The sequence below is a fragment of the Acidobacteriota bacterium genome (assembly GCA_016196035.1).
In the GTDB taxonomy this organism is placed as follows: Bacteria; Acidobacteriota; Blastocatellia; order RBC074; family RBC074; genus JACPYM01.
Genome location: JACPYM010000015.1, coordinates 1 through 115,343, shown reverse-complemented (window position 1 = coordinate 115,343; position 115,343 = coordinate 1). Strand labels below are relative to the sequence as shown.

Here is a 115,343-nt window from a genome sequence, read left to right as displayed (position 1 = left end):
AATCGCCGCCCGAATACCGCAACAACTTTACTCCGAGACGAAACACTATGCCGACGACAAAAGCCAAAGAGCGCAAGGCCCAGGAACGCAAAGAAAGATTTGCCACCACCTCCGACATCGAACTGCCCAACTGCCTGCAACCCGCCGACGTGCCCGTCAATTACGACACTGACCTCGGCGCGCCCGGCGCGTACCCATTCACGCGCGGCGTTTACGAGACGATGTACCGGGGCCGCTTGTGGACGATGCGGCAGTACGCGGGGTTTGCTACGGCGGAAGAGTCGAACCGCCGCTACAAATACCTGCTCGAACAGGGCACGACGGGGCTGTCGGTGGCGTTCGATCTGCCGACGCAAATTGGCTACGACAGCGATCACGCGCTGGCCGTGGGCGAAGTCGGGCGCGTGGGCGTGCCGATTGATTCGCTGGCCGATATGGAGACGCTGTTTGACGGCATCCCGCTCGACCGCGTTTCGACTTCGATGACGATCAATGCGACGGCGGCGATCTTGCTGGCGCTCTATATCGCGGTCGGCAAGCAACAGGGCGTCGCGCCCGCTCGGCTCAACGGCACGATTCAGAACGACATTTTGAAGGAGTACATCGCGCGCGGGACATACATCTATCCGCCGCGCGCTTCGTTGCGCATCATCACGGACATTTTCGCCTACTGCGCCCAAGAGGTGCCGAACTGGAACACGATTTCGATCAGCGGGTACCACATCCGCGAAGCCGGTTCGACAGCGGTGCAAGAGGTTGCCTTCACGCTGGCCGACGGCATTGCGTATGTGCAGGCGGCCTTGGACGCGGGCCTGGCCGTAGACGATTTTGCGCCGCGCCTGGCCTTCTTTTTCAACGCGCACAACAACTTTCTGGAAGAGGTGGCGAAGTATCGCGCGGCGCGGCGGTTGTGGGCGCGGACGATGCGCGACCGGTTCGGCGCAAAAGACGCGAAATCCATGATGCTGCGCTTCCACACGCAAACGGCGGGTTCGACGCTGACTGCGCAACAGCCCGAAGTCAACGTCATCCGCACGACCATCCAGGCGCTGGCCGCCGTGCTGGGCGGGACGCAATCGCTTCACACAAACGGGATGGACGAGGCGTTGAGCCTGCCGACCGAAGACGCCGCGCGCATCGCCTTGCGCACGCAACAGGTCATCGCCTACGAATCGGGCGTAGCCGACACCGCCGACCCGCTGGCCGGTTCGTATGTGATCGAGCATCTGACCAACGAGATCGAAGCGCGCGCGGCTGCATACATCGCCAAGCTGGATGAGATGGGCGGCATGCTGGCCGCGATTGAGACGGGTTACGTGCAACGCGAGATCGAGCGCGCGGCCTACGATTACCAAAAAGCCGTCGAGGCGCAGCAAGAGGTTGTCGTCGGCGTGAATCGTTTTCAAATTAAGGAAGAGACTTCAATTGCGACGCTCAAGATTGATCCGGCGTCTGAAGCCGCGCAGGTCGAGCGTTTGCGTAAGGTGCGCGCCGAACGCAATGCCGACGGGGCTTTGGCGGCGTTGAACGAAGTTGAAGCGGCGGCGCGTGCGGGCGCGAACCTAATGCCGCGCATCATCGCGGCGGTCGAGGCGTATGCGACGTTGGGTGAGATTGCGGATCGGATGCGGGCGGTGTTTGGGGAGTATCGAGAAACGATGTAAGTATGCATTGAAAGGAGGTGAAAAAGTGATGTTGGATTACGTTGCCAAGTTAAATGATTCGCTCAAACCCAATCGTGACCTGAACCTTACGGTGATTGATCTATTTGCCGGATGTGGCGGCCTGGCTTTAGGTTTTGAGTCAGCCGGGTTTGAAACGATTGGTTTTGAACGAGACCCGGATGCGGCGAGAACGTATGCCGAAAATTTATTGGGGGATTGCCATCAAGTTGAATTGACGCTCACCACCGAATATCCGCCGGCACAGGTGATTATCGGAGGGCCGCCCTGTCAGCCCTTCAGTGTTGGTGGTTATCAACTCGGAATGGCTGATGGGCGAAACGGCTTCCCTGTTTTTCTGGAAGCCGTCAAACGGCTGAAGCCGGAGCTTTGCTTATTTGAGAATGTGCGTGGCTTGCTTTACTCAAACAAGTGGTACTTCGATGAGATTGTGCGGGCACTAGCGCAGCTTGGCTACCTAATTGATTACAAGCTAATGAACGCGGTTGATTATGGCGTTCCGCAAAACAGGGAAAGGCTTTTTGTCGTTGCCCACAAAGGCAATTTCTCTTTCCCCCGCCGTGAGGCGAGGCGGTATACCGTAACAGAAGCCATTGAAGATTTAATGTATACCACACCACCTGAATCTAAGTTTCTAACGCCGTCAATGGATCAATATGTGAAGAAGTATGAGATCGCTTCGAAGTGTATTAACCCGCGCGATTTGTACCCTGACAAGCCTGCGCGCACCTTGACTTGCCGGAATATCGCCGCGCCAACTGGCGATATGCAGCGGATCAAATTGCCGGATGGGCGCAGACGCCGGTTGTTATTACGAGAAGCCGCCAGGCTTCAGAGTTTTCCCGACTGGTTTGAATTTACCGGCAACGAAGCCCGTCAGTTCTATCAAATAGGAAACGCCGTGCCGCCTGTCCTGGCGCAACACCTGGCGCAAAGTGTTAAAGATTATTTTTCAGCGAGCGCCTCATTGATGAGGACGGAGCTGAGTGATGCTCAACTAAGCATTAACGATCAGATGAGTTTATTTCCCTATGAAAGACTATTTCCCGCACAGTAAAAAACCAGAAAGTACGAGGAATTTGCTGAATCAGGCAGTCACGATTTTGAATGCTGTTGGCATACCAATCGCAGGCTTGACGCCACGGCGTTTGGAAAAAATGGCAATGAGTTTTCTGGCTGTCGCGGCTGTAACCGAATCCTGGCAGTCGGCACAAGGACTTGATAATGGGAGAGCACTCAAGAGCAGAGACATCATTGAATTCATCAACCAGCATTTTGGTGAGAATATCTCAAGCGGCTCATACGACGACATCAGACGTAAAGACCTAAAGCTTTTGGTGTTGGCGGATTTGGTTATAAATAGTGGGCTAAACCCGGAGGCGGCGACCAATAACCCCACGCGCGGTTATTCACTGGACATCGGCTTCAAGCGATTGATCCGCACTTTCGGCCACGCTGAATGGACAAGTGAACTGGCTGCTTTTCGGGTCAATCGAAGTTTGTTGGCTGAGACTTTGGCGCGCAAACGCAACATCCCTAAGCTTCCGGTTGGCTTACCCGACGGCACCAGTCTTGAGTTGTCGCCGGGAAGTCACAATGAATTGCAAAAACAAATTATCGAAGAGTTCCTGCCTCGTTTCGGCAAAGGCTGCGAAGTCCTTTATCTTGGCGACACCACGAACAAAATTCTCTATCTCAATAAACAAGAACTGGAGCGGCTGAAGTTCTTCCGGTTGTCGCACGAAGAATTGCCTGACATCATCGCCTACAATCGAGACTTGCACTGGCTTTATCTGATCGAAGCAGTTCATAGCAATGGCCCAATGAGTGAAACCAGAGTACTGGAATTGAAAAAAGCCGCTCAAAGTTGCCTTGCCAAATTGGTTTTTGTAACCGCTTTCCTGACCAAAAAAGAGTTCAGAAAATGGGTGGTAGAGATCGCATGGGAGACAGAAGTGTGGGTAGCTGAGACGCCCGATCATTTAATTCACTTCGACGGAGATAAATACCTGAGTCCCTACTGATGCTGCCGCGCATCATCGCGGCGGTCGAGGCGTATGCGACGCTGGGTGAAATTGCGGATCGGATGCGCGCGGTATTTGGCGAATATACGGAGGCAGGTTATTAGCGCAACACCTCGCGCCGCTCTTCCTCACTCAATTCGTATAGCTCGCAAATCAACTCATCCAGCGCGTCGTATTCCGGCAATTGACCACGCAGAAAATACTTGCGCGGCAATTCCAGTTTGAGCAGCTTGCGCACCTGTTTTTCGACTTGCGAAATCAACCGGTGGTTGGCGCGCGGCAGCGGCAGGCTGCCAATTTGCGCGGCGTCAAACGCGACGGCGCGCGCCGCCTGCTGATAAGTGACGTAGTAGAAAAACCAGCGCGCCAGCGAACTGTTGAGCAGCCCGCACAGCAACTCCAAACTGTACGGGCAATCCTGCGCCGGAAAAAGCTGTTGCACGGTGTCGAGCGCGACTGAGCCGCTGCGGTCGAGCGCGCAGAGCAGCACCAGCATTTCGTGCGGCTTTTTCAAATGCGCCAGCGTGTTCGGACAAACCAGTTTGGGCTGGCGCAACTCTTCGAGCACGCGCTGAATGTAAGCCGGCGGTTCCTGGCGCGGCAATTCGTCGGTGATGCGGAACTGGCGCAGGTTCGTGCCTTTGATGACGGGGACGGCGGCGGACGCGCGTCCGGCGGGTTTGGTGCGGCGTTGCCAGCGTTGGCCGCGTTTGACCGTGACGAATTCGCCGAGCGTGCGCAACCGCGCCAAGCGTTCTTGTAATTCGCGGGCCGGGGCGCTCAACACAACGGCCGCCACGGGTATGGCAATTTCGCGCCGCACCATCTCGCCGCCGCTTAACTCGTAGCGCTCTTCTATTTCCGTGCGCGCGTCAGTCTGGACTGCCACAACATTGGCAGAAGTAAGTGCCGTACTCAGCAACACCGGTTCGGGTGCGGCTTCACCAACCAACTCGTCGCGGTCAGGATCGCGCCGATAGAACAAGACTTCCTGTTCGAGTTGGGCTTCCTGATAGGCTTCGCTCACATCCGCCGCACTCAGCAAATGGTAATTCAAGCGCAACAAGGCGCGCGTGGCGGCCCAGCCTTCTGAATACGTCAGCGACCTCGGTACGATTTGGCAGGTAATGACGCCTGCCGCACCGATCAAGCGCGGCAAATCAAAAAACGCTGCCGCCGTATTTTTTGACCGTTTGACTTGCGGAAAGAGCGTGCCGATTTGCGCCCAGACGTCTTTCTCGGCTTCGTCTTTGGCGAGAAAAGGGCGGATAGGCGGGTTGCCAATGAGAATGTCGAAGCCGCCACGTTGTTGAAAGAGGTGCGGAAAGGCGCGTCGCCATTTGAACGCATCGGTCTCGCCATCGTCATACGTGCGGCAACCCAACAGACTGTCGCCACAAACAAGATGCTGAAATAGGGCGGGCGTATTGGCGGCTTCGCGAATGGTCACGGCCAGCGCGGCGTCGGGTGCGCTTTGCTCGCACGCCACTAGCATCAGCCAAAGCCGTTGGCGGCAGAGCGCGATGGCTGGCGGCTGCACGTCAACACCATACAAACAATCGCTGAGCAATTTGCGCTTGAGCCGGAATTCGTAGTTGTGCTGCCCGATCAGGCCGCGACCATAGAGCAGCAAATCCAGTTTCGCCAGCGCCGCCGCCAACTCTTCCAACATCCCGGCCAACAGCGTGCCGATGCCCACCGCCGGATCGCAGATGCGACAGGCCAGCAACGCGCGCGACATGCGTTGCGCTTCGGCGCGCAAGATGTGCTCGCTCAATTCGGCGACGTGGTCGTCGGTCATGCGCGGCGCGGGCGGCAGGTTGAAAAAGAACAGCAGTTGTTCGCGCAAGGCGGCGGGCGAGAGATGCGTGAACTCGGCCAGCTTGCCGGTCAAGTATTGCAACAGCGCTTCGCGGCACATCCAGCGCATCACGCGGCGCGGTGTTTGAAACGAACCGCGAATGCGTCGCTGTGTCGTGGCCGATTGCGCCTGTTTCAAAGGCCGTTCCAGCAACGCCTGTTCGCTCATGGCGCCGAGCCATTCCGGGTCAAGCACTTTTTCGGCTTCTTGCGCGGTCACTTCGTGAATGGTATAGCGGAACGGGCCGAAGAGGGTGTCGCAGATAATTTTGCAAACCCGATTGGGCAAAGCGGGCAGCGCGGTTGGCGTGGCTGGGTTATACAGCAAACCTGTATTGGACAAGACCCGCAAGCGCGGGGCGATGACTTCGATAAAAAAGCTGGGGGCTTCCGGGGCAGCTTGCCAATGCCATTGGCATTGCTGGCGCATAAAATCAGGCTCGCCCAACCAGCCTTTGACTTCCAAAAACCGCAGCAAGAGAAATTGTTCGACTAAGGTTTGCGCGGCGCTTTCGGCGGGTTCGCTGGCGCTACCGAGGGCAATGGCGACCTGTTTGACGACCGTCGCAAAGGCCTGCGGGAAATCGCGCGGCTGTAGTTCTAACCGTAAGGGCCCGCCGTGCTGCGGGTCAGCCACAGCTACCGCCAATGCGCCTGGCGCAGGGGGTGTAACCTGATTGCCGCTGTCTGGGAACGGGACGTTTGACGGGGCCACAACCAGCATATCTGCTGAAAATGCTTGACGATTTATGAATGATTGACGCATCGGCGCGTGCTCATTTCAGGTGGAGCGTTACCATCAGAACGTGAGCAAGCCGCCGTAAAATTACGCGCAACTCGACCAGGTAAAGAAGCTGGCGAACAAACCGAAAACGCCTTCTTCGACTAACCACCAAGCCAGCACTTCGTCACACAGTTGAGCGGGTTTAAGCGGGGGAAACCTGTTGGGAGAGTCACACTCGTGAACTGTTATCGCGGCTGCTTTGATACCACAAGCCACGCAAAAGCTAAAGCCTGGGTTTGGGCATAGTTGAAAATCCATTTGGCGGCGCTGCACAACGCGGTACGTTCACTGCGCATGAACGGCAATGCGTGCCCCCAAACAGGCCGTTTGCGTGCTGTTTAACGGCAGTCTTGCGCTGCCGCTAGGCCTTTCCATCTTCTAAATCGGGTTTCACTTTGGTGTGTGAGGGGGACGGTACCGCGCGCGTCAGCAAGCGGAGCCTGCGCTACTGTACCAGTCCGCCAGACTTGTCGCACCGCTTGCTGACGCGCGCGGTACCGTCCCGTGACGCGGCTTTCACCCTACACCGAAGTGAAACCCGATCTCGCTATTCAAACGAACCGGTCTCATCTTGTTCCTTCAATGCGCGTACCGCTATGATGCCGCCGTATTCCGTCACCAAATCCGAACCGACCACACCGCAAGCAAAAGGAGAAAATCTATGTTGCACACCTTGTCAGCCTGGCGTTGCCTGATCGCGCTGGGCGTCCTAACCCTGGGCCTGTTGTACGCCGCGAACGCTCCCTTCACCGCCCGGCTCAGCGCTTTTGCCCAAACCCAGGGAGAAAAGAAGGAGGAGAAAAAAGACGAAGGCTTGCCGCTGAAACCCGCCGGGAAAATCAGCTTCACCACCGACGAAGGTACCTGGATGTCGCTGGATGTTGCGCCCGACGGCCAGACCATCGTCTTTGATCTAGCAGGCGACATTTACACGCTGCCCATCAACGGTGGCGAAGCCAAACGTATAGTCGGCGGCGACCTCGGCTTTGAATCACAACCGAAATTCTCACCGGATAGCCGGTTAATCACCTTTATCAGCGATCGCAGCGGCGGCGAGAATTTGTATACCTGCAAACCCGACGGCAGCGACGTCAAAGCCATCACCAAAGGGCGCGGCAACGACATCACCTATTACCTGTCGCCCGCGTGGACGCCCGACGGCAACTACATAATCGCCTCGCGTTCGGATCGCGGCATCGCCCCCTATCACCCGTATATGTGGCACAAAGACGGCGGCACCGGCGTCAGCATCGGCCCACCGCCGCCGCCGCCCGCCGCGCCCGGCCAAGGCGGCCCGCCGCCCGCGCCGCCTTTGAACAAGATGGGCGCGGTCGCTTCGCCGGATGGCAAATACATTTACTGGGCGCAACGCACCAATGCCTTCAGTTACAACGTGCAATTTCCGCTCTGGCAGATTTACCGCTTCGACCGCGAGACCAGCGAGACCACGCGGCTGACCAATGCCCAAGGCAGCGCAATGCGCCCAGTGCTCTCGCCCGATGGCAAGCATTTGGTCTATGCCACGCGCTACCAATTACAAACGGCGCTGCGCGTGCGCGATTTGGAAACAAACGAGGAGCGCTGGCTCATCAGCCACGTCACGCGCGACGACCAGGAATCACGCGCCACACGCGACACGTTTCCAGGTTATGCCTTCACGCCCGATGGCAAGGCGCTGATCGTCACGATTGACGGCAAGATCAAACGCGTAGATTTCGCCAGCGGCGCGGCCACGACCATTCCCTTCAACGCCAAAGTGGATGTGGACATCGCGGCGCGGCTGCATTTCGATTACAAGGTGGATGACGGGCCGGTGGTCAAGGCGCGGCTGATTCGCTATCCCGCGCTCTCGCCCGATGGACGGCGTGTCGCGTTCACCGCCTTCAACAAACTTTACGTGATGCCGCTCGAAGCCAATGCCAAGCCGCAACGGCTGACCAATCTGACGGTAGGCGAATTCATGCCCGCGTGGTCGCCCGATGGTGGGTATATCGCGTTCGCCACGTGGACGCGCGAGGGCGGGCACATCTACCGCGTGCCCAGCGCGGGCGGCGCGCCTGAGCAGTTGACGCGGCGCGCGGCGTTTTATTCCTTCCCCTGTTACGCGCCCGACAACACGAAGATTGTGTTCACTTACGGCGCGATCAGCGACCAATTGTTCGCCGACTTGCACGAAGACGACAACTTCCGTTCGCCCGAAGAAGCCGCCTTGCACAACCCCACCAACAACGAAATCGGCGGCGCGGGCGGCACAGGCATACGCGAACTGCGCTATATCGCGGCCACGGGCGGCGATTCGACCGTCATCACAGCGGCGGAAGGCGGTCAGCAACCGCATTTCAGCAACGACCCGCAGCGCGTTTATTACACGACGGGACAAGGTCTGGCTTCGGTGCGGCTTGATGGTTTCGACAAACGCACGCATCTGAAAGTCACGGGCGCGGGCGCGCCACCCAATCCGCCAACGGCGGATGAGATGCGCATTTCGCCTGACGGCACGCGCGCCTTTGTCTCGCTGCAAACCAAACACTACATCGTGACGATTCCCAAAGCCGGCAAAGAGACCGTGAACGTCAGCATCACCGGCACGTCGCCCAACACCACTGTGCCGGTTAAGAAGATGTCGGCGGATGGCGGCGATTACTTGCAATGGACGCCGGACGGCAAAGCGGTGACGTGGTCGTGGGGCACGAAGTTTTTCAACCAAACGCTCGACGCAGACAAGCCCGAAGCCTTTGACGCCATCGTCGAAGCCGCGCGCGTCAAACCTGCGGGCAAAGTCATCCTGACCGGCGCGCGCGTCATTACGATGAAAGGCGACGAAGTGCTCGAACGCGGCGACATCACCGTCGTTGACAACCGCATCGTCGAGATCAAAGCCAGCGCGCCCTTGCCCGCAACTGGCAAGGGCGCTAAGAAACAGGCTGCTGCGCCTGTCTTCCCCGCCGACGCCAAAGTGATTGACGTAACCGGCAAGACGATCATCCCCGGCCTCGTGGATGTGCACGCGCACATGCGTCCGCCGCGCAACGTCCATCAAACGCAGGTCTGGGCTTACTTGGCGAATCTGGCCTACGGCATCACCACGACGCGCGACCCGCAGCCTTCGACGACGGATGTGTATGCTTACGCCGACCTCGTGGAGACGGGCGAAATCGTCGGCCCGCGCATTCTCACCACCGGCCCCGGCGTTTTTTCCAACGACGGCTTGACCGACAAGGACACGGCGCGCAATTACATCAAACGCTACCGCGAGGCTTATCAAACCGACACGTTGAAGGAGTACGTCACCGGCGACCGCCTCGTGCGCCAATGGGTCGCGCTGGCCTGTCAGGAATTCAAAATCACGCCGACGACTGAAGGCGCGCTGGATATGAAACTCGACCTGACGCAAATGATGGACGGCTATTCGGGCAATGAACACGCGCTGCCCATTCAACCGCTCTACAAAGACATGGCCGAATTCGTCGCACAGACCAAGACGTTTTACACGCCGACGCTGCTGGTCGCTTACGGCGCGCCGTGGACAGAGAATTACTTCTTCCAAAACACCGACGTGGTAAACAACCAAAAACTGGCGCGCTTTGTACCGCTGGAACTGCTCAACGGCATGCTGCGGCGGCGCGGCCAATGGTTCCATCCTGACGAATACGGCTACAAAGGCATCGCCGCAGGCGCCGCCAAAGTCGTGCGCGCGGGCGGACGCGTCGGCTTGGGCGGACACGGGCAGATGCAAGGCATCGGCTGTCATTGGGAATTGTGGGCGTTGCAATCCGGCGGGATGACGACGATGGAAGCCTTGAAGGTCGCAACGATCTTTGGCGCGGAGGCGATTGGCTTGAACCGCGATGTCGGTTCGCTGGAAGCGGGCAAACTGGCCGACTTGATCGTGCTCGATCAAAACCCGCTGACCGACATCCGCAACACCAACACGATTCGTTACGTGATGAAAAACGGCGAGCTTTATCACGGCGACACGCTGGATCAGGAATGGCCAGTGCAGAAGAAGCTGGAGAAGCAGTATTGGTGGGAGCGGGGGCCGAAGTAGTTTTCGGCAAGGCAACTGGCACGCATGCCTCCAGCCTGTGTGCCAGTTGCCTTCGCAACCTTGCCACGCCTTTCGTGGGCTTGACAATATCTCCCAATTCGGGAGATATTGTCGCTGCTTCCTCGCGCGTTACCCTGAAAGTTATTTATGAGAATTTTGACGCGCAAGCCTCTTGCTCAATTTTGGGCGACGTACCCTGATGCTGAAACACCACTGCGTAGCTGGATTTCGCTAACGAAGCGCGCAAGCTGGAAAACATTCGTTGAGGTACAAGCTGATTTTCCACACGCGGATTTGGTTGGTGACTGCATCGTTTTCAACATCGGCGGAAACAAGTACCGGCTAATCGTTGATATCGATTTTCCAAGGCAGCGCGTATACATTCGCGCCGTCCTCACCCACAAGGAGTACGATCGTGGGAAATGGAAAGATGACTGCAACTGTAAAACCTAAAATCAGAGTCAGACTACGGTTCGATGCGCGGCAGTACGGCGAGCTTTTGGCGCACGTCACGCCAGTCGTCATTCATACCGAGAAAGAATACGACCGCGTTGTTGCGGCGATTAACGTGCTGCTAAACAAACGCAAAGACATCACGCCCGAAGAAGATCAACTGCTCGATCTATTGTCACTGTTGGTCGAACGATATGAGGACGAACATTACGATTTCGAGGACGCCGCGCCGCACGAGGTCTTGCAACATTTGATGGAAGCGCGCGACTTGGCGCAGAAAGAGTTGGTGCCACTGTTCGGTTCCAGTGGCCGCGCGTCCGAAGCCATCAACGGCGTCCGTCCGATCAGCAAGGTGCAGGCGAAAGCCTTGGCGCAATTTTTCAAAGTCTCGGCGGAGCTATTCATTTGAACCCGCAAGCGGTTCCGCTGATACAGCCAGGATCACACCGCACGCTGCCGGAAAAATCGCTTGACACTTTCCCGACCACGGGTCTACAGTCGCGCCCGTTCACTCAGCAAACAATCATTCAGCTTCGTTGTCCTGCTTGCTCGTCGAAATGAATCGAAACGGCGAGCGCATTTGCACTTTCCCCCAGCAGACCATCACCACCCTGTCTGCGTTTCTCAATTCCGGTTTCGTGTGGGAACGCTGCTGGCGCTTGCGCCAGATAAGCTGCTCTTGAAAACGTCACGACCTGTTTCTCTCCCCTCGCTCTGACGATCAACTGAATTGGTGGCGCTGTAGCCGCAGGGAGACGTGTGTCTATGCCTGTGCGGCAGCGCCAATGCCGAGGTTTCACTCGTGCTTTATGGCGGCAGTCTGTGGGCTGCTGTCACCAATAATTCCGTTTGAAAAGGAGAAATGCTATGGAACCAAAAGCTGCACTTTCGATTGAAGAAGCCTTGTTGCGCGAACTGCGCTTCGGTGGCCTGGACAAAGACAACCTGAAGGAAATGGTGGGGATCGTGGCCGGGTTGCAACGCGCCGGGTTGAAGGGCGTCAAGGCGTTTCCGCGCGGCATCCCGCCCATCGTGGATGGCTTGCGCGTTTGCGGCACGCTGGAAGCCAGCAATGCGAATCAATTCTTCGCCAACATCCTGACCAAGACGCCGCGCATGAGCGGCGTCGAGATTTTCCCTTACGGCATTCCCTGGCCGGAAATCTTCCGGGTCAACGTTGATCTGGGCAATCCGGTGGAAACAGGCCCTATCAATAAATTCTGAGGCACACCATGAACGACACAAAGTTCGACCTGGACGAGTGTTCGTTGGCGGAGCTTTCTGGTAGGGCGGCAGGCCCTACCAGAAGCCCGATTTTGCAAATCCATCCCTCGCTGCGCTGCAATCTGGCTTGCGCGCATTGTTATTCCAACTCCGGCCCGACGGCGCGCACGGAACTGGATGTACAAACCGTTTGCGAGGTCATCACCGACGCGGCGGCTTTGGGCTACGCAGTTGTTTCAGTCGCGGGCGGCGAGCCGCTGATGTATCGCGGATTGGAGGAAGTGCTCAACCACGCCAAAACCTTGGGGCTGCGCACCACCGTCACGACCAATGGCTATTTCACACAGCCGAAACTGTTGGAGCGGTTGCGTCCATTGGTGGACGTGCTGGCCATCAGTCTGGATGGGCCGCCCGATGTGCATAACCAGATTCGCGGCTCGGCGCGGGCCTTTGCGCAATTGGAGGCCGGTTTGGCGCAGGTGCGCGCGGCGCAAATTCCCTTCGGCATCATCCACACCGTAACGCAACAGAATTGGGAGCACTTGCTCTGGGTCGCGGAGTTTGCCGCTGCCCAAGGAGCCAAACTGTTGCAACTGCATCCGCTCGAACTGGCCGGACGCGCGAGTGACCGGATGACCGAGGCGGCAGCGGATGAAGAAGCGCTGGCGAAGGTTTATCTGCTGTCTTTTGCGTTGCGGCAGAAATATGCCGAGACAATGGCCGTGCAACTGGACGTGCTGCATCAGGAAGATTTGCGTGAGGAACCGGGCTTGGTTTACGCGGGCGAACTAGCCGCCAACCCAAAGCCAGCACAACTTCATGGTTTGTTGGTGTTGGAAGCGGACGGGACAGTCGTCCCGCTCTCGTATGGCTTTGCGCGGCGTTATCAGCTTTGCAATGTGCGGGAGCAGCGGTTGGCGGCGGCGTGGCCGAGTTATTTAGCGCGCGCGTATCCGGCCTTCAAACAATTGTGCCAGGAGGTTTATGTTGATTTATGCAATGCCAACGGCCCGCCGCTGGTCAATTGGCACGAAGTGATGGTGGCGCGTAGCCAGGCAGCGTTTGAAACACAGCTTCAAGCGGCGGCGTGATCAGCGCGGCCTGATTTCGCGCGCGCTGCCATTGACAGCAAGCGGCGCATTCCGGACGGCCTCTTTCAACTCGTCCAGCACCTGCTGCGTCAGTTCAGCGAAATCCGCTTTCACGGTGAACCCGGCGGCATTGCAATGGCCACCGCCGCCAAAATGTTCGGCCACGCGGGCCACGTTGACGCGGTTCTTTGACCGCAGCGAAATGCGGAACGTGTCGTTGGACAATTCGCGGAAGAAGGCCACGGCTTCGACATCGCCCACTGTGAGCGGGTAATTGATGATGCCGTCCGAATCGTCTTCGGTCGCGCCGGTGCGTTCCATCGCGTCCTTGCTCATCGTGATCCAGGCGATGCGGCCCGTCTCGTCACGCTGCAAAGTCGAGAGCACTTCGCCCACCAGACAGACCTTGGCATATGGGTAGTTATAAAAAATCGCCTGCGAGAGTTTGGCCGGTTGCGCGCCGTGGCGCACGAGTTCGCTGGCGATTTTGAAGGTGCGTTCGGTGGTGTTGGAAAAGTGGAAGGAGCCGGTGTCGGTCAAAAGCGCGGCGTAAACGCAACTGGCGATTTCGGGGGTAATCTTGGCGCCGATGGCTTTGGCGAGGTTGTAAATCATCTCGCCCACGGCGGCGGCGGTCGAATCAATCCAGTTGATATTGCCGTAAAGCGCGGTCGTCGAATGATGATCAATGTTGACGACCAACTGGTCTTTCAGACTGGGCAAGCCGGGCCGTTCGACATCGCTGCATTCGATGACAAAGACGGCGTCATACGCTTGATCCGTATCCGGCAGCACGCGGATTTCGGCGGAACCGGGCAGCCGCAAATACGCGTGTGGCACCTGGTCGCGCGTGATGACTTCGGCTTCTTTGCCGAGGCCGCGCAAAATCCAGCCAAGCGCGAGTGACGAACCCAACCCATCGCCATCCGGTCGGATGTGTGTGGTGATGGCGAAGCGCTGATGGCGCTCAATCAAATCAATTACCTGACCTAACATAGCTTGATTAATACGACCCGGGGGAATTGACTCAACCCGTGGCCGCGGGCGCCGTACCATCAGGCGCGAGCGGTTCCGCAGGCGAATCGTCGGGGGGTAACTCCTTTGCGATTTCTTGAAAGATTTCCATCATGCGCTGACCGTGTTCGAGTGCGTCATCAAACACGAACCGCAATTCGGGTACACGCCGTAGCCGCAGCCGTTGTCCGAGCAACTTGCGCACATAGCCCGCCTGCTCATTGAGCTTCAGAACCGCTTCACGTTGTAATTCCGGAGAACCGAAAACACTGATGAAGACGCGGGCCGTGCTGAGATCGGGACTGACTTTGACTTCGGTGATTGAAGGGAGGCCGGGACATTTATCGCGTAATTCGCGCAGCAACACCTTGCTGATTTCTTCGCGAAAGACGTGGGGCAATCTGTGGGTGCGGTACGACATAAAACTCAGTTGATAGTTAATAGTTGACAGGTGTTAGCGACTGGCACTTCCGGCGAACTAACAACTATCAACTGTCAACTATCAACTAACTACAACTTAGTGGCGGCAACTTTCTCGGTCACATACGCCTCAATCACATCGCCGACTTTGTAATCGTTGAAGCGTTCGATGGTGATGCCGCATTCGAAGTTCTGCTGCACTTCGCTGACATCGTCCTTGAAGCGGCGCAAGCTGCCGATGGGCGCTTCAAAAATCACCACGTTGTCGCGGATGAGGCGCGCCTGCGCGGTGCGTTTGATCAAACCGTTGAGCACCAGACAACCGGCGATGTTGCCGATCTTGGGCACGCGGATGATGTCGCGGACGGAGGCCTTGCCCAGCACGACTTCTTTGGTCGTCGCGTCGAGCATGCCGATCATCGCGTTGCGAATCTCTTCCTCGACCTTGTAAATGATCGAGTGCAAGCGAATGTCCACCTCTTCCTGTTTGGCGATTTCTTCGGCGCGCGCTTCGGGGCGCACGTTGAAGCCGATGATGACGGTGGCCGCGCCAACCGAAGTCGCGTTTGAGGCGCTGGCCAGCAACACGTCGTCATAAGTAATCGCGCCGACACCGGCCCGGATGATGCGGACTTTGACCTTGTCGGTCGAAAGTTTCAGCAAGGTATCCTTGAGCACTTCGACCGAGCCTTGCACGTCGGCCTTGAGAATGACGAGCAGTTCCTTGACCTCGCCGGTCTCCATTTGCATCGCCAGTTGATCCAGACCGCGCGCCGCCGAACGCGCGAGCGCCGTGGTGCGGGCTTTGGCCTGGCGGAACTGGGAAATCTGTTGCGCCTTGCTGATGTCGTCCACCACTTGGAATTGATCGCCCGCGCCGGGCACGCCTTCCAGACCGAGCACTTCGACCGGCATGGCGGGGCCGACTTCGGTGACACGTTCGCCGCGATCATTCATCAGGGCGCGCACCTTGCCGAAATAGTTGCCGACGATGAACGGTTCGCCGACTTTGAGCGAGCCGTTCTGAACGAGCACGGTGGCGACTGCGCCGCGTCCGCGATCCAGTTTGGCTTCGAGCACGGTGCCCGTGGCCATGCGTTTCGGATTGGCTTTCAAATCCATCAGGTCGGCTTGCAGCAGAATCATTTCCAGCACGCCGTTGACGTTTTGCCGCATCTTCGCCGAAACCTCGACCATCGTGGTGTCGCCGCCCCAGCTATCCCAGAGCAGGCCGCGATCAGCCAATTCTTTCTTGACGCGTTCAGGGTTGGCATCGCCTTTATCAATCTTGTTGATCGCCACGATGATCGGGACGTTGGCGGCTTTGGCGTGTTCGATGGCTTCGATGGTTTGCGGCATGACGCCGTCATCGGCGGCCACGACCAAGACGACGATGTCCGTGACCTTGGCGCCCCGGGCGCGCATCATCGTGAAGGCTTCGTGGCCCGGCGTATCGAGGAATACGACGCGGCGCAGTTCCACCGGATTATCCGGGTTGGCCACTTGGACCGAATAGGCGCCGATGTGCTGCGTGATGCCGCCCGCTTCGCCCTCGGCCACGCGGGCTGAGCGAATGGCGTCCAGCAAACTGGTTTTGCCGTGGTCTACGTGGCCCATCACGGTGACGACGGGAGCGCGCATTTCGGTGTCGTCCATCGCCTCGGGCGTGATCTCGAATTCGGACTCGACCATCATCTCTTCGAATTCGCCGAAGGTGACGTCCCAGCCATAGAGCCTGCCCAGGTCTTTGGCCAGATCAGGATTGAGTACCTGATTGATCGTGGCCATCACCCCGCGCTTCATCAATTCAGCCACCACATCGCGCGGTTTAGCTTCAGCTTTCTCGGCGAATTCGCGCACGGTGGTGCCTTCAACCAGGCGCAACGGTTTCAACTCGACCGGGGCTTGCCGCACTTGCGGCTGGGGCGCTTGGAAGCCCTTGCGCAATTGGTTCTGCCGATCAGGCGTAGCATCCTTGTCGCCCTTGCGATGTGTGGTGTGTCGGCCTTTATGACGCGCGTCTGGCGGTGGCACGTAGGTGTGCAATTGCGGTTTGCCCGATTCCAGCAAATGGACACCGGGAGCGCGCTTTCGGTCGCCTGCCGCTCCCGCCTCACCCGTCCGTGGAGCGCCACGGCCTTCGCGCCCCAGCGGCCCGGTTTGGCCAGGAGCTCCGGCTTGACCTAACTGGCCCGTCTGGCCCGGCTGCCGCAATTGCCCCGTGCGTCCATCGCGCCCGATGCGCGGTTGAGGTTGTTGGGGCTGCGGCTGAAAGGGTTTGGCTGGCGCCAGTTTGATCACTGTCGTGCGGTTTGCCGGTTGTCCATGTGGTTGCCCATGACCGTGCGGCGCGCGCGCTGAAGCTGGTAAAGCTCCCGTCGTCGCCGGCATCTGCTTGGTGATCGGCGGCACGTCCAGTTTCGTAACGGCTGGCCCGGCTGGCCTGGACGGCGCAGGCGCGGGCGGCGCGGCGGCAGGTGCCTCTGTTATAGGAGCCGCCGGGCTTTCAACAGGTTCAGCCAGCGGTGCGAGGGCGGGTGCGGGTGTAATTGACTCCTCCTGGATTGCTTGCTCTGCTTCAGGTTCAGCCGTCAGCGCGGGCGCTGCCGGCGGCGCAATTGCGGGCAGAGGCACGAGCGTTTCCGCGCGTATCTCGGCAACGTCGGCAGGCGCGGGCATGGCAACGGGCGGCAGTTCGGCTGCGGGCGCAGGTTTGACCGGGCGCGTGCCGAGCGGTTGCGTGCTAAGTTTGCGGACTTCTTGCGCGGGTGGCGCGGCCTCGGCAAGCGCGGACACGGGCGCAACTGGTTGCGGAGTTCGTACTGCCGGAGTTGTGACAGGCGCACCCGGCAAAGGCGCTGTGGGCATCACGTCGGCCTGCGCCGTGCCCGGCGGCGGAACCGCATGTTTGATCAAACGGGCCGTGCGAGGCGTGGCGGCTTGCTCTTTTTTCGGGAAATACATTTCGCGGATTTTGTCCGCGACGGCATCCGGCAGCGTGTTCGAGGGAACGCTCACGTCCACACCCAGGCGGCGGGCATCTTCGATGACTTTGCGATTTTCGAGCTTGAGTTCTTTTGCTAGATCGTAAACTCGGACCTTATTAGCGATGGACCCCATTGATTCCTTCCACAAGAAAAGCCAGCGTATAAGTCATCCCGCGTGGGAAGCGCTGCTTTTCCGCTGCTCGAATAATCAAAGCCTCAGCGTACTCACATCAGCCCCTCCGCTGGCAGTGAGAGCGCCAGGGCAACGTGCCGCAAGCCTGCTGGGTAAGCGCGACTTGCCACGACCGCCCGGCGCCGTGTTTTTCAAATGTTCCCTGTTCATAACAGCTTCATGGCCTTCATAGCTATTCTTCTTCAGGGGCTTGTGCTGCCGCCGTTGCTGGCGCGGCAACCGCCGTCGTGTCTGCCGTATCTGCTACGGCAATCGGCTCGACGACCTCTTCAGCGACTTCCTCAGCCGCGGTTTTGGTGGCGTCCTCTGCGTTCGCTACACCGGTTTCTTCACCCATCTCCACGCCGGGTTCTTCATCGGCTTCTTCATATGCCTCAACCCCGGCCTCCTCGCCTTCAAACTCTTCCACATAATCATCGTCGCCCGGGACGGCCAGGCGTTCGCGGCGCGCCTCGGCAATTTCCTGGGCGGTGACAATCAGGTCTTCCGCCTCATCCACGCTCAGATCGAGCCAGTCGCAGATGTCATCCACCGAGGCATCGGCCAGTTGTTCGATGGTCTCGATGCCATGTTCGGCCAGCGTTTCAGAGTCAGAGGGCGTAATGCCTTCAATAAAGGTCAGCGGGACGACCGGCGAAGAGAGCATCTGCTCCATCTGCGTCGCGATCTCGCGCTTCATTTCTTCTTCGCTGCGGATGTCAATGTCCCAGCCCACTAAGCGCGCGGCCAACCGCACGTTCTGGCCGCGTTTGCCAATCGCCAGCGACTGCTGTTCATTTTCAACGGTCACCTGCAATTTCTTTTGCTCGAAATCGAGCACCGTTACTTTGCTGACCTTGGCGGGCGAGAGCGCGTTGGCGGCAAAGATGGCGGGGTCTTCCGACCATTCGATGATGTCAATCTTTTCGCCGCGCAACTCGCGGATGATGGATTGCACGCGCGAGCCTTTCATGCCCACGCAAGCCCCCACCGGATCAACGTCGCGTTCGTTGGACATCACAGCGATCTTGGCGCGGTCGCCCGGTTCGCGCACGGCGGCCTTGATGACCACGGTGCCGTCATAAATTTCGGGCACTTCCATCTCAAACAGCCGCTTGACCATTTCCGGGCTGGTGCGCGAAACCTCAATCTGCGGGCCGCGTGATTCCTTGTTCACATTGCTAATGACGCAGCGCAGGCGTTCGCCTTGCGTGAAGTTCTCGACGCGCGATTGCTGCGATTTGGGCATCACGGCTTCGACGCCATTGCCCAGGTCGAAAATCATCTTGCCGCTCTCAAAGCGTTTGATGAAGCCGTTGACCAATTCGCCTAGCCGCCCGATGTATTCCTCGTAAACGTTGTTGCGTTCGGCCTCGCGCACCTTTTGCAGAATGATCTGCTTGGCGGTCTGGGCGGCGATGCGGCCCAAATCTTCCATCGGGCGCGGCAATTCGAGCATGTCGCCGACTTCGGCGCCTTCGCCGACTTCGTCATTGGCTTCGGGGACGGTCAACTCGCGCGCCGGGTCTTCCACAACCTCGACTACGGTTTTGATCGCATATAACTCAATCGTGCCGCCATCCAAGTTGTAGCGCGCGTGTAAATCTTCGCCGGTGCGGAACTGCTTGCGCGACGCGGTAACGACTGCATCTTCGATCGCGCTGATGATGACCGAGGGGTCAATCTTCTTCTCTTTGCTGAGCAACTCGATGTTTTGTGCAATGGAACTCAGATTCATATTTGTCAGGGGTTAGGGAATAGAGGCTAGGGGCTAGAGCTTAAGAACGCGTTCAAGCGCTGGCTCTAATCCCTCGCTCCTAGCCCCTTGCTAGGGTTCTATTTCAACGTTCGCTTTCAAAATCTTCGCCAGCGGCAGCCGCTGCTGTTTCCCGGTTTCATCTTCGAGCAGGGCCGCCCAATCCGTTTGAAGCTCGCCTTCTTTGTCCAACCCAAGCAGTTTGCCGTGAAAATTGCGTTGGCCGTTGAGCGGTTCTGACAACTTCACGTGGGCAGGTAACCCGGCGAAGCGCTCATAATCCGCCGCCTTGTACAACCCGCGATCCAACCCCGGCGAAGCGACTTCCAGTAAGTAATGCGTGGGGATGAAATCCTCAACATCCAGATGCACGCTTAACTGGCGACTGACTTCCGCGCAATCATCCACCGTCACCCCGCCCGGCTTGTCAATGTACACGCACAAAGTCTTTTGCCGTCCGTCAGCCCATTCGACATGCACCAACTCCAACCCTTGACGAACAACCAAGCGCTCGACCAATTCCTGAACGCGCGGATCAAGTTTCACTGAATGGGACTCCCGCTTGCCAGTGGCCGGGCTTTTTGAATTGTTACGCAAACCCGCCACCGAAGATGAAAAAGGTGGGCGCGACCGCCCACCTCGAAGTAAGGCGGATACTAGCCGAAAGGGTTGGGCAACGCAAGCACCTTTCCTGAAAGGGCCTGCGGACGCTCATGGACGCGCGCGCCTGGCTGATAAGGGTGATCCATCCAGCGGCCAAGCAGCCTCACAGCACCGGTGCCACCGGAAAACGAAACGTCTCCGCCGCCACCAAATTGAATTGCCCGGCGGCCAACTCCGCCACCAGATCAAAAAACTGCACCGTGCCCGCACCGAAATCCGCCACGCACACACAGGGGCGATGCTGCCGGTAAAGCGTCCCGGCATTGATGATCGTCAATTCGTCCCCGGCCTCGCCAAAGCTACGCACCAGCCGTTGATGCGTGTGCCCGTTGAGCACAAACCGGTATTCGCGCCGGCTGACCAGTTGCCAGAGCGGATAGTTGGAATGAATCCGCAACACATCATCCGCTGGCCAGACACCCGCCATATCATCCGCCCCTAAACCATGACAGAGCAGCGCGCGCCCAGCGACTGTCTCTAACCGCCGCAACGTCGGCAGTTGCGGCAGGTATTCCCAAGCCGAAGAACGCAAATCGAACCGCGAAGTCACCTCCGGCAAGCTGCGCATCTCGCCCGCGAACAGCCAGCGTTCGTGATTGCCCCGTACCGCGATGACCTGATGTGCGCGCAGCAATTCGATGGTGCGATTCACATCGCCCGGCCCATCCACGAGGTCGCCCACGGCGCACACCAGGTCGAGTTGCTGCGTTTGGAAAAACGCCAGCGCCGCCGCCAGCCGCCCGTCTTCGCAATGGATGTCGCCCAGCAGGCCGATGCGCCGCAGCAGCTTTGGATTGTCTTGCTCGGAGTTCAGCATCGCCTTGTGTTTACCACAGTTGTAAAGAACACGGGAGCCGTAAGTCCAAATTTCAAATCTCCAAATTTCAAATTCGGACTGCCAACCCCCAAAACAAAAAACTCCACGCCGATTTTTCAACCGGCGTGGAGACCATCGCTACAAGCTCTCTTGTTGTACGTCACCCTCAGCTACGGCCAGCGCCGCGTAGCTGGATTGGCCTGCCCATAAATTTTGTTGCGCCAGCAACCACAGCCGGCGCGGGATCGGCGGCGCTGTGCGCCACATACCGTGGCAACGTTACTTGAAACTGACCCGCACGGCATTGGCAGCCACACCCTCCACCGACAGCGCCAGTTCCACTTCGCCGCGCCCGCTCAGTGCGCGCGGCAACCGCACGTTGAGTTGATCCAATCCCACAAAGCCGCCTTGCGGGCCGGCGTATAGCACTTCCGCCGCCACGCCGCCAATGGTTACAGAAACGCTAGCCAATGAACTTCGCCCCCGCGTGCCGGTGCCGAACAGCAAGAGGAAAACCTGATCGGAGGCGTCACCCACGTCGAGCGGCACGGGCACGAATTGATTCTGCCCCGTGTCGAAGCGCGCGACGGTTTCAAACGACTGTGCGCCGTTTGCCTTGACGCGCAAGAGCACTGCCGCCGGGACGCCCTTGCCGTTGGCGTTGGCCGTGAATAAACCGGGCGCAACGTTGGCTAAGGAAACGGCCCCTTCAATGACAGCCCCGCTGTTGCTGTTGACGCTGACCGTCGCCAGCCCCGGCGCCAGTCCCGGCGGGACATGGCAATTGATTTGTCCGGGCGAGACAAAGAAGAGCGGCGCGGTAAGTTGCGTCCCCAAGCTGTCGCGCCAATTCACCGAAGTCCCCGCCAATGCGGTGGGCAAAGGCTGCGCGGTGGCGGACTGGGTCGTGGCGGAGAAACCTGCCCCAAATAACGAGACAATCGAATCACGCGCGACCGGCGCGGGAGGCGGATTGAAACTCGCTGAGGAAACCGTTGCCACAGTGGCGGCAGCCGTACAGCCGCCGGTGAGCAAGGTGACACTGGGCGTCAGGCTGTTGGCGACCAACAAATCGAGCCGCTTGTCGAAATTGAAATCGCCCACCAGTACGTCCGTCACACCGCTGCCCGTGTTGTAATTGATTGGCGCGCCGAAGCTGCCTATGCCATCGCCCAGCAGCACCGCGATGCGGTTGGCGGTGAAGCCGCCCACCACCAGATCATCCCACCCATCTTGATTGAGATTGGCGCTCGCCAGCGTGTAACAGGGGATGCCGACTTCAAAATGGCGCGCCGCGCGGAAACCGCCCGCGCCATCTCCGAACAGCACCGACAGCCGCGTGGAGCCGAAGTTGCCCACCGCAATGTCCATGTGAGTGTCGCCGTTGAAATCGCCGAGCGCGAGCGACAATGGCCGCGCATCCACCGCCAGCGGGAGCGGGGCTTCGAATGTTCCATCGCCTTTGCCGAACAACAGCACAACGCTGTTGAACTCACCCACTGTCACGGCAATATCCGGCTTGCCGTCGTTATTCAAATCGGCGGCTTTGATCCCGACCACCTCCGCGCCACCCACAATGATATTGGTCGGCGGCGTCTTGAAAGTGCCGTCGCCATTGCCCAAGAGGATCGAAACGTTGCGTGAATCCCGATTCGCCACCACCAGGTCGCGCCGCTCATCATTGTTGAAATCCGCCGTGGCGAGGCCGCGTGGCCCGCTGCCCACAGTGGGACTGACGGCGGTGGCAGTAAAACCGCCGAGATTGTTTTGCAGCAAAACCGTGAGGTTATTCGCTCGGTAATTGGCGGTGACAAGATCGGGTCTGCCGTCGCCGTTGAAATCATCCACGGTCAGCGCCACCGGATTCTGCCCGACCGGCAGCGTCGCAGTGTCGGCAAACCCGCCGCGCCCATTGCCGAACATCACACGCACGGTGTTCGCCGTGGCGTCGCACACCGCCAGGTCTGGATTGCCGTCGCGATTGAAATCGCGGCTGACCAGCGCATAAGGCTCGCGCGCATTGCCCAGCACGACTGACGATTGATAGCCGGGCGTGGCGCAGGCCGCGCCCGCCACGGTAAAGGTGACTTCCGCCACGGCGGATTCCCGGTCGCCCGCCTTCACCGTGAATTTCAAACTGTCGCGTCCGACGAAATTTTCTCCCGCGAACCGTAGCGTGGTTTGCGAGTAGACCAGATTCGGCGCGGCGCCCAGCAAATCGCCGTGCTTCGGCGGCTCTTTGAGGACATAGCTCAGGGGCGCGCCATCGCTGTCGAAACCCGTGAGAGTGAAGGGTTGATTTTGATTGAGCGTGACTGGCACGGCTTGCGCGTGCGCAATGAATTGCTTGCCCACGGTTACGGTTGGGACAGCAAGCTCCAGGTCTTGCACGGGATTGTCCACCGCCAGCAAGCCTTCAGTATTCGCCACGAGCCGCGCATCGGGTGGATTCGCCAGCCGGAAGCGCGCAAGATCATCGAGCAACCCATGCACGACTTCGCCCAGCGCGTTGAGCCGCGTGGTGGTCAGCACTTGAATGTCGCCGTTGGGGAAGGCGCTGCCCGGCGGTGCGAGGCGGATGGTGTCGTAGACTTGTGTGAGATACACATCGTCAGGCAATTGTTGATCGCCATTGAGCAGGCCGCGCAAGGCGTCGTTCTCTTCCAGCGAACGCGACATGCCAAAAGAGAGATAGGCCACGATCAATTTTTTGACGCCAGCCAACTCGCGTGTCGCGCTTTGCGCCGGGCCGACGCGCGCGAGTTCGCTGGCGATTTTCGCGGCGAGCGCCGCGCGATGCCGATGCAGAATCTCTTCCACGCTCGTGGCAATCGCATTGATCTGGGCCGTGGTGTAGCGGTTTTCCAAAATCGCCCGCTGCTCGAACTCGGCTTTCCAACTGGCGTTCCAGCGGTTCGTCAATGTGGTGTAATCGCCTACCGTGATTGGCCCCAAACCCGCCAGGCTGAGCTTGAGGTAAGACGTGTTGTCGGTCGGCTGCGCGCGGTAACGCATTTCAAAGCTGATAGTCAGATTGGTCGTCTGCCCGCTGATCGCGCCCCAATCCACCGTCGTGCAATAACGCAAATCGCCCAGCCCCAGCCGCGCCGCCGTGCGAAACGGCGCGGGCATGGCCGTGCCCAGCCGTTCGATGTTGCTGGGCGGCGCGAGCGTGACGGGCGCGGGACTCAGGCAAGTCGGCACGCTGGCGGGCGCGGCCAGCGGCGGTGCTTGATTGGCGTCGAGCCAGAGGCTGACGTTTTTGATCTGCTCGGTGGGTTTGGTATTGGCCGGGTCGTTTTTGTAATCGTCCTCGATCTTCTTCAACGCCGCGCGCAGCTTATCGGCTTTGGCGTCGTACTTGGACAGCAAAGCGTCAACCAACGGGTGATTGGCGCGCACGCCCGTGGCGGTTTTGAGCAGCGTGATGGCTTCGACGAAATCCTGCAATTGGCGGCCCAGGTCATACATCCCGCGCCGGCGCTCCGGCGTGGCGATTTGCTGATTGAGGGCCGGCCATTCGGCGCGCAGTTGCGTATCGGCACTTGTGCTCACTGACCAGTAACGCGGATTGGGCAACAGCACATTCGACAAGGCGGGCAAACCCAGATTACGCGCCGGGAATTGCGCCAGGTAATTGATGTTCGCTTCAAGCGGGTAATTGCTGAGTTCGTCGTAGATTTTGCTGTCGCTGTAATCCCGATTGAGCGAGCCGAGCGCGATAGGGTCCTTCGAGTTGGTGAACGCCCAAGTGTAAAACGTGTTGGCGTAGCGGTCGAAATCCTGCGCACTCATCTCCAAGCCATTGCGCCGCTTGTACCCGATGGCAAGGTTGATGGTTTCGTTCAGGGTGCGGCGTGAGTCCGCGTCAATCCAGTCGTACACGCGGCTTTCCAGCCGGTTGAGTTCCGCATGCACCTTAATCAAATCCTCCTGAATCGGATAAATGCCCAGTTCAATCATCCGGTTGAAGCCATCGGTCATCTTGAAGTAAAGGATGTCCAACTGGTGGTCAATGCGGTCAAAGCGTTCGTGCATTTCCTGGCGCAAGGTGTTGATCTGTGCGGCGATTTGCTTGAGTTGTTTGAGAACGCGACTGTCGGAACCGAACAGCTTGAAAATCTTGATGGCCGCGAACGCGATGCCCAACACGCCTATCGCCATCAACGGATTGCCCAGCGGCAGCAAGCTCACGAACTTGAAATTGCGCACTAACGGATTGGTCGCAATCAACCGCGCGTATTTGACGAAGTTGTTCGCATCTTTGGCGAACTTGATCACGCTCTGGCCGACTTTCCTGATTTTTTCCGCATTGTCGCGGCTGAAAAATCCGACGACTTTGGCCAGCACGTTGATGCCATTGCCGATTTGATTGATGAGCTTTTCGCGCTTCAGGAATTTGTCTTCCTCCGGGTCGCCTGCCAGCAGGCTGGCGAGATCCGCCGTCTCTGAGTTCGCCGCTTGTCGCAGCGCCAGCGTCGCCTGGGGCGAAGGCGTGAACTGGTTGGTGTTGATTTCGCCCAACAACTTCAGATTTTCATCCGTCGCCGTCTTCGCCAGATCGAATTGTTCGTCAGATTTCGCCACCGCGTCGGCCATGAACACGGACAGATTGCCATTGGGTTTGAGGTAAGCTTTTAAGTAATCCGGCGCGACCGGGCTGTTTTGCAAGATCGCCGCCGCGCCATCGAACATCCCCACACCGAGGTAATCGCCAAAGGCGCGCGTGAAAGCCGTGTAAAAGGCCTCATTGACAATCGCCAGATCAAAGGCCTCTTCGAGCTTGGCCTGGACGAATTCGTCCACCTTCACGTCGAGCAGCGCGTATTGCACCGGCTTGAGCACGTCGGTGAAGGGGTTGAAGGCGTTGGGATCGAGAAAGTCGTCGGTGCGCAAGTCGAGATTGATCTTCTCGACGATGGCGGGCGTGACAGCCGGCGCTTTGCCATTGATGGCCGTGGCGATTTCCGTGGCCGCCACGATGCCCGTGCGCAACAGGCTCTTCGGCGGTTGCACGCGCGCCTGCGGCAGGTTGTTGCGGCTGATCTGAAAAAGCGGCGCAAGCTCGTTCGGATTCAAGGCGGGACTGAGTTTGTAGGCTTCCACCAAGACGGCGAGCGCAGGGCCGAGCAGTTCGCTCAAGCGCCGTTGCCGCAGATTGTTGCCGGCAAAGACAGCGAAAATCATTTTGTCGGCTTGGCGTTTGTCGAGCGTGATTTCATCATCCAGCGCCGCCATCTCCGCCAGCGTCAGTTGATCTTGCGGCCGCTTGGCTTGTGCGGCAGAGGGCGGTGGCGAATTCACCAATCCGGCCCTCCCCGCAACCGTAACAGGCTGGTTTTCCGGCTGAGGATGCTTCAAATCCGCGCGTGCCGCGAAGACGGGATTGAGTACCAGCAATAACATCAGAAGACGCACAAGGCAGGCCTTCAGATCGCGCGAGGTGACAGCGGTGGATTTCGTGCGCGGCAATGCGAATGGATGTGGATGCAGCATCGTTATTTTCTCCTTGGCTCATCGGAATGATTCGTAGGGGAATTGCCGCGGCTGACAGCCGATGCTACAGTGCCGCCCATCAGCGAAATGTTCGACAAGGCAATCCGGCGATCAGCCGCTGCGGAGACTGGGCAACAGTCTCCATCACGATAAGCGCGAAAACGGCGCGGAAATTTAGCGGCGCGCGCAAAAATAGATTCTTTCTGTAAATTTTTCGGGGCTGCGGACTGTACCGTAGGCTGCGCGAGCCTGCGGCGGCTTGGCGTTTGTGCCCATTGTTCCGGTAGGTTTGCAGCCGAGTTTGCCGCAGGCTCGCGCAGCCTACGGTACGGTTGGCGCGGCCTTGATCGTACACATTCAGCAACAGCACGTGGAGCACACCGATGGTTCAACCGGATTCCGCAACACCACGCCCCTCGCAAACAGGCGAAGTCACGCAATTGCTGCTGGCCTGGAGCAACGGCGACGAATCGGCATTGGAGCGCCTGGCGCCGCTGGTTTACGCCGAATTGCACCGGCTGGCGCACGGCTATTTGCGGCGGGAGCGCGCCGGGCTGGGGCTGCAAACGACCGAACTCATCCACGAAGCCTGGCTGCGGCTGGTCGGCGGCGAGGTGCCGCACTGGCGTGACCGCGCGCATTTCTTTGCCGTGGCGGCGCGCGTGATGCGGCACGTGCTGGTGGAACTGGCGCGCGCGCGGGGCTATCAAAAACACGGCGCCGATGCGCAACGGGTCACACTGGACGAGGCCGTGCGTGTCGAGGAAGAACGGCTGACCGAAGTGCTGGCCGTGCACGAGGCGCTGACGTTGCTGGCGGCGGGGCATCCGCGCGTGGCCGAGGTGGTCGTGTTGAAATACTTCGGCGGCATGCAAGGGAACGAGATTGCCGAATCGCTCGGCGTTTCGGCGGCGACGGTGACGGAGGATTTGAAATTCGGCAAGGCGTGGTTGCGGCGCGCGCTGACGGGTGAAAAAGATGCGGTACCGGGAGCAGTAGCGACCGGGTGACTCCGAGTCATACGCACTCGGAGTCACCCGGTCGCTACTGCTCCCGGTACCGCACCCCGGCAGCGCACCCCGGCAGCGCACCCCGGCAGCTTGAGGATACCTATGAACAACAACGACGAACGCAATGCCCTGATCGAACGGCTCTTTGCCGAGGCCAGCCGCTTGCCGCCGGCTGAACGCGCGGCCTTTTTGGACGAAGCTTGCGCGGGCGACGACGAATTGCGGCGTGAGGTGGCATCGCTGCTGGCGCACGACCTGACCGGCGACCGGTTGTTGGAAACTGCGGCGGCGGACAAGCTGGCGCGCGTGCTGGCCGCCGCAGACGGCGCGTTGCTGGGGCGCGAATTCGATGCCTACTTCATCGTGCGCGAATTGGGGCGCGGCGGGATGGGGCGTGTTTACCTAGCCGAAGACTTGCGGCTGAAACGACGGTTGGTCGCGGTCAAAGTCTTGCCGGAACTGTTCGCCAAAAACGCCGCGTGGCTTGGGCGGTTTGAACGCGAGGCGCAGGCGGCTTCGGCGCTCAATCACCCGAACATCGTCACGATTCACGCGACAGGCCAGCGCGATGGGCTGCCCTTCATCGTGATGGAATACATCGAGGGCGTCACCTTGCGCGAACACTTGCAGGCGGGCGCGCTGATGTGGCCCGAAGCTGTGCGCATCGCCACGCAAATTGCGGGCGCGCTGCACACCGCCCATCAAGCTGGCATTATCCACCGTGACATCAAGCCAGAAAACGTGATGCTGCGCGGCGACGGGCTGGTCAAGGTGCTGGATTTCGGTATCGCCAAGTTGGGAACGGGTGACGGAGAGGCCGGAGGACAGGGAGCAACAGAAACAACTGTCGCCCCATCACTGACGCTGGCTGGGGCGGTCGTCGGCACGCCGGATTACCTCGCGCCCGAACAGGCGCGCGGCGCACAAGTGGACAAACGCACCGACATCTTTTCGTTCGGCATATTGCTGGCGGAGCTGCTGGCTGGGCGGCATCCGTTGGCAGACAAGAGCGCGGAAGCGAAGCTGGCCGCGTTGGTGAGCGCGGATGAGTTGGCGGTGTTGGCTGAATTGCCCGCGCCCATTCCAGCGGCGTTGGGAGTGATTGTGGCGCGTGCGGTGCGCAAGCGTCCTGACGACCGGTATGATTCAGCCGAAGAGTTGTGGGAGGCGCTCAAGGAATTGAATCCCCCGTTGCCGGGCCGCTTGGCCGAAGCACCGGGCGCAAAAGGGGCGCGGCGCTGGGTGCGCGTGCAACAAGCCAATCGGCTGCTCAATCAATACGTGGCGCTGGCGGCGCTGGACGCGGGCACGCGGCTGCCGTTCAGCGCGTGGTGGACAGCTTGGCGGGCGTCTGAATTCAAAAGCGGAAAGCTGGAACGCGCGTTGTTGCGGAAGAGCTTGTTCAATGCGCTAGGTAAATGGGCCGCGTGGGCGGCGCTCGTGGCGGCCATCACGTTTGGCGTTGCGGCGTTGCTTTCGCGCGCAGAGCAGTGGCAAGAGCGGATTTTGCACGACGGGCATCAAGACATGGCGCGCGCCTTGGCGCTCGCGCCGGATGGCCGGACGCTGGTCACGGTCGGCAATGATAACGCGGTGATCGTTTGGGATGTAGCGCGTGGCGAACGGCGCGCGACGTTGCTGGCACATAGCGGCCCCGTCAGCGCCGTGGCCTTTTCACCGGACGGCCAATGGTTTGCCAGCGCCAGTTCCGAAGGGCGCACCATTGTTTGGGACGCGCTGTGTTTGACGCAGGCGGCGGTCTTGCCTGCGCCGCACCACGGCATTGAGACGATTGCTTTCACGCCAAATGGCCGCTGGCTGGCTGCGTCGGGGCCGGCGAATTTGCTGTTTTGGGAAGTGGGGACGTGGCGCAACATCGTTCAATTGCCAAGCTACAGCCCCAAGCTGTTTTCACCCGACAGCCGCGCGCTAATTACCGGAGATTGGCAGAGCCTTGAGTGGATGACGGGGAAGTTCCGCACGAGTAGTGCCGAACCGAGCTGGAGCTATTGTGCACTCGCGCCTGATGCCGCGCGTTTGGCGACGGTGGATAACAGTGGCTTCGTGGGCTTCTGGGACGTGAGCCGGTTTTGGAGTTCAGGTGTGCGCAAGTTGCTTGGGCGTTATCCCGCGCACCGCGATCACGGGCGCGCGGTGGCTTATTCGCCCGACGGCCGACTGGTGGCGACGGGCAGCGAGAACATCATCGTCTGGGACGCGCAAACACAGGCTAAACTGGCGCGCTTCGTCTGCCGCGACATTGTCACGGGTCTGGCATTCACCCGCGATTCCAAACGCTTGATCTCGACGCACGGCGATGGTGCGATTATGGTTTGGGACATCGCCGAGCAAGAACTGGCGGCCAATTTCGCCGAACACAGCGGCGTGGTGCGCAGCGTGAGCTTTTCACCCGACGGGCAAATGATCGCTTCGGCCAGCGAAGATCGCTCTATCATTCTTTGGGACGCGGCCAGCGGTTTGAAGCGCGGCGTCCTGTCAGGGCAAGGCGCGCCGCTCGCCGCCACCGCGTTTTCGGCGGATGGACGGCGGGTTGTCGCCAGCGATATTTATGGACGTGTGCTGCTGTGGGACGCCACGACGCGCGCGCTGCTGCGTAGTTTTGCGCCGTTGCACAAACGCGAGTCCGACCTCGGCTACTGTGTCACCCTCTCGCCCGATCAAAAATGGGTGGCGACGACCTTTGGCGTTTATGCGCTTGAAGACGGGCGCGTGGCGGTTGATTTTGCGCCGCTGAAAGATTCTGCATCACCGGAAATTCACAGCGCGGCGTTTTCGCCTGACGGCAAATGGCTGGCGTGTGTGGCAACGGGCGGCCACGTCTATTTGTGGGAAGTTGGGAGTTGGCGGTTCCGAGAGGCAATCGTCCCCAATAAACAGAACCTCGTGGCCGTCGCGTTTGCGCCCGATAGCCAGCGGCTGGCGACGGGCGAAAATTCCGGGGCGCTGCGGTTGTGGCAGGTCGCGCCGTTGCAAGACCTCGGCTTCATCGGGCGGCACAAGGCCAATGTCGAAGCGCTCTCCTTCGCGCCAGACGGAGGCGTGCTCGCCTCGGCCAGCGACGACGAGACGGTAGCGTTGTGGGATGTCGCGCGGCGGCGTTTTCTCGGCAATGTCGGCACGCACAAACCATCGGTACTCTCCGTCGCTTTCGCACCTGATGGCAAGCGGCTCGTGACGGGCGAGCATGACAATTCGGTGCGCGTTTACACGCGGCAACGCACGCTCTGGGGCTGGCGTTTGGATTGACCTGACGCAAAGCAAAGGCGGCGCAACGACGATACAACATTGAGCCGCCCGCACCTGAGTGCAAATCGAACAGGCTCAGGAGACTTTTTCCCCTTCGATCACACACATCGGCGAGTGCGTCGGCACAATGCGCGTGAGCCGGAAGCCCGCCCGTTGGAACAGGTCGCGGAACTGCTCCGCCGTGCGTTCGCGTCCGCCCAGCATCACCAGCATATTCAAGTCCAGAAACTTGCTCATACTCGGCTCGTTGCCCGGCGGCACGACCATTTCGCCTAAGAGCAATTTGCCGTGTGCGGGCATGGCGCGCTGCACTGTTTGCAAGATCGCCAGCGCGCGCTCGTCATCCCAATCGTGGATGATGAATTTCAAGAAGTAAGCATCGCCGCCCGCCGGCACTGCCTGAAAGAAATCGCCGCCGGCAATTTCGCAACGTGCGCGCACGTTTGCTGCTTCAAGCAACGGCCCGGCATCAGCAATGACGTGTGGTTGATCAAACAGCACGCCGCGCATGTGCGGATAGCGCGGCAGCACCGCCGCTAACAGCGCACCCAGACTGCCCGCCACATCCACCAGCGTGTTGATGCCGCTGAAATCATAGGCCGCCAGCAAGGCCTGATTGACCAGGGCGGTAAACCCGGTCATCGAATTGTTGAAGTTCTGTGCGTGTTCGGGATTCTGCGCGTAATACTCCCAGCAATTCATTTTGTAATGATCTTCAAACGCGATGCCGCCCGTTTCGAGGCTGTGCAGCAAGTTGCTCCAGGCCACGAAATGCTCCTGGCCGAGTTCGACCAGGGCCGTCCAGCGCAACGAAACCGGCGCGTCGGTGCGCAACATGTCTGACAGCGGCGTTTGCGCAAACCGTCCTTGCTCGTCTTCGGCAAACACGCCGACGCTGGCGAGCGCGCGCAACAGGCGATAAAGCGAGGGAGCGTGCGTCCCTGTCGCCGCCGCCAATTGCGCGGCAGTTTGTGGCCCGTCCTTGACCAAATCGGCGAGGCCGAGTTTGGCGGCGGCATACAGTGCGCGCGTCGTCCAGAAGTTAAAGATCATCTGCATCATTACATCGCCGGGTTGCGGCACGGGTTGGGTTGGCGTCATCTGATCCTCCTTTGGTTTGAAGCGTTAATGCCGGTTGTGTAATTGCATTGATTACGCTGCTGCCTGCGCGAATGGATTGGCGCAGTCTTTGGAGTGCGTGCGGCACAGGCCGCCGCTTTGGTATGCCCTCTGTGAGTTGAAGGATGAAGGGTGTACCAAAGCGGCGGCCTGTGCCGCACGCACTCCAAAGATGCTTGCGCGTCGAAAGAACATCAACGCACCACAACGCGCTGCTGCACCGTAAACCGACAGCCCGGGGCGGCGGCCTGCCAGACGACCTGCGCGCCGATCAGGTTGGCGCGCGAGCGGATATTGGCGATCCCGTGCCCGGTCACGTGCTCGCCCGCTTCACCAGCGAAGCCCACGCCGTCATCGCACACTTCGATCAACAAATCAGTGCCCTGCTCCGCGCGCACGTTCAAGCGCACGTGGCGCGCCCGGGCATGGCGACAGATGTTGTTAAGGGCTTCCTGCACGATGCGGTAAAGCTGAATCTCTTCGGTCGCCGAGAGGTGCAGGCGTTCTTCCAATTCCGGTTCGCAACCGAATTCATAGGCGAATTTTTCCGGCGCGGGCAAATGCGCCACGGCATCGCTCAGCGCCCATTCCAACGCGGGCAGAAAGCCGATGTTCGCCAGCACCGACGGGCTGAGGTCTTCGCAAATGTGGCGAATCTCGTTCGAGATGCTCTCAATCTCGCGTCGCAACACAGCGGGCGTGGGCGCGGCGGCTTGCCCTTCCAAGCCGCCGCTTTCGGCTTTCGGCAATTGATCGGTCAGCACCAGCAAATGACGCAAATCGCCCAGCGTCTGGTCGTGCAAATCGCGCGCGATGCGGGCGCGCTCGGCTTCGGTTTCGTTCGCCAGCCGGATGCGCATGGCCTGCAATTCGGCGTTCGTCTTTTCCAGCGACGTATTGCTGAGCGTCAAGCGCTGCCGTTGGCGCAAGATCAACAGCGCCCCCGCCAGGGTCGCGACCAAACCAATTGCCAGCAACACCGTCGGCCAGGGGAAGGGCGCATTTTGCACGCGCAGTTTCAGGCTGAGCGGCGCGGAATAAACCAGATCGCGGCTGATGGCGCGCGCCATGATGGTGTATGGCCCCGTGCGCAAATTCTCGACGGCGAATTGCGCGTCCGGCGTTTTGAAGGTGCGCGCTTCGCTGCCATCGCGACGCTCGATGGTGAATTCGTATTGGAATTGCCCTGGAAAAGTTCTTCCCCCCAAGGCTGCGACTTCGAGCAGGAAGTTGCGCTGCGTCGCGGGCAGTGCCAATTCAGCCAGCAACGCATCTGGTAAATAAATTTCATTGGCGACCAGACGGCGCACTTCCAGATGCGGCGGCGCGCTGCTCGGTTGATGCCGCACGACGCCGCGATTCGTACCAATCCACAAATGCTCGGCATTCGGCTGCGCGGCGATGGCAAAAACCTGCGAAGAAGCCAAGCCCTGTTCAGTATCAAAGCGAATCGAAACATCTTCGGCGGGCAAATATTTGATCAGGCCGCTATTGCGCGTCCCGCACCAAACGATTTCGCGGCCCTCGGCATCGCGTGTGAGTTGCAAAGCGAAGACTTGGGCTTTATCCCTGGGCAAAATGCGGCGAATGTCGCTCCCCTCACGCACATAAAGCCCTTTGCTGGTGCCGAGCCAGACTTGCTTTGCGCCAATCGCAACCGCACGAATGGCAATGTCGGTGGCGATGTTGGCTTCGCCGTATGGGTCATTCAATCTGCGTATGGCGTTGAGATCAATCGCTGCGAACTCCGCTCCATCGTAGCGCCACAGTGCATCCATCTCGGTGCCAATCCACAGCGCCTGTTCGCCCTCTGGCGTCAGGCAAAGGGCGGCGCTTAGCGACGGTTCGCGCTTAAGCCAGGACACAGTTTTGTCTGGCATCAGACGCGCCAGCCCGCGTTCATAAACCGCGACATAAAGCGTCCCACGCCAATAAGCCAACGCCCGCACACTCTCGCGCGTTGGTGGCTGAGCGTCAGTCGTAGCAGCAGCATTTGTTTGATCTTCAAGCGCTGCGGGCGCAGTAGTAATGGTGGCAGCTTCACTCACTGGTTGCAGCGGCACGCGCTCGAAGACCGTGCGGCCAGCGGCTTTTTGAAACAATCCGCTGCTGGTGCCCGCCCAAATCACGCCCGCGTTTTCTTGCAACGCATAAACCGCGCGCCCCTGCACTTCCGGGACTTCGCTCCACGGTCCTAAATCGGCGCCCGCGTTTAACCGGAACAGGCCACGATTAGTGCCGCACCAGGTTTCGCCATCCGCCGCTTGCAACATCACGCGCACGAAATTGCTCTGCGCCCGCTCGCTTAACACCGCCGCCCGAAAGCTCTCGCGGTCGTAGCGGCACACGCCACGTTCTGTGCCGAACCAGATGATGCCTTCGCGGTCGCGGTATAGCGCCGTGATGCGATTCGCGCGCAAACCGCCGCCCGTGTTTTCAAAGGTCAGATGCTCAACTACCTGCCCATTGCGCAACAGGAACGCGCCCTGCGCAAAGGTGCCCACCCAAACATCGGCATCTTTGCCAGCAAGGCCACCGTGAAGAGCCGTCACGGTGCCCGTTGCCAAGGGTTGCCGCGTCACACTACCGTTTTCATAGAGCCACAGCCCCGGCGTTTTGCCACTTTGTTCGCCCAGCCAAACTTTATTACCCGCGGCAAAGACCGCGTTGAGGTGATAGGGACGCGGCGGTTGCAAGACCAACTCCCGCAGTTGTTCGTTGGGTTGGCCGGTCAGATTGTGATGAATCATCGCCCCACGACCGCCAGAACCGATGAAATAATCGCTATTGGACGCGGCCGCCACGCAGGTCAGATTCAACGGAGCCAAATGTCGCTCGCCTTCGCTATCGGCTTGCTCGCCCAGGCTCAGCAACCGGTGATTGCTGGCGTCCAATTTGCCCGCGACGAACTGGCGCGGTTCGGCCACCTGGCTGCTCGGCTGATCCGCGGCATTCAACGCAAAGCGCAGCAATTCGCCCTGGCTGGTCACAGCCACAACAGCGTCATTCGCCGCCGCCAAGCCATTGATGGCGCGCCCACGTGTCTCTTCCAACACGGTCAACTGTTCATTGTGCCAACGCGCCGCTCCGCTTTCGGTGCCAATCCACAACGCGCCGCGCGCATCTATCGCCAACGCCAAAATCCGCCGCGAAGGCAATACGCTTTCCTGCGCAAAGGCCTGCGTATTGCGCCCGTCGTAGCGCACCAAGCCATTGTCAGTGCCGATCCAAATGGCTCCGCTTTGGTCTTCGATGATGGCACGCACGCGGTCGGAGGGCAGGCCGTGGAAGAGCGTGACGGCGCCCCAGCGATGCAGATTGAGAGTGGCGTCATCAGTTTGCGGAGGTAGTGATGAAGATAGGTTAGGTTCTTCTGCAACAACTGAACTGTTTGGTAATTGAGTTGCCGTCGCGACGAAGGTGGCAACCAGCAAGAGGCAGATTTTCAGTGAAATCGAATGCTGCACAACACTTTTAGGCAAGCGACGTGATCCATTGTGCGAAGTATTGTTCCGCTTCAGCGCGGCTGATGCGACTGTCCGCGATGCCCAGGCAAAGCGCTTCACCTTCGGCCTCTGGCACAGTCAGAATCACGCCGTTCATTTCGAGAAAGAGCAGCGCCGCGCCCCAGGCAATGCGTTTGTTGCCGTCAATGAAAGCGTGGGCTTGTGACAAGTGATAGGTGTAAGTCGCCGCACAAACCGCCAAGTCGGCCCCTTCATAAGCATAGCGGTTTTGCGCTGCGGCCAAAGCCGATTCCAATGCGCCCTGATCGCGCAAACCATGCGAACCGCCATAACGTTCAATCTGTTTGTGGTGGAAAGTGAGGATGTTTTTTAGCTCGGGGAAGCTGACTTCCATTATTGCGGGCCTTCGGCAAGACGGCGAAATAGGTTGTCATGACGATCCATGATCGAATCCATCATGGCTTCAAGGCGCACATCATTTTCGACGGCCTCGGCCACTGGACGCACGGTGAGTGAGCGGTCGTTCAACGCAATCTCGATTTGATCGCCGACACCGACGCCAATCTGCCGCAGCAATTCCGGCGTCAGCGTGAACGCCGCCGTCTCGCTAATGGTGACAATCTGAGTACCTGTCATAACGTCCTCCAATTGGTTTGGATAAGCTCACTAGGCATTCTAACGTGGTCAGGCTGATTGGCAATAGGATTATGCCGCCGGCCATTGCGCGAGGCGACGATAGACTTCGCCCCGTTTATCCCACAGGTAGCGCATCCGCGCATCCATCAATTGTTGCGCTTCTTCGTCTGCTGCCCAGCGGCTGACTTTTTCTGCCAGCGCGATCCGCAGGTAATCATCAGCGGACAAACCCAAACTGGTGGCGGCGCGCTCGGCTTGATTCAACAATTCATCGGGCATTCGCACTTTGATGATGTAATCCATGATCTCTTCCTCCGAGGGCGATGATATAGCAATTCGCGCTATTTTTGTTCTGTCGCAAACTTCTTCCGATCCCGCGCCAGCCACTGTTCCAACTGCTCGCTCGCCTTCGCCAATTCATCCTGATTCAACAGCCCGCGCCGCAACGCCTCGAAATAAGCCCGCGTGCGAATGTTGAACGCCAGTTTGTCGTAGCCCTCATCCGCCGTCCCCGCCGCATCCGCCGGCAACAGCTTTTCATAGAGCGTGGTCAAACGGCTCTCGACGCCGCGCAAACTGAGATGGCACTTGCGCGCGATGGCCCAATTCGACAACCCCAGCGCGAGGTAATACAAGGCCTCGGCCTCGAAATCGGTCAGCAGCGGTTGCGTGAAGGCGTCCTTGAAATTCGGATCAATCATATCCGCGCCGTCTTCGAGCACGGCGGCGACGAAGCGCAGGAAGCGGCCTTCGGGATTGTTCTTGTCAATGAAACCATAGGCGGGCGGCGGCTGGACTTGCCGGACGAGCTTGCGGATTTCATTGATGTAAATCTCGTGCGGGAACTGCGTCCAGAAAATGATGCGCGCCGTAGGGAAGCCTTTCCAGATGGCGCGCGCCGCTTTGACGCCCGACAAGCCCGGCATCTGGATGTCGAGCACACACAATTGCGGACGCTCGGCGAGCGCCAACTTAACGACGGCCTCGCCGTCGCCCGCTTCCAGAATCGGGGCGTAAGCGGCGAACTCGCGTTCGAGCAGTTCGCGCAGATAGGCGCGTTGGGCGACGTTGTCTTCGGCAATCAAAATTGACATGGGTTGGATTGTAGGCGACGCGCCGTCAGATCGTCCAAACGTTGTGGATGACGGCAACCAGATACCATTTTCCATCATGCTCCTCGAACCCCAGACAAAGACTCGTCCAATCCTGCGCGCCCGTTTCCTCTGTGTTGGAAAAATGAAAAGTCATAAACACAGCGCGCGGATAAACCTCCGCCACGTTGTTGGGCATCGTCGTGCCGCCGAAAACGACCTGGTTGTAAAACACCTGCGGGGCGCGCAGAAAATCGCGGTCGTACACACGGCGCGCGACGTATTGCAGCCCGTTGAGTTTGATGGTCTCGCCCGTTACATCGTCTTCGCCCCACGCATTGCAGCGACGGTCAGTGAAGAGCCGCGCTACTTGCTGCCTAGTCAACCTGCGCTCCCGTTCGACCAGTACGTGGCCGTAGGGAGAAAAGCGCACGCCTTTGGTGGGATGCGTCAAGGCCGCCAGCGTCGAGGCATCGCGGTATTTGAAAGCACGCAAGGCGCTTCGTGCGCGTGACGCCAACATTTGCTCTGCCGGCGACTGCGCCAACACGTCAAAGGGGATGAGCACCGTCAGCAAAATGAAAACGACGTGCGCCTGGCAGGTAAAACGACGGTGATTGATGTGCAACATTGCAGCCTCCTGATTGGCACTTCCTTGAACTCACGTTATGCTGCGTGGCGTTTCGCTCGCCACACACCATTGCCAGCATAGGGCTAGGGGCGGCTGACACACAATGCTTTGCGCCACGTCCGCCAGTGTGGGAAGCCACACGGACGCTGCCGCAACCATCCAACAACTCCGACAATATATGACCAAACAGCAACATCCGCGCTGCATTCTCTGGCTGCTTTGCTTGACGCTCACGACCGCCCAGGTCTGGGCGCAACAAGCCGTAAACGCAACCGCGCCCGCCGCGCCCAAACCCGCCACACTGGCCGAATTGCAAACGCAGATCGCGGCGCTGCTCGATCAACCAAAATTCGCGGCGATGCGCTGGGGCGCGCGCATTCAAACGATCGATACTCAAACCGCTGGCGGCAAAGTGCTGTTTGAACGCGATGCCGAGAAATCATTCACGCCCGCGTCGAATATGAAGCTCTACACCACGACGGCGGCGCTGGATGCCTTTGGGCCGAAGTTCAAAATCAAAACGTCGGTCTATGCGGCGAAACCGGTCAGCAAGCTGGGCGTGCTCAACGGCGATTTAATTTTGTATGGGCGCGGTGATCCCAATCTGTCGGCGCGCTTTGATGCCGAGAATCCGCAGAAGTACGGCGACTTTTATGCCGCCGAAAAGATCGCGGCCATCGAACAGTTGGCCGATCAGATCAAGGCGCGCGGCATCAAAGTCATCACGGGCAACATCGTTGGCGATGACAGCTACTTCGCGGGCGACAAGCTGGGCGTGGGCTGGGAGTGGGATGATTTGCAGTTTTACTACGGCGCAGAGGTCAGCGCGTTGACCGTCAATGACAACGTCATCACCTATGTCGTCACGCCGGGCCGCCGCGTCGGAGATGCGCCCACGATTGCCACGAAGCCGCCGACCAAATTCCCTGTCATCATCAATCGCGCGACGACGAGCGCGAATGGCACGACGCACATCGGCGTCTATCGCCAACTCGACACCAACGTGGTTGAATTCTTCGGTTCGATTCCGCGCGGGGCCAAAGACTTCGAGGTCGAAATCGCCGTGCACGAACCGGCCAGCTTTGCCGCGACCTTGTTGAAAGAGGCATTGCAACGGCGCGGCATTCGCCTGACCGGGCGCGTGTTGCATTGGGACGCCGCCGCGCGCGTGACGAATCCTTTCGACGAAACGAAGCTGACCGAATTGGCGAGCGTGCAATCGCAGCCGCTCTCTACACTGCTCAAAGTCATCAACAAGCCGAGTCAAAACCTGCACACCGAATTACTGCTGCGCCAACTGGGCGGGCCACACGGCGTGTATGAGCTTGATCAATACGGCAAACCGAAACCGACCCTTGACCGTGCCGTCGAAGCACGCAAGCAATTCCTGCAAAAAGCTGGTGTTGAATTGACAGGTTTGAGTTTGCGCGATGGCTCAGGGCTGGCGCGTTCCGATCTGGTGACGCCGCGCGCGACTGCCCGGCTGTTGGAATTCATGATGACGCATCCGCACTTCACCGTCTTCCGCGAATCGCTGCCGGTGGCCGGCTTCGACGGCACGCTGGAACGACGTATGAAAACCACGCCTGCTGAGGGCAACGTGCGCGCAAAGACCGGCTCGTTGACGTATGTGAACGCGCTGTCGGGCTATCTGACGACGGCGCGCGGGCAAGTGTTGATCTTCAGTTTTTACGGCAACAACTACACCAACGGCGGGCGCGAGGTGACGGGCGTGATGGATCAGATTTGCAATTTGCTGGTGGGATTTGAAAGCGAGTTATAAAACCAAAAGCAGGCGTATTCGCTTGTATGTCCGCGAATGCGCCTGCTTTCCCCAAGACGTTCATCTTGGGCCTAGCAAACTACTGCTCGGCCTTGCCCGTCTTCAAAAAGCTCTCCAACCACCGATTGATGCGCTCCATCTGTTCCGGCACGTTGTTGTGCCCGGTTTCCAGCGCCAGCATCAACCGCTTCGGCGCGCTCACCACGTTGTAGGCCGAATACATCGAAGTCGGCGGACAGGTCTCGTCGTTAAAGCCCCACGAATACAAGCCCGGCACTTTCACCCGGCGCGCAAAGTTGACGACATCGTAATAGCCCAGCGTGGCGATCTTCTCTGGCGTGCGATGCGGGCTTTCGCCTTTGGCATCGGCGCGAAACATGTGCGGCCAGCCGCCCGCGCGATTTTTCAGATAGCCGGTCGTATCGGACAGTGCCGGATAAATCGCGGCCAGACCTTTCACGCGTGGGTCGAGCGCCGCCGTCACGATTGTCAAGGCGCCGCCCTGACTGCCGCCGGTCACCGCCAGATGTTCGCCATCCCACTTCGGCAGGTTCACCAGAAAATCGTTGGCGCGCACGCAACCCAGATACACGCGCTTGTAGTAATAGCGGTCGCGGCTCTCCATCCCGAAAGTCTGATAGCCCTGTAACGCGCCCGCACCCAAGGCGTCATAGACGCTTTGCTCCATCGTCACCGGAATGCCGTGAATGCCGATCTGGAAAGTGATGATGCCTTGCTCCGCCAATTCGAGCGCGCCGCGATAGGGCCGCACGCCCGCGCCCGGCACATACAAAAGCGCCGGATATTTGCCCGCCGCGCGCGGTTCGCACAGCACGCCGTAAAGCCGCGAGGGCGCGCTAGCCATGCCGATGTTTTGCAGATTGACGTGATAACAGGCGGTCTTGGCCGTGCCGTAATCAGGCAGCAGCGTGACCTTGGCATCAAGCGGAATTTTGGCGAGCCGCTCTTTGTTGGCGTTCCAGAAGCCGTCAAAATCCGCCGGGTCTTCCATCGTCGGCTTGATCGTTTCGGGCGCAAAGCCCGCCGTGGACAGGCCGCGATACGTCTTGCCGTTGACTACTGCCGTAGCAACACAACGCAGAAAGCCGCCTTCGTTCAGCGTGCCGCCTTCAACCGTGATTTCCGCGCCGGTGAACGCAACCGTTTGTTCGATCTTCGGCGGCATCTGTTCGGGGCCGATGCGATAGGTCAGCTTGGCGTTGGTGACCGGCTGCCCGTCCTGAACGATTGTCATAGTGAATTTGACCGGCTGGCCTGGTTTGTACAACCAATCAGCGTGGTCTGTACGAACACGGACTTGCACAGTGCCAACGCGGTCTTGCGCACGCAGTGGTAAGGCTAAACAAAGAAATGCGATGAAGGTAAAAGCGAATTTCCGAATCTGCATTGTGTGTTCCTTGATGTTTGATTGACGTACACGCGAACAGAAAACGAGATGACGGAACAGACGGAAATAACGGAACAACCAGAAAAGGCCAGGCTGGTTAAATCTTCCGTCTGTTCCGTTATTTCCGTCTGTTCCGTCATCTCTCTTTTCATGGCGCAAGGTATACCGCGACGTTGTTAATCACTGGACAAGCCTTGGCGGCTTCAATCATAAACTTCAGTTTGCTGGTTTTGACCGCCGGGAAACGCAGCAGTCGTTTGTAGCCAATCGTCGTCTCTTGCGCGATGGTTTCATACGCGCCGTTCTGCCAGATTTGCAGCGAGAACTTTTTGACGCGCTGGCCCAGCGCAATCTGTTCTTGCGCCATGAAGCGGTTGAACTCGACTTCCCTGCCGAAATCCAATTCGAGCGCCGCCGCCGTCACACCGTCATCCGTCGCCCAATAACTATTCGCATCGGCATCGGTCGCTTTCGCCGCGCTAAACACGGCGCTGTTGCCGCGCACATTTGTCGCCGTGATTTTGGCGGGCGTCAGCTTGTTGGCGAATTCCCTGTCCAACGCCTGTTTGAATTCGAGCAAACGCCGTTCATCGTTTTCATTGACGAGGCCACGCCGGTCAACGCCAATGTTCAGCAACAGATTCGCGTTGCGCCCGACCGAGCCGTAATAGATGCTCAGCAACTGCTCGACCGATTTCAGCTTCTCGTCTTCGTTCGCGTGATAGAACCAGCCGGGGCGAAGCGAAACGTCGCATTCGGCGGGCAGCCACGTCGTGCCGTTTTCATCCCCGACGTTCAACTGCTTTTCATCGGCGAAGCCTGGAAACGTGCCTTCGTTCTCACGCGGTGACCAGTTGGTTTCGCCTGCAAAGCCTTTCTCGTTGCCAACCCAACGAATGTCCGGCCCCGCGTCGCTGAAGATGATCGTGTTCGGCTGCAAGCCCTTGATCGTCGAGAAAAAGCCCCAGAAATCGTAAACCATGCGCTTCTTGCCATCGTTTGCGCCATCCAGCCAGGATTCAAAGACCGGGCCGTAGTTGCTGAGCAATTCGCGCCATTGCGCTTTGTAAACGCCGTTGTATTTCGGCGTGCCATAGAGCGGATGATTGCGATCCCAGGGCGAGATATACACGCCGAATTTCAACCCAGCCTCCTGACAGGCCGCCGACAAATCCTTCAACACATCGCCTTGCCCGTCACGCCATTTCGCTTGCTTGACCGTGTATTCGGTCGTTGCCGAAGGCCACAGGCAAAAGCCGTCATGGTGTTTGGCGGTGATGATAATGCCGCGCATGCCAGCGGCTTTGACGACGCGCGCCCATTGGCGGGCGTCGAATTGCGTGGGATTGAAATTGTCTGGCTGCGCGCGCCCTTCGCCCCATTCGTGATCGGTGAAGGTATTCATGCCGAAATGCGCGAAGGCATAGTATTCAAGCTGTTGCCAGGCCAGTTGCGCGGGTGAAGGCAAAGGGCCAACCGGTTTCGGCGGAGCTACTTTTGCCGCCGCTGTCAACCATACGACCGCCGCGAAAACCAGCGCGCTAACAAGATATTTTTTCATGGCGTCTTACTGAGTTTGTATTCTTCGGCCCAACCCGGCGGCGCAAACACCTGCTTGAATTTCACCCACAACGAACCCGGCTGCCGCAAATCACGCCAGATGTCCGCCCACAGATGAAAGCCGACATAAAACGGATTGTACGAATGAATCGGATGCAAGATGCCATAACACACCGGCGAGTGTTCTTCGACAAACGAACCGAAGAGGCGATCCCAGATGATGAAAACGCCGCCGTAATTCATATCAATGTATTCGGCATTCGTGCCGTGATGCACGCGGTGGTGCGAGGGCGTGTTGAAGATGTATTCGACCCAGCGCGGCAGTTTGTAAACCAGTTCGGTGTGGATGAAGAACTGATAGGTCAGGTTCAAGCCGTAGATGGTCAGAATCAGCTTCGGCGAAAACCCGAGCAGCGCCAGCCAGACAAACCAGAGCCAGTCCAGCAGGTGTTCCAGCGGCGGCTGGCGCAGGGCGACCGAAAAATTCAGCTTCTCTGACGAATGGTGCGAAACGTGAATCGCCCAGAGGAAGCGGCTGCGGTGGCTGGCGCGATGAAACCAGTAGTAACCTAAATCCACACCTAGAAAGGCTAGTCCGAACGACCACCCGGTGCTGGGCATCCACTGCAATCCATACTGGTAAAACCACCCCAGCCCGGCCACGATGAACAGCACTTTGGCAGGTTCGGTGATCGCGACCGTCAACGCCAGCAGCACGTAATTGGCGAACGAATCACGCGCATCGTATTTCGCGCGAATGCCTTTGCGCTGCCAATACAGCCATTCAAAGGCGATGCTAATAACGAAGGAAATGTAGATGATGATCGTGAGGCCCAGTTCTTCTCTGTTCATCCCCTTACCTTATCGTTCTGCGGATTCACTGGTTACCACGCGCCCTTTCTTCACCTTCAAATTCAATTGCTCATCCACCGACTCCCAAAAGATGCGGCCCTGCATCATCTCGTCGTTGGTGAACTCGCCCCAGTGCACCGTCTGCGTGGCGTCGGGGTTGTATTTGTTCTTAGTGCTGTTGTCATACGTGCCGATGAATTCGACCTGCGTCCCCTTCGGCACCTGAATTGGCTCTTTCAAAATGTAGCTGCGCTGCCAGTTGAAATCGTAATTCGGCACATCAAACAGCGTCTCGCTGCGGCCATCGGGATAAGTGAACCTAAACGCATACGACTTGCCGCGCAGATGCATGTGCACGTGAAAAAAGCGAATCAAGCCGTCGGTGGCAAAAGCTGCTTTTGAAGAGAGCGAATAGTTTGCATCGCCCGGCGGAATCGCCAAATCCTTGCGGTCGCCGAACATCATCCGCAGGTTTTTGTTGACCGTTCCGTCGGCAAAATAAAGCCCAATCGAAGTCGCATCAGTCAGTTCTTTCTCTGACGGCGCGTAGTGAATCTGGATGCCGAAGCGCATGCCTTTGGGAATCTTCACGGCAGTGCCAGCGGGCAGCAATACGTCGTTGGTGCCGGGTACCCAACCTGAAATCATCACGGTGCCGTTCTTGCCGGGTTGAAAATCGGGGCCGAAATAACCTTCGGCGGGCGCGATAACGTTGGGCGGCACGAGGTGCGTGTTGGCGTGATGGACGGCTTTGGGATTGCCCGGATGCGTGACGATGGAACTCAGCCAGGTGTCTTCGGCAAAGACGTGATCGAAGACAAAAAACACATACTTATCTTTCGAGTTCGCTTTTACCGTATAGGCCTGCCGCACCTTCAACACCAAATCCGGCTGGCCCAACTTCCAATCGTTTTTCCAGGTCAACGGCGTGGGCGCGTCTTTGGCATTGCCTTTGGCTGCGCCGCCGTCTACCCATTGCGTGATCGTCGCGATTTCAGCGTCGGTCAAGCGCGGATCGTCCAGATAGCGGCCCACCGCGCCGGTCGCGTGAAAGGGCGGCATCTGGCGGCTGACGACTTTCTCTTTGATCGCCTTGGCCCAGGGGCGCGCCGCTTCATAACTGGTGAAGGCCATCGGCGCCGCGCCGCCCGCGTGATGGCATTCTTCGCAGCGTTTTTGCAGAATGGGAGCGGCGTGTTTGGCGTAGGTGACGGCCTCTTTGTTCGCGCTGGCCGCGCTTGAAAAGAACCCTGTCAGCCCCGCACAAAAAACTGCCAGCAGCATTGTCGCGATTTGAAATTTCGTTTTGCTTTGCATCGTCTTGCTTCCTCCACTCAATCAACCGCGGATCAACGCAGACAACCGCGGATCAGGGGGAAAAATCGCAGCAACTCCCACCTTGGATAGAACCTTGAACTATCGTACTCAAGCTGGCGCGCGCCCAGACGTCGGGTGCGCTGGGCCGGAAGCCTTGCGGGACGCCCGTCCATAGACACGTGACGCAATCGGCAGCTAAGCCACTGACGGTCAGTTTCGCCGACTGCCCGACTTCGGCGAGTGAAAGGGTGGAAATGCGCCGCACTTATACCGCCGCGCTCAGCAATCCGCAATCCGTAGTTTATGCGGATTGCTGAGCGCGGCGTCTTTGGCGTGCATGCGGCACAGACGCCGCCAACTTCACGAGGCTTTCTTTATTTGCCCGCCGCATCGGCGTCAAACGCCCGCGTCACAGCCCCGCCCTGTTGCGCTTCGTCATACAGCGCATTGAAGACGCTGCTCCACGGCTTGACGACCAGGCTGCGCACCGCGCCCGTGGGCGTGTAACGCAAGTTCGGTTCGGCGTGCACATACGGCGTCTTGCCGACACGCTCGTTCAGCACCTGCCATTCGGCGTTGAGCGCGCGGCGCAGCGTTTCGCCGTAATAAGCCGTCAGTTCCTGAAACAGCCCAGCATCGGTTTCGCTGCTCAGGTGGTTGCGGCGATACGCGGCGACGAATGAATCCAGCTTGCGCAAGCTGGCGCGCGAATAATCCAGCCGTCCCGTGCGCAAACGCTTTTCCAGCCGCGCCACCAATTGCGGCACCGCTGCAATAAACGCGTTGCCGTCGGGAATCAACCCTTCCAAGGCGTGGCGCGGGCGCTTGTCTTCGTTATAAGCCGCCAGCGAGTCATAGAGCACGCCGTAACCGGGCACGGTCGTCGTGCGCGCTTTGCTACCGGCTTTGCCCGGCTGGTTGGCAACGACCGGGTAAAACAGTTCCAGCACTTGGCCGCCGGCGAGCATTGTGCGCGTGTAAGTCACTTGCTCGCGCCGCAACAGTTTTTCCAGGTCGCCCTCGCGCGCCTCGCCCAGCAATTTTTGGGCTTCGGCAAACGCAAGGCGACGTGGGCCAGCGGCGGATTTTGGGATTGCTTTGGGCGGCACGGCTTGCGGCGTTTGGCTCAACACCGGCACACTTACCCAAAGTAGGCTTAAACAACAACTCAGCAAACGTACTTGGTATGGCATAGCGCCTAAGGCTAGCAGGGGTGACGAAACGGGGCAAATCCAGCTTGGCGATGTAACAAGCCTGGCCCGCTTTGCGAATCGGCCTGCCACGTTCATGGGCAACTGGCAGCGCGTTTCCAGCCAAGCCATCTGGGGCCACACTTCCTGCCTCTAGCGCACACCTCCTTTCTGACGATTGAATTTATGCGGTTTGCTTTGCCCTGCGGCGCGGCTACAATGGCGCGCGTCCCTTTGAGTGCTGTATTGATTGCCCCCGCAACCAGCAAGCCCCTGGCTGGCAGCAAGCCCCTGGCTGGTTGGAGATTTCAGCATGGGAGAGATGATGACACGGCGAAACATACGCAAGTTACCCCATTTAATACCCCTCACCTGTTGGCTTTGGCTGGGCGTGGCCATGGCGCTCGGCCAAGGGAATTCCGACTTCGACAATTTCAAGCAGACGACCTGGCGCATCACCAACGTCGCGCACATTGATCTGGCGGTTTCGCCTGCCAATGCGGTCGAACGCGCGCGCGTCTGGCAGATGACCGGCCCGTTTGGCGGCGACGTTAAGGCGTTGGCGATTGATCCGCGCAATGCCGACCGCGTGCTGCTTGGCACGAGTGACGGGCAGTTGTTCCGTTCGGTGGATGGCGGACAGATTTGGCGCCGCATGCGTCCGGGAATTAAGTCGCCGGGCTTTGCCGTCACCTTCATCCATTTTGATCAGGCACAAACGGGAACGATTTTTGTCGGCGTCAAACAGGTGGTAGACGCCAAGGACGATGCGACGGGCGGCGGGTTGTATGTCACGCGCGACCAGGGCGAAAGCTGGCATGAGATTGCCGCCTTACGCGAACATTCCGTGTTGGGGCTGGCACAAGCCGCCAAAGACCCCGACGTGCTGGTCACGGTGGCGCGCGACGGCGTGTTTCGCAGCATTGATCACGGCGCGACGTGGCGGCGCATCACGCCTGAAAACGACAAGGAGTTGACCGGCTTTCATTCCGCCGCAATTGATCCGCGCGATCCCAATACCATTTTCGTCGGCACTTGGCATTTGCCGTGGAAGACGACCGATGGCGGTCAGAACTGGAAACTGACCGGGATGAAAGAGACGGGCATGATTGACGACTCCGACATCTTTTCGATCCGCATTGACGAAGCCAATCCTGACGCCATGTGGATGTGCGCGTGCAGCGGTATCTATCGCTCGACGGACGGCAGCGCCAACTGGACAAAGGTCAAAGGCATTCCCTACTCCGCCCGGCGCACGCACACCATCTATCAACACCCGACACTGCCCGAAGTCGTTTTTGCCGGCACTATCGAAGGACTCTGGCGTTCGGTCAAAGGCGGCGCGCCCGATTCGTGGCGGCAAGTCACGGCGCGGCTGGTCATCAACGCGATTGCCGTGCATCCCGACCGGCCTGAACGCGTCTTTGCCGCAACTGACAATTACGGCATTTTGATTAGCAATGACGGCGGCGAGAATTACGAACTCAGTAATGCCGGTTTCATCAGCCGTTACGTCAACACCGTCGTCGCCGACCGCGCCGAACGCGGGCGCATTTACGCGGGGGTCTTGTATGACTCGGCCAACGGCGGCTTTTTCATCAGTGAAGACGGCGGCCTGACCTGGAAACAATCGGTCGAGGGCATGGGCGTGCGCGATGTTTATTCGATCTATCAGTCCGAAACCGAACCGGAGACGATTTACGCGGGCACCAATAGCGGGCTGTTTCGCTCCGCCGATCGTGGTCGCAGTTGGGCGCAGGTGAAACGGCAAGACCCTGCTGTGGAAGCGTTACCAGCCAAAGCACTCGACCCGGCCACGGCGGATGTGCAAGCAACCGCACTGCAAACTGCCAATCCACTGCACAAACAACCGCTGCGACGACCCATACCGGTCGTTAAGACTCGACCTGTTCCAGCCCAAGGCCGCAGCAAGAAACCAAGCACGAGCAAAAAGCCTGCCTCGCCAGCCGCACCTGACCCGCAAAACGCACTGGCCGATCTGCAAACGCAGGTCTTTCAACTGGCCCCACTCAAGCTGCGGCCAAGTGCAATCGTTCAGAACGAAGGAGCGTCAGCCCCGGTTTCTGCCTTGGTGGAAACCACGGCGCCGCCCGCCGAGCCAGCCGCCTCCGGCTTCATCGCCGTCACCTGGGATGGCTTGTTTCGCAGCACTGATGAAAAGAAAGGCTGGCAAATACTGAAACTGCCCAACCCTGATGGCGGCAACGCACGCCTGACCTTAAAAGCGCTCGCCACCAGCCCGCACGCACCGGGTTTGATTTTACTCGGCACCGATTCGGGATTGTTGATTTCGCGCGATAACGGCGACAGTTTTGAAGTGTTGCCTTTGGGTGAGCAACCTCTGCGCATACGCGCGCTCACCTTTGATCCGCGCACAGCGGAAACAATTTACGTGGGCACGACCGAAGGGTTTTTCCGCTCGTTGGATGGCGGGCGCACCTGGGAACAACGTGGCGGCGGCATGCCGATGCTGGTGGATGCCAGTGCGCTCTCGGTCAACCTACTCAACCCCGATGAGTTGTATTTGAGCGATCATCTGCGCGGTAATTTTTATCACTCGCTGGATCGCGGCAAGAACTGGGAACCGCTCGACGTCAGCGCCTTGCCCAGCGTGCTGTTTAAGAATCTGGCCGCCGACCCCTTCAATCCGAACCGGCTCTATGTGGGATCGTTTTCAGGCGGCGTCTATGTGATGAGTCGGCAGTAGCCGGTAGTCGGTTCTAAAGCAAAGCCCTGAGAGCGAGGTCTAAGAACCATCTCTCTCAGGGCTTTTTGCTTGCTCAAGTGTTTGTGACTACCGGCTACCGGCTACCTTCCGCAACGCATCGCGTTTTTGCCGGACGACTTCGGCTTCAGGGGTGTTTGGCGCGTCTTTCAGGTATTCATCCAGTTGCGTAAGCGCCTTCTGATACTCTTTGTGGCGCGTGTAAAGATTGAATAGATGAAGGTGCGCTTGCGGAATCTCCTTGCCGGCGATTTGCAGCGCGCGCTTGAATTCCTTTTCGACCCGCTCGTAATCCAACGGCTCCACCAGCATCAACGCCAATCCCAATTGCACATGGCCCATCGGGAAACTGTCATCGAGGTTGTTGCCGGTTTCGAGTTCTTTGATCGCTTCGGGCACGCGTTTGAGATTGAGCAACAATATGCCCAGGTTGATATGCGGCAAAGCAAATTTGTCATTCACGGCGAGGGCGCGTTCAAACAACGCCTGCGCTTCCGCCGGCTGTGCCAACCGCAGGTGCTGCTCGCCGAGTTTGTTAAGGGCATTCATGTAGGCCGGAAAGGCTTGCAATGCCTCTTTCAATGGGCCGACAGCCTCTTGTGGCTTGCCTTCACGGGCGAGTTTGAGACCTTTCTCGTAAAGTTTTTTGGCGCTCTTGGGCGCTTCTTGTGTATCCGCCACCGAGAGCATTTTGTCTTTTGACTGTAGGGTGTCAGCCCACTTTTCGCGCAGGTAAATTTGCACGTTGTACGTGCGCGCGAAATTGCCATACACCTCAAGTGTTTCCTGCGTCGTCTCAAACAAGCGCTGATCCGTGTAAATGGTCACGCGGTAATTATTGTTGGCGACGGAGCGGAAATCGAAATTCCCGACGGAGTCAGTGAAGGTTTCCGCCGCAATCCCGCCAGTGCTGATTTCCAAAACCACGCGCAACCGTTGCTCGGGCGTCAGGCCGGAAGGCAGAAATACTTTTCCGCGAATACTATTCGTCCCCGTGTTGGTACGGCTGCCGCTGGAACCAGCGGCGCCACCGGAACCTTGCGCCACGGCAGTCACATTTCCGACGAGCACCCATAAGCAAAGGGCCACCCAGGTGCAGCCGGATTGGCATAAGGGATGGTTGGAGCGCCAGGATTGCAGCGGTTGCATAAACACCTCATTTGCAAATGCCTAAAGGCGGTCACGCGCTCACGGCTGACAAAACGAAGTCTGCCGGAAAGCGTTTAGCAAAAAAGCGGGTTAAAAGAGTATGCAAAGCTAGCTTGGTGCGCCGTGCAGAGTTACGCAGAGGGAGCGGCGGCGACGCGTAGCTGAGGAATCGTCAATTTCAAGGCGAAGTCAATCTGAACGCGCGCGACAGCGGCTTACACAGCCGTCGTCGTCCCACTCGCTTCCGCGGCCCCAGCAGCCAAATCAGCGGCATCATCCAGATCATCCGAATCATCAGCATCTGCCGCACCCGGCGCCCCATCGTTGATGAGTTCCTTCAATTCCTTGCCAGGTTTGAAATACGGCACACTTTTGGCTGGGATGTCTACCGGCTCGCCGGTTTTCGGGTTGCGTCCGCGCCGGGCGTCACGCTGGCGCACGCGAAACGAACCAAACCCGCGCAACTCGATTTTCTCGCCGCGATTGAGCGCCTGAATAATGTTTTTGAAGACCTCGTCCACAATCACTTCCGAGTCTTTTTTGGTCAACTCGGCCGCACGGGCGACTTCTTCAACCAACTCTGCTTTGGTCATTGCTCCTCCGTAGTTCTTTGCATGGGTGAATCAATCACTGGCTGCATAGCGCACTTACTACTTGGTGACGGCAGCGCTACCGCATTTGATACCGGAACCGCACCGAAGTATCCAGATCACTCAACTGCCTCGGTAATTCAGCCGGTAAAATCGCTTTGAGTTTCGTGGTGCCCAACAACAAATCCAACAGCGAAAACCCATCGCGCTCTTTGGGTGGGCTGACGAGCGACGGCTCGCCTTTCATTCCGATCAGCTTGGCCGTGTACTTCACGGCATCTTCAAAATTGCCCAACTCGTCAACCAAACCATTCACTTTGGCCGTTTCGCCCGTGAAGACGCGGCCATCCGCCAACTGTTTGACCTTTTCGACATCGGTCAATTGCCGGCCTTCCCCGCCCCGGCCCTTGCGCCCTTCGGCAACCGCGCCCACGAATTGCCCGAACATCTCATTGATCAGGCTCTGAAAATACTGGCGTTCGTGGTCAGAGATTTCACGCGTGGCCGAACCGGTGTCTTTGAATTCTCCGGTTTTGAAAACCACCGGTTTAACCTTAGCCCAATCGGCCAGCTCTTTGTAATTCAACCATTCGGCGATCACGCCAATGCTGCCTGTGATCGTGCCTGGATTGGCAAAAATGCGATCCGCCGGGCAGGCTACGTAATAGCCGCCCGAAGCCGCCACGCTGCCCATCGAAACGATCACCTTTTTCTTCTTCTCTTCTTTGACGCGTTTGACTTCGCGATAGATCTCCTGCGAATCAGAAACGCCGCCACCGGGACTGTCAATGCGTAAGATGATCGCTTTGATGCGCTCGTCTTCGCCGTACTGCTTTAAGTACCGATTGACGGTTTTTGCCATACCGCCGCCAATCACCCCTTCAACCGGAATGACCGCGATGCGGTCACCGCTGCCAAAACCACTGCCACCGCCGGTGGACAGGCCGGACATTAACGCGAAAATCGTCAGGCCGAACATGCCGAGCAGGACAACACCGATGATCGTGATCCAAATCAGATTGCTACGTTTCATGGCTTTGCGCCGGTCATGGTTGCGTAATTTGCGGCGCTAACGAAACACCGGGAACACGAGCCTGACTCGTGTTCCCGTTTGTCTCTAGCGTAAATGCGCTTCCCGGTTAGTTGTCGTTTGAACGATTCAACCCGGCGATCTCACCCAGGCTCGCCATGCCGGAACCGCCTGAACTAAAGTTCCCCGAATCGTAAATCGGTTCGTCCTTGCCGACCGCGCGCGCCGACAGACCGATCTTCTTCGCTTCGCGATCCATCTTCAGAATCTTGAATTGAAGTTTCTGGCCTTGTTTGACGGCATCTTCGGGACGCTCCACGTGTTGTTCCGCCAGTTCGGAAACGTGGCAGAGACCTTCGATACCATCATCCAACTCGACAAAGGCGCCGAAGTTGGCAAAGCGCGTGACCTTGCCCGACACGACATCACCCGGCTTGTGTTCGTTGAAGAAGCGTTCCCAGGCGTTCGGTTCGAGGTCTTTGATCGAAAGCGACAAGCGGCGGTTCTCGACATCAATCGCTGTGATAATCGCTTCGACTTCCTGGTTCTTTTTCAGGGCCTCGTTCGGATGCTTGATGCGCTTCGTCCACGAGATGTCAGAGACGTGCACGAGGCCGTCAATGCCGTCCTCGACTTCGACAAACGCGCCGAAATCGGTCAGGTTGCGCACGCGGCCTTTGACCCGCGTGCCGACCGCGTAACGCGCCATGATCGTGTCCCAGGGATTGGTTTCGATCTGCTTCATGCCGAGGCTGATGCGGCGATTGTTTTGATCCACCGCCAACACCTGCGCCTCGACTTCGTTGCCGACATTGACCAGCTTGGACGGATGCTTGACGCGCTTCGACCAACTCATTTCCGAAACGTGGATCAGGCCTTCGATGCCGTCTTCCAATTCGACAAAGGCGCCGTAATCGGTGACGGAAACGACTTTGCCTTTGACGCGCGAACCGGACGGAAAACGTTCAAACGTCGTCGCCCAGGGATCGGGAATCAGTTGCTTGTAACCCAAACTGACGCGCTCTTTGTCGCGGTCGAACTTGAGCACCTTGACCTGCACGTTCTCGCCCACCTTGAGGACTTCGGTCGGATTTTGAATGCGGCCCCACGACATATCAGTGATGTGCAGCAGGCCGTCAATGCCGCCGAGATCAATGAAGGCGCCGTATTCGGTGATGTTCTTGACCTGGCCCTCGACGATGATGCCTTCTTCGAGGAATTTGAGCGTTTCGCCCTTCTTGTTGTTGATCTCCTCTTCGAGCAGCACCTTGCGCGAAAGCACGATGTTGCCGCGCTTCTTGTTGACCTTCAACACACGGACATCAATGTCTTTGTTGCGGAACGAATCGAGGTTGCGCACGGGCCGGACGTCCACCTGGCTGCCGGGCAGGAAGGCCTGGACGCCGCCGATGTCCACGCGCAAGCCGCCTTTGATGCGGTCGAGCACGCGGGCCTTGATGATCTCGCCGGTCTTATAGGCGTTCTCAATCAAATCCCACGTCTGCATGCGGACAGCATCGGCGCGCGACAACTCGACATAGCCTTCGGAGTTTTCGAGTTGTTTGACGTAGACATCAACTTGATCGCCCGGTTTGACCGTAACGGTGTCGCCCTCTTTGAACTCGGCGACATTGACGATGCCTTCGGATTTGAAGCCGACGTCAATGATGACAGCCTGATCCGTGATCTTGATGACCGTGCCTTTGACGACTTCGTTTTCGCTGATCTCAGTGCTGTGCTCTTTCTCGTAACCAGCCAGGATCGCGGCGAAATCTTCCAGATCACTATCTGGAAGATCACCGTCTGGCAGATCACCAGCGGCCTCATGTTTAGAGCCGTTATTTCCTGCCGCAAGGTGGGCAGAAGCTTCAGCCGGCACGCTCGCGGCGGCTGGTTGGGCGCTTTCGGCTACGGCCGTCGCGGCGGCCTCCGTAGCGTCAGCGGTTTGGTTAATGGTTTCAGTTGACATGTTGAGCTGAACTTCCTCCTGGGAGAACTTCGAGAGTGACGCTTGCCACTCCAGGATCGTTTTGCTGATCGGGCATGGAATTTGAACTTAAAGAATCGGGATCATAAACCGTCAAGCCATTATTTGCCAACGCTGCGGGCACTACGCCGCCAGCGCATTGATTTGACGGTCTAGTTCGCGCAGCCGTTCCACGACGCGCTGAATCATCCAATCGGGTGTGGACGCGCCGGCACTCACACCCACCGTGCGCACGCCACGCAAATCCGCCGGGTCAATCTCATCCGCTGTTTCGATGAGCGTCGCGCGCGGGCATTGTTCGCGCGCGGTTTCAACCAGTTTGACGCTGTTGGCGCTGTGACGCCCGCCGATGACATAAAGCAATTCGACCTCACCGGCCAGCGCGCGAATCGCACCTTGATTCTCGGTGGTGGCGTCGCAAATCGTTTCGCAGACCCTCACCTCTGGCGCCTTGGTCTTTAACACTTCAATGATCGCGTTGTACTTCTGCGGACTGATCGTCGTTTGCGCAATCGTGCCGATGCGTGCCAACCGCGGCAACGCCTCGGCCTCTTCGACCGTTTTGACGGCGTAAGCATCGTTGTTGATGTAGCCCAGGATGCCGACGATTTCCGGGTGCTTGGCGTCACCGACAATGACGACCGTATACCCTTCGCGATAAAGCTCTGAAGCGCGCCGCTGCGAGTAATGCACGTAAGGGCACGTGCCATCCATAATGCGCAGGCCGCGTGATTTAAGCTGGTCAAACGCTTGCGGCGTGACGCCATGCGCACGAATCACCACCGTGCCACTGGCCGGAATCGCTTCCACCTCGGTCACGCCGATGCCGTCGCGCTGCAACCGGTCAATCTCTTGCGCGTTGTGAATCAACGGCCCCAACGTCACCACTGGCTGTCCAGCGGCTTTGTCGAGCGCGCGATACGCCAGATCAACGGCGCGCTTGACGCCCATGCAAAACCCCAGACTTTCCGCCAATACGATTTCCATATTTCATTGTTGCTTCAATTCAACTGCAACCTGGTCAACTGCAACCTGGCAATGCCCCCGCAAACTGCCGCCTTCACGCCTCACAGTGGGCCGCACAAACCAAACTGTTTCAGAGGGTCAAGGGCGAGTACGGAAGCTGATGGAATTGAGCATCGAGACAACATCCTAAGCTTTGAAATTCAAGACGTTGAGACTCTAAAGGCTGGCTCTGAACCTTGTCAAGCTGCGGCTTCCGCCCCTACGCACGGGTTGCCTTTGGCGCTGGCGTTTTCTTCCGCGCCTTTTTCACAGCGGCCTTGGCTGGCGCGGCTGGTAATGTCGAGAAGCGTTTGACCTCGGCTCCGCTCAACAGCCGAAACTCGCCGGGCCGCAACTTCTCATTGCGCAAAAAGCCAATCGCCACGCGCCGCAACTTGAGTACCGAATGCCCAATCGAATCGAACATTTTGCGAATCTGCTGATTCCTTCCTTCAAACAGCGTCACTTCATACCAGGCATTGGTATCACTCAACTCCATCTGTTTGATCTGCGCGGGCGCGGTCTTTACTTTGTCCAACACGATCCCGCGTTCGAGCTTACGAATCTGGACTTCGCTGGGTTGGCCCTTCACCTTGACTTCGTACACCTTCGGCACTTTGTGTTTGGCGTGCGCGATCAACTGGGTGAACTGGCCGTCGTTGGTCAATAGAATCAACCCCTCGGTATTCACATCCAACCGCCCGACCGGATTCACCTTGTCACGGTATTTCCCCAACAAATCAATCACCAACTGGCGGCCCTGCGGGTCGGACTTGCTGGTCAAATAGCCCATCGGTTTATAGAGCAACAGATAAATCTTCTCTTGCTGTGACAGTTTCAAGTTAATCAGCTTGCCGTTGACTTTGATGTGGTCTTCCGCCGGATCGGCCTTGGTGCCGAGTTCTTTCACGACCTGCCCGTTGATCGTGACGCGTCCCTCTAAGATCAACTCTTCCGCCTTGCGCCGCGAAGCCACGCCCGCCGCCGCAATCAATTTCTGCAATCGTTCCTGCATTAAGTCTGCTTTCTTTGGTGGCTAAATACACCGGCAACTAAGCTCCTTGGCAGTTTGAGCCTCACCTCGTAGTAACGAATTGATTCGTTACTACGAGGTGAGGCCGCAACGATTAAAGCGCTTCGTTGCCGGTGTACTAAACCTGTTTCGCACCCGGTCGCCCGTTTTCGACCACAAACGAAGCCCGCGTGCTGACCGGCGCATCCGGCTTCGTCACGAACGGCACGACGCGGAAATCGGTTTGCCATTTTTCCGGCGTCACCGCACAGCACACGTAGCCGCGCTGCCCGTTGTAAAATTTCAAATGCGGATTTTCGGCAATCAGCCTTTCCGTGGTGGGCCGCGTATCCATGCCGTCGCCCGCCGAAGAGATCGAAGTGCCGGTGAATTCCGCGCCCAACACGGCGGATTCAGGCCTATCGTAATCCGCCTTCAATGCGGTCACCCAGTTCGAGTGAATGTCGCCTGACAACACGACCACATTGCTCGGTTTGCGCGTCGCCAGAAATTGCATCAACTGCTTGGTCTCGACGTTGTAGCCCGCCCATTTGTCCATACTGAATTTGCGCCCCGGCCCCGGCTCCAGATCGAGCGGCGTCAGCATGACCTGTTGCGCCAGCACATTCCAGCGCGCGGGCGAACGATCGAGGTTGCGCATCAACCAACGCTTTTGCGCGCGCCCCAAAATCGTCGCCTGCGGATCGAAAACTTCCGCGCAGGCTTCTTTCGTCCCGTCGCCACACGGTTGCGGCGTGCGGTATTGCCGCGTGTCCAGCACCTGCATTTCGAGCAAGCGGCCAAAACTCAAATCGCGATACAACTCCATATACGGCCCTTGCCGCAACAACGAAGGCCGCAACGGCATGTGTTCAAAAAACGCCTGATAGGCCGCCGCGCGCCGCGCCTCAACGCCTGTTTTCTGCGTGGGCACGTACAACCCCGCGTAGTTGTTCGCTACCTCATGATCGTCCCAGGTCACGACCCACGGGAATTGCGCGTGCGCCCGTTGCAACAGCGCATCGCTTTTATAAAGCGCGTAACGATTGCGGTAATCATTCAAGTTCATGATTTCCGGGCCATTGTGCTTGCGCACGCGGTCTTCAATCGCGCCGTACTCATAAATGTAATCGCCCAGGAAGACGACCAAGTCGAGATTCTCTTCGCACATGTGCTTGTAAGCCGTGTACCAGCCTGTTTCGTAATGCTGGCAAGATGCAAAGGCAAAGTTGAAGCGCTCCGTCAGCATGCCCGGCGCAGGTGCAGTGCGCGTGCGCCCTACCGGACTGACTTCGTTGCCCACCATAAAGCGATACCAATACCAACGCGCCGGTTGCAGCCCGAATACCTCGACGTGCACCGCGTGGCCTAAATCTGCCGCCGCTATCGCCGTGCCGCTCGCCACGATGTTTTTCATTTGCTCATCGCTGGCAAGTTCCCATTTCACCTCGACGCTGGCTGGCGACATGCCGCCGCCATTGAGCGCATCCGGCGCCAGGCGCGTCCACAACACTACACTGTCTTCCCAGGGCTCGCCTGACGCGACACCGAGCGCGAACGGATTGGCCGCGAATTTCGGCGCATTGCCACTGGCCTTGAGTACCGCAGGCGCAAGCCAGTTCATGCCCACCCAGGCGGCGGTGCCAGTCAGAAATGTGCGTCTTTGCATCTTTTTCTCCGTTGTTTCCAGATTCAAACCAACGTTACTTTTTCTGATTGCCAGCCTTTGGCGTCACGCAAACGAAATTCGCGGCGTCATCCGTGCTGCCGCTGCCTTTGTACTGCGCCACCTGTGGATAAGCGCAAAGCGGTCGTGTGCGCGTCACTTGTCCGCCTTGCCGTTTCGTCGCGATCACTTGCTCCGGCGCGACGCCCTGTTCTACCCAACGTTCCAAGGCCAGCGTCAGATCGTGCTGCGGGTCAGATTGCGTGCTCGTCACCATCTGCCCGAACGCATCGGGGCCGGGGCCATTGTTGCAATGCTGCACGCCGGGCGCCATAAACAAACGCACAAAACCATTCGCCTGCCGCTGGCCCAGCTTCGCCGCCACGCTCTGAAAATAGTTGATCGTATTCACCGGCGGCAGCGCCGCATCGTTCCAGCCGTGATAAAGAATCAGCTTGCCGCCGTGCGCATTGAAGGCTTTCAAATCTGGATCGGTCGCATTCAAGATCGGCGCGAGCTTCTCATTCGCCACCTTACCGTCGCGTTCCAGCTCAAAGGTTTTGAAATCCCAATTTGGATCGTTGTAAACCATGTTCTTGAACGCCTGCGTCGAGAAAAAGAATTGCGCAGCCGTGGTCGGCGTTCCGCCCGTAATCCAGGCCGTCCAACCGCCCGGCCCTGTCTCACCGCCGGGCGTGAAGCCAGGAATAATAAGTTGGCCTTTGGCATTACGCGGCCCGGCGTAAATTTTCTTCAATGCGGCGACCTGCTTTTCGGTCAGGCATTCATCCGTTTCTTCGCCTTTGCAGAGCAAAACCGCCGGATCGAAATTGCATTTCACCGGCTCAGCGAGCACGCCGTCTTTCACGCCATCGCGCGTGTCACATGCGGCGAGCGCGGCGGCTTCGATGGCTTTCAGTTTTCTTGCTGGAATGTAGTTGGCCGGATCAGCCAACGTATTTTTCATATTCCAGGCAAAGCCCGTCAGGATGTAAGTGAACGCATTCGCCGGCGCGCCCGCGATGATGCCGTCGTAATCATTGGGATAACGCTGTGCCTCCATCAACGCCTGCCGCCCACCGTTCGAGCAACTAGCGAAATACGAACGCTGCGGGCCATCGCCATAAAACGCCTTGACGATCTGTTTGGCCTTGTCGGTCATCTCGTGAATCGCGCGGTAGCCGTAATCCACAATCTTTTCGGGATGGCCCAGTGCCCAAGCTGCGTCTGATGTGGCATGTCCCGTATCCGTCGAAGCCGAGGCGTAACCACGCGCCAACGCGCCCGCCAGTCCTGCATACGAGATCGAACCGGCGAACCCGCCATTGCCGATGCCATGAAATTTGCCGTTCCAATTCGCGCTCGGCAACCAGACTTCAAACCTAATGTCCGAATCACTGGACGGTTTGATCACCCCGGCTACGCGGCAAAAGGCGGGCAGGTCTTTGTATGGCGCGGCCGAACCGCTGGCCGGCGTGAAGGCTCCGGCGGCAATGGATTGCGCTGTTGTGATCGTGGTGTTGGACAACCTCAATTCCGCCAAGCTTTCGCACGTGGCGGCAGCCGCAGGCCAAGCCAGTACGGCAAGCAGAAAAATGGCCATGCCTTGCCAGCTTAGTTTTCGTCGCAATGTTTCGTTGGTGTTCATTTGGTCTCCGAAAATCCTGGCGGTCTCGCCATTAACTACGCCGCAATAAAGCCAGCGCTTCATTCCGCGCACGCTCGTCTTCTTTGAATACGCCGCGCAACGCTGAGGTCACGGTCGTTGCGCCGTGTTTTTTGATGCCGCGCATCACCATGCATAGATGCTCGGCTTCCATTACTACGAACACGCCTTTGGGTTGCAGCGGGCCGCGATAAAGCAATTCGGCAATTTGTGTCGTCAAGCGTTCCTGCACTTGCGGACGCCGCGCGAAAATCTCGGCGATGCGCGCCAGTTTCGACAAACCCACGATGCGTCCGTTTTGCGGGATGTAAGCGATGTGCACCTTGCCGGTGAACGGCACCAGATGATGTTCGCACAGCGAAGCGATGGCGATGTCTTTGACCATCACCAAGTCTTCGCCATCGGGCGCGCCGGACGGGATGACTTTCAATTCAGCTTCGGCCTGTTCGTGCAAGCCACCGCAGATTTCAGCGTACATTTCGGCCACGCGCTGCGGCGTTTCGCGCAAGCCGTCACGTTCCACATCTTCGCCGATGCCTTCGAGGATCAAACGCACCCCGGCGGCAATCTTTTCCAAATCCATGTTCTGCTCGCTGTTCATATTGTTTTCAGAAGGCGGGCATTATCGTTGGCGCGTTGTGCTGCCGCAAGCCATCGTAGGTTTGGTTCAGCTTGCCCGTGCGAGAAAGCATCCGCTACACTCGCACCGGCAATCAACAACATCACCCCGCTACCTCCTAACGCATCATTAAATCCGAATGAAGGCAATTCAGATATTTCAATCTCCGGCGCGCGCGTATCGCGCGCCAATACAGTACGGGGAGCGTGAGCGACCTGAGCCACGATATAAAGTACATTCGGGAAGCTCAGGTCGCTCACGCTCCCCGTACTGCATCGTTATCCTGCTCGCGCTGTTACTTTCCGCCTGCCAAAATCCAGAACAAGAAAAAGCCGCCCATCTCGCGCGCGGCCAGCAATACCTGAAAGATCAGCAATACGCCGAGGCCCGCCTTGAATTTCGCAACGCCTTGCAACGCGACCGCAATCTGGCCGCCGCGCATCACGGTTTGGGCGATGCCAGCCTCGCGCTCGGCAACCTGCAAGAGGCCGCCGAACAGTTCCAACTCGCGGCCAAACTCGACGCCAACAACCTGGACGCGCGTTTGCGGCTAGGCCAGATGTTTTTGCAATACACGCGGCTGGGCCGTCAGCAGGAGGAAGCCGTCAAAGAGGCCGAACGCCTCGTCAACGAAATCCTCGCCAAAGACGCCAACAACGCCGAAGCCTTCATCCTGCTCGCCCAAGTGCGCACCATGCAGAAACGCTACGACGACGCCAAGGCCGAACTCGACCGCGCCATCAAGCTCAATCCCAATCGCGTCGAACCTTATCTGGCGCTCGCCCGCTACTACGATCAACGCGCCAGCGAGGCGGGCACCGCCGCCACGTTCAGAGCACAAGCCGATGCCGCGTTCAAAGAAGCCATCGCCAAAAATCCGCAATCCGCCCCGGCCCGGCTGGCGTATGGCGATTTCCTCTTTGCCAACCGCCGCAGTGCCGAAGCCGAGCAGCAACTGCTCGCGGCCTTCCAGCACGACGCCAAAGATCGGCTGGTGCTGATCGCCTTGCGCCGCTTTTATGAAAATCAGGAGCGTTACGACGAAGCCGAAAAATACCTCGCGCGACAAATCGAATTCGAGCCTGACAAGACTGGCGGACGCGCCCAGGTCATTGATTTGCACGCGCGCGCAGGTCGCACCGAACAGGCCATCGGCGAATATCAGCAACTGCTCAAAGACCATCCCGATTTTCAGCGCGGCTATGCACGCCTAGCCGAAATGTTGCTCGCGCAGGGTCGTGCGAACGAAGCCAAGCAACAACTCGAGGCCGCTTTTCAACGCAACAAACAGGACACCGACGCGTTGCTCGTGCGTGGCCGCATACGCACGCTCGAAGGCGATTACCGCGAAGCCATCCTTGATCTGGAACAGGCGCTGCGACTGGAACCGGCGTTACCTGCCGCGCTGTACTACACATCGGATGCGTACCTGCAAAACAACGATCCGGTGCGCGCGCGTTCGCTGGTCAACAGTTTGCTCGGTTATTACCCGCGCCATCCGATGGGCCTGTTGATGCTCATCCGCATTCACTTGCACCAGAACAAGGCTGGTGATGCGCTCGACACGGCGAATCAATTGCTCAACGTGCTGGCCGCGCTCAAAACCAGCGACACCGATTTTCAGGCCACGCGCCTGCCCGCCGAGGCGTTGAAGGATTTGGAGAGCAAGGCCTACACCTCGCGCGCCGTCGCCCGTTTGCAACTTGGCGATTACACCAACGCGGCCAATGACCTGAACCGTGCCGCCGACATTGACCCGCACGCCGCCGAACCGCACATCAATCTGGCGACCATTCACCTGCTCAAACGCGATCTGACTAGAGCTTTGGCAGCCGCCGACAAAGCCGTCGAACTCGCGCCTAGTAGCCCTGCCGCCATCGCCATGCTGGTGGATGTGACGCTCGCGCAAAAGAACTACCAACCGGCGCTCGCCAAACTTGATTCGCTGCTCGCCGCGCAATCCGCCCAAACGGCACGCGCCCAATTGCTCTTTCAAAAATCGCGGCTCTACGATGCGACAGGCGATACAGCGAATACGGAAACCGCCTTGCGCCAAGCGCTCGCGGCTGATCCTGATTTCATGACGGCCTATTTCGCGCTCAGCGATTTTTACAAACGCAAGAACCTCTTTGAGCGCGCCATCACTGAACTCGACGCCGTCACCAAAAACAATCGCCAATCCCAACAGACCGCCCAGGCGCACCTGCTGATCGGCTTGCTCGAAGAAGAGCGCGGGCGCTATTCCGAAGCGCTCAACCATTACGAACACGCGCTCAGCTTCGACAGCCGTTCACTGGGCGCGGCCATTGCCTACAACAATCTCGCCTGGCTCTACGCCGACAAAAACATGGGCAATCTCGACAAAGCCACCGACAACGCCCAACACGCCATCAGCATCGCGCCCGAAGCCAGCTTCTTCGACACGCTCGGTTACGCCTATTACAAAAAAGGCCAGCACAGCATCGCCATCGAACAATTCAACAAAGCCCTCGAACGGCGGCCCGCCAACGCGGGCTATTACCTGCATCTGGCGCGAGCCTTGCGCGAAAACAACGAAGCGGCGCGGGCGCGGCAGGCGTATGAAAAGGCGTTGCAGATTGGCGGCGGGAATTTTGCGGAAGCGAATCAGGCGCGGCAGGAGATGGCGGCGTTGCCTAGGGACTAAGGCAAAGGGCCTATCTCTGATGATAAGTTACCGCTATTTTGAAGTATTTTGTCGTTAGTCTGTATGATCATTATTCTTTCTGGGTAACATCCTTCGTATAATTCGGGCGGCAGTGAGACCGGTCTGTCAGAACCAGCTTCTTGAAGAAACTTCGGTAATTCATCATACTTTCTGTCCCAGTAGTTCCGCGCATATGGTGGAACAATCTCTCCTTCAGGTGGCCCAGTTTCATCCAAATGTGCATGAAACAAACAACGCCAAGGCAATGCCTGAGGGCTTTCATGCAAGTAAATAAAACGCTTTGCAATTCTCTTATCGTGAATAGGTTTGACAATTTCTAGCGGAACGAGAGTACAGCCAAGTTGTGAGATGTCTTTTTGGTATTCAGGCGGGCAATGCCAATAACTTTCAGCTATGTCATTTGGCAAGTAATTATAAAAACAATAAAGCGGAATAGCCTTTTTTCTATCTGCAAAATCTTTAAGTACATCTATCTGGAGCTTTTTGCTGCTTTTTACCCGATGGCACAACGCTTCATATTTTAATGATTCACGACTTAATATCTTAGCTTGTACAACATATCGAAACCATCTATTACCAGAACCAACCCACCATTCCCAATCAAAACCCATGACAGCTTCTTCACTTGACTTTGGTATCACCTGTCGTATGTCCCGTAAATTTTCATATTTTATTCTTTCTTGTATTTTCGCCATGAGAATATTTGTTATGGTTGTCTCAAGAAGTGGCGTTTTTACAAGATTGCGCCTCCTCAAATCGTTCCAAGTTTCAGCAGCAAGTTTTTCAAAAAAACCGACAGCCTCGTCACTGATAAATGAGGCTTGCAATCGCCTTTTCCCTGGCCCATTCTCCTCACCCCATATGAGACTTGGATCAATTACGGGTTCTGGATCAATTACGTCTTCTAGATCATCTATAAACTTATCTTTCATAACTTATCCCCGAGAGTTCAGTACAAATCAAAATCTTGTTAGTGCAATGGTATGCTAGGTTTCTTAGATGCCCCGATCTATCGCTCACCCAAATATGCGTCCGTTCAACAATCTAATTCTCAGGCTCTTTCTCCAACTGCGCCAATCGCTTTTCTAACTCCCGCACCGTCCGCGCCATCTCGCCCAAGCGCCGATACGCCGCCGTCGCGCGCAACCAATCCTTGTTATCAAAGCCCGGAATGCCCGAAATGACTTTGCCCGGCGGGATGTCGTGGCTGGTGGCGCTTTTGGCCGTGATGACCGCATCGTCGCCCACGTGCAAGTGTCCGGCGATGCCGACCTGCCCGGCCAAAATCACGCGGCGGCCAATGTGCGAACTGCCCGCGAGGCCGGTTTGCGAACAGATCAGCGCGTCTTCGTCAATCGTGCAGGAGTGGCCGATCTGTACCAGGTTATCAATCTTGACGCCGCGTTTGAGGCGCGTCTCGCCGACCGAAGCCGAGTCAATCGTCGTGCCCGCGCCGATTTCGACATCGTCTTCGATCACGACGCGACCCGTTTGCGGAATCTTCAGCCAGCTTTTGTCTTCGTTCTTGGCAAAGCCGAAGCCGTCTGAACCCACGACGACATTGTTATGAATGATCACGCGCGCGCCGATCTGCGTGTTGGCGCGCAAGGCGACGCCGGAATGAATCACTGAATCCGCACCGATGTGGACGCCTTCGTAAAGCGTGACGTTCGGATGCAGCAAAACCTTGCTGCCCACGACGCAATGCAGTCCGATGACAGTGCAGGCCCCGATATGCGCATCCGCCGCCACTTGCGCCGTCGGATCAATCACGGCAGATGGATGCACGAAGGGTGTGACTTCAACGTCGGGATGAAAGAGGCGCAGCGCTTTGGTGTAAGCCAGGTATGGGTCTTTGGCCCGCAAGACGGCGATGTCAGTGCGTGTAATCGGCGTGTTGGCGGCGAGGAAGATGGCTGCCGCCTGCGTCTCGTTGACTTGTCCGGTGTAGCGCGGATTCGAGAGAAAGGCCACCTGCCCCGCGCGGGCTTCGGCCAGGCCCGCCGCGCCAGTGATCTCTAAATCGGGCGCGCCGGTTTCGATGGTGGCGTTGGTGAGTTGAGCGAGTTCGGAAAGTTTCATGGCAACGATTGCGAGAACAGTTTGCGGGATTTGAAGGATGAGAGGCTAAGCGGAAGAGAGATTACGGAACAGACGGAAATAACGGAACAGACAGAATAGCCCAACCCGGTTTCATTTCCGTTTCTTCCGTTATTTCCGTCTGTTCCGTAATCTCGTTTTTTGTTTGTTTACTGCACACCCAGCAATTCCACTTCAAACACCAGCGTGGCATTTGGCGGAATCACGCCGCCTGCGCCGCGCGCGCCGTAACCGAGTTGCGGCGGGATGATCAGCTTGCGTTTGCCGCCGATTTTCATGGTCAGCACGCCTTCGTCCCAGCCTCTGATGACGCGACCCATGCCAACCTCGAATTCAAATGGTTGTCCACGATCCACCGAGCTATCGAATTTGGTTCCATCCGTCAGCCAGCCGGTGTAATGCACTTTGGTCATTTGGCCGGATTTGGGACTTTCGCCCGTGCCGACAACAATGTCTTCGTATTGCAAACCTGAAGCAGTCGTCATTGTTTTCTCCGTAGTTTTTGCCAAGTTGATTTTGATCGGCGTGGATTGCCACGCCACGACTTGCCATTTGCCTGCGCGTTTGACCCACACGGCGGTGTGATGATTTTGGCCCAGCTTTTTGCCATCGGCATAAAAGCTGGATTTGCCATTCACGATGGCCGTCGTGCCATACAGCCGCAGCTTGAATTCGTCGCTCGTGACTTTATCAATGGGCAAGCCAGCCTTGACGTATTTCAGCATGTCGGCTTTTTTCAGCCAGGTGCCGTCGTCATCGCCCGTCAGCATGTCATCGGCGAAGATGCGGCTGATCGTTGCAGTGTCTTTGCTGGTCACCGCGGCGAACCATTCGGCTTCGAGCTTTTTGATCGTCGCTTCGACCGAACCGGCTGCGCCTGTGCCCGCCGCTTTGCCTGTGCTGGTACGCATTGGACGCTTTGTTTGCGCGGACACATCCAACGCCGTGAACAAGGTCAGGGTCAGGATGGCCGCAATGCGGATTCGCTTCATCTATCTTTAACCTCCGTAATTATTACCAAAAATGTTCAGTGCGTTGCTTTGAAGATCGCTTTGGGAATCATGGCGTGCACGCCTTTGGTGCCGTCCACGACCTGCGTGATATTGAAATCCACCGCGACGCTGCACAGCATATAGGCATCTTCGCGCGTCAGATGCTTTTCCGTCACCAGCAAATCAATCGCTTCGCGCACGGCGATCTTGGCCGCTTCGGTCAAATCTTTGTCTATGCCCATCGCGATATAGTGCGTAGGCGTTTCGCCGCGCGGCCATTTCAATTTCATGTCCTTGCGCAAGATGAACTGAAAGGTGCCGATGAGCGAAGTTTCGAGCGCCGTGATGTCCACTTCGCCATTGCCTTGCCCGGCGTGGCCGTCACCGACCTCGAACAAAGCGCCGCGCACATGCACTGGAATAAAGAGCGTCGTCCCTTCCACCAGGTCTTTGTTATCCAGATTGCCCGCGTGAATGCCCGGCGGTGCGCTGTTGACGCGCCCCATCGTTTCGGGCGGCGCGACGCCCATGCTGCCAAAAAACGGGCGCAGCGGAATCTCTATGCCGTCGGCGAAATGCGCGACCAGCTTCTTTTCATCCAGCGGGATGATCTTCGTCTTTGACGATTGAAAGTCTTCCGGGATGAACCCGCTGCGTGGGCCAAAGGAATTGTAGGCGTAGGGAATCGCCAGCTTGATCTTTTGAATGCGCACTTCGAGCACATCGCCCGGTTCGGCACCTTCGACAAAGATCGGCCCGGTCAGGATGTGGCCGCCCGGCCCTTTGTTGGTGACTTCTTTGTTGATGTCGCGCAAGGCTTGTTCAACCTGCGCGGGCGGCACGCCTGCGGCTTCCAAGCGCGTCGGGTTGCTGGTGATCAGGGTTTGAATCTCGATTGTGTCGCCCGATTTGATGTGCAGCACCGGCTCGGCTTTGGCGTCGTAATAGCCCCACGCGACTGTTTTCGGCGTGGGCTTTAATTGATGCGTCGGCGTTGGCGCGGGACGCGGCGCGCGGCGTTGTTGCGCACTCATTTCAACACTCAGCACAGCCAGGAAACAGACTGCCAGGATCAGAATCCCATTTTTCATAATTTCCACTCTCTTCCGTTTTAAGTTTGGCATCTAGTGCCGGATGGACTCTGATCGGTTTCGGCGCAGGTCTGAACAGACTGCCTGCTGCCCTGAATTGGGAATGCGTCCGAATTGTCTTTAGTTAGGTCAAACAGATTGGCACGTGCTATCAGTTCGTGTTATTTCGTTTGCCGTAATCCAAGCGAAAGCGTGGGCGAAGGCGTGAAAGGCACCCCGCATCACCTGCCGAGACAATACTGGAAACCCGGCGGAGCGAGCAAGGGTCTAAGCCTGCAACAGCACCAGACACAGAGAAAATGACTAACGCCGCACACGATCAGACGGTGCGCGCAACCCCGCAAAAGCGAGGGCAGCGAATCAAGGTTCAGAGTTCACGCTTCAGCGTGTTGATTCGACTGAGACACGCTGAAGCGTAAACTCTGAACACCTCTTTGCCGCGCTTAACTCAATGACATTGCCTCTGCGGTTGCCGACAGGTTTCGCTGATCTGCAACTGCCCGCGGCTCTGCGGACAGACACGTTCCAACCATTTACCGTTCAGGAGAGCTATGAAAAAGAAATCAGGTGCGCGCCGCAACGTTCAAGGTGCAAAGCAACCGTCAACACTCGACCGCCGCACGTTCGTCAAATTACTCCCCGCCGCTGGAGTCGCTGCCGCCGCACTGCCTGAACTTGGCGGCGAAGTGGTGCTAGCCCAACAGCCGCAACAACCCCAAACGCCGCAGCGCATCACCAAAGAGATGCTGCAAGTCGCCGAACAAATCATGGGCGTTGATTTGGACGATGCGCAGGAAGCAATGGCACTGCCCGGCGTCAATCGCAACCTGGGCAATTATGAAGCGCTGCGCAAAATCGAAGTTCCGCTCGACACTGAACCGGCCATCGCCTTTCATCCCGCCCTGCCCGGCATGCGCGCCGCCAAGAAATCCGGCGGCCCCAAGCTCAAACTCAAAGCCAGCAAAACCGAAGCGCCCAAATTCAAAGCCGTCGAAGACCTCGCCTTTTGCACGCTCACGCAACTGGCCGAACTCGTGCGCACCAAACAGGTCAGCTCGCTCGATCTGACCAAGATGTATCTGGCGCGCCTGAAAAAATACGGCCCCAAGCTGCTCTGCGTCGTCACGCTGACCGAAGAACTCGCGCTGCAACAGGCCGAAGCCGCCGACCGCGAAATCAAAGCAGGCAAATATCGCGGCCCGCTGCACGGCATTCCCTGCGGCGTCAAAGACCTCTTTGCCACCAAAGGCATCAAGACCACCTGGGGCGCCGAACCGTTCAAAGAACGGATGATTGATTACGATTCGACCGTGGTCGAACGCTTGCGCAACGCGGGTGCCGTGCTTTGCGCCAAACTCTCGATGGGCGCGCTGGCGCAGGGCGGACGCTGGTTCGCTGGGATGACGCGCAATCCCTGGCAGCCCGAAGAAACGCAACAAGGCTCCAGCGGTTCGTCGGCGGGTTCGGCCTCGGCGACTTCGGCGGGTTTAGTAGGCTTTGCACTCGGCACGGAAACGCTGGGTTCGATTGTCTCGCCGTCTTCGCGTTGCGGTGTGACCGGCTTGCGCCCGACTTACGGACGCATCAGCCGCTACGGCGCGATGGCGCTGAGCTGGACGATGGACAAGATCGGCCCCATCTGCCGTGGCGTAGAGGATTGCGCCCTCGTGCTCGACGCGCTTTATGGCCCCGACGGACGCGACCTCACCGTCGGCGACGCGCCCTTCATCTGGCAACCCGACCAGCCGCTCTCGAAGCTGCGCATCGGCTTCGTCAAAGCTGAATTCGAGCCGCAGCCCAATCGTGCTGCTGGTGGCGGTGGCGCGGGTGGTGGCGGCGGCCAAGGACAGAACGCTGCCGAACGGTTGAAGATGTACCAGGACGCGCTCGAAGCATTGCGCAAAGCGGGCGCGAATTTGCAGCCCATCGAATTGCCAAAATTCGACACGAACAGTCTGCGCATCATCCTGAATGCCGAGGCCGCCACAGCCTTTGACGACATCACGCGCGATGGCCGCGTCAATCAACTGTCCGGCCAAAGCGCCAGCGATTGGCCGAACAGCTTCCGCACAGCGCGCTTCATCCCGGCGGTCGAATACATCCGCGCCCAACGCGCCCGCACGCTGCTGATGCGCGAGATGGATAAGTTGATGGCGAACTGGGATGTCTTCGTCACCCCTGCCCCCGGCAGCGCCAGCCTGACCATCACCAACCTCACTGGCCACCCGGCTGCCGTCGTGCCCTGCGGTTTTATCAACAATCTACCGCAAGCGATTATGTTCACCGGGAATTTGTACGACGAAGGCGGACCGTTGCGAGTGGCGCTGGCCTATCAGCAAGCGACAGCTTGGCATACGCAGCATCCGAAGCTGGATTAATATGCGCCGCACCAGCGCCAAATCGGTACCGCAGTTGAGCAAGCGGAGTCCGCGCCGTTGAGCGAGTGGCTAGCAGAGGTTGACGCGCCGCTTGCTCAGCCGCGCGGTACCGTCCCGGCGTATCGCTCTCACCCCTACTGCCGCCCACAGCGAATGCAATCCCGCGCCACTTCGGCATCGGTCGCCCCGCGCCAGAGCAGGATGGGGAAAATCTCTTTGCCATCAGCACCCACCCACCCGTTTCCGCCGGAGGCCAGCGTCCGCCCATCCGGCGCAAACGCCACCGACACAACACTGTCCCCGTGCCCTTTCAACGTCGCCCGCTCTTGCCCGCTTGCCACATCCCACAACTTCACCGTCCTGTCCCAACTCCCGCTCGCCAGTGTCCGCCCATCTGGCGCAAACGCCACCGAACTAACAGAGGCCCCGTGCCCGCGCAGCGTCACTTGCTCCCGCCCGCTCGTTACACTCCACAGCGTCACAGTACCGTCCCCACTCCCACTCGCCACCGTCCGCCCATCTGGCGCAAACGCCACTGACAAAACCCTGGCCTCTTGGCCTTTCAACGTCGCCCGCTCTTGCCCGTTCGCGACCTCCCAGAGCTTCGCGCTTTCGCCATCACTCAAGCTCACTAGCGCCTTTCCATCCGGCGCAAACACCACCGCACTAACGCCGCCGTTGTGCCCTTTGAACTCGCGCAACTCGCTTCCGTTTGCGACTTCCCACAGCTTCACTGTCTTGTCCTCGCTCCCGCTTGCCAACGTCTTTCCATCCGGCGCAAACGCCACCGCACTAACCCTAGCACTGTGCCCCTTGAGTTCGCGCAACTCTCGCCCGCTCGCTACCTCCCACAGCCTCACTGTCATATCAGCACCCCCGCTCGCCAGCGTCCGCCCATCCGGCGCAAACGCCACCGCACTAACCTCATCGCTGTGCCCCTTGAACTCGCGCAACTCCCGCCCGCTCGCCACCTCCCACAGCTTCACTGTCTTGTCCTCACTACCGCTCGCCACCGTCCGCCCATCTGGCGCAAACGCCACTGCATTCACATCGGCCTCTTGCCCTTTCAACGTCGCCCGCTCTTGCCCGTTCGCCACCTCCCAGAGCTTCGCGCTTCCGTCATCACTCAAGCTCACTAGCGCCTTTCCATCTGGCGCAAACACCACCGCACTAACGCTGCCGTTGTGCCCTTTGAACTCGCGCAACTCGCTTCCGTTTGCGACTTCCCACAGCTTCACTGTCCTGTCCTCGCTCCCGCTTGCCAATGTCTTTCCATCCGGCGCAAACGCCACCGCACTAACCCTAGCACTGTGCCCCTTGAGTTCGCGCAACTCTCGCCCGCTCGCTACCTCCCACAGCTTTATCGTGATGTCCGTACCAAACAGAAACGGTCTACCCGTGTTCCAACTCCCGCTCGCCAGCGTCTTTCCATCCGGCGCAAACGCCACTGAGCTAACATCGTCGCTGTGCCCTTTGAAATCGCGCAACTTCCGCCCGCTTGCCACCTCCCACAATTTCACGGCCTTGTCCCAACTCCCGCTCGCCAGCGTCTTTCCATCCGGCGCAAACGCCACTGCACTAACACCATCGCTGTGTCCCTTGAACTCGCGCAATTCTCGCCCGCTCGCCACCTCCCACAGCTTCACCGCATCGTCCCCAGACCCGCTCGCCAGTGTCCGCCCATCTGGCGCAAACGCCACCGCAGTAACCAAGGCGCGATGTCCTTTCAGCTCGCGCAACTCCCGCCCACTCGCCACCTCCCACAGCTTCACCGTCCCGTCCCAACTCCCACTCGCCAGTGTCCGGCCATCCGGTGCAAACGCCACCGAATTAACATTGTCCTTGTGCCCTTTGAACTCGAGCAACTTCCGCCCGCTTGCCACCTCCCACAGCCTCACTGTCATATCAGCACTCCCGCTCGCCAGCGTCCGCCCATCTGGCGCAAACGCCACCGACCAAACCCTGGCCCCGTGCCCTTTCAGCGTCGCCCGCTCCTGCCCGCTCGCCACATCCCACAGCTTCACCGTCTTGTCCGCACTCCCGCTCGCTAGCGTCCGCCCATCCGGCGCAAACGCCACCGACCAAACGCTGCTGCTATGCCCCTTGAGCGTCGCCTTTTCGTCGTGTAGTTGACGCCAACGATAAAACCAATCAAAGCTACGCAAATCCTCGTTGGCTGGCATACCCGGCGCAGGGAACGAGGCTTCAAGAAAGTCGTTGGCACTGATGTAGTCGCGCCGCTCCATGGCGGCTTGGGCCAACAAACCACGTGACACATAAAGTCCTGATTCGGATATTTGTCTTTGTCTTATTGCTTCGGATCTTTGCACTAAAGCTAAAATCAAGGCCACCGATAACAGCAAAATCACGACACTGACAATGCCGCCAATTAACTGGCGATTGCGCACACGGCGTTTACGCTCGCGCTGCTCCAATTCTTCGCGGTTGATCTGATAGTGCATCGCCAACAAGGTTGCCCAATGGCCGCTATACGTGCCGTTGCTGAGTTTGTCTTTCCCCAGCTTGAAGCCGCGATAGTCGGTGTAGGCAGGCTCCTCAATCCAGCGGCACAACTCAGTGGGGAATGCCCCGCCGACTACATCCGGCGCGGGTTCGCCTGCCACCAGCACACGGACGATGCGTTCCGCGCCTTGCAAGCCAGCGAAGCGGGCGACCTGCTGTTTGACCCGGTCGTCGTCACGCGCGGCGGGTGAACACAGCAGAAACATGTGCTGGGAGCTTTCCAGCGCCCGGCGGATGGCGTCGTTGTCGTCTCTGGTGGCGTCGTCTTCGTCGCGGAAGACCTTGAGGCGACGCGTGGGCAGGTTGTGTTCCTGCGCCAGTTCTTTCGGCGGGGTGTATTTCTCCAACTCCTTTTCCAGATGCCCGGCAAAGGCGGCATCGGCGGCGGCGTAGCTGATGAAAATGTCCCACGCCTCGCGCGCGGCCAGCGCTATCTCTTCGCTGTACAAGTGCTCTAACACCCTGCGCCAATCGTTGAGGTGACGGCCTGTCGTCAAATCATTCTGCGCCAGGTCAAAGCCTCGATAATCGGCGGCCAATGGCATCCGCATGACTTCGCACAGCACTTCGGGAAAGGCTTTCTGGTCTTCCTGGCCCGGCGGCGTTTCGTTGTTGGGCATCCCCTTGTACAGGATCACGAAGACATTGCGCGCGCCTTTCATCCGAATGAAATCGCGCACCTCGTCATTTACGAACTGGCTTTTGTACGCATTGGGCGAGGCCACCAGAATCAGTTTGCGCGAATTGCGCAGCGTGCGTTCGATCGTGCGGTAATACTCGTTGCCGGTGATCTTGCCTTCGTCACGAAAGACGCTCAGGCGCTGCTGCCCGGCGGCGGGCATGTGCTCATTCAACGCCGTTTCCAACAGCTTCACGAACTCGATGTCGCGGCGCGAATAACTGAGAAAGACATCATACGTGGCGTTTGGGGTGGCGTTTGGCTTGGGCGGTTCCAACTGCTTAGGCATACGGCTCCTCGTTTGAATGGCACGGGATGAAGCGGGCTTGGTTGGCGCAACTGCTAAACCGACGATTCATTGCTACGCCTTGAAACGTGCACTCATCCCTAACACTGCTGAAATTCTATTTGGGTACTGCTTCAGAAAGGCGACCAAGCCCGAATCGCTCGGTTGCAAAAGCGGGCGGATTATAGCGGAGGACAGGCTGCGGGCGTAGAAGAACCGGGCGGCAACGTAACGCCGCAACCGAACCCGGAGACGAAAAAAGGGCCGCTGGTTGAGCGGCCCTTTTGATTCTGTTTAGCAATCAAGTTGTGTGCAACGACGAAGCACTACGGTTTATCCGGCGTGTCGCTGGAGCCTTCGCGGCGTTTGAGCACCGGGCGGTCACCGGATTCGGTCGTTTTGGTGGCCGGGGTAGTGGTTGAACTCGGCTCCGTCCCATCGCTACCTTCACGCCGTTTGAGCACGGGGCGGTCGGTGGGCGCCGCAGAATCATCGGCGGTGCTGTCGCCTCTGTCATTCGGATTTTGCGGGCGGCGTTTGAGCGTCGGGCGTTTGGCGTCGGCATCGGCGTTGATGGCGCGCGTCGAGGACGATGCGGCCAGGACGCGGGATTTCACGTCTTTGAATTCCGACGTGCTCAACTGGTATTCGCCGCGATCCGGAAACTTGGCGACCAGCGCATTCACGGCCGTGATGCGGTCGCCGGTGTAAGGATGTGTGCTGAACATCTTGGAGAGCGTGCCCGGTTTGCGTTTGTCTTTGGCTTGCAGCTTTTCAAAGAAGCTCGCCAGGGCTTGCGGGTCATACCCGGCAGCCCACATGTATTGCGCGCCCAAGCGGTCAGCTTCCTGTTCAGCGCCGCGCGAGAATTTCAAAAAGCCCAGCGGAATCGCCAGCCCGGCCGCTTGCTGAATCGCGTACCCACCGATGCCACCCAGGAAGATCAGCGGGATCGAGGCGTAATTTATCAGCGTGCCCTTGGACGCTTGTTCGACACCGTGGCGCGCGGCAACGTGGGCAATCTCATGCGCCATCACACCGGCAATCTCGGCTTCGTTATCGGCAGTTTCGATCAGCCCGCGATAAACATAGAGAAAGCCGCCCGGCAGCGCGAAGGCATTCACCACCTCGTCGTCAATCACTTTGACAGTAAAAGGCACTTTGGAGTCAGAGTTGAGCACCAGGTTTTGTGTGATGCGATTGATGAACTCATTGATCGCCGGGTCGGTAATCAGCTTCGATTGCCGATCTACTTCCATGGCCATTTGACGGCCCAGGGCGACTTCTTTTTCGAGCGAATAAAAATTGATGCTGCCTTTGTTGATGTCGCGTTTGCCGATCAACAGCGGATTGTCTTTATCATCGAGTTTTTCTTTGGGTTGCGGTGTGGACTGCGCCAATGCGCAGGTGGCAGCAAGCGCGCCCGCAAAGAACAGCGTGACGGTTTGGCGGAAAATCTTCTTGACCATCTTTTTTCTCCCCTCCCGGATTGGAGTTGATAACTTCAGCAGCCTTGACGTAATCAGTATAGACCTAGAGCGCCGCGTTAGAGCAACTCTTGCAGTATTTGGTTGACTAAAAGCATGTTAAATACGGCTCATTGCCGCTTGAGCCGCCCGCGTGCGCGGTGTAGCATTCGCCGCGCTTTACATCCCAGACAAACACTTCATCAACTAACAAGGCGGATTATCGCAATGGAATCATCACCAAACGCCGGAGGAAATTCCGGCCCGGATTCTGTCAGCGCCCTTACACCCGCCGCGCGGCGACAGGCACGGCTCGTGCTGTTGGGCAAATGGGCCATCGTGCTGCTGACCGGCCTCGCGGTGCATGCCCTGCCCACGCCTGCCGGTATCAGCGCTGCCTCGTGGCGCTTGTTGGCGATTTTCCTGGCGACCATCGTGGGTTCGATTGTGCGGCCCGTGCCCGGCAGCGCGATGGTCTTGCTGGGCATCGTCGCCGTGATGCTGACCAAAGCCATGCCGCTCAGCGAGGCCGCCATCCGTGTGGTCTCGCCTGATTTGACCAAACCGGATTGGAAAGCCATCGAGACCTTGCGGCTCAAGGCGACCTTGGGCGGATATGCCGATCCGGTGGTGTGGCTGGTACTGGCGGCGTTTTTTATGTCGCGGGCGATGATCAAGACGGGGTTAGGGCGGCGCATTGCGTTGCTGTTTATTCGCGCCATCGGGAAAAGTTCGCTGGGCTTGGGCTATGCGCTGGTCGCGACGGATTTTTTGCTGGCGACGGTGGTGCCCTCGAATGGCGCGCGTTGCGGCGGCATCACCTTTCCCATCGCCAAAAGCGTGGCTGAAACCTATGACTCGCGGCCCGGTGCGACGGCGCGCAAACTGGGCGCGTTCCTGATGACCTTCATTTATCAATGCGAAGTCATCATCTGTGCGACGTTCCTGACCGGTCAGGCGGGCAATCTGGTGATTCGCAAACTGGCGCAACAGGCGACGCAAATTGATCTGAGCTACAGCCGCTGGTTTATTGGCGGCATCGTGCCGAGTCTGGTGTCGCTGGCCGTCACGGGCTTGCTGCTGTATCGCCTGTTTCCCCCCGAAGTCACGCACACGCCCGCCGCGCGCGAATTCGCTCAGCAGGAACTGACCAAGATGGGCGGGCCTTCGCTGCACGAGCGCATCACGCTGGCGGTCTTCGTGCTAATCGGTTTGTTGTGGGGCACGACCAGCCGTTTGCACAGCCTGGATTATTCGGTCGTCGCACTCGTCGGCATTTGCGCGTTGTTGCTGGCTGGCGTACTGGTTTGGGAAGACCTGATTTCAGAGCATCCGGCGTGGGATGTGTTCATCTGGTATGGCGGCATGGTGCGCATGGCCGAAGCCCTGGGCGAGACGGGCATTACTAAAAAATTTGCCGAAACAGCAGGTCAGTTCACCGCCGGATGGAAGTGGGGCGCGGCCTTGGCCGTGCTGGCGCTGATTTATTTCTTCGCGCACTACGCCTTCGCCAGCATCACGGCGCATTCGCTGGCGATGTTCACGCCTTTCCTGATTGTCGTTATCGCGGCGGGCGCACCGCCCGCACTGGCCGTGTTGTTGCTCGCGTATTTTTCCAACCTGTCGGCAGGCTTAACACATTACGGCACGACGCCGGGGCCGATCTATTTCGGCGCGGGTTATGTGTCGCAACAGAAATGGTGGCAATTGGGGCTGATCGGCGCGCTGCCGAATATCGTGATCTGGGCGAGCGTGGGCTTGCTGTGGTGGAAGCTGTTGGGTTGGTGGTAAGCGGAGTTGTTTGTGTAAATGCTGGCTGAAACAATCCATTGATGTGGAATGCAATCAACTCAAAAAGTATCATGGCAACCGCTTGATCCACATCATGAGCAACGCATAAAAGCCAATAAACACGGGACTTTTCGCCATTTCTCCGAAAAGCCATACCGAAAATTTAGGATTTTGAATAACCACGCTCAGTCATCTTTTCGACCCTTCTTTCGTTCCAACTCTTAACTCTTTCAGCGTGGCAAGCTTGTGCGCCTGTGGCGCATTCCTGTTTTGCGTTGGAATAACAGTTGCCTAATTCAAAGTTGTGTGATGGCGGATCGTTTTCACCTAGCCCACGGTTGAGTTGGCAGCCAGTTTCGTGCGCTCAGAGCGAGGGATGATTAGCGCCTCACCATTCATTTCCTGATCCTGCAATTTGTCGCTTTGCGGTTTGCACACGGCGCGAGAGCGCCCGTGTCGGCTGGTAGTGTGTCCAATGCCGTGGCGTACTAAACCGCAGGGCTTTCGCACCGCCAGTGCGAGTTTTACACAGCGCTGGTTTTTCCAAAGGAGGATTCTACATGAAAAGACATTGCATAAAAGCAGCCACGTTTTGGTTGGCAGCCATACTGGTGCTGGTCGTAAGCCAGACGATTACGGGGCAAACGATTCGCGGCGCAATTGAAGGCTCGGCCCTTGATCCGACCGGCGCAGTGATTCCCGGCGCGAACGTGACGCTGCAAAACGTCGCGACCGGCGCGGCGATTAAAGGCACAACCAATGAACGCGGCGCGTTCAGCTTTCAAAATCTGGAAGCGGGCAACTATCGCCTGACCGTCGAGAAAGGCGGCTTCCGCAAATATCTGGCGAAAGAAGTCTCCGTCAGAGTCGGCAACGTCACGCCCGTCATGGCGACGCTGGAAGTGGGTGACACCAATCAAGTGGTCGAAGTAACTTCTTCCACCGCGGATGCCTCGGTGGATACATCACGCTCCACCGTGGACGGGGTGATCACCGCTAAGCAAATTGACAATCTGCCGCTGAACGGGCGCAACTTCCTCGATTTGGCCCAGCTTGAACCCGGTGTGCAAACGCGCGACGGGGGCGATTTCGATCCGACCAAGAACCAAATGGCGGGCGCTTCGATCGGCGGGCGCAGCGGGCGTTCGACGCGCATTCAAGTGGACGGCGTGGACATCACCGATGAAAACGTCGGCACCACCACCACCAACATCTCGAACGAATCCATTCAGGAATTTCAGGTCAGCCGTTCGACGCTGGATGCCAGCACCGATCTGACCACCAGCGGCGCGATCAACATCGTCTCGCGCAGCGGCTCCAATCAATTTCATGGCGCGGGCTTCGGCTTCTTCCGCGACGCGGGCTATGCGTCCGATCTAAGGCTGGACAAGACTTCACCGACGACAGAGAAACCGGCCTATGAACGCCAGAATTTCGGCGGACGAATGGGCGGCTTTCTGATCAAGGACAAACTTTTCTGGCACGCCGAGGTCGAGCGCAACCGGCAAAACGGCCAGCAATTCACTTCCGTGACGCCCTTCCCGCAATTTACCGGCAATTTCCCCGTGCCGCTACGCGAAACCGTCGGCGGCGCACGTCTGGATTATCACGTCACGTCGAACCTGAAAGCGTTTTACCGGTTCAATCACGATAACAATTCCGGCGTGACCGGATTCGGCGGCATCAATCTGGCGGCCTTCGCCAATCAGAACAACACCAACAGCCACGTGACGGGCTTGGATTATGCCGGATCGCGTTGGACGCATTCAGGCCGCTTCAGCTATCTGAATTTCAACAACGCCATCGTGGCTGGCAACGCTGCTGCCGGCACGCCGGTGACACTTGACCCGGCAGGTAAGCCGTTGCTGGTCGGCATCGTCGGTCAATTGCAAGTCGGGCCGAATCCGCTGGCGCCGCAACAAACCTTCCAGGACAACTACCAAACGAAATACGACGGCAGTGTGGTGACCGGCAATCACACACTGCGGATTGGCGGCGCGTACAATGCGTTGCGGAGCGGCGGGCTGGCGAGTTTCTTTGCCAACGCGGTGCGCATTCGCGGGTCGTACAACGCGACGACGATTGCTTTTGCCAATGCCAACGGGGGCGCGAGCAATCCGCTTAACTTTCCGCTGTTGAACATTCGCCTGGGCAACGGCCTGGGTTTCGCCAGCGAAAAGCCCGCGCACGGACTGCCCTTCGGCGGCTTTAACAACGACCGGCTGGGTTTTTATGCACAGGATGCCTGGCGCTTGAAACGCAACCTCTCGGTCACGCTGGGGCTGCGTTACGTGTATGACAGCAATCTGGCAAACAACGATTTGCCACGCACGCCGATTCTGGCCCAGTTCAGTCCGACGCTGGCTGGCAAGGTCAAAAATCCGGCTGCCAATTTCTCGCCGCAACTCGGCTTCGCCTGGGATTTGCACGGTGACGGCAAGACTGTGATCCGGGCGGGCACTGGGTTGTATTACGAAACGAATATTATCAACAACGTTTACTTCGACCGCCCGCTCAACCTACCACCAGGACTGGGCAATGACACGCCAATCCTCAGCGCCGGTGCGCCGATTGTACTCAATCCGGCGACCGGCGCGTGCCTCTTCGATGTGACGCATTACAACGCGGCGCCAGGCAATTGCACGGGCGGCACGCGGCTGTTGGGCCAACCGCTCAAGACTGTGATTGCGGCGGCGCAAAACATTCAGGCGAACTTCCAGGCGGCGACAGCAGCGTTGGCCGCGAAGTATTCGCCGACCACCGGCCCTTCGCAATTTGCCTTGACGCTGGATACGCCAGGCAGCGCGGCGCTGGTTTACAACGATTACAAGCGTCCTTACAGCATGATGTTCAACGTCGGGTTCCAGCGGGAATTGAAAGACGGCTTGGTGCTGAGCGTGGATTATCTGCGCAATCGCGGCGTGCATTTCAATCAACTGCTCAATCTGAACCGCCTGGGTGCGGCGAATACCCTCAACGTCGCAGCAGCGCGCAGCATCATCGCCGCAACCAATGACGCCGCGGGGTGCGGCAACGCCTTCACGGCGGCGGCGATCAATTGCGCCATCGGCAAAGGCAAAACGATTGCTGATTATGCGAATAACGGATTGGACGCGGGTAGTGCTTTGGATGGCTTCGCCTTCCAAGGCAACAATCCGAACTTCCGCAACGTGGTCGTGGTTGCGCCAGTAGGCCTTTCGACTTACAACGCGTTGACGGTCAATCTGCGCGGGCGGTTGAAAGATTACGGCCCGGTCAAAGGCACGACGGTCAACATCAGTTATGCGCTCTCGCGCTTCAATTCGACTGGCCTGGATCAGGACTTCCTCTCGGCTTCGGTTTTTAACGATAGCCCGACGAAGTTTTACGGCCCAGCAGTGTTGGATCGGACGCATCAACTGTCGGTCAGCTTCCTCTCGAATCTGCCCTGGGGATTCAAACTCAACTCAACGACCCGCTGGGCGACGGCGCTCCCGAGTTCGATTTTCGTGCCCACCGCGAGCGCCTCAGGTGCGGGCGAAATTTTCTTCACTGATTTCGATGGTGATGGCACGGTCGGCGACCCCTTGCCGGGCACCAATCGTGGCGCATTCGGGCGCAGCGTGAAAATCAAAGACCTGAATGGGCTGCTGACCAGCTTCAACAACACCGTCACCAACACACTGACCCCCGCCGCTCAAGCGCTGGTGACAGCAGGTCTTTTCACCCAGGCACAATTGACCGCTTTGCACGGCACGGTTAATAACGGCGGGACGTTGCCGCTGGCGCCAGCCAATGCGATTGGGCTGGACTCCTTCTTCAATACGGATATTCGTTTCTCGAAGGAGTTCCGCATCAAAGAGCACGTGCGCATTGAACCGCTGGTCGAAGTGTTCAATCTCTTTAACATCGGCAACTACGATCCACCCGCCAATCCGTTGTTCAATCAACTGGACGGCGCGACGGGTTCGATCAACGGCACGACGAAAGCGTTGCGCTCGAACCGTTACGGCCTGGGTTCCGGTTCGTTCACGCCGGGCATTCCGCGCGCCTTCCAGTTCGGCTTCCGCGTGGAGTTCTAAACGGCGTTGTTTAATTGACAGTCAAAACAGCAGAGGCGGCTCATTCCAGGCCGCCTCTGCCGCATTCTAGCCCCCACTTGTTCCGCAGTCCTTCCTTCAGACATAACCCGGTCAAAGTTTGCCCTGCGCAGCAGCCGCTTGCTATTCCGCAAACAATCCAAAATACCAAAGCAGAAATTCAGATTTCTGCATGGCAAAGACAGCGCCGCGCCGCCCAATCCAAGCGACAATTTATTCTTTCCAGAGGATTTGAGCTGGCCTGTGGCAAGGGTTCATAAAGTTGGAATTGAATTTGCCTTTGCGGGAAAGCAGGTGGAGAATGCCGCCGGGCCGGGATGGGCGCTGGGAAACAGTAATTAGTTTGTGAGCGCCGTAATACTAGGTAATCATCCGACGACAAACCTTTCTTACAACCGACAACCAGAATTTGCGAGGAACCAGTCATGCAGAAACTTCGCAGCCAGTCTTTTACGCTTTGGGCAGCGTTATTGCTGACCCTGTTCGTGAGCCAAGCTGTCACAGCGCAAATCATTCGTGGCGCCATCGAAGGCACCGCCAGCGATCAGGCCGGCGCCGTGATTCCGGGTGCCAGCGTGAGCTTGCAAAGCGTCGCGACCGGCGCCGAGATCAAAGCCACTACGAATGAGCGCGGCGCGTTCGCTTTTCAGAATCTGGAAGCGGGCCTTTATACGCTTACTGTCGAAAAAAACGGCTTTCGCAAATATCAGGCAAAAGGGGTGACCGTGAAGGTCGGCACGATTACGCCCTTCACGGCGACGCTGGAAGTCGGCGACACCAAACAGGTCGTCGAAGTCACCTCCACCAGTTCCGAAGCCGTGGTGGACAATGCGCGCGCCACCATTGATGGCGTGATCACCGCCAAACAGATTGACAACCTACCGCTCAACGGGCGCAACTTTTTGGATTTGGCGCAACTCGAACCGGGCGTGCAGGTGCGCGACGGCGGCGATTTCGATCCGACTAAAAATCAGATGTCAGGTGTCTCTATCGGCGGGCGCAGCGGGCGTTCGACGCGCATTCAGGTGGACGGCGTGGACATCACCGACGAGACGGTCGGCACCACGACCACCAATCTTTCCAACGAATCCATCCAGGAATTTCAGCTCAGCCGTTCGTCGCTGGATGCCAGTACCGATCTGACCTCGAGCGGTGCGGTCAACATCGTCACGCGCAGCGGCTCCAATCAAATTCACGGCTCCGGCTTCGGCTTTTTCCGCAACGAATCGTATGCGGCAGATTTGCGTTTGGATAAGACCTCGCCGACGACGGCGAAACCGCCGTTCGAGCGCCAGAATTTCGGCGGGCGCGCGGGTGGCTATTTCATCAAGGACAAATTGTTCTGGCATCTCGAAGCCGAACGCACCCGGCAGAACGGCCAGCAATTCACCGACTCGACGCCCTTCCCGCAATTCACCGCCGCTTTTGGCGTGCCGTTGCGCGAAACGCTGGCGAGCGGGCGGGTGGATTGGGTCGTCACCAACAGCTTGAAAGCGTTCTATCGTTTCAGCCACAACCATAATTCCGGCGTGACGGGCTTTGGCGGCAATGATCTGTCGGCCTTTGCCAATCAGAACAACACCAACTTCCATGTCGTCGGCGCGGATTACAGCACCTCGCGTTGGACGCACGCCCTGCGCTTCAGCTATCTGAATTTCAACAATGGCATCGTGGACGCGAACGCCGCGGCGGGCACGCCCAAGACGCTCGATCCCGCCGGCAAACCGCTGCTGGTGAACATCCGCTTTCAACTGACGGTCGGCGCGGATTTGCTCGCGCCGCAACAAACCTATCAGGACAACAAGCAGGTCAAGTACGACGGCAGTTGGGTCGTCGGCAACCACACGCTGCGTTTCGGCTCTTCGTTCAACAAGATCGTGCAGGGCGGTTTCGCCAGTTTCTTCGGCCTCGCGCCGCGCATCCGCGCCAACTACAACGTGGGGACGATTGATTTCGCCAAGGCCAATGGCGGCGTGGGCAATCCGCTCAACTTCCCGCTGACGCAGATCGTGCTCGGCAACGGCCTCGGCTTCGGCAGCGAGAAACCGGCGCACAACCTGCCCTTTGGCGGTTTTTATGACAGCCGCTTTGGCGCATACATTCAGGACAACTGGAAGATCACGCCCAGCTTCTCCGCCAGCGTTGGCGTGCGCTACGTGTTCGACAGCAACATCGCCAACAACGATCTGCCGCGCACGCCAACGCTGGCGGCCTTCCATCCTGATCTGGCCGGCAAAGTGGATCGGCCCAATTTGAATTTTGCGCCACAGGCGGGCTTTGCCTGGGACGTGCGCGGCAACGGCAAGACGGTGATTCGCGGGGGCGCGGGAATCTTTTACGAAACGAACATCATCAACAACGCGCTCTTTGATCGCCCGTTGAATCTGCCGCCGGGCCTGGGCAATGACACGCCGGTGCTCAACGCCGGTTCGCCCAAGCTGCTCAATCCGGCGACGGGCGCGTGCATCTTCGACATCACGAAATATAGTGCGACGCCGGGCAATTGCAACGGCCCGCTCAACCTGTTAGGCCAACCGCTCAAAAACGTCATCGCCGCCGCGCAAAACATGCAAACCGTCTTGCAACAGATCACCGCCGGCTTGGCCGCCAACTATCCGCCCAAAGGCGTCGCGCCGCTCTTTGACCAGACGCTGGATGCGTCGAGCCTGATTTACAACAAGTATCAGCGCCCCTACGGCATCATATTCAACATCGGCGTGCAGCGCGAATTGAAGCCGGGCCTGGTGCTGAGCGTGGATTACCTGCGCAATCGCGGCGTGCATTTCAATCAAGGGATCAATCTGAATCGCATCGGCGCGGCCAACACGCTCAACCCCACACTGGCGCGCCAGATCATCAGCGACGTCAATGACAGTTTCAAATGTCCGGCCAATGCGACTGCCGCCGCGATCAATTGCGCGATCACAGCCGGAGCAACCATCGGCGATTACGCCGATTTTGGGCTGGATGCGGGCAGCGCGTTGGACGGCTTCGCGTTCAGCGGCGTCAATCGCAACTACCGCAACATCTCAGTCATCGCGCCGGTCGGCTTGTCCACTTACAACGCTCTGTCGGTCAATCTGCGCGGACGGCTGGGCAAATTCTGGATCGTCAAAGACGCGACGACGGTGGTGAGTTATTCCCTCTCGCGTTTTGCCTCGACGGCGGGCGATCAGGATTTTCTGGCCGGTTCATTCTCAAATGACAGCCCGACCAAATTCTACGGGCCGACGGGGCTGGATCGCACGCACCAATTCACGGTCAGCTTCCTAACCGAACTGCCCTGGGGCATTAAGTTCAGCACGACCACGCGCCTCGCCAGCGGCTTGCCGGTGACGATCCTGTTGCCGCAACACAGCGGGTCGGGCGCGGGCGAAATCTTTTTCACCGATCTGGATGGCGACGGCACGACGCGCGACTTGCTGCCTGGCACCAACGTCGGCGCCTTTGGCCGTGGCGTAGGCGTGGGGCGGCTCAACAGCCTGATCACCGATTTTAACGGCACGGTGCAAACGGCCTTCACGCCAGCCGCGCGCGCGTTGGTTACAGCGGGGCTGTTCAGCGAAGCACAACTGCGCGCCTTGGGCGCCACCGTCAATGGCGGTGAGGTTCTCGCGCTCGCCCCCGCCGGCCAAGTCCCGGTGGATCGTTTTAGCAACACCGACGTGCGCATCTCAAAGGTGATTAAATTTTACGGCGACGGGCGCGTGCGGGTTGAACCGATGGTGGAGATTTTCAACCTCTTCAACATTGGCAATTACGATACCCCCGGCAATTTCCTGAGCGGCACGCTCGACGCTTCACCCGGTTCGATCAACGGCACATTGAAAACCGACCGCGTCAATCGTTATGGCCTCGGCTCTGGTTCCTTTGCGCCCGGCATCCCACGCGCGTTTCAATTCGGATTCCGGCTGGAGTTTTAGGGCCGGGGTAGGTTGAATGAGGAAGCACGCGGCTCAAGTTTGCGTGAGCCGCGCCGCGCCGATGAGTTCGGCATGATTCTCAATTGTCGCCGCTAAAATTTTACAGCGGCGGGCCGCCTCAGGCAACGCCCACAACCGCGCTTCCTCACGAATCTCATCCAGGAAAGGCGTCAGCGCCCCCCCCCATTCGCCGCCCAGCAGCAAGGCTTCGGGATTGAAAAGCGAGATCAGGTTGGCCATGCCACGGCCTAGCCAGCGGCAATGCGCCGTGACCACGTGATGCGCATGGCTTTCGCCGCCGCGCGCCGCCCGCACGATCATTTCAGGCGTCAAGTGGCCGGGCGTTTCCATAATCAGGCTGCCCAGCATCGAGCGTGTGTCGCCGCCAAACTCTTCAATGGCCCGCCGCACCAGGGCGCCTGGCGCGCCTTCGCTGGTCAAACAACCTTGCGTCTCGTAATCGCGTTTGAAGTTGTCACCCAGCGCCAACCAACCGGCTGCGCCCGCCACCCCGTCAGCCCCCAGCAAAGCCTGCCCGCCGATCAAAATCCCGCTTTCAATCGTTTCACTCAACCCAAGATAGACGACATGTTGCTTGCCACGCGCGGCGCCGACCCAGCTTTCGGCTGCCGCCAGGGCCACGGCACGCGGGCGAATGGTTACAGGTGGGTGCCCCGAAAGACGCGTTTCCGCTACGGCTTCGGTGGCCGCCCCCGGTTGCCGAATGTCATAGCCGGCCTTATTCAAGGCCTGTTCCAGCAGTTCACCGAGCGGCACGCGCGCCCAGTTTTTCCAAGCCGGGATGGTCACCCGTTGGCTCTGCGGATCGAGTTGGCCCGGTAACGCAATACCGATCGCGTTGATCTCAGCAGCGCCGCGTGCGGGGGTGTGGGCCAATTCAATAATCAATTCGACCAGCGCCGCTATGACGGCGCGGGTGGTATAAAATTTCGGGGCGCTTTTCGCCTGGGCCACGAGACGACCGCGCTGATCCACTAGGGCCGCCGTCAAGGCGGCGGGATGGAACGCCAGAGCCAGGGTCAGCGGTGGCGGCACGGGGTGGCGTGTGTTGGTTGTTTTCACGAGCGACCTGCCTTGAAGAGTTTTGACCGGCTTTACGACGCCCGCTATTATACCCGCCGCTTGCCTGAGCTAAAGGCATTCTGGGCTGAAAAGCCGTAATCCAGCTTCAACCACAAACTTTATCTTTGGGGAAATGCGATGACATGTGTGCGTCCAACTACTCTCTTGCTATGCGGCTTGATGTTCGTCACGAGTGCCTGCCAGTCACCAACGCCGCCGGCGGAATCGGCTGCCAGCCCCACGCCGCTGGCAGGGGCTTTCCCCGATCACCCCTCGCCAACACCTGCCACCGTGGCAGAAAAAGCCGCCGAAAACCTCATCGAAACGCCTTCTGGTTTGAAATATCAGGATTTGGTGGTGGGCAATGGGCCGCGCCCCTTGTTCGGACAAACGGTGCGGCTGCGTTATACCGGCTGGACCGTGGATGGCATCAAGTTCGACAGTAATCAAGACGGGGCGAAACCAGCCTTGGAACTTAAACTCGGCAAAGGTGAAGTAATCAAAGGATGGGAGATTGGCGTCGGCGGTGGACGCGGGATCGAAGCCATGCGCGTGGGAGGCAAACGCAAACTGGTCATTCCGCCAGCACTAGGCTACGGCAGCAACCCGATGGGAACCATTCCGCCAAATTCGACGCTCGTCTTTGAAGTCGAGTTGATTGGAATCAAAGGCAACAATGCGTTTGGTATGCGCTAAGTAAGTGGCAAAAAATTCTTTGACAATCACGAAGCAACGAAGGACACGAAGATGAGGAAGAAGGAAGAAGGGAAAGGCGTATCAACATTGACGTTTCTTCTCTATCCTTCGCGCTCTTCGTTTCTTCGTGGTGAAAAATTTCTGTCAAAGAACTTTTTGCGCCTTACTTAAATGAACGGCATGGTCGGGCCTGATTTTACGATTGATTTTACATGCGGTTGACAACTTCCCTGTCGGGATCGGGCATACTTGGCTGGACTTGTTTTCAAATTATTTACCACCGGCTGAAACTTTGCTGCATTCCGCGCCACCAACCGCACGTAATTGACGGCAAAAGGACAATAGATATTTACGAAAGTCATTAAACTTCGACTGGGCTGGAGCGTTTAGAGAATAGCTTGGTAAAAGATGATCCAAGCGCTGCGGGACAAACCCACTAGGAATTACAGAACAAGCTGACTGTTTCTGCTCTCTCGTTACGGAGTTGTTTATGCTGACCCATACGATTCGTGCACTGTCATTACTGGCCCTGCTGACGGTCGCGCATGCATTAAGGCCGTTTTCTTCAAATAACGTGGCAGTGTTTACCGCCAATGCCTTCGCTTCTGTGACAAACCTGCTACCGGAAAAAGCACGGGAAAGCTGGCAAGCCTATGGCTCGCTGGTCGCCGTGGTAACGGGCAATCCCACGCCTTTGGCAATGCGGTTTGCCGACGCCAGTTCCGCGTCCAAAATTGATTTGGCACTGGTTCGCGCCGGCCAGGCGGCGTCTGGCCGGCCTGCCAGACTGACAGAGGTTTTGAATCAAGTTGGCCGGACAGGCAGGCGCGCAGAACAGTCAGTCGCGTTTCAACCACGGCGTCAGAGCCGTTTTGACAAAGTTCCTTTGCCTTTCATTCCAGCGCTTGAATCAAGCTTTATTTCCAATCCCAGCTTGCTGGCTTTCCCTTCAATGATTAACGCAGACGGCATTGAATTGCCGCACCCTTCACTGGGCGTCTTCGGGTTGCAACAACAATTTAACAACTTTGAGCGCAACGATGAGTCGGTTTCAGAAGCATCTGTTTGGGTCTGGGAACCGATTTTGCATAAACCGCTGCCAAGCTCGCCCTTTAACTTTCCCGCCAAGACCACGGCGCCGCTGCAACGCGCAAGCAATGCCTCACAGGCTTGCCCACAACCGAACAAAGGCACAAAGGGAATCGTCAGTATCAAAGGACAATCTTGCTAAAGGCAGATCTACGCTAGCCAATCAAGTGACCAAAGGGAGCGAGATGTCTTGCCGGAACATTCTCGGTGCTTAGTACAACTAGCCCATCATTTCTGGGATTTTCGCAGTAATTTATGGTTGATTATTGACAACCAAGCGACTATATTGCCGCCCGTTGCTTGTTTCCCGATCGGATTCCGAAACAAGACTTCTCACACCGCAAATCGGAGCCTAACCTGCTTTGATCCAATCTGCTTGCGTGGTTACATCCAGAACGTTGCTTCAGAAATTGGTTGGTCTTGATCGGTTCGGGATTTCTTGAGAATGAGAAGTGGGAACAGGCGCATTCGTTTATCCTTGCATCCCTATCATAGTTAGAGTTCCGCTGGCGACACGGTGAGTGCATGGTGTCAGGGTTGTGGTGTTGTGACGTCAGGCGATTGTCTTTTTACGAGGCCTGCATGGCGCGGAACCCCTTTTCGGAGCGACTCAATCCTAGCTGCGTATTCCCCGCTCCAACTCAGTTCGTCAGCCTGCCTACAAGAGCATCCGTTTAGGAAACAGACATGGAAGTCAGTCGGGTTGTCCTAAGAGATAAGTTCGATTCTCTCACCGGCAATTTTGCCCAGTTGGGATCGTTGCTGCTCGACGCCGCTGCCGAAATGCAGAAGTCTGGCCGTCCGCTCTCTGATGTGATGGTGGAAGAGTTGCAAACAACCCGCAAAGATTTCGAGGAATTGCGGGCGGAGTTGCTGCGCGCCGCTGAGCTTTTCCACGTCACCCCGCTGCTGAAACCCGAAGAGATTCCCGATCTTTACACGCTGGAAAAACTCCTAAACGTCGTTATCGAAGCCATCACGACAGCCCGTGTGCGCGCTGAAGAAGAAGCCCGTAAAGCCGAAGAAGCCCGGCGCGCACTGGCGCAAGAAGCCGCCGCCCAACAGGTTCGCCAGGAAACGATTACGCTGCTCAATCGCGTTCTTTTACTGGCCCACAAGACGCAACCGAACTATAAACCTTTGCAGGAATGTTACGCGCAGGCCAGCAAGTTGCGCGAAACCATTGGCGCGCTCAAAGGCGCGCCCGCCCCGCTCGAAGAACAGACGCTGCGTGAGGCGCAAAAACCCTATCAGTCGCTGATTTATCTCATTGATGAGTGGAACAACCTGGATGGAGATCAATGGGATGCCTTACGCGAAGAAGTCGCGCAATACTTCGGTAAAGAGTTGGCGGCGCAGGCGGCCCGTGGGCAATTGTATTTCCAGCCCTCCCCGGCCCCCAGCGATCCGGCAGACCTAAGCGGCGCAACCGAAGACGATTCGCTATCTTCGTTCCTTTCTGAAATGGAACGGAACGACAGCCAAGCCACAACTCCGGCGAGCCATGCTGAGCCGCTGCCAGTCGAGCCAGCGTCCAGCCCCCAACCGGTTAACGCAAATTTCGCTGGCCAGAACGCCAGCGCTGAAGTCTCTGCTGATTTGCCCTTAAATGAGTGGGCCGGCGGCAACTGGCCTTCACTGGAAGAGATGGCTAAAGCGCTGATGGAAGGTAAGCTGGCGCTGGCGGCGGACAATGCTGCCGATACCACAGAACCCGGTGAGCCGGTAGAGGCCATAACGACGGCGGCAAGTAAGATCACAGAAAAAGACAGCGCCAAAAACGCCTCCACCTCCCGTAAAGGAAAGGGCAAAGAAAAGACTGAGCCGGAGAGCGCTGATGAACCTTTGCCAGCTTGGTTCAACCGGCTGGACGATATTGCGGAAAGCGAAGAGGACGAGGCAACTTCCCAGCCCCCTGCCAGCGTGTCGTCGAACCTCTTGGCACAGGATGCACGCTCTGCTGGAGTTCCCTCTGCAAGTAAAGCAGGCAAAACTGCTAAAACCGCTAAAACCGGCCTTGCGCCAGCCGAACCTGCTAACCTGAAATCCAAATCGAAGAACGGCCCTGCTACTGCCGCTGGTCTGGCCCCGGATCCAACAGCGCTCTCCCATTGGTCGCAATTGCTCGACGACCTTTCCGAAGTTGAGGCGGAGACCTCCGCGCGCGCACATCGCTCGGAAAACGAAATTGCCCTCAATGAAGTCGCGGCCCCCATCACCACAACCGTGAATGGGAAAAGCGCGAAACGCGGCAAGGGCAGTAAAACAGAAACTGGCGCACCGCTTACTGAGCGACCAGTGTTGAATGGCAATGCGGCCCCAGCCCCCTTGAATGACGAGATTCCCCCGCCCCCGCCACCGCCGCCCATTACCGCGCCCCTGCCCGTCGCGCAGGCGGCTGAGTTGGAGCCTTTTGAGGACTATGAAACGACTCCGCAGGGCTTTGAGGATGAAGACGAGCGCGAGCAAACTTTCCTTTACGTGGCGCTCGAAGAACGCAATGCCCCCTTCTATTTCAGCGGAAATGAAGACACATCGCTTTACCAGTTGCCTGCCGAATTCAAAGCCGCGCAAATCGCGCATGCCATCGAGAGCGGGGCCGCGCCTGAACGTTTGGTCGCGTTGCGCGACTTGTTATGGCGGCTGGTGTTTGAGCGGCAATTGGGGCTGGCCTTTCCGCTGGCGCGCGCGTTGGAACGCGCGCAACGGGACGAACGCACGTGTCTGCCTTCCTGGCTGATCCGCGCCCTGGCACTGAGCCGGGTCATGCGGTATGACGAAGGCGAGTTGGCGCATCAATTGCGCGCCGATCTGAAATTTTTCTCGCCGCGCTGGCTCACTTCCACCAGCGCCGAATGGGACTTGTCGGTCAGCCTCTTTACAGCGGCGGCGACCTTGCGCCCCGCTTTACTCGCCCCTTCGACCAAGGCGCCGCGCGTGTTGGCGCAGTTGCCCCGGCTGAACAGCCTGCCCCTGTTTCACGAATTTTGCCAAACCATCGGCGCCCAATGTCACGACGCGCGGCCCATTGATCCGGGCATGCTCAGACAACACAAAAACAAAGAAGCCTGGCAAAAAGATTTTCAGGAATTGCGCCACGAAGTCGAGGCCTGGTGGAAACAGGCGCCGTTCAAAGAACTCGAGTTTGCCCCAGCCACCTACGTCTGGCGGAATTGGTGCGAGCCGAAAGGCCGGTTGCGCACGCTCTTGCCCACCCAGATCAGCGAGAAATGCGATGTGGCGGCGGTCAAGCGACTCATCCGGCAATGGTCGGATGAACGTCAGGTGCAGCGCGAAATCAATCATACTGACCGCGAGTTGATTGGGCGCTCCGCCGGACAGCGCGATATTGAAGGCGAGGCCTTCAAACAACTGCTCGATTACAGCCGCGAAGCGGTTGACCTGGCGCGCCGCTGGATTTCCCTGCTTGAGACAAATCCGGGCCGCATCAGCCTGCAACCGCCGCCGCACCTCGCGCCCTTGCGCGAATTCGTCGGGACGCACCTGGCGGGGGTGGTGCGTGAATTGGAACTCACCCGGCAACAAACCCCCGCGCTCCCCATCCGTGAAGCGCTGGCCATGTGCATCGAAGCCGTCACGGATGCCGGCGATATTTTCGATGCCGCCAAGGTCATCAGCGCGAGCGAGCCAAAGCTCCGCCACGCGCTTTATGCGCCGCTCTTGGCGACTGAATTGCCGCTGACCTGGCGTTTGAAATCCGAGACGGAAGAGCCGGAAAGCGTCATCGCGGCGCTCTTGCGCACCATCGCCAAAAACCTGCCGCTCGATTGGCAACGCGCGTTCGCCTTTCGCAGCGAACGGCGCGATCACGACGCGACGCTTTATTTGCTGCAATACCTCGCCGACACCGGCTTTGATCCGGCGAAAGTGGAGAGTATGCGGCGCGACCGTGAACAGATGCTCACCAGTTGCCGCGCCGTCTTGCGCCAGGAGATCGAAGAAACACGCAAGATGATTACCGCCGCGCTCGATCTGGGACATCTGCCCGAAAAAGATTATTTGCGCATGGCCGCCGTTGTGGACGGCATGGAAACGGCCAAGCTCTTGCGCTTTGGCGCTGCGCATCACGAATTGCTGACCATGCGCCAGACGATTCTGGCCAAGCGCGAAGGCGCCATTGTCTCCTTGCGCGAGAAGCTCAAGCTCTCAGGCATTGGCCCCGACCATTATTACTATCCGCAGTTGGCCCGCGTCCTGGAACGCGGCGACCTGGTCACCGCCGAAGAGTATTTGGGCATGGTGCTCGACCATCAGGAATTGCCTGAAACCGAAGAGGCGCACGACAACTTCGCCGGCTTCTATCCGGAAAAAGCGCACGAACTGAGCGATTATCTGAAACAGGTGCCGCTGTATGCCGTCATCCAACGCGCGCGTGCCGGAGCTGATTTGTGCGGGCTGCGCTTGAAGGACTTCGACCTGGAAGCCGTGGCCGGCGCCATTTCCGCCTGGTTTAACACGCGGCGCATGCAAACCATCAGCGAGGAAGACATCGCCAAAATTCTGCCGTTCCTCGGTCTCACCTTCAAAGAAGCCACGCTCAAGCAGGAGGAAAATCTGACCTGGATCACGCTCGTCACCGATCCCATCATCGGACGCGAGCGTTGCCCGGTTCCCGCTTACGGTTCGGACGCCAAAGGCAAATACCGCATCCTGTGCGTTTGGGATCGCCCCACCGAAGAAGAGTTATTGCAATTCGTCGGCGACACTTCGTTTGGCAGCCCGGTCTTCGTCTTTTACTTCGGTCAAATGAATGACGATATGCGCCCGGCGCTGGCCCGGCTTTGCCGCGAACGTCATCAAACGCTGGTCGTGATAGATGACGTGCTGATTCTTTATCTCTACGGCCAACGCGCGCCGCGCTTGCACACGTTGTTTGAAGCCGCCTTGCCATTCACCTGGACTGAGCCTTACACGGCCACGGCGGTTTCACCCGAAATGTTTTACGGGCGCATTCAGGAACGGAAATCCATCATGAGTCCGACCGGCACGGGGTTCGTGTATGGCGGACGCCGGTTGGGCAAGACCACGTTACTGCGCGATGTCGAACGTAACTTCCACGATCCCGCGCAAGGACGCATCGCTGTCTTTTTGGACTTGGAAGGCGAGAACATCGGCACACAACGGCAATTGGACGATCTCTGGCTCTTGTTGGGCGAAGAGTTCAAACGGCACAAAGTCGTGAGCGGCGGGCATGACAATCCGACCACGCTACTCGACCAAGTCTGCCAGTGGCTGGATGGCAATCAACAGCGGCGCATCTTGGTGTTGCTCGATCAGGCCGACCGCTTCCTCGAAGCCGACGAAAAAGAACAATTCGTGCGCGCCTCGCGTGTGCGCGGCGTGATGGAAAAGACCGGCCGGCGTTTCAAATTCGTCTTCGCCGGCGTGCACAACATTCCGCGTATGACGCGCATTCCCGATCATCCGCTGGCCCAGTTCGGCACGCCCATCAGCATCGGCCCGCTGCTCGGCCACGAAGCGCAAGAAGCGCGCCGCCTGATCGAAGAACCGTTGGCCGCCCTCGGTTACACGTTTGAATCGCCGGATTTGGTGCGGCGCATTTTGTGGCGCACCAATTACTATCCGAGCCTGATTCAGCATTATTGCTATCACCTGCTGAAATACCTGACCAATTCCAACCGCGCCAGCAACAGCAACGCGGGGCCGCCCTACTTCGTCACTTCCGAAGATGTGGACGAGGCCTATCGCGGCCAGGACATGCGCGCCGCCATCCGCGCCGGGTTATTAGCCACCTTACAAGTAGACGAACGTTATGGCGTGATCGCCTATCTGATGGCCGATTCCCTGCTGCAAAACGACGAGAAACTGCTTTCGCAAGGCTTCTCGATTTCTTGGATTTCGCAGCAGGCGCGCTACTGGTGGGAAGAGGGCTTCGAAGCCATCCTGGCCGACAATGCGCTGCCCGTGCTGTTGGATGAAATGGTCGGCTTGGGCATTCTGCGCGCGACCGACAATGGTTACACGCTGCGCAGCAAGGGCGTCGCCGTGCTCTTAGGCAACGAAGATCAGATCGCCGCCGAATTGCAACGCACGCGCAAGATGCCGCCCAAATACAACCCCAGCACCTTCCGCGCCGCCCGCACCGGCTCGCCGCGCCGCAGCCCGCTGACCGCGCAAGAAATCATGGAAATGCGCAGCCGCCAGAACGGCCTCTCCGTCGTGTTTGGCAACGAAGCGGCGGGTCTGACCGACCTGCGCGAATTTATCGAAGTCGCCACGCCGCGCGGACTCTTTGCCGCGCTCGACGGCACTGAACATCAATCCTTCATTCGGCAGCTTAACGAAGCGCTTGAGCGCCAGGCCGAAGGCACGACGCTGATGCTCGTGCTGCCTTCCAGTCCCTGGGAAGCGCGCTGGATAGAGGACGCGCATCAACGGCTGAAAGACGCGCCCGCCACGCGCGCCTTCGTGCGCGTGGCGTTTATCGCCGACCCGGCCAAAGCCTGGAACCTGCTCAATCAGCAACAAACGCCTTTCGAGTTATTGCCCGGCAAAGGCGCCACGGCGTATAGCTTGAAACCCTGGCACGACGATGCCCTGCGCCAATGGCTGGATGATCGCAGCTTCAGCATTGACGATGACGCCCGCGAGCGCATCACCGCGGTGACCGGCAACTGGCCGATGCTGCTCGAGTATTTCTATCAACGCAGCCAGATTGACAGCTTCAGTTGGATGGATCACCTGCGCGCCACCGCCAAAGATTTGCGTGACAAACCCGCCGCCCGCGATCTAGCCCGCGCCCTGGGCGTTGATCAAACCGCGCTGGGTCAAAGCCATTTGCACGCGCTGCGTGTTTTGCTGGCCCTGGAAAAGGAGGGCGCGCAAACGCTCGAAGAACTGCACAAGTCCCTCAACCAAATGACCGAGATGTCTGAGAGCGCCATCAAACGTGTGCTCTGGTGGGCCGAATTGCTCAGCCTGGCCCAGCGCGTTGGCCCGCGCTGGCGCGTGGATCATCTGGTGGGCCGGGTGTTGAAAACGGTCAGCGATTAGTCATCAAATCAGCTCCACCCCTTCAGGTTTCCGCTTTCACAGCGAAGCACGCGCAATCCCTTTCGCATGAGTTGATAAATTTTTCCAATTGACCGGTGCGTAACAAGGGGCGTATAAGCCAGCCCCATGCGTTATGCACCCAAGCCGTATGATGCAGCAGGTAACTCAACAATTCGGGCCTTCAACCTAGTAACTTAATCCAGTTCTTTTTCCGGCTACTCCGCAAGTATTGCTAGCGAACCGGAATCTGCAAGTTAATCAACCATAACAGCGTGTTACTCCGCCGCAGCCTATATCAGCGCGCCGGCTGCTTGAGGTGTAATTGCCGCGAGTAACATACACCATTTTCGTCAGCCTTTGCCAAAGGGAGTTTGTTTATGCGCCAAAGCCGATTTCGTTCATCCGCCGTCCGCCGCAGCTTATCCAGCATATTGACCGCGGTGTTAATCGTCAGTTTGTTTTATGCCCCGCTGCCGGCCTTGCAACCCAGAGTAACAGGCGCCATCAATCAGTTGAATTACGGCAACGGCTTGCAACTGACGATGGGTTACAACGATACGCGGCAACAACCGATTAACATGAAGGTCGGGCCGAACGGCACAGGCTCGATCACCAATTACACCTACGAGTATTACGACGCGACAAGCCACAACAACAACCGCATCCGCAGCATCACGAATGGCGTAGAGGGGCAGTATTCGGTCAACTACACCTACGACAGCTACAACCGGCTGACCCACGCGACGGCCAGTGCGTACTCGCGCTATTACACCTACGACGCCTTCGGCAATCTGCGCACAGGCAGCGGCAGTGGCGGGCCGAATCCGAGTTACACCCTGAATTACGACATCAACAGCACGACCGCCCCGCTCAACAACCGCCTGCTGAGCGTGACAGAGAACGGGCAGACGCAGCCGTTTTACTATGACAACGCGGGGAACCTGACGCAGGGTGATGGGATGACCTACGCATACGACGCGGCGAACCGGATGACGAGTGTGAACAATGGGGCATTAGGGCAGTATGGGTATGATGGGGCGGGGATGCGGGTGAAGAAGGTAGAGGGCGGCGGGACGGTGTGGTATGTGCGGTCGAGTACGTTGGGGAACACGGCGATTGAAGTGACGAGTGCGGGTGTGCAGCGAGCGTATGTTTATGCCGGAGACAGGCTTTTGGCCCAGCAAGCCACAGACGGTCAGTTTTACTGGTCACATACAAATCATCTTGGCAATGCGCGGGCAATGACGGAGGTGAATGGCAATTTCGCATACCAAGGGCAATTCGATCCGCATCGCCAGCCCTTGCAGGAAGGGGCCGCCTCAGGCAATACCAATCTGAATTTGAAGAAGTTTGCTGGCCATAGACTCGACGCTTGAACTGGCGATCCCGCGCGACCACAACGGGGCGTTCGCACTGCAAAACTTCAAGCAACGGCCAAAAACACTTGGTCTTGGCCGCTGCTTTGTCTTTGGCGCCGCCCGCTTAATTCATTCACACATAATCAAAGCTCAGGCAAGAACAACTCTTAGACGCCGAACCGCTCTGGGAGAACCGTGCTTTTGCAAAATTCGCGGACTGCCCGGGGCGCTGCTGCAAAGATTCGGCATCTGATTTAGCACGACACGACTCCCGGTAATACGCACCGATAGAAGTACCTGAACGCAGAACCTGCTTTCCAATGATTTGTGCCTCCGCCGTTTTTGGCAGTTGCGAATACAACCGGACGTTGCGCCACGCAAACTTCCGTTGTTCGCACGCTCAAGTCTTGCTCTTTCATTCTCGCGCGCGCCTCATCGCTCATCCCTCTTGTGGATTGACCGAACCGCTGATCGGTTTGCGCGTGGTTTCGCCGGTGCGGATGACGGTCAGGCCTTCTTCGACTTCGCCGTGCGGGCGCGGGATAACGTGGACGCTGGTGACTTCACCGATTTTGCGGGCGGCGGCGGCGCCGGCCTCTACGGCGGCTTTGACCGCGCCGACTTCGCCGCGCACGATGGCGGTGACGAGGCCCGCATCTACTTTTTCATAACCGACCAGCGTGACGTTGGCGGCTTTGACCATCGCGTCGGCGGCTTCGATCATGGCCACAAGGCCGCGCGTTTCGATCATTCCAAGAGCATCCATTTAGATTCCTTTCGTTGGCGGAACAGGGTTGAAAAGTGCGGTGGCATTCTAACCGCACGTCCGGCAAAATGGGAACTCCGCATTGAGGCAAGGCGTAACGCTCAATACACCTGAAAGAAAATCTTCTCCGCAACAATTTAGCAAGGTCAGGAGGACTGGCAATGAGCGCAGAAATGGGCGGGATGTATGACGTAAACGGCGTCGCTGAACACGAGGTGGTGCGCCTGGTTTCAGGGGACATCGAAACGGTGCGGCGCCGGTTGAGCGAGGCGCTGGAACAATTGGGGTATCGCGTGCTGGATGAAAATCTGTTGCGTGCGCGCCGCCGGGCCAATGGCTGGGGGCAGAACGGCTGTACGACCAACGTGCTCGATTATCCGATCACGCTGCAGATCGGGCTGAAGGCCATCAGCCACAACACCACACGTGCGACCTTTGATTACACCGTGAAAAATCCGATGCTGGTCGAGGGCGACCGCCACACGCTGATGCGCGAGGCCGAGGCCTTGATCGCCCTCGCGGTGGCGCGCGCGGCAACCGCCGCCTGTGCCGCTTGCGGCGCGGAAGCCGTCACGGGCGCGCGGTTTTGCCGACAATGCGGCGCGCCCAATGCGGCAACTGAACCGGCGGAATTGGAAGTCTTGCGGCTGACGGCCAATTCGCGCGCGGCCTATCATTCCTTGCTAAGCGGCGGCTTGCTTTGGCTGGCGGCAGTGGCGGTGGCCCTGCTGTTTTTTATGCTCGATCCCGACGCCGAGAAATTTGCCAAGCGGGTCAGGGTAATTACGATTCTGGCGGGCTTGTTTGCCGCTTGTGGCTTACCGCTTTTGCTGAGCGGCATCTGGCGTTTGCACCAGATGTTGAACGGACAGGATGACCCAGGGGAACAGCCACTTATGCCACGCCGGGCACTGACGGTGCCGAATACGGCATCTTTGCCCACGCCGGCCCAGGCCGCCGCGTTGCCGCCACATCTCGTTAGTGAACAGGAAATCTTTCCTTCGATCACCGAAGGCACCACTGATTTGTTACCGCAGGAAAAGCAGCGCGGCCAAACGGCTGAAGTTTGACGCGGCTGTGATTGTTGCCAAGAGCCAAGCGGGAGCGCGATTGTGACAATCGCGCTCCCGCTTTTCATTGCTCAAGTTCCGCCTGGTTATTGGCCGGACGGCTTGGTGAACTTGGCGTCCTCAATGGCGACATTGTGTTTGACCTCCGTTACCTTCATTACCATCGCGTAGGCTGGCGTGCTCTGTTTCATCGTGTGCCAAACCTGCACACCGTCCACCACGCGATAATCCTCAAACGAGGTTTCAATCGCCATCTTGCCTTGCGGCGTTTCGCGTTCGGTATCGTGGCGCAATAGCAACCCCGTGGCGGCATCAAAGTAATACTTCTCGGGCACACCTTCGGCGGGTGTCGCTTCGACCACGAAGGTTTCGGCATCACCGACCTTCTCTTTGCCTTTGACGACGAGTTGTTTGTAGAGTTCTTTCATCTTGAGGTCTTTGAAAAACTCCGAGTCGAGCTTGGTCGCGGCCAGTTCGGCACCGCTCATTTCACGCAACCCGCTCATCGGGTCTTGCGCCCAGCCTTTCGTTCCGTCGAAGCCGCTGCGGATCTCGCCAAACCCGGCAATTTCGACTTTGGTCCCGGATTTATTGGGTGCTTTGCTGAAGGCTTCGAACGAACCGCTCGCACCCATCGCGGGCAATTCAAAGCTGCCTTTGGCCGTGCGGCTGGTCAGCTTTTCAATAGCCGCCTTACCGCCCAGCGCGGTCACATACTTTTCCAGAATCTTGTCCACCGACGGCAACTCCGCCGCCGCCGGTTTCGTTTCCGGTTTGGCATCAGCTTTGGAACCTTCGATTTTCGTTTGGGATTGGGCTTGCGCCTGCGCCAGGGCCAAGCTGACGCCCAGCATCATCACACAACAGATCATTGCAAAACGTTTCATGGTTCTTCTCCCCTCCTTTTAGGGCTTTCAGGGTTAAGCGGCAGCGGCGTTGGTCAAACGCGCGCGGCCAACATCAGGACAACTCACAAACAAACTCACTTGCCCACGGCTTTTGAAGACGGACGCTCATGCTTCTGCTGCTTCTCTAATTGGGCAACAGCCGCAGCCAGGGGCAAATCACGTCCGGCCAGCAAACCTGCGCGGGTGAGTTTAATCTCCACATCGGGCAGCACCCCACGTCCTTCGATCAAGGCGCCTTTGGGCGTTTTGAAATCGCCGATGGCATATTGAAAGAGCGCGCCCGTCGGAAGTTTTTGAAAGACCGACGGCAACGCAGCACCCACACTGCGTTCGCCCACAATCACAGCGCGGCCTAGTTCCTGCATCCCACTGGCAAAGACTTCGCTGGTCGAAGCACTGCCGCCATCGAGCAAGATCGCCACCGGGCCGGTATACCGCAACGTCTGCGGAAAGATCGCGAAATTGGTATAGCCACTGCGCATTTGCATGCGGCCCAGCGAGGTTTCTTTTTCAAACAGGTGACCGCCAAGGCCTGAAGCCATGCCGCCGATGCCGCCCGGGTTGCCGCGCAGATCGAAAATCAACCCCGGCGCATCCGCCAGTTCGCGCAGCGCGGCGCGCAACTTCGGCATCATCGGCATGACCCAGATGTTAAAGCGGATGTAGCCGTAACCGCTCGGCAAGCGTTGCGCTTCAAATTCCATGCGTTGCGGCGGAAAGTTGCCGAAGGCGGGCGAGTATTCGCCGGTAACGCGCGTGCGCGTCAACGTAATTTCATGCGGTTGATTGCGCGCATCCAGATAGCTTAATTTCACAGCACTGCCCGGCTCACCAGCGAGACGTGCCAGGATCAGGCGCTCTGTGCGCAAGCGCTTGATGGCTTCAGATTCAGTGCTCTTGCTTAGTTTTTGGATCAATTGCGTAAGCGGGACGCCGCCGATTTGCTGCAAGGCATCACCGGAACGCAACCCCGCGCGCGCGGCGGCGGAATCCGGTTTGACTTGGCTGATGAACGCCTGCGCGCCGATGAGCTTGACCGCCACGCCGATTTCACCCAAGGCAGGCTGGTGATCGTCATCAATGACGGACTCAGGCGGGATCACCGCGAAATGCGATTGATGCAGTTCGCCCAGCATCTGCTGCAACAGGGCGTAAAACTCTGCCTCGCTTTTGGCGGCGGCGGCTTGCGGCGCATACTTGGTGCGTATCTGCTCCCAATTCACGCCGCCAAAGGCCGGATCAAAATGCTTTTCGTTCACAGTGCGCCAAACCATCTCAAAGGTCTGCTGCCGCAACTCAGCGCTGATCGCGGGCGGCGCATGCGCGGCAAGCGTGGCGTTTGGCGATTGGACAGACTGCGCGCACAGTTGAAGGGTGAGGGCCAGCCCGGTTAAGGCCAGTAGCGCAAACTTAAAGCGGTTTGCGATTGCGTGCGACCTCAGCGTAGGGGCAGACCTGCGTGTCTGCCCTGGTCGCGTCAGACAAACTCGCTGACTGCAAATGCCACCGGGGCAGACACACAGGTCTGCCCCTACGCTGCGTGTGATGCCCGCAGGTCGCACGCATTTGAAAACCGCTGTAAAGAAGGTTCGATACGTCATGTTCGGATTTGCCAGTTTGGTCATTGCGGCTTGAACTATGGGGAATCGCTTGCGCCGTCCTGTCGCCGCTTATAGCGGCTGGCAGGTGGCGGCGCAAGCGATTATACCTTACGAAGCGCTTATTCAGATGTTCTGGATTTATAGCGGCTGGAACAGCGCGTGGGGATCGTAAGAGGACAAAAAACGGCGGTCAGGAACGCCTTGGGATTTGGCGCAGGCTTGGCGCCGCGGCTCATGATTGGCTGAATTGGCGCGCCCGGACGCGCCACATCACCATATTGATTTAGCCCGCGAACTGGATTAGCATCGCCGTTGCGTTGCGGCTTGTAATCCTTGATTCAACGCGACTTTATAAAAGCTCTATCGCAACGTATGCCAGCTTAGTCCCTGAAGGAATCTGCACAATGTCGAACGTGACCAATTCCCCGTCCGGCTCCGGCGCCACCTCCAACGCAACCGAGAAAGCTCATGCCACGTTGCAAATCGCGACGCGCGAGGGCGCGTCTATGGAACGCGAGCTGACGCGCCCCGACACCCGCATCGGCAAAGGCCCCGATAATGAACTGATCCTGGGCGATGCCGCCGTTTCCACCAATCACGCCTTGATTCGTTTTGACGGCCAGAAATATACGCTGATTGATGTGGGCAGCCGCAATGGCACGTTCCTCAATGAAACCCGCTTGAACGAACCGCGCGAGTTGAAATCCGGCGATGTGATCAAGTTGGGGCACTGCATCATCACGTTTCGCAACAACGCCGCCGCCAATCAAACCGTGACCCTCTCTGCCACCGAAATTTTAGGCGCAGGCTCTGTGCCGCCGCCGCCGCCGCCAGCGCCGCCGCCGCCCAACGCCCCGCCGTTACCCAGCGAAGACACCGTGGCGCGTGCGTTGGTCCATTCCAAAATCGTCGCCCAGACCGAAGTGGACAAAGCCCAAAAGAACGCGCGGGGCCGCCGCCTTTATCGCGCCTTGCTGGAAGAAAAAGTCGTCACCGAATTGGGGCTGCGCGATTTGATGAGCCGCACCTTCAATTTGCAACTGGTGGATATGCGCACGGCGGAACTCGATCTCGGCATGGCGCAAAAGCTGAAGCCGCAATTCTTGCGCGAAAAACTCATGGCCCCGCTGGCCGGGCAGCCGGGAGAGTTGCTCTTGGCTGTGGCCGACCCGACCGACCAGGCGGCGCTGGAAGCGATCAAAAACCAAGTCAACAAACCGCTCAGCTTGCGGCTGGCGACGGCGAGCGAGATTGCCGCGCAGCTTGATAAACAATTTGTGCCGCGTTTGATCGGCGTACTGCCTTCCGGGGAAAAGTTGGAAATTCCCATCAATCAGCCGGAAATCGCTCTCGGCAAAGCCGCACACAACAAAGTCGTGCTCAATGACCCGACCGTCAGCGGCATGCACGCGGCCTTGCTGGCGCGCGATGGGGGCTTCAGCGTGGTGGATTTGGGCAGCAGCAATGGCACCTTCGTCAACGGCACCCGTATCAGCAACGAAGCCTGGACGCTGCAACACGGCGACAAATTGCAATTGGGCAAAGTATTGCTGACCTTCCGCAACCCGGCGGAAACGGTCGAAAACAAAACCGCGCGGCTTTCCTTGGAGGCCTTGGAAGAAATTCGCCGCCGTGCAGGTTTGGCAACGGTGACAGGCGCTGGCCCAGCGGTCGCCGCAGCGGTAGCCGGCGTAGGCGCGTTGAATGCCGTGGGTGCGCCGCTTTCGGCGGACGAGGAAAAGGAGCGCAAAAAAAGAGACAAGGACAAGGACAAGGAGAAGGAGCGCAAGAAAAAAGAGGACGAACGCTTACGGGCAGCGCTGGTCAATTCCGGCGGGCGTATTCTGGCGACGGTCGTGGGTTCGATGCTGACGCTGGCTCTGGGTTACTTCGCGCTGCGCCCTGGCCATGACAGTGGTGGGGCAGGAGGTGGCGGCAACGCCAGTAGCGGCGGCAACGCAGCCGTTGTCAGATTGGTTCCCGGCGGTTCGTGGACAGGGTTCAGCACTGGCCTCTTCGGCAAGAAACCCGAAACTTCAGGAGTGATTACGGTACCAGGCGGCAATGGGGTGTTAATCGCCGACGACGGTCGCAAGAACGAATTATTGTGGATGCCCTTGGACGCCACGGGTAAACAGGCGGGCGATCTGAAACCCATCCCCTTGGGCGTCAGCTTCGTTGATGCGGAAGCCATCACCTACGGTAATTCGTATGTTTATGCGGTCACTTCGCTGTCCGATCCCAATCAACCCATGTCCAACTCCATTATGCGTTTCTCCTTCGATCCGCAAACGCAAACCATGCGCGGGTCGCAAGCCGAAATCATTAGCGATCTGCGCGGGTTCCTATTGAAGAATGTGCCTGAAATCAGCGCCAAAGGCGCCGCGCCTGGCTGGGAAGGCGGGTTGAATATCGAGGGTTTGGCTTACGATCCGAATCACGAAAGGCTCTTGCTCGGACTGCGTTCGCCGTTTATTGGCAGCCAGGCGGTGTTGATTCCTTTGAAACTCGTCAACCCGCTGGCGCCATTTTCGATCAATAATATCCAAGTAGATCAACCATCTGTGATTCCGCTTTCACTGGATGGACAGGGCGTGCGCGATATTTCCTATGACGCCCATTCGCGCACTTTCCTCATCATTTCGGGCGCGCCCGACAACGAAAAGAAAACCGAATTTGGTTTGTGGGAATGGAGCGGGAACACGACAGATCAACCGCGCCATGTCATCAAGCTCGAAGAGAAATTTAAGCCCGAAGGCATCACCGGGGTGTCGCTGAATGGGCAGAATTTCGTGCTGGTGGTCGGCGATGCGGGCAGCTATCTGAAACTGGATTACAAATAAGCGAAATAAATTTCGCCCGTAGCCGGCAGAAAGCAATGTTACAAACCAGCGCTTGCCGGCTCTGGACTTTTAATTTATCCCCGTTCTTTTCCGGCCCCATAATCCGCATGTATGATCGAGGCTGACGCGCTCGCCTCGTGCAGCAATTCCGCTCGCAAACACGTAACGCAAGGATTGAAACTTTAGTAGGAGGTCAACCAATGTCAAACACGCGTACCCCACTCTTTCGTGCGCTGACGCTACTGGCTTTCATCGCCGCTTTAGGTCTCGCCACTGCCAGCACGCTACCGTTCAACACGGCCCTGGCGCAAAAGAGTAAAAAGGAAAAAGAAGAGAAACCAGCAAAAGAGGATAAGCATAGCAAAGAGAGTAAAAGCGGCAGTGACAGCAAGGTCAGCGGCAAGAGCAGTAGCAGCAAAGGCGGCGGCAGAAAAATCCCCGCTAATGCGCCGACTGAAACAGGCACGCCGATTATGTGGCGTGACCCAGGCAACGTCGCCGCCAAAGATTTACTGCTGGGCATTGGCAGCGAGGAAGGCAAGCCCAAACCGCCCTTCCAATTCAAGGAAGAAGACCTGACCGGTACCAATCCGAAGATCAAGGTCATTGATGCCAATGGCGTCAAATGGAACATCAAGTTCGATGAAGAAGTCCACGCCGAAGTCGCGTGCAGCCGCATCGTTTGGGCCTGTGGCTATATGGTTGAAGAGAGTTATTTCGTCCCTTCCGGCCAGGTCAATGGCGTAACGGGCCTGGGCCGCGCCCGAAAATTCGTCGGCAACGGTTCCTTCACCAATGGCATGTTCGAAAAACGCCCTGACAACATTGCGCGCCGCCGTATTCCCTGGGGGTGGGACAGCAATCCGTTCAATGGCAAACGCGAACTCTATGGCTTGGCCATGCTCGGCTTCTTGCTGAATGATTGGGATGCGAAACCGGACAATAACAACGTGCTGGGTATGTATGACGAGGACGGCAGCGTTAAAGAGTGGTACCTGGTCGCTGATTGGGGCGGCACACTCGGTCACGCGGGTGGATTTACCTCACACTCGAAATGGGATTTGGCCGACTACGCTAAGCAGGCCTTTATCGAAGGCACGAGCGGCAATGCCGTGCGCTTCCATTACACTGGCAAGATGGGCAGTTCGCTCAAGAGTGTGCCACGCGAACACGTCCGCTGGTTTGCCGGTATCATCGGCCAACTTACTGACAACCAAATCCGCGACGCCTTCCGCGCGGCCGGCGCCACCCAGGAAGAAGTCAATGGCTTCACTGGAGTGATTCGTAGCCGCATCAATCAACTGAAGGCCGCAGGCGGCATATAAACAGCGCTGGCGTCACCGCGTGACGGAGCGAAAAGGCAGCCTCTTCGCTCCGTCAGCCAACGCGCTGTGCCCTGTCTCCGACTCACGAAATGCGCGTTATCGTTCAACCCCGTGATGGCATTGAGCCGTTATTACAGGGAATTCGCGAGGCTCGACAATCAGTCGAGATTGTCATTTATCGCCTGGATCGGTTGGAGATCGAACAGGCCCTCATCGAAGCCGCCTGGCGCGGTGTGCGCGTGCACGCCCTGACCACTTACACCAACCGCGAAGACCTCAAAGAAATCAAGAAGCTGGAAAAACGCCTCACCGATGCGGGCGTGCTCATCACGCGCACCGCCGAAGATTTGGTGCGCTATCACAGCAAAGTGATGATCATTGACCGGCGCCGTCTTTTCCTGCTGACGTTTAATTTCACCTTTCTCGACATTCATCACAGCCGCAGCTTCGGCGTGGTTACCGAAGATCCGCTGCTGGTGCATGAAGCCATTGGCCTATTTGAAGCCGACACTTTGCAAATCAACCACGTGCCCGAAGCGGAACCGTTTGTGGTCAGCCCGGTCAATGCGCGCAAAAAATTGTCGGCCTTTATTCAGGGCGCCGAACGGCAATTGCTGATTTATGACGACAAGTTGAGTGACGCCCAAATGATTCGGCACCTGGAAGAACGCGCGCGCGCGGGCGTCGAGATCAAGGTCATCGGTTCACTCAACAAACACGCCAAGGGTATTACCGTGCGCAAAATGCCGCAGATACGCTTGCACGTTCAGGCCATCATCCGAGACGGGCGCGACCTCTTTTTTGGCAGCCAAAGCCTGCGCAAAGTTGAACTGGATCAGCGCCGCGAAGTCGGTTTGATTACGGCTGAACCCGCAGCAGTTGAGCATTTTCGCATTATTTTTGAATTGGATTGGGGTGACATTATCTTATGAGGAGAAACCTGTAAGGAGAAGGAAAAATATGCGCCAAAAGATTCAAATCTATGTTGCTGTCCTCTTATTTTTGCTCTGCTACACCAGCGCCAGCCGGTCGCAAAACGCCCCGCCGCCGCTGACCTTCGCCGTAATCGGGGACAGTGGGGATGGCAGCAAGGAACAATATGAGATCGCCCGGCAAATGGCTGCCGCCCGCGAAAAAACGCCTTTCGACTTTGTCTTGATGCTGGGCGATAACATTTATGGCAATGGCAGGCCAAAGTATTTCAAGCCGCGTTTTGAAACCCCCTACAAAGCTTTGCTGGATGCCAACGTCAAGTTTTACGCGGCGCTGGGCAACCACGATGCCGCCTCGGTCGAGGATCATCTTAAATACCCGCACTTCAACATGGATGGCAAACGCTATTACAACTTCGTCAAAGGCACGGCTGACAATGACAGCCTGGTCGAATTTTTCGTGCTTGATACTACTGCTGAAACCGGCCTCAAAACTGAACAATTGGCCTGGCTGGAGGCCGCGCTCAAAGCGTCTAAAGCAAAGTGGAAAGTGGCATTTATGCATCATTCGCTTTTTTCTTCGGGGCGTATGCATCCGCCCTATCTAACCATGCGCAACCAGTTGCACCCGCTGTTCGACAAATACAATGTCAAACTTGTGCTGGCCGGACACGTGCACGCTTACGAACGCATCAAGCCACAAAACGGCGTGCAGTACATCACCGAAGGTTGCAGCGGCAAAATCATGCGGAACACGCTCAACAAACAGAGCAACTTCACCGCCTTTGGGCAGGATCAGCAACAATCGTTTCTGCTGGCTTCCGTCACCGACAGTGAGCTGAAAATTGAAGCCTACGGGCTGGATGGCAAGCAGTTCGATACGGTTACGCTCAAGCGCTGACGACTTGCCCTGATCCTTGACGCCAGCTTCATCAAAAAAGGAGGCGGGAGCAAGCTCCCGCCTCTTTTCATTTGGGTTTGTTACGAACCGCTTCTGTTACTTGATCAAGGGAACAACGACCAGTTGCGGGCGTCCGAATTGCTGATTCGGATCTTTGACCTCCGCCCGGAACACCGGCACGATCTTCCCGTCCAGCAAATGCCAGCCTGTGGCTTCGCTGCCAGCAACGATCTCTAGCTGACCGGCTTTGGCCTGCAATTGAGCTTTGGACAACGCTTCGTAGCGCGCGTCTTCCACCGACAACTGCTGAGTCGGAGCAGCATCGGCCAGTTTGGCAGTGTCCATCTGCTGGAGCGTGCTGCGAACGCTGCGCGCTTGACCGGTGCGTGCGTCAAAGGTGATTTCGAGGTGACCTGCCTGGGGATCAATAAAGGGCAAGCCGTCAATCATCTGATCGAAAATCACCGTCTTTTCCACGACGCGCGCCGCCAGTGTCGCCGCATTGCCGCCACCACTTTCGTTCAGATCGCGAATCAAGCCCACCGTCAGTTCCTGTCCTTTGAGCAAGCTCAACTGTCCGGCGAGTTCACGGGCTTGGCGAATCAGTTCATCATCACCCAGCACGATCTGCTGGTCATTGTTGGGTGTCGCAGTCGCCTTCAGGGCCAATTCAAAATTGCCATTGGCTTCCATCACCAAGGTGGCGCCAGGGGTCTCGATGGCGCGCAAGCCCTGCGGACGGTTTTGAATTTGCGACTCGCCGTTGACCTTAATCCCAAAGATGCGGGCCGTTTCAACGAATTCATCCGCCGTATTGCTCTTCGCGGCGACGCTGTAAATCCGCATCGGTGTCTGCCCCTGGCGGAAGAGGTTGGCCGCATTCACAGGCGAAGACAGTTCGGCACGAGCGGCACTGCGCGCGTAATACCATCTCCATTGCCCCCAGTTATTCCCAACCGAGCCAGCGTAAAGGTAACGTTCGTTGTTCAAACGATTGGTGGCATCGGTCGCGTCGCTGCCAAAGGCCACCACGGACGGGCTTTGGCCCGTGTTGATGCGCCAGCTTGCATCCAGGAACGCCTGCGACAGGGTCTTGCCTTTGTTCCATTCCTCCCAGAAATACTTGCCATAGTCGCCACTATCAACCGACGTCGTCTCGTACCCAAAAACCATCCGCACGCCGCGCGAACGCGTACCCCAGGTCGAATAAGGATCGTTCCCGCCGCTCACCATCACGCTGTTGCAAGTATCCCAGAACATATAGCGCAGCCGTTCGTCGCCATAGCTGTAATTGTTCCCGCCCAGGAACATTTGATTGGAAAAGGCGTTCCAACCGCGCCCGCCCCAGTTGGCGCCCATCGGTGCGAAGAAGACATTGGTGGACCACATGCCGCCGTGGCCGGAATGCCACGCCGCGCGCACGGCATCAATCCCCAAATCCGTGCCGCCGGAAGTCCACAGATCATAATTGTCGCCGCCCGCTATATCGTTATATAGCCACACCGAAACAGCCGAATCACGCCGCGCAAAGTTGGCTGTGTACCAAGTGTTAAAGTAGTTGCGGAAGCCATCCGCCGAAGCGTGCGTGTTGGAAAGATTCGCCTGCGTGCCTTGAAAATTTTGCACGCTCAGCGTGCCAACCATGTCGGAAACGCCGCTGGTCGAACGCGTCCCGGCTACCTGTTGAGTCCCCGCCGTTTCGTTCACGATGGGATTCGCTTGATAGATATTCCGGCCGGGCATCGGGGTCAACGTACCCGATTTGAGACCGAGCCGCGCGGGAATGGCCAGCGGTTTGTCGTCGGGTTCTTGTCCGAGCACGGCGGTAGCGCTGCCGAGCGTGGCGAGTGAAAGGATTAAAGCCAAGCCTAAATTCCGCACTGGCTTGCGCCAGGCAGGGGTCGTTGCGGGGTTGTTTTGTTGCAACGTATTGTTGTTTAACATTGTGTCTCCTCGTTTTTGGTCGTCTCTTTGAGCGTCTCTTTGGCCGCCAGTTCACTTTTCATTGGCGGCTCAATTCAATAGTTCGCGGGTGTGAGTGACGGCGATTTGGACGCCTCGTGTGTTGATTCCACAGCTTGTTTCACTCACTGCCAGCGTTGTGCTTCGACGTAGCGAAAGGTAAGGCAGGACGCGAGAGCCAACAGCGACGTGGGCAACACGGCGCGCGTGACCTTGATCACACCCGCGTTTGAGGGTCGCGCGGTGTTACTTGCTGGAGTGTTTCTGGTCACGAAGACCTAAGCAACTTGTTAATCGAAGGCTTATCAGAACGGGAAAGATTGGAAGGGTCCCGGCCTCATTCGGCTAGGAGTTTGTCCTATTTTCAAACCAAAACTTTTGCGCTAGGATTCATTTAATTCGGCGCGGAAATACCCTAATGGCTGAGGACGCGCCGGTACTTTGGGAGTCGAAAGACTCCCTTTACTATTTCTGAGAACAAAGAGAACCGGCAGGCCAGATATGAGCCTGCCGGTTCTCTTTGTTAGGCTCTGCGGTTACATTCCCTGGCAGAGGAACAGCGGAGAGTTTAGAGAATCTTGGCGGCAACCAAAGCAACTACCCATTTCATACCATCCGCCTTTTCCCAGAGAACGGCATTGGTCAGGCCAGCCGCTCATCACAACCGTGCGCCATCGAACATGCTTCGCAACGGCGCGGGTCCTGATGACTCCGCCGCGCATTATCACAAGCAAGCACGGCCCTCATCTCTTTGACTACCGCCAGCAACTCTTTCCGCAATTGCTTTGAGTTCCGCACCCGGAGCGCGCCATTTTGATAACGCACGAGTCCATACGCGACCTCCTGCTGAAGCACGTCCTCCACCAAAAGAAAGTAAACGGCGAGTTGCAGCACATGCGACCGGTACGGGCGGCCATTGCGTGGCATCCGCCCGGATTTCAATTCCACCGGGATGACCCAGCCAGCGCCATCTTTGAGCAGGTAGTCCGGTTTCCCGCGTAAACCGTAACGGCGGGAAACCAACACACGGGGATTTTTGCCGCTCGCATCTTCATAAATAATCTCACCACCTAGCAGGCCACTCCCCTGGCGTAATTGCCGCGCCAGTAGCCAGCAGAAAACGGCCAGTGCGAACAAAAAGAGGAGCAGCCAGCCTAATGTCATAGTTTGATAATGAACCAGATGAGGGTTGCGGCCAAAGCAAGCAAAGCCAGGGCCAGCCCCAGCCTGCGCAGGCGTTGGGCCAGATAGAGGTGGGATTGATGCGCCCGGTGATAGGCCGTCCCGGCGTCCAGGTGCGGACTGTCCGCCACCACACCTTCACACTTGAGCTTCCAGGCCTTGGCGCAAAAGGCAAACTCACTGACTTCGGACGCGTTTATCATTCGCTGGCGGGCGTTCTTCATACCCATCAACACTAGCATAATGTCAGCCTATTTTCGTTGCTTTGGTCAGGCTTGAGATGATCCCGCGCCTCATCAGCTCGAACTCGAAGGGCGTAGAAGCGGACTGCGCTTGGCTGCGTGTTCAGGTTCTTTACTTCAAAATAACATCAAGCTAACACCGCACTAACACTTGTCCATTACCTTGCCATCGTCAATTTTAAGGCAGGCTTCCGTTCAATGGCAGAAGCTTTTTACCCACGCTTGTATTTCAAAAAAGTAAATGGCAGATTTCTCTACCCTTGAGCGCAAAACGGATGATTGGCAATGGGAATTGGCGGATGTCACTCTCGCGGGCGCGGCGGCCAGGTTGCAACCGGCAAGCAAGCCGACAACTGCGGCCTCGTTGGGATTTGAAGCGATGAAAACTCTGTTGGAAACAGACCTCAAGCATTTACGTGAGCACGTGCTGCTGATGGGCGGCGAAGTCGAGCGCGCCATTGACCAAGCCACGCGCGCTTTAATCGAGCGTGACTCGGAATTGGCTGAGCAGGTTTTGCGCGCTGACGACCGGATTGACCGGCTCGAACTGGAAGCGGATCAATTGTGCATTACGCTATTGGCCCGCGCGCCCGCTGATCCCAACGAATTGCGCATCGTCGTCACCGCCATCAAGATTACGCCCATCCTGGAACGCATCGCCGATCACGCTTGCAACATCGCGCGGTTGGCCGGTCAATTGAATAACGAGCCGCAATTGAAACCTTATTTTGATTTGCCGAAGATGAGTTGGCTGGCGTGCGAGATGTTGCGGCTGTCGCTGGATGCTTTCGCCGCCGCCGATGCCGTCGCCGCACGCCAAGTGATTGATCGCGACGATGAAATTGACCGGCTCTATGACCGCATCTTTCAGGATTTGCTTGATCACATGACACGCGATGCGTCTTCCGGTGGCCGCGCCGCCCGGCTCGTACTCGTCGCCAAACACCTCGAACGCATCGGCGATTACGTCAAAGACATCTGCGAGTTGGTCGTGTATATGAAAGAAGCATTGGTGATCAAACACAGTCAATTATTGAGATAGTCGGCCAGCGGTAACCCGACGACCGACTGCCGACGACCCGACCTTATGAAACCATACATCCTCGTTATCGAAGACGATCCGGATATTGCGGAAAGCATCCGGTACAACCTGGAGCGCGAAGCTGCGTATACAGCGCGTGTGGCGGAAAGCGCTGAAGACGCCTTGAAAGCCGCGCTGGGGAACGGGCACCGGGGCGATGCCACGGCTGAAACCGTGCCTGACCTCATCATCCTCGATCTGAACCTGCCCGGCATGAACGGGTTTGAGTTGTGCCGCCGTCTGCGCACCGAAGAGCGCACGCGCAAAACACCGATCATCATGCTGACCGCACGCACCGAAGAACGCGACAAGGTGCGCGGTCTGGAATTGGGCGCGGACGATTACATGACCAAACCCTTCAGCGTCCGTGAACTGGTCGCCCGCGTCAAAGCGGCGCTGCGCCGTTCAGGCTACGAAGCGCAACAACCAGCCGGCTACCACGACGGTTTGTTGCAGATTGATTACGGCAATTTCACGGCGCTGGCGCAGGGCGAGGCCGTCAAACTCACGCGCAAAGAATTCGCCTTACTCGCCATTCTCTCGCGCAACAAAGGCCGCGTCGTGCCGCGCGAACAACTGCTCGATCAGGTTTGGGGCCTGGAGTATTACGGCGAAGCGCGCACGCTGGACGTGCACATCAGCGGCTTACGGAAAAAACTCGGCCTCTGCGGCAATTCCATTGAGACGGTCATCGGCATCGGCTATCGTTTCCGTGGTTGCACTGAACTAACCCCAAACATCAATGAACAGGCTGCGCAGTGAACTTGGCGCAACAAGCAGTCACTAACTGCTAATCGCCAAATGCCAACTACCAATCGCCGCAATGACTCAGGAACGACGACAAACCATCCTTGCCACGCTCGTGGTTATCATCTTTTTTGGCGCGTATGAACTCGCCAAAACGTTGTTGTTCCCAGCGATGGACGTCAACACCTCGCACGTCATCTCGACCATTGTCGTTGGGGTCTTGACCTTCATCGTGGCGCGCTTCGTCATCCACAAACAATACGAACTGCTCAAAGAACGCGGTCACGCCAATCAGCAATTGCGCGACGCGCTGGCTCAGGCCGAACACAGCAGCAATCTGCTGCGCTCCATCGTCGCTTCCGTCGCCGAAGGGCTGGTCATCACCGACCGCGACGCCAACGTACTGCTGGTCAATGACGCCGCGCGGACGCTGCTCAACCTGGGCACGCGGTCGCTGGCGCGTCTGACTGATTTGAGCCGCGATCCGCAAGTGCACCGCGCCTTTACTCATGTGCTGGCGAAAGGCGAACGCGCCGAAGCGCGGCTGGAAACGCGCGAAGCCGAGACGCAAAATCGCCGCATCCTGCGGCTGTATGCCACGCCGCTGCATTTGCGCGCAGGCCAATCCGATGGCCCCGATGGCGTCGTGGGCGCCTTCATTGACATCACACAACTCGAACGGTTGGAAATTGTGCGCCAGGAATTCCTCGCCAACGTCTCACACGAATTGCGCACGCCGCTGGCCGCCATTACGGCCTACACCGAAACGCTGCTCGACGGCGGCCTGGACGATGCCGAGAACAGCCTGCGCTTCCTGCACACCATTCAACGCAACGCCGAACGCATGCGCGCGCTGGTCAACGACATCGCCGAACTCACGGCCATCGAATCCGGCCAGGTGCGCCTGACGCTCGAATCCGTCCCGCTGCGCCTCTTCGTCAACGAGATTTTCTCGCACTTGAAGCCGCGCGCCGCCGAACAACAGGTGGCCCTGCAAAATGAAACGCTCGATGATTTGCGCGTCACTGCCGATCCGCGCCGTTTGGAACAAATCCTGATCAACCTGATAGACAATGCGATCAAGTTCAATCGTTCGGAAGGTAGCGTCACCGTCACGACTTCCCTTTCCGAATGCGGCAATCACCATCTCATTCACGTCCGCGACACCGGCAGCGGCATTCCCGCCGAACATCTGCCGCGCGTGTTCGAGCGGTTCTATCGCGTAGACAAAGCCCGCTCCCGCGCCATCGGCGGCACGGGTCTCGGCTTGGCCATCGTCAAACACTTGGCCCTGGCACATGGTGGCGAAGCCTCTGTCACGAGCGAGGTCGGCCAAGGTTGCGAATTCACCATCAAACTGCCCGTGCGCGCCTTCAGCGCGGTGGCTAACCAAGAAGCCAAAAACGAGCCTGCCGAAATTGTGACGGCGGCTTGAGGCAACCGCTGGAATCCAAAACAAAGACTCTCCACCTACAAAGGTCTACGAAGAAAGCACAAAGTTTTACGTTTCTCTTCGTGTCTTCTTCGTGACGCGGTGGCGATGCTTCCGCTTGGGTACTGACGACTTTCTGCTTTCGTTTACAACACCAACTCCGCCATCATCCGCACGGCATTGAGGTCCGAAGTGCCGCAGATCATGGTTGTGATGCCGCAATGCTTCCACGCCGCCAACCGTTCGGCAATGCGTGCGCGCGGCCCGCACAGCGCGACCTCGTCTACCAGCGCATCGGGCACGGCGGCCAGCGCTTCCATCTTTTTGCCGGTCAGGTAAAAGCCTTGAATCTGCTCCGCCGCCGCTTCGTAACCATAGCGGCAGGCGATGTCGTAATAAAAGTTCTTGCCCTTCGCGCCCATGCCGCCGATGTACAGCGCCAGCGTCGGTTTGACCTGATTGCGACAGGCGTTCACATCATCGCCAAGAACTATGTGAACGGTCGGCGCGATGTCGAAGCCGTTTGTCATGGATTTGCCATTGCCCGCCTTGGCGAAACCGTCATCCAGCCATTCGCGGTAACCGTCCACGCGCTCCGGTGAAAAGAATATCGGCAGCCAACCGTCGGCCAGTTCCGCCGCCAGCGCGACGTTTTTCGGCCCCACCGCCGCCAGATAAATCGGGATGCTCGGGCGCAGCGGATGCTGAATCAGCTTGAGCGGCTTGCCCAAGCCGCTGCCGCCCTGACACGGAATGTCGTAATGCTCGCCGTGATGGACGAGCGGCGCTTCCCGCTTCCAGATGGCGCGCATGATTTCGATGTACTCGCGCGCCCGCGTCACCGGTTTGCCATACGGGACGCCGTGCCAGCCTTCGACAACCTGCGGCCCCGAAGCGCCGATGCCGCAAAGCATGCGCCCGCCCGTCAGCAAATCAATCGTCGCCGCCGTCATCGCCGCCATCGCCGGGACGCGCGCCGTCATTTGCATAATCGCCGTGCCGACATTGATCTGTTTGGTTTGCGCCGCCAGCCAGACCAGCGGACTCACGGCGTCTGAGCCATACGCTTCCGCCGTCCAGAGCGAATGAAAACCGAGCCGGTCGGCTTCCTGCGCCAACGCAACGTTATCCACGGGAACAGAGCCCCAGTAGCCAAAATTCAATCCGAGCCGCATTTGTTGTGCCTCCTGAAAAGTACAGCAAGCTTTCCAGCTTGCTGCTGAACTGATTGCCACACCCGCAGGTTTTCCGGGTGCTCTCTGCCACAAGCCCCAGGGTCTATTCATTCTCGCCACTTTCAGGAACCAAGTTCCGCCAACCCAAGTCACAATTTCACGGGATTGACAGGATTTTCAGGATGAACAGGATGCGCGCAAGATTTATCAAGGGCGGCTTTTTCGTCGCATGCTGTGAATCCTGAAAATCCTGTCAATCCTGTGAAATTCCGCTGCCGCCTTTCGAGCATGAATAGACCCTGCCACAAGCCCCAGCAACCTGGAAAGGTTGCTGTACAGCTTCAAATTCGTGCACTGATCACTGCGTTTAACCTCAATTGACTGGCCGGGTCATCAGCAAGCTGCAATCGCATCACAACGGCACGCGCCAGGTCACTCGACGACGCTTCCCGCATCAAACAAGCCAAATAGAACAGCCGAATTTGTGCCTCAGCCAAAGGCTTGAGGATTACACCCGCAGAAGGCTCATCAAATTGATTCAACTGCCCCATCTGTTCACGTAATTCAGCCAGCCGTGGCTTGCCAGCTTCACGCCAAGCGTCATCCGGCAATTGATCGAACAACTCTGCCAGCCGATTACTTACGGCCTCGTGCAAGCGATGCCGCTGCACATCCCGCACCGCCTGCGCCAGCAACGTATTGTGCGCCCCTTCCCACGCCTCAAAAATCACGCAATCGCGTAACAGCCGGGGCAGCACTGAGAAGTTTTCCATCGCCCCGTTGCCGCCCAGAATCTCAATCGCCCGCCGCACCACCTGCGTCGCCGTGACCGAGGCGTAGTACTTATTCAAGCTGATCATGAACCGGAAGAACTGCTTGTCGGTCTCGTCGGCTTCGCCCAATTCGATTTTGTCGCGCAAGTGCGCCAGGTAAAAGCTGCCCACCGTCAGCGCCATCACGTCGCAGCGCATCTCGGCCAGCGTCTCCTGCACCAGCGGGAAGGCCGCAATCGGCTGACCGAAGGCTTGGCGATGCTGGGCGTAAGTCCACGCCACGACGTAAGCCCGCCGCGCCGCCGCTGCTGAACCTACGGCGTTATAAAGCCGCGAGGTGTTGATGACGTAATCCATCGCGTGCTGAAAGCCTTTGCCCGGCTCACCAATTGGATAGGCCACGGCATCTTTGAAATCCACTTCAGCGGTCGCCAGCGTCTTCGTGCCCAGCTTGTCTTTCAAACGGCGAATGTACATCCCGTTTAGCGCGCCGTCATCCAACCGGCGCGGCACCAAGAACAGGCCCAAGCCTTTCGTGCCAACAACACTGCCTGCGGGGCCGCCTTCAGGCCGCGCAGTGATAAGCGCCAAATCCGCCGTCACGTTCGAGCAAAACCATTTCTCACCATTGATGCGCCACGTGCCGTCTGCGCTCGGCGTCGCCACGCAGGCATTCGCGCCCACGTCCGAACCGCCCTGCACTTCGGTCAGAAACTGCGCGCCGTGATAACGCGTCTCGTAATTCTCATCGAGCAAGCGCGGCAGGTATTTGGCTTTTAATTCGGCGCTGGCGGCGTATTGCAAAATCTTGATGACACCCGCCGTGCAGGCCAACGGACAGTTGTGCCCGGCTTCGCCGTTGTAGGAGGAAAGGTAAAACAGCGCCTGTGCCAGCACGTTGTTACCCGGTTCGGCATACACAGCCATCGCACCGCTGCCGTAAATGTATTTGCCCGCCAAATGGTGATCGGCGCAGTGGATGACCTCTTCGATGCGCGCGCCCACGGCGTTGAAGCGTTCGAGGCGCGGCAGGTTGTGCGTTTCGTTGGCGCGGCGGACAGCGGCATCCACGAGGGTCGCGGCTTCACCACCGAATTTCGTCAAGCGCGGCTCGTGTGCACGCAGCTTCTCGGCGTCCCAGTAAAATTCCAATATGCCGCGCAGGTGTTGGTCAGAGGTGAAGAAGTTTTCGGGCTGGGCCTGCTCCCAAGCGGCAAGCTGTTGGCGGCCTTGCGCTATCAATTCGCCAGGTGCTTGCAAGCGCAATTCTCTTACTGGTGTGCTCATTGTGACCTCGCTGGATAAAACAAATTTGATGGATTGAACGAAGCTGGCGCGATACTAACGCAGCTCACAATGAAGTGAAACTCAGACGCTTGACAGGCCGTTTTAGCACTTGCAACGTATGGCCCCCATTAAATTTGCCCTTCTTGACGCTCCGTGAGACCGTCCACTAGAATCCCGTTTCGTTTTGCGACGCCGTTTGTCGCAAGCAAATCTTGATATGTCACCAACCTTGAGGTCGCAAAAGCATTAGCCATGAACGCCGTAGAAAAAGTCCTGACTAAAATTTTCGGTTCCGCCAATGAACGCTTGTTGAAAAAGCTCTGGCCCATCGTCGGCCAGATCAATGCGTTCGAAGCGCAGATCAAACCGCTCTCTGACGACGAGTTGCGCGCCAAAACTATTGAATTCCGCGAACGGCTGGCGCAAAGGCTTGAAGGCTCCGAAGAGTTGGAGAAGGAAGCGCGCAAGGTGTTGGAGCAGGAGGCGCTGGACGAGCTTTTGCCCGAGGCCTTCGCCTGTGTGCGCGAGGCTTCGTGGCGGGCGACTGGTATGCGCCATTTCGACGTGCA

Annotated in this window: 76 protein-coding genes; 31 read left to right on the top strand and 45 right to left on the bottom strand. The window is 58.1% G+C overall.

Annotated elements, in window-relative coordinates:
* Positions 1 to 47: 47 nt before the first annotated feature.
* The 3 genes from HY011_05390 to HY011_05380 are packed head-to-tail and all read left to right on the top strand — an operon-like array spanning position 48 to position 3,706.
* Positions 48 to 1,664: a methylmalonyl-CoA mutase family protein gene (locus tag HY011_05390; protein ID MBI3422352.1), complete on the top strand. Its 1,617-nt coding sequence runs from the start codon at positions 48 to 50 to the stop codon at positions 1,662 to 1,664.
* A 28-nt stretch (positions 1,665 to 1,692) separates the two neighbouring features.
* Positions 1,693 to 2,739 carry a DNA cytosine methyltransferase gene (locus HY011_05385; GenBank protein ID MBI3422351.1) on the top strand — a complete coding sequence of 349 codons (1,047 nt, stop codon included), beginning with the start codon at positions 1,693 to 1,695 and terminating at the stop codon, positions 2,737 to 2,739.
* Positions 2,714 to 3,706 (top strand): restriction endonuclease, encoded by a 993-nt coding sequence (locus HY011_05380; GenBank protein MBI3422350.1) that lies wholly within the window; start codon positions 2,714 to 2,716, stop codon positions 3,704 to 3,706. Before HY011_05385 ends, HY011_05380 begins: the two co-directional genes overlap by 26 nt.
* 100 nt (positions 3,707 to 3,806) lie before the next feature.
* Here HY011_05380 and HY011_05375 read toward each other — a convergent pair whose 3' ends face one another.
* Entirely contained in the window at positions 3,807 to 6,203 is a 2,397-nt protein-coding gene (locus HY011_05375; protein MBI3422349.1) for a hypothetical protein, read from the bottom strand.
* A gap of 808 nt (positions 6,204 to 7,011) precedes the next feature.
* Between HY011_05375 and HY011_05370 the strand changes: the two genes are divergently transcribed.
* From HY011_05370 to HY011_05350, 5 genes are all read left to right on the top strand, one after another.
* On the top strand, positions 7,012 to 10,398 hold the full coding sequence (locus HY011_05370) for a PD40 domain-containing protein (GenBank protein MBI3422348.1): 3,387 nt from the start codon (positions 7,012 to 7,014) through the stop codon (positions 10,396 to 10,398).
* 147 nt (positions 10,399 to 10,545) lie between these two features.
* Positions 10,546 to 10,851, top strand: a complete 306-nt coding sequence (locus HY011_05365) for a type II toxin-antitoxin system HigB family toxin (protein ID MBI3422347.1) — start codon at positions 10,546 to 10,548, stop codon at positions 10,849 to 10,851.
* Position 10,852: 1 nt separating this feature from the next.
* Positions 10,853 to 11,260, top strand: a complete 408-nt coding sequence (locus HY011_05360) for a transcriptional regulator (protein ID MBI3422346.1) — start codon at positions 10,853 to 10,855, stop codon at positions 11,258 to 11,260.
* Positions 11,261 to 11,718: 458 nt separating this feature from the next.
* Positions 11,719 to 12,075, top strand: a complete 357-nt coding sequence (locus HY011_05355) for a hypothetical protein (protein ID MBI3422345.1) — start codon at positions 11,719 to 11,721, stop codon at positions 12,073 to 12,075.
* An 8-nt stretch (positions 12,076 to 12,083) separates the two neighbouring features.
* Complete coding sequence (locus tag HY011_05350) at positions 12,084 to 13,166, top strand: radical SAM protein (protein MBI3422344.1); 1,083 nt, start codon at positions 12,084 to 12,086, stop codon at positions 13,164 to 13,166.
* Here the strand turns inward: HY011_05350 and HY011_05345 are convergent, their stop codons facing one another.
* The 7 genes from HY011_05345 to HY011_05315 all read right to left on the bottom strand — a co-directional run bounded on the left by HY011_05345 (position 13,167) and on the right by HY011_05315 (position 26,491).
* Positions 13,167 to 14,162, bottom strand: a complete 996-nt coding sequence (locus tag HY011_05345; protein MBI3422343.1) for a bifunctional oligoribonuclease/PAP phosphatase NrnA — start codon at positions 14,160 to 14,162, stop codon at positions 13,167 to 13,169.
* A gap of 31 nt (positions 14,163 to 14,193) precedes the next feature.
* Entirely contained in the window at positions 14,194 to 14,601 is a 408-nt protein-coding gene (gene rbfA / locus HY011_05340; GenBank protein ID MBI3422342.1) for a 30S ribosome-binding factor RbfA, read from the bottom strand.
* Between the two features lie 89 nt (positions 14,602 to 14,690).
* A complete protein-coding gene (gene infB / locus HY011_05335; GenBank protein MBI3422341.1) occupies positions 14,691 to 17,720 on the bottom strand; it encodes a translation initiation factor IF-2 in 3,030 nt (1,009 codons plus the stop codon).
* Positions 17,721 to 17,952: 232 nt separating this feature from the next.
* Entirely contained in the window at positions 17,953 to 19,497 is a 1,545-nt protein-coding gene (gene nusA / locus HY011_05330; GenBank protein ID MBI3422340.1) for a transcription termination/antitermination protein NusA, read from the bottom strand.
* 90 nt (positions 19,498 to 19,587) lie between these two features.
* Positions 19,588 to 20,061, bottom strand: a complete 474-nt coding sequence (locus tag HY011_05325; protein MBI3422339.1) for a ribosome maturation factor RimP — start codon at positions 20,059 to 20,061, stop codon at positions 19,588 to 19,590.
* Between the two features lie 220 nt (positions 20,062 to 20,281).
* Positions 20,282 to 20,995 carry a metallophosphoesterase family protein gene (locus HY011_05320; GenBank protein ID MBI3422338.1) on the bottom strand — a complete coding sequence of 238 codons (714 nt, stop codon included), beginning with the start codon at positions 20,993 to 20,995 and terminating at the stop codon, positions 20,282 to 20,284.
* Between the two features lie 279 nt (positions 20,996 to 21,274).
* On the bottom strand, positions 21,275 to 26,491 hold the full coding sequence (locus tag HY011_05315) for a VCBS repeat-containing protein (GenBank protein MBI3422337.1): 5,217 nt from the start codon (positions 26,489 to 26,491) through the stop codon (positions 21,275 to 21,277).
* A 383-nt stretch (positions 26,492 to 26,874) separates the two neighbouring features.
* Between HY011_05315 and HY011_05310 the strand changes: the two genes are divergently transcribed.
* Positions 26,875 to 27,501, top strand: a complete 627-nt coding sequence (locus HY011_05310) for a sigma-70 family RNA polymerase sigma factor (GenBank protein ID MBI3422336.1) — start codon at positions 26,875 to 26,877, stop codon at positions 27,499 to 27,501.
* Between the two features lie 102 nt (positions 27,502 to 27,603).
* Positions 27,604 to 30,768: a serine/threonine protein kinase gene (locus tag HY011_05305; protein ID MBI3422335.1), complete on the top strand. Its 3,165-nt coding sequence runs from the start codon at positions 27,604 to 27,606 to the stop codon at positions 30,766 to 30,768.
* 75 nt (positions 30,769 to 30,843) lie between these two features.
* On the opposite strand, the gene HY011_05300 is transcribed toward HY011_05305, so the two are convergent.
* The 7 genes from HY011_05300 to HY011_05270 all read right to left on the bottom strand — a co-directional run bounded on the left by HY011_05300 (position 30,844) and on the right by HY011_05270 (position 37,712).
* Positions 30,844 to 31,869 carry a methyltransferase gene (locus HY011_05300; GenBank protein ID MBI3422334.1) on the bottom strand — a complete coding sequence of 342 codons (1,026 nt, stop codon included), beginning with the start codon at positions 31,867 to 31,869 and terminating at the stop codon, positions 30,844 to 30,846.
* A 212-nt stretch (positions 31,870 to 32,081) separates the two neighbouring features.
* Positions 32,082 to 35,369 (bottom strand): hypothetical protein, encoded by a 3,288-nt coding sequence (locus HY011_05295; protein ID MBI3422333.1) that lies wholly within the window; start codon positions 35,367 to 35,369, stop codon positions 32,082 to 32,084.
* Positions 35,362 to 35,748 carry a type II toxin-antitoxin system death-on-curing family toxin gene (locus HY011_05290; protein MBI3422332.1) on the bottom strand — a complete coding sequence of 129 codons (387 nt, stop codon included), beginning with the start codon at positions 35,746 to 35,748 and terminating at the stop codon, positions 35,362 to 35,364. Before HY011_05290 ends, HY011_05295 begins: the two co-directional genes overlap by 8 nt.
* Positions 35,748 to 35,990, bottom strand: a complete 243-nt coding sequence (locus HY011_05285) for a hypothetical protein (GenBank protein ID MBI3422331.1) — start codon at positions 35,988 to 35,990, stop codon at positions 35,748 to 35,750. Before HY011_05285 ends, HY011_05290 begins: the two co-directional genes overlap by 1 nt.
* 69 nt (positions 35,991 to 36,059) lie before the next feature.
* Positions 36,060 to 36,293, bottom strand: coding sequence for a hypothetical protein (locus HY011_05280; protein ID MBI3422330.1), 234 nt, complete (start codon positions 36,291 to 36,293; stop codon positions 36,060 to 36,062).
* Between the two features lie 38 nt (positions 36,294 to 36,331).
* On the bottom strand, positions 36,332 to 37,084 hold the full coding sequence (locus HY011_05275) for a response regulator transcription factor (protein ID MBI3422329.1): 753 nt from the start codon (positions 37,082 to 37,084) through the stop codon (positions 36,332 to 36,334).
* 25 nt (positions 37,085 to 37,109) lie between these two features.
* The gene (locus tag HY011_05270; protein MBI3422328.1) at positions 37,110 to 37,712 is read right to left on the bottom strand and encodes a hypothetical protein; all 603 of its coding nucleotides are present in this window, start codon (positions 37,710 to 37,712) and stop codon (positions 37,110 to 37,112) included.
* 178 nt (positions 37,713 to 37,890) lie between these two features.
* On the opposite strand from HY011_05270, the gene dacB reads away from it, so the two are divergent.
* A complete protein-coding gene (gene dacB, locus HY011_05265; protein ID MBI3422327.1) occupies positions 37,891 to 39,495 on the top strand; it encodes a D-alanyl-D-alanine carboxypeptidase/D-alanyl-D-alanine-endopeptidase in 1,605 nt (534 codons plus the stop codon).
* A gap of 79 nt (positions 39,496 to 39,574) precedes the next feature.
* Here the strand turns inward: dacB and HY011_05260 are convergent, their stop codons facing one another.
* From HY011_05260 to HY011_05240, 5 genes are all read right to left on the bottom strand, one after another.
* A complete protein-coding gene (locus tag HY011_05260) occupies positions 39,575 to 40,903 on the bottom strand; it encodes an acetylxylan esterase (protein ID MBI3422326.1) in 1,329 nt (442 codons plus the stop codon).
* A 148-nt stretch (positions 40,904 to 41,051) separates the two neighbouring features.
* Complete coding sequence (locus HY011_05255) at positions 41,052 to 42,464, bottom strand: alpha-L-fucosidase (GenBank protein ID MBI3422325.1); 1,413 nt, start codon at positions 42,462 to 42,464, stop codon at positions 41,052 to 41,054.
* Complete coding sequence (locus tag HY011_05250) at positions 42,461 to 43,315, bottom strand: sterol desaturase family protein (protein ID MBI3422324.1); 855 nt, start codon at positions 43,313 to 43,315, stop codon at positions 42,461 to 42,463. Before HY011_05250 ends, HY011_05255 begins: the two co-directional genes overlap by 4 nt.
* Positions 43,316 to 43,324: 9 nt before the next feature.
* On the bottom strand, positions 43,325 to 44,632 hold the full coding sequence (locus HY011_05245; protein MBI3422323.1) for a thiol-disulfide isomerase: 1,308 nt from the start codon (positions 44,630 to 44,632) through the stop codon (positions 43,325 to 43,327).
* A gap of 374 nt (positions 44,633 to 45,006) precedes the next feature.
* Positions 45,007 to 45,825 carry a hypothetical protein gene (locus tag HY011_05240; protein ID MBI3422322.1) on the bottom strand — a complete coding sequence of 273 codons (819 nt, stop codon included), beginning with the start codon at positions 45,823 to 45,825 and terminating at the stop codon, positions 45,007 to 45,009.
* Between the two features lie 394 nt (positions 45,826 to 46,219).
* Here HY011_05240 and HY011_05235 point away from each other — a divergent pair, with 394 nt between their 5' ends.
* The gene (locus HY011_05235; protein MBI3422321.1) at positions 46,220 to 48,550 is read left to right on the top strand and encodes a hypothetical protein; all 2,331 of its coding nucleotides are present in this window, start codon (positions 46,220 to 46,222) and stop codon (positions 48,548 to 48,550) included.
* Positions 48,551 to 48,637: 87 nt separating this feature from the next.
* Here HY011_05235 and HY011_05230 read toward each other — a convergent pair whose 3' ends face one another.
* The 9 genes from HY011_05230 to folE all read right to left on the bottom strand — a co-directional run bounded on the left by HY011_05230 (position 48,638) and on the right by folE (position 59,274).
* Positions 48,638 to 49,717 (bottom strand): tetratricopeptide repeat protein, encoded by a 1,080-nt coding sequence (locus HY011_05230; protein ID MBI3422320.1) that lies wholly within the window; start codon positions 49,715 to 49,717, stop codon positions 48,638 to 48,640.
* A gap of 215 nt (positions 49,718 to 49,932) precedes the next feature.
* Positions 49,933 to 50,310 (bottom strand): integration host factor subunit beta, encoded by a 378-nt coding sequence (locus HY011_05225; protein MBI3422319.1) that lies wholly within the window; start codon positions 50,308 to 50,310, stop codon positions 49,933 to 49,935.
* A 76-nt stretch (positions 50,311 to 50,386) separates the two neighbouring features.
* Positions 50,387 to 51,340 (bottom strand): signal peptide peptidase SppA, encoded by a 954-nt coding sequence (gene sppA / locus HY011_05220; protein MBI3422318.1) that lies wholly within the window; start codon positions 51,338 to 51,340, stop codon positions 50,387 to 50,389.
* Positions 51,341 to 51,446: 106 nt separating this feature from the next.
* Positions 51,447 to 53,306, bottom strand: a complete 1,860-nt coding sequence (locus HY011_05215) for a 30S ribosomal protein S1 (GenBank protein MBI3422317.1) — start codon at positions 53,304 to 53,306, stop codon at positions 51,447 to 51,449.
* Between the two features lie 141 nt (positions 53,307 to 53,447).
* Positions 53,448 to 54,311: a 4-hydroxy-3-methylbut-2-enyl diphosphate reductase gene (ispH, locus tag HY011_05210; GenBank protein ID MBI3422316.1), complete on the bottom strand. Its 864-nt coding sequence runs from the start codon at positions 54,309 to 54,311 to the stop codon at positions 53,448 to 53,450.
* A gap of 238 nt (positions 54,312 to 54,549) precedes the next feature.
* Positions 54,550 to 55,344, bottom strand: coding sequence for an rRNA pseudouridine synthase (locus HY011_05205; GenBank protein MBI3422315.1), 795 nt, complete (start codon positions 55,342 to 55,344; stop codon positions 54,550 to 54,552).
* 136 nt (positions 55,345 to 55,480) lie between these two features.
* The gene (locus HY011_05200; GenBank protein ID MBI3422314.1) at positions 55,481 to 57,010 is read right to left on the bottom strand and encodes an alkaline phosphatase D family protein; all 1,530 of its coding nucleotides are present in this window, start codon (positions 57,008 to 57,010) and stop codon (positions 55,481 to 55,483) included.
* A 34-nt stretch (positions 57,011 to 57,044) separates the two neighbouring features.
* Complete coding sequence (locus HY011_05195; protein MBI3422313.1) at positions 57,045 to 58,610, bottom strand: tannase/feruloyl esterase family alpha/beta hydrolase; 1,566 nt, start codon at positions 58,608 to 58,610, stop codon at positions 57,045 to 57,047.
* Between the two features lie 76 nt (positions 58,611 to 58,686).
* Entirely contained in the window at positions 58,687 to 59,274 is a 588-nt protein-coding gene (folE, locus tag HY011_05190) for a GTP cyclohydrolase I FolE (protein MBI3422312.1), read from the bottom strand.
* Between the two features lie 157 nt (positions 59,275 to 59,431).
* Between folE and HY011_05185 the strand changes: the two genes are divergently transcribed.
* A complete protein-coding gene (locus HY011_05185) occupies positions 59,432 to 61,957 on the top strand; it encodes a tetratricopeptide repeat protein (GenBank protein MBI3422311.1) in 2,526 nt (841 codons plus the stop codon).
* On the opposite strand, the gene HY011_05180 is transcribed toward HY011_05185, so the two are convergent.
* The 4 genes from HY011_05180 to HY011_05165 form a co-directional block, all read right to left on the bottom strand.
* Positions 61,954 to 62,910: a hypothetical protein gene (locus HY011_05180; protein ID MBI3422310.1), complete on the bottom strand. Its 957-nt coding sequence runs from the start codon at positions 62,908 to 62,910 to the stop codon at positions 61,954 to 61,956. The genes HY011_05185 and HY011_05180 overlap by 4 nt on opposite strands.
* A 112-nt stretch (positions 62,911 to 63,022) precedes the next feature.
* Positions 63,023 to 64,060, bottom strand: a complete 1,038-nt coding sequence (gene lpxD / locus HY011_05175; protein MBI3422309.1) for a UDP-3-O-(3-hydroxymyristoyl)glucosamine N-acyltransferase — start codon at positions 64,058 to 64,060, stop codon at positions 63,023 to 63,025.
* 167 nt (positions 64,061 to 64,227) lie between these two features.
* Positions 64,228 to 65,070 carry an FKBP-type peptidyl-prolyl cis-trans isomerase gene (locus HY011_05170; GenBank protein MBI3422308.1) on the bottom strand — a complete coding sequence of 281 codons (843 nt, stop codon included), beginning with the start codon at positions 65,068 to 65,070 and terminating at the stop codon, positions 64,228 to 64,230.
* A 35-nt stretch (positions 65,071 to 65,105) separates the two neighbouring features.
* A complete protein-coding gene (locus HY011_05165) occupies positions 65,106 to 66,104 on the bottom strand; it encodes an acetamidase/formamidase family protein (protein MBI3422307.1) in 999 nt (332 codons plus the stop codon).
* Positions 66,105 to 66,712: 608 nt separating this feature from the next.
* On the opposite strand from HY011_05165, the gene HY011_05160 reads away from it, so the two are divergent.
* The gene (locus HY011_05160) at positions 66,713 to 68,539 is read left to right on the top strand and encodes an amidase (GenBank protein ID MBI3422306.1); all 1,827 of its coding nucleotides are present in this window, start codon (positions 66,713 to 66,715) and stop codon (positions 68,537 to 68,539) included.
* A 134-nt stretch (positions 68,540 to 68,673) separates the two neighbouring features.
* Here HY011_05160 and HY011_05155 read toward each other — a convergent pair whose 3' ends face one another.
* Together HY011_05155 and HY011_05150 are read right to left on the bottom strand one after the other, a co-directional pair.
* Entirely contained in the window at positions 68,674 to 72,030 is a 3,357-nt protein-coding gene (locus tag HY011_05155; GenBank protein MBI3422305.1) for a TIR domain-containing protein, read from the bottom strand.
* Between the two features lie 323 nt (positions 72,031 to 72,353).
* Positions 72,354 to 73,496 carry a M48 family metalloprotease gene (locus HY011_05150; protein ID MBI3422304.1) on the bottom strand — a complete coding sequence of 381 codons (1,143 nt, stop codon included), beginning with the start codon at positions 73,494 to 73,496 and terminating at the stop codon, positions 72,354 to 72,356.
* Positions 73,497 to 73,721: 225 nt separating this feature from the next.
* On the opposite strand from HY011_05150, the gene HY011_05145 reads away from it, so the two are divergent.
* The 4 genes from HY011_05145 to HY011_05130 all read left to right on the top strand — a co-directional run bounded on the left by HY011_05145 (position 73,722) and on the right by HY011_05130 (position 83,286).
* Positions 73,722 to 75,284: a DASS family sodium-coupled anion symporter gene (locus tag HY011_05145; GenBank protein MBI3422303.1), complete on the top strand. Its 1,563-nt coding sequence runs from the start codon at positions 73,722 to 73,724 to the stop codon at positions 75,282 to 75,284.
* Between the two features lie 560 nt (positions 75,285 to 75,844).
* Positions 75,845 to 79,345, top strand: a complete 3,501-nt coding sequence (locus HY011_05140) for a TonB-dependent receptor (protein ID MBI3422302.1) — start codon at positions 75,845 to 75,847, stop codon at positions 79,343 to 79,345.
* A 138-nt stretch (positions 79,346 to 79,483) separates the two neighbouring features.
* Entirely contained in the window at positions 79,484 to 79,705 is a 222-nt protein-coding gene (locus tag HY011_05135; GenBank protein ID MBI3422301.1) for a hypothetical protein, read from the top strand.
* Between the two features lie 83 nt (positions 79,706 to 79,788).
* A complete protein-coding gene (locus HY011_05130; protein MBI3422300.1) occupies positions 79,789 to 83,286 on the top strand; it encodes a TonB-dependent receptor in 3,498 nt (1,165 codons plus the stop codon).
* Between the two features lie 33 nt (positions 83,287 to 83,319).
* On the opposite strand, the gene HY011_05125 is transcribed toward HY011_05130, so the two are convergent.
* Positions 83,320 to 84,369 (bottom strand): ROK family protein, encoded by a 1,050-nt coding sequence (locus tag HY011_05125; GenBank protein MBI3422299.1) that lies wholly within the window; start codon positions 84,367 to 84,369, stop codon positions 83,320 to 83,322.
* A 147-nt stretch (positions 84,370 to 84,516) separates the two neighbouring features.
* Here HY011_05125 and HY011_05120 point away from each other — a divergent pair, with 147 nt between their 5' ends.
* The 4 genes from HY011_05120 to HY011_05105 all read left to right on the top strand — a co-directional run bounded on the left by HY011_05120 (position 84,517) and on the right by HY011_05105 (position 94,565).
* Entirely contained in the window at positions 84,517 to 85,065 is a 549-nt protein-coding gene (locus HY011_05120) for an FKBP-type peptidyl-prolyl cis-trans isomerase (GenBank protein ID MBI3422298.1), read from the top strand.
* 490 nt (positions 85,066 to 85,555) lie between these two features.
* Positions 85,556 to 86,296 (top strand): hypothetical protein, encoded by a 741-nt coding sequence (locus HY011_05115; GenBank protein MBI3422297.1) that lies wholly within the window; start codon positions 85,556 to 85,558, stop codon positions 86,294 to 86,296.
* 545 nt (positions 86,297 to 86,841) lie between these two features.
* Positions 86,842 to 93,189 (top strand): hypothetical protein, encoded by a 6,348-nt coding sequence (locus tag HY011_05110; protein ID MBI3422296.1) that lies wholly within the window; start codon positions 86,842 to 86,844, stop codon positions 93,187 to 93,189.
* A 377-nt stretch (positions 93,190 to 93,566) separates the two neighbouring features.
* Positions 93,567 to 94,565 carry an RHS repeat protein gene (locus HY011_05105; protein ID MBI3422295.1) on the top strand — a complete coding sequence of 333 codons (999 nt, stop codon included), beginning with the start codon at positions 93,567 to 93,569 and terminating at the stop codon, positions 94,563 to 94,565.
* Between the two features lie 115 nt (positions 94,566 to 94,680).
* Here the strand turns inward: HY011_05105 and HY011_05100 are convergent, their stop codons facing one another.
* Both HY011_05100 and HY011_05095 read right to left on the bottom strand, forming a co-directional pair.
* Positions 94,681 to 94,908 (bottom strand): four helix bundle protein, encoded by a 228-nt coding sequence (locus HY011_05100; GenBank protein MBI3422294.1) that lies wholly within the window; start codon positions 94,906 to 94,908, stop codon positions 94,681 to 94,683.
* Between the two features lie 78 nt (positions 94,909 to 94,986).
* A complete protein-coding gene (locus HY011_05095; protein MBI3422293.1) occupies positions 94,987 to 95,313 on the bottom strand; it encodes a BMC domain-containing protein in 327 nt (108 codons plus the stop codon).
* A 161-nt stretch (positions 95,314 to 95,474) separates the two neighbouring features.
* On the opposite strand from HY011_05095, the gene HY011_05090 reads away from it, so the two are divergent.
* On the top strand, positions 95,475 to 96,383 hold the full coding sequence (locus tag HY011_05090; protein MBI3422292.1) for a hypothetical protein: 909 nt from the start codon (positions 95,475 to 95,477) through the stop codon (positions 96,381 to 96,383).
* Positions 96,384 to 96,469: 86 nt separating this feature from the next.
* On the opposite strand, the gene HY011_05085 is transcribed toward HY011_05090, so the two are convergent.
* Together HY011_05085 and HY011_05080 are read right to left on the bottom strand one after the other, a co-directional pair.
* Positions 96,470 to 97,270 carry a hypothetical protein gene (locus HY011_05085; protein ID MBI3422291.1) on the bottom strand — a complete coding sequence of 267 codons (801 nt, stop codon included), beginning with the start codon at positions 97,268 to 97,270 and terminating at the stop codon, positions 96,470 to 96,472.
* 95 nt (positions 97,271 to 97,365) lie between these two features.
* Complete coding sequence (locus HY011_05080; GenBank protein ID MBI3422290.1) at positions 97,366 to 98,565, bottom strand: PDZ domain-containing protein; 1,200 nt, start codon at positions 98,563 to 98,565, stop codon at positions 97,366 to 97,368.
* A gap of 731 nt (positions 98,566 to 99,296) precedes the next feature.
* Here HY011_05080 and HY011_05075 point away from each other — a divergent pair.
* The 4 genes from HY011_05075 (at position 99,297) to HY011_05060 (ending at position 104,893) form a co-directional block, all read left to right on the top strand.
* Positions 99,297 to 101,735: a DUF3616 domain-containing protein gene (locus tag HY011_05075; GenBank protein MBI3422289.1), complete on the top strand. Its 2,439-nt coding sequence runs from the start codon at positions 99,297 to 99,299 to the stop codon at positions 101,733 to 101,735.
* A gap of 200 nt (positions 101,736 to 101,935) precedes the next feature.
* Entirely contained in the window at positions 101,936 to 103,060 is a 1,125-nt protein-coding gene (locus HY011_05070; protein MBI3422288.1) for a hypothetical protein, read from the top strand.
* An 89-nt stretch (positions 103,061 to 103,149) separates the two neighbouring features.
* On the top strand, positions 103,150 to 103,992 hold the full coding sequence (locus tag HY011_05065) for a phosphatidylserine synthase (GenBank protein MBI3422287.1): 843 nt from the start codon (positions 103,150 to 103,152) through the stop codon (positions 103,990 to 103,992).
* Between the two features lie 28 nt (positions 103,993 to 104,020).
* Positions 104,021 to 104,893: a metallophosphoesterase gene (locus HY011_05060; GenBank protein ID MBI3422286.1), complete on the top strand. Its 873-nt coding sequence runs from the start codon at positions 104,021 to 104,023 to the stop codon at positions 104,891 to 104,893.
* 96 nt (positions 104,894 to 104,989) lie between these two features.
* On the opposite strand, the gene HY011_05055 is transcribed toward HY011_05060, so the two are convergent.
* The 3 genes from HY011_05055 to HY011_05045 form a co-directional block, all read right to left on the bottom strand.
* A complete protein-coding gene (locus HY011_05055) occupies positions 104,990 to 106,837 on the bottom strand; it encodes a hypothetical protein (protein MBI3422285.1) in 1,848 nt (615 codons plus the stop codon).
* Between the two features lie 660 nt (positions 106,838 to 107,497).
* Positions 107,498 to 108,019: a Dna2/Cas4 domain-containing protein gene (locus HY011_05050; protein MBI3422284.1), complete on the bottom strand. Its 522-nt coding sequence runs from the start codon at positions 108,017 to 108,019 to the stop codon at positions 107,498 to 107,500.
* Positions 108,016 to 108,261 (bottom strand): hypothetical protein, encoded by a 246-nt coding sequence (locus HY011_05045; GenBank protein MBI3422283.1) that lies wholly within the window; start codon positions 108,259 to 108,261, stop codon positions 108,016 to 108,018. Before HY011_05045 ends, HY011_05050 begins: the two co-directional genes overlap by 4 nt.
* Before the next feature lie 259 nt (positions 108,262 to 108,520).
* Between HY011_05045 and phoU the strand changes: the two genes are divergently transcribed.
* The 3 genes from phoU to HY011_05030 all read left to right on the top strand — a co-directional run bounded on the left by phoU (position 108,521) and on the right by HY011_05030 (position 111,542).
* A complete protein-coding gene (gene phoU, locus HY011_05040; GenBank protein ID MBI3422282.1) occupies positions 108,521 to 109,321 on the top strand; it encodes a phosphate signaling complex protein PhoU in 801 nt (266 codons plus the stop codon).
* 45 nt (positions 109,322 to 109,366) lie between these two features.
* Entirely contained in the window at positions 109,367 to 110,122 is a 756-nt protein-coding gene (locus HY011_05035; protein ID MBI3422281.1) for a response regulator transcription factor, read from the top strand.
* Positions 110,123 to 110,183: 61 nt separating this feature from the next.
* Positions 110,184 to 111,542 (top strand): PAS domain-containing protein, encoded by a 1,359-nt coding sequence (locus tag HY011_05030; GenBank protein MBI3422280.1) that lies wholly within the window; start codon positions 110,184 to 110,186, stop codon positions 111,540 to 111,542.
* 143 nt (positions 111,543 to 111,685) lie between these two features.
* On the opposite strand, the gene HY011_05025 is transcribed toward HY011_05030, so the two are convergent.
* A complete protein-coding gene (locus HY011_05025) occupies positions 111,686 to 112,714 on the bottom strand; it encodes an LLM class F420-dependent oxidoreductase (GenBank protein ID MBI3422279.1) in 1,029 nt (342 codons plus the stop codon).
* A gap of 341 nt (positions 112,715 to 113,055) precedes the next feature.
* The gene (locus tag HY011_05020) at positions 113,056 to 114,774 is read right to left on the bottom strand and encodes an acyl-CoA dehydrogenase family protein (GenBank protein MBI3422278.1); all 1,719 of its coding nucleotides are present in this window, start codon (positions 114,772 to 114,774) and stop codon (positions 113,056 to 113,058) included.
* 252 nt (positions 114,775 to 115,026) lie between these two features.
* On the opposite strand from HY011_05020, the gene HY011_05015 reads away from it, so the two are divergent.
* The coding region (locus HY011_05015) for a preprotein translocase subunit SecA (GenBank protein MBI3422277.1) at positions 115,027 to 115,343 on the top strand (317 nt) is incomplete at its 3' end.

Excerpts from the sequence above, each read along its gene's own strand:
- HY011_05345 (MBI3422343.1), bottom strand. The coding sequence starts at position 14,162 with ATGTTAGGTCAGGTAATTGATTTGATTGAGCGCCATCAGCGCTTCGCC.
- HY011_05110 (MBI3422296.1), top strand. The coding sequence starts at position 86,842 with ATGGAAGTCAGTCGGGTTGTCCTAAGAGATAAGTTCGATTCTCTCACC.
- HY011_05195 (MBI3422313.1), bottom strand. The coding sequence starts at position 58,610 with ATGGCCATTTTTCTGCTTGCCGTACTGGCTTGGCCTGCGGCTGCCGCC.
- HY011_05365 (MBI3422347.1), top strand. The coding sequence starts at position 10,546 with ATGAGAATTTTGACGCGCAAGCCTCTTGCTCAATTTTGGGCGACGTAC.
- ispH (MBI3422316.1), bottom strand. The coding sequence starts at position 54,311 with ATGGAAATCGTATTGGCGGAAAGTCTGGGGTTTTGCATGGGCGTCAAG.
- HY011_05030 (MBI3422280.1), top strand. The coding sequence starts at position 110,184 with ATGACTCAGGAACGACGACAAACCATCCTTGCCACGCTCGTGGTTATC.
- HY011_05270 (MBI3422328.1), bottom strand. The coding sequence starts at position 37,712 with ATGTTGCACATCAATCACCGTCGTTTTACCTGCCAGGCGCACGTCGTT.
- HY011_05090 (MBI3422292.1), top strand. The coding sequence starts at position 95,475 with ATGAGCGCAGAAATGGGCGGGATGTATGACGTAAACGGCGTCGCTGAA.
- HY011_05305 (MBI3422335.1), top strand. The coding sequence starts at position 27,604 with ATGAACAACAACGACGAACGCAATGCCCTGATCGAACGGCTCTTTGCC.
- HY011_05225 (MBI3422319.1), bottom strand. The coding sequence starts at position 50,310 with ATGACCAAAGCAGAGTTGGTTGAAGAAGTCGCCCGTGCGGCCGAGTTG.
- HY011_05080 (MBI3422290.1), bottom strand. The coding sequence starts at position 98,565 with ATGGTTTGGCGCACTGTGAACGAAAAGCATTTTGATCCGGCCTTTGGC.
- HY011_05020 (MBI3422278.1), bottom strand. The coding sequence starts at position 114,774 with ATGAGCACACCAGTAAGAGAATTGCGCTTGCAAGCACCTGGCGAATTG.
- HY011_05145 (MBI3422303.1), top strand. The coding sequence starts at position 73,722 with ATGGAATCATCACCAAACGCCGGAGGAAATTCCGGCCCGGATTCTGTC.
- HY011_05165 (MBI3422307.1), bottom strand. The coding sequence starts at position 66,104 with ATGAGTGCGCAACAACGCCGCGCGCCGCGTCCCGCGCCAACGCCGACG.
- HY011_05065 (MBI3422287.1), top strand. The coding sequence starts at position 103,150 with ATGCGCGTTATCGTTCAACCCCGTGATGGCATTGAGCCGTTATTACAG.
- HY011_05155 (MBI3422305.1), bottom strand. The coding sequence starts at position 72,030 with ATGCCTAAGCAGTTGGAACCGCCCAAGCCAAACGCCACCCCAAACGCC.
- HY011_05075 (MBI3422289.1), top strand. The coding sequence starts at position 99,297 with ATGTCGAACGTGACCAATTCCCCGTCCGGCTCCGGCGCCACCTCCAAC.
- phoU (MBI3422282.1), top strand. The coding sequence starts at position 108,521 with ATGGCAGATTTCTCTACCCTTGAGCGCAAAACGGATGATTGGCAATGG.
- HY011_05160 (MBI3422306.1), top strand. The coding sequence starts at position 66,713 with ATGAAAAAGAAATCAGGTGCGCGCCGCAACGTTCAAGGTGCAAAGCAA.
- HY011_05275 (MBI3422329.1), bottom strand. The coding sequence starts at position 37,084 with ATGTCAATTTTGATTGCCGAAGACAACGTCGCCCAACGCGCCTATCTG.
- HY011_05300 (MBI3422334.1), bottom strand. The coding sequence starts at position 31,869 with ATGACGCCAACCCAACCCGTGCCGCAACCCGGCGATGTAATGATGCAG.
- HY011_05355 (MBI3422345.1), top strand. The coding sequence starts at position 11,719 with ATGGAACCAAAAGCTGCACTTTCGATTGAAGAAGCCTTGTTGCGCGAA.
- rbfA (MBI3422342.1), bottom strand. The coding sequence starts at position 14,601 with ATGTCGTACCGCACCCACAGATTGCCCCACGTCTTTCGCGAAGAAATC.
- folE (MBI3422312.1), bottom strand. The coding sequence starts at position 59,274 with ATGAACAGCGAGCAGAACATGGATTTGGAAAAGATTGCCGCCGGGGTG.
- HY011_05240 (MBI3422322.1), bottom strand. The coding sequence starts at position 45,825 with ATGCCATACCAAGTACGTTTGCTGAGTTGTTGTTTAAGCCTACTTTGG.
- HY011_05070 (MBI3422288.1), top strand. The coding sequence starts at position 101,936 with ATGTCAAACACGCGTACCCCACTCTTTCGTGCGCTGACGCTACTGGCT.
- HY011_05050 (MBI3422284.1), bottom strand. The coding sequence starts at position 108,019 with ATGACATTAGGCTGGCTGCTCCTCTTTTTGTTCGCACTGGCCGTTTTC.
- HY011_05045 (MBI3422283.1), bottom strand. The coding sequence starts at position 108,261 with ATGAAGAACGCCCGCCAGCGAATGATAAACGCGTCCGAAGTCAGTGAG.
- HY011_05105 (MBI3422295.1), top strand. The coding sequence starts at position 93,567 with ATGCGCCAAAGCCGATTTCGTTCATCCGCCGTCCGCCGCAGCTTATCC.
- HY011_05245 (MBI3422323.1), bottom strand. The coding sequence starts at position 44,632 with ATGCAAAGCAAAACGAAATTTCAAATCGCGACAATGCTGCTGGCAGTT.
- sppA (MBI3422318.1), bottom strand. The coding sequence starts at position 51,340 with ATGAAACGTAGCAATCTGATTTGGATCACGATCATCGGTGTTGTCCTG.
- HY011_05170 (MBI3422308.1), bottom strand. The coding sequence starts at position 65,070 with ATGAAGCGAATCCGCATTGCGGCCATCCTGACCCTGACCTTGTTCACG.
- dacB (MBI3422327.1), top strand. The coding sequence starts at position 37,891 with ATGACCAAACAGCAACATCCGCGCTGCATTCTCTGGCTGCTTTGCTTG.
- HY011_05130 (MBI3422300.1), top strand. The coding sequence starts at position 79,789 with ATGCAGAAACTTCGCAGCCAGTCTTTTACGCTTTGGGCAGCGTTATTG.
- HY011_05390 (MBI3422352.1), top strand. The coding sequence starts at position 48 with ATGCCGACGACAAAAGCCAAAGAGCGCAAGGCCCAGGAACGCAAAGAA.
- HY011_05055 (MBI3422285.1), bottom strand. The coding sequence starts at position 106,837 with ATGTTAAACAACAATACGTTGCAACAAAACAACCCCGCAACGACCCCT.
- HY011_05350 (MBI3422344.1), top strand. The coding sequence starts at position 12,084 with ATGAACGACACAAAGTTCGACCTGGACGAGTGTTCGTTGGCGGAGCTT.
- HY011_05230 (MBI3422320.1), bottom strand. The coding sequence starts at position 49,717 with ATGCAACCGCTGCAATCCTGGCGCTCCAACCATCCCTTATGCCAATCC.
- HY011_05115 (MBI3422297.1), top strand. The coding sequence starts at position 85,556 with ATGCTGACCCATACGATTCGTGCACTGTCATTACTGGCCCTGCTGACG.
- HY011_05320 (MBI3422338.1), bottom strand. The coding sequence starts at position 20,995 with ATGCTGAACTCCGAGCAAGACAATCCAAAGCTGCTGCGGCGCATCGGC.
- HY011_05085 (MBI3422291.1), bottom strand. The coding sequence starts at position 97,270 with ATGAAACGTTTTGCAATGATCTGTTGTGTGATGATGCTGGGCGTCAGC.
- HY011_05290 (MBI3422332.1), bottom strand. The coding sequence starts at position 35,748 with ATGGAAGTCAGCTTCCCCGAGCTAAAAAACATCCTCACTTTCCACCAC.
- HY011_05180 (MBI3422310.1), bottom strand. The coding sequence starts at position 62,910 with ATGAAAGATAAGTTTATAGATGATCTAGAAGACGTAATTGATCCAGAA.
- HY011_05315 (MBI3422337.1), bottom strand. The coding sequence starts at position 26,491 with ATGCTGCATCCACATCCATTCGCATTGCCGCGCACGAAATCCACCGCT.
- HY011_05255 (MBI3422325.1), bottom strand. The coding sequence starts at position 42,464 with ATGAAAAAATATCTTGTTAGCGCGCTGGTTTTCGCGGCGGTCGTATGG.
- HY011_05215 (MBI3422317.1), bottom strand. The coding sequence starts at position 53,306 with ATGTCAACTGAAACCATTAACCAAACCGCTGACGCTACGGAGGCCGCC.
- HY011_05250 (MBI3422324.1), bottom strand. The coding sequence starts at position 43,315 with ATGAACAGAGAAGAACTGGGCCTCACGATCATCATCTACATTTCCTTC.
- HY011_05140 (MBI3422302.1), top strand. The coding sequence starts at position 75,845 with ATGAAAAGACATTGCATAAAAGCAGCCACGTTTTGGTTGGCAGCCATA.
- infB (MBI3422341.1), bottom strand. The coding sequence starts at position 17,720 with ATGGGGTCCATCGCTAATAAGGTCCGAGTTTACGATCTAGCAAAAGAA.
- HY011_05025 (MBI3422279.1), bottom strand. The coding sequence starts at position 112,714 with ATGCGGCTCGGATTGAATTTTGGCTACTGGGGCTCTGTTCCCGTGGAT.
- HY011_05060 (MBI3422286.1), top strand. The coding sequence starts at position 104,021 with ATGCGCCAAAAGATTCAAATCTATGTTGCTGTCCTCTTATTTTTGCTC.
- HY011_05185 (MBI3422311.1), top strand. The coding sequence starts at position 59,432 with ATGAAGGCAATTCAGATATTTCAATCTCCGGCGCGCGCGTATCGCGCG.
- lpxD (MBI3422309.1), bottom strand. The coding sequence starts at position 64,060 with ATGAAACTTTCCGAACTCGCTCAACTCACCAACGCCACCATCGAAACC.
- HY011_05150 (MBI3422304.1), bottom strand. The coding sequence starts at position 73,496 with ATGGTCAAGAAGATTTTCCGCCAAACCGTCACGCTGTTCTTTGCGGGC.
- HY011_05280 (MBI3422330.1), bottom strand. The coding sequence starts at position 36,293 with ATGGATTACATCATCAAAGTGCGAATGCCCGATGAATTGTTGAATCAA.
- HY011_05385 (MBI3422351.1), top strand. The coding sequence starts at position 1,693 with ATGTTGGATTACGTTGCCAAGTTAAATGATTCGCTCAAACCCAATCGT.
- HY011_05310 (MBI3422336.1), top strand. The coding sequence starts at position 26,875 with ATGGTTCAACCGGATTCCGCAACACCACGCCCCTCGCAAACAGGCGAA.
- nusA (MBI3422340.1), bottom strand. The coding sequence starts at position 19,497 with ATGAATCTGAGTTCCATTGCACAAAACATCGAGTTGCTCAGCAAAGAG.
- HY011_05380 (MBI3422350.1), top strand. The coding sequence starts at position 2,714 with ATGAAAGACTATTTCCCGCACAGTAAAAAACCAGAAAGTACGAGGAAT.
- HY011_05035 (MBI3422281.1), top strand. The coding sequence starts at position 109,367 with ATGAAACCATACATCCTCGTTATCGAAGACGATCCGGATATTGCGGAA.
- HY011_05370 (MBI3422348.1), top strand. The coding sequence starts at position 7,012 with ATGTTGCACACCTTGTCAGCCTGGCGTTGCCTGATCGCGCTGGGCGTC.
- HY011_05235 (MBI3422321.1), top strand. The coding sequence starts at position 46,220 with ATGGCGCTCGGCCAAGGGAATTCCGACTTCGACAATTTCAAGCAGACG.
- HY011_05285 (MBI3422331.1), bottom strand. The coding sequence starts at position 35,990 with ATGACAGGTACTCAGATTGTCACCATTAGCGAGACGGCGGCGTTCACG.
- HY011_05260 (MBI3422326.1), bottom strand. The coding sequence starts at position 40,903 with ATGCAGATTCGGAAATTCGCTTTTACCTTCATCGCATTTCTTTGTTTA.
- HY011_05205 (MBI3422315.1), bottom strand. The coding sequence starts at position 55,344 with ATGCAGGAACGATTGCAGAAATTGATTGCGGCGGCGGGCGTGGCTTCG.
- HY011_05095 (MBI3422293.1), bottom strand. The coding sequence starts at position 95,313 with ATGGATGCTCTTGGAATGATCGAAACGCGCGGCCTTGTGGCCATGATC.
- HY011_05200 (MBI3422314.1), bottom strand. The coding sequence starts at position 57,010 with ATGCAAAGACGCACATTTCTGACTGGCACCGCCGCCTGGGTGGGCATG.